Below are 111,871 nucleotides of genomic sequence, written 5' to 3'. Positions count from 1 at the left end.
AACGCTCGGTGGAGCCCGCCGGGCCGCCCGTGTCGGCGAAGGTGCCGGCATCGTTGAGGCTGTCACCGAAGACGATGAAACTGGAATAAGGATTGGGCGCTGCATTGGCCTGGGCGCAAGCGAGTGCGAGCAAGCAGCTGGCCAGCGGTACAAACAACGTCTGTCTGATCATGAGCAAGTCCGTTTATTTATTGTTGTAGGTGAACGAAACGACAGTACCAAAAACTTTCGGCATTTTGCCATCGGTCGCGAATCCCTCTGCCGTTTTATAACCCGCAGGCCCCGCCATATTGCACGCTCCGCCCAGCTAAGTTACTGTGCCGGAACGTATGAACGAGACCTTCCCCGTGTTGATCACCAGCAAACTCCTGGATCAAGTCATCAAGGCACACGCCCGCTGGCGTTGGCGCGCCTGAATCTTTTCTGCCGGCTCCGCCGGATCTGTATCGCTTTGCCTTCCTTGTCTGTTTGAAATGCCGCTGTGCTGGCGCCCTCTGCGCGTCCGACATCGCGCAGCGCCCTGCGGGCAAGTCATCTGAAGGCTGTCATCAAGTCAGAATTCAAGAGGTTCGAAACGCCATGTTGCTGATGATCGACAACTACGACTCCTTTACCTACAACGTTGTGCAATACCTCGGCGAGCTGGGTGCCGAGGTCAAAGTGGTGCGCAACGACGAACTGACCATCGCCGAAATCGAAGCGCTGAATCCCGAGCGCATCGTGGTTTCCCCCGGGCCGTGCACGCCCACCGAGGCGGGCGTTTCCATCGACGCGATCAAGCACTTTGCCGGCAAGCTGCCGATCCTCGGCGTTTGCCTCGGCCACCAGTCCATCGGCCAGGCCTTCGGCGGTGATGTGGTGCGTGCCCGCCAAGTCATGCACGGTAAGACTAGCCCGGTATTCCACGAGGACAAGGGCGTGTTCGCCGGCCTCAATCATCCGCTCACTGTTACCCGTTACCACTCGCTGATCGTCAAGCACGAAAGCCTGCCCGATTGCCTCGAGCTGACCGCGTGGACCCAGCACGATGACGGCTCGGTCGACGAGATCATGGGCCTGCGTCACAAGACCCTGAACATCGAGGGCGTACAGTTCCACCCCGAGTCGATCCTCACCGAGCAGGGTCATGAACTGTTTGCCAATTTCCTCAAACAAACCGGCGGCACGCGCTAAGGACTTCCCATGAATATCAAGACAGCCCTCAGCCGTATCGTCGAACACCTCGACCTCAGCACCGATGAAATGCGCGATGTGATGCGCGAGATCATGACCGGCCAGTGCACCGAAGCGCAGATCGGCGCGTTCATGATGGCCATGCGCATGAAGAGCGAAAGCATTGACGAAATCGTCGGCGCCGTTTCGGTAATGCGTGAGCTTGCCGATCAGGTCGAGCTGAAAACCCTCGACGGCGTCGTCGATGTGGTTGGCACCGGCGGTGACGGTGCGAATATCTTCAACGTATCGACCGCGTCTTCCTTTGTTGTCGCAGCCGCCGGTTGCACCGTCGCCAAGCACGGCAACCGCGCGGTGTCCGGCAAGAGCGGCAGTGCCGATCTGCTGGAAGCTGCCGGCATTTATCTGAACCTGACCCCAGTGCAGGTCGCGCGCTGCATCGACAACGTCGGCATCGGTTTCATGTTCGCCCAGACTCACCACAAAGCGATGAAGTACGCCGCCGGCCCGCGCCGCGAACTCGGCCTGCGCACGCTGTTCAACATGCTCGGCCCGCTTACGAATCCGGCCGGTGTGAAACATCAGGTCGTCGGCGTATTCACTCAGGCGCTGTGCCGGCCATTGGCCGAAGTCTTGCAAAGACTGGGCAGCAAACACGTTCTGGTCGTGCATTCGAAGGACGGCCTGGACGAATTCAGCCTCGCCGCGCCGACTTTTGTTGCCGAGTTGAAGAACAACGAAATCACTGAGTATTGGGTCGAACCGGAAGACCTCGGCATGAAGAGCCAGAGCCTGCACGGCCTGTCGGTTGAAGGCCCGGAAGCGTCGCTGGCGCTGATCCGCGATGCCCTCGGCAAGCGCAAAACCGAAAACGGCCAGAAAGCTGCCGAGATGATTGTGCTCAATGCCGGTGCGGCGCTGTATGCCGCCGACCTCGCAAGCAGTCTGAAACAAGGTGTGGAGCTGGCGCACGACGCGCTGCACACCGGCCTCGCTCGGGAAAAACTCGAGGAGCTGGGTGCCTTTACCGCGGTATTCAAAGTGGAGAATGAAGGATGAGTGTACCGACGGTTCTGGAAAACATTCTGGCGCGCAAGGTTGAGGAAGTCGCCGAGCGCAGCGCTCGGGTCAGCCTGAGCGAGCTGGAAAGTCTGGCCAAGGCGGCCGATGCACCCCGTGGTTTTGCCCAGGCGTTGCTGGCGCAAGCGAAGAAGAAACAACCGGCCGTGATTGCCGAAATCAAAAAGGCTTCGCCGAGCAAAGGCGTGATCCGCGAAGACTTCGTCCCGGCAGACATTGCCAAGAGCTACGAAAAGGGTGGGGCCACCTGTCTGTCGGTGCTGACCGATATCGACTACTTCCAGGGCGCCGATGCCTACCTGCAACAGGCGCGCGCCGCCTGCAAATTGCCGGTGATCCGCAAGGATTTCATGATCGATCCGTACCAGATCGTTGAAGCTCGCGCGCTTGGCGCCGATTGCGTGCTGTTGATCGTCTCCGCACTGGACGACGTGAAAATGGCCGAGCTGGCCGCCGTGGCCAAAGGCGTCGGTCTCGACGTGTTGGTGGAAGTGCACGACGGTGACGAACTGGAGCGCGCGTTGAAAACCCTCGACACGCCGCTGGTCGGGGTCAACAACCGCAACCTGCACACATTCGACGTCAGCCTGGAAACCACCCTCGACCTGCTGCCGCGCATCCCGCGCGATCGCCTGGTGATCACCGAAAGCGGCATCCTCAATCGGGCCGACGTCGAGCTGATGGAAATCAGCGATGTGTACTCGTTCCTGGTCGGCGAAGCGTTCATGCGCGCGGAAAATCCAGGCATTGAATTGCAGCGCCTGTTCTTTCCGGAGCGTGGTGTGCCGATCAGTGGTTCGACCCTCGACTGACCGAGTCGACCTCATTCGCGAGCAGGCTCGGTCCCACAGGGAAATGCATTCCAGTGTGGGAGCGAGCCTGCTCGCGAAGAGGCGCTAAATTCCGCTAAAGAGATTCAATCTGCCGGAGCTCACCATGTCGTTGCCAACCCCGCTGACCATCGAATCCGGCCTGCAAGCCGAACAGGACTTGCTGGCCTCGGTCTGCGCCGGCGACGCCGAATTCGGCCTGCTGTTCTGGCAACCCACCGATCGCGCGCTGGTCATGCCGCGCCGCCTCAACCGTCTCCCGCATTTCGACCACGCCTGCGAAGTTTCCGCTGCTGCTGGCTGGCCGGTGCTGTTGCGTGAAACCGGCGGTGAGCCCGTCCCGCAATCCGCTGCGACCGTCAACATTGCCTTGGTATATGCCCCGCCTCGCAGCGAAGGCGATCTGAACCGCATCGAAACCGGCTACCGCCGCCTGTGCGATCCGATCTGTCAGTTGCTGGATGAGTTGGGTGGCACCTCGTCGGTCGGGGAAATCGACGGCGCATTCTGCGACGGCCGTTTCAACGTCAATCTCGACGGTCGCAAGATGGTCGGTACCGCCCAGCGCTGGCGCCAGAGTCAGGGAGGCCAGCGTCCGGTTGGCCTGGTGCATGGTGCGATGCTGATGGATGACGAGCGCGAAGCGATGGTTGCTGCGGTCAATCGCTTCAATGAAGCCTGCGGCCTGGAGCAGCGGGTGAGGGCGCAAAGCCACATTGCCCTGTATGAGAAATTCAACGCGCCACAGGCATTGGCGCGTCTCGATGAATTGTTTCGTTTGATGCTGGCGCAGATTTACGTCTAGCGCGTGCCGAAGACCACCATGGTCTTGCCTTTCACATCGACCAGGTTGCGTTCTTCCAGATCCTTGAGCACGCGGCCGACCATCTCTCGAGAACAGCCGACGATACGACCGATCTCCTGGCGGGTGACCTTGATCTGCATGCCGTCCGGGTGAGTCATGGCGTCCGGTTGTTTGCACAACTCCAGCAGGCAGCGGGCGACTCGGCCAGTGACATCGAAAAACGCCAGGTCGCCGACTTTGCGCGTGGTGTTACGCAGGCGTTGTGCGATTTGTCCGCTGAGGGCGTAAAGAATGTCTGGATCCTGCTGCGACAGTTCGCGGAACTTGGCGTAGCTGATTTCGGCGGTTTCGCATTCAACTTTGGCACGCACCCAGGCGCTGCGTTCCTGCTCCTGACCTGCCTGCTCGAACAGACCCAGTTCGCCGAAGAAATCCCCGGCGTTCAGGTAAGCGATGATCATCTCGCGACCATCGTCGTCTTCGATGAGGATGGTGACCGAGCCTTTGATGATGAAAAACAGCGTGTCCGAGCGATCCCCGGCGCAGATGATATTGCTCTTGGCCGCATGACGCCGGCGCTGGCAATGCATCAACAGCTTGTCGATGTTCTTGATTTTGGGTGTGGGGGTAATAGCAACCATGGTTGTATCCCGAAAAGACTGCACGGTGATGTTTGAGTTTTTATGAGGCGCTGAAGGCGGTCGCTACAGGGCTGACGAATTGGCGCCAGCGAATTGGCGCCAGCTTACCAGACACTTCGTCGAAAATTCGAGAAATTACCTACAGCCAGAAAGCATCCGTCCTAGGACGTCGTTCCTGTCGGGACAAAGTGCTGTGCTAAGCTGGCGACCCTTTTTTTACAGTGGAGTCTGGGCGATGAAGGCACGCATCCAATGGGCTGGCGAAGCCATGTTCCTCGGCGAATCCGGCAGCGGTCATGTCGTGGTAATGGACGGCCCGCCAGATGCCGGTGGCCGTAACCTCGGGGTTCGCCCGATGGAAATGCTCTTGCTGGGTGTCGGCGGTTGCAGCAACTTCGACGTGGTCAGCATCCTGAAGAAGTCGCGCCAGGCTGTTGAAAGCTGTGAAGCCTTCCTTGATGCCGAGCGTGCGACTGAAGATCCCAAGGTGTTTACCAAGATCCACATGCACTTCGTGGTCAAGGGCCGGGGCCTGAAGGAAGCTCAGGTCAAGCGCGCCATCGAGCTGTCGGCCGAGAAGTATTGCTCGGCGTCGATCATGCTCGGCGCGGCTGGCGTGGCAATCACCCACGATTATGAAATCGTCGAACTCGGCTGAACCGACATTCAACTATCATAAAAGCAGTGCAGACTCTGGCGATCCCCCGCTGACGTCTGCATAATGCGCCACTTTTTTCAGGGCAGTGATCGGTCAGCCGACGGGTCATCCGCCTGAACAGATAACCAAAATCGCCATCGCGAAGAGGTGTTAACCGTCCTACGCAGGTGCGTTGTTCGCACTTGACGGGCATGCTTGATCACGCGGCCGCGCCGCATACATAGAGAGTTTTTAACGGTGAAAAGCAAACTCAAGCTCCACGGGTTCAATAACCTGACAAAGACCTTGAGCTTCAACATCTATGACATCTGCTACGCGGAAACCCCGCAAGACCAGCAGGCTTACGTTGAGTACATCAATCAAGAGTACAACGCGAAACGCCTGACGCAGATTCTCACAGAAGTTGTCGAGATCATTGGTGCCAACATCCTGAACATCGCCAGTCAGGACTATGAACCCCAGGGCGCCAGCGTCACGATTCTGATTTCGGAAGAGCCGGTAACCCCGACTGACAGCCAGATCGAAGAATCGCCGGGCCCGTTGCCCGAAATTATTCTGGCCCACCTCGACAAGAGCCACATCACGGTGCACACCTATCCGGAAATCCATCCGGACGACGGTATTGCAACGTTCCGTGTGGATATCGACGTGTCGACCTGTGGTGTCATTTCACCGCTCAAAGCGCTCAACTTCCTCATTCACCAGTTCGATTCGGACATCGTGACCGTGGATTACCGTGTGCGCGGTTTCACCCGTGACGTTGAAGGCAACAAGCACTTCATCGACCACGAGATCAACTCGATCCAGAACTACCTCTCCGAAGACACCCGCGACGCGTACCAGATGACCGACGTGAACGTGTACCAGGAAAACCTGTTCCACACCAAAATGCTGCTGAAGAACTTCGAACTGGACAACTACCTGTTCGGCGACGCCACCAGCAACCTCTCGCCCGAGCAACGTGCCCAGGTGACCGACCGTGTGAAACACGAAATGCTGGAAATCTTCTACGCGCGCAATATGCCGACCTAAGATTCCCGGAAACAAAAAAGGCGACCTCCTGGTCGCCTTTTTCATGCTTCAGACAAAACCCCCTGTGGGAGCTGGCTTGCCAGCGATAGGGCAATGTCGGGCGATACATATCTCAGATCCGATAAGTACTCTTGGTCATCACCTTGGCCAACAAGCTCATCCCGAACTTGACCGGCGCCGGAAAACGAAACCCGCCCGCATCCAGGGCACTTTCCGCATGGTGTTCTTCATCGATGCGCATCTGCTCAAGAATCGCCCGGGACTTCTCGTCCTCGGCCGGCAATTGCTCCAGATGTTCGTTCAAGTGTTTGCAGACCTGATGCTCGGTCGCCGCAACGAAACCAAGGCTAACCTTGTCGCTGATCAGTCCGGCGACCGCGCCGATACCGAACGACATGCCGTAAAACAGTGGATTCAGCACGCTGGTGTGGCTGCCCAACTGATGGATGCGCTGCTCACACCAGACCAGATGATCGATCTCTTCTTCAGCCGCGTGCTCCATGGCCGCGCGTACCTGCGGCAACTTGGCGGTCAGCGCTTGCCCCTGATACAGCGCCTGAGCGCAGACTTCGCCAGTGTGGTTGATACGCATCAGGCCGGCGACGTGGCGAGTGTCTTCATCGCTCATCTGCGTATCCGGTTGCAGAATCGCCGGCGACGGGCGGTACGGCTGACCACTGGAGGGCAACAGCGTGCGCATCGCGGCATCGGCTTGCAGCAGCAGACGGTCTATGGGCGAGTAGTGACGTTGGGTAGTCATGCTGACCTCCGGGAAGAATCTCGGCGGCCAGTTTAACCGAATCGGCCGGCGAGGGTTTGCGCTGGGTCACTTCCTGCGCGGTCAGGCTTTTTTGTGGGAGCGAGCCTGCTCGCGAAAGCGGATTATCGGATACTGAAGTGTTGAATGTATCGGCGCCTTCGCGAGCAGGCTCGCTCCCACAGTTGTTGTCGCCAATCAGCCCGGCGGCCAGTTCATCTGGCGCTGACCCAGCACGTGCATATGAATGTGATAGACAGTCTGCCCACCAAGTTCATTGCAGTTCATCACCACGCGGAAGCCCTCTTCGCAACCCAGTTCCAGCGCCAGACGCTGCGCGGTGAACAGGATGTGCCCGGCCAGCGCCTTGTCGTCTTCGGTCAGGTCGTTGAGCGTGCGCACCGGTTTTTTCGGGATTACCAGAAAGTGCACCGGAGCCTGGGGGGCGATGTCGTGGAAGGCCAGAACCTGGTCGTCCTCGTAAATGATCTTCGCCGGGATTTCCCGGTTGATGATCTTGGTGAACAGAGTATCCACTGCTGTTTCTCCGTTGAGTTGGGCTGAATCGAGTGTACCGCTTCGAAGTTGTCTTCCTAGCGGGGGCAGTAAGCTTTGTTGATCATGCCGACGATGGTGCGATTGAGCCAGCGCGAACCCAGCCGCGGCAGGAACGCCAGCCAGCGATTGCGTCGTCCCGGAATGATGATGGCGCGGTTTTTATCCAGTGCGCGTACGGCATGCAGTGCCACTTCTTCCGGACTCATCAGCGAGTGGCTGCTTTCGATCTTTTCGCTACTCATCTGTGCGGTTCGGAAGAACGGTGTGCGCGTCGGGCCGGGGCACAGCACCGAAACTTTCACGCCGCTTTGTTTGAGCTCCACGCGCAAGGCTTCGGAAAAATGCAGCACATACGCTTTGCTGGCGTAGTACGTGCTCATCCACGGGCCAGGACTGTAGGCGGCGACCGACGCGACGTTGAGAATCTGCCCGCCACCCAGCAGCGCCATGCTGTTACCCACCGCATGGCAGAGGCGGGTGAGGGCGAGGATATTGACCTCGATGAGGTCCTGCTCAGTCATCCAGTCCTGCGCGAGGAACGGCCCGCAAGTGCCGATGCCGGCGCAGTTGACCAGCAGATCGATCTGCCGGTCGCCTTCTTCCAGCTCCAGCAAAAAGCCCGACAGGCGCAACGGTTCGCCGAGATCGCAGGCACGAAACAATACTTCGACATCGAAGCGCTGGGTCAGCTCGATGGCGATACTTTCCAGCTGATCACGCTGCCGTGCCACCAGAATCAGGCTGCGGCCGCGCCGGGCCAGTGCTTCGGCCATGGCCAGGCCGATGCCGCTGGAAGCACCGGTGATCAGAGCGTAACGGGTCATGCAGTTCTCCATCGCAACAGCTCCGCGCCGGCGACGCGATTGTCGCGGCAGGGAGCGCTGTTCATTCTTGCGCAGAGTCTACAGGGGCCTGCGCCGGTTCGGCTGCCTCGTCGGCGGAAATCACTGGCGGTTCGACGACCTCAACTTCGTCGGTGGTCACCGCGCCGCTGTCATAGCTGCTCTCCAGATTGCTTTCATATTCTTCCTGCACAGCCGAGAAGCCGCCAAGAAGGCCTCCGGCAAAAATCAGTGCGAAGAATACGATCCATAACGAGCACAGCACTTTGACGGCCGTGCTGTTCGGCGGTGGTGGCGGGCCATAGCGGTTGGCGCCGGCATTGCCGGGTACGACCATCATCACCAGCGGGAAAAAACTGCCGACGAACGGCACCAGATTCAACAACCACAGCCAGCCCGACCAGCCGATATCGTGCAGGCGCTGAACGCTGAACAGAATGCTGACGATCATGAAGCCGAGGAACAGGAAGACCGCCAGAATGCCGCCGAGGATCAGGCCTGTGGTTGAATCGCCACTGACCAGACCCAAGGCAATCAAGGCAAACACACCGACGATGGGCAGGGTCACCAGGCTCAGGACCATGGTCCAGGCGAGAAAGCGCAGGCGACCGATCCGGCCTTCGACGCTGAATGGCTTGAGCGTGGCGAATGGCGGCAGAGCTTCACCGACATTGGCGCGCGGTGGGGCGTAAGGCGAGTCCGGTTCCGCCACCGCTGCAGGGTTATCGTGGACATCCGCCAGATTCAGCTCGATGGCGGTTTCCGCTTCGATCCGCGCATCGATCCCGGTTTTGTTCAATGCCTGCAGATACGTCTGGGCATCGCTGTGGGACAGATCACGTTTGAGGGCGATGGTGCGGCCATTGAACAGGCGCTCGATGGCGGCCACATCGCTTTTGAACAGATCCGCCAGATTCAGTTTGGCGGTGGTGAGGTCGACGCCGGGCTGCAGCGCGCCGTCGAAGACGATCTTGTAACGGGTGTCGCTCATGGCCGAGGCATCCTTGTCGCGATTGGGTTTGCAGTAGTCAGTTCAAGGCCAGTCTGACAGCGACTGGCCGGGGGTATTGCTCAGCGCGGCCAGCGTTCCGGCAGCTGTGCGGCGCGCGCCTGAGCCTGACGATATTCTGCGTCGAGCCGCGCAATCAACTGATCCACGCTTGGCAGGTCACCAATCTGGCCAACACCCTGGCCCGCCGACCACACGGTCTTCCAGGCTTTGGCTTCATCGTTGATCGGCTTTAGCTTGTCGCCGAAGTTCACCTCGCCCTTACCTTGCAGTGCCGCCATGTCGAAACCGGCCGCCTCCAGGCTCTGGCGCATGAAACTGGCCGGCACTCCCGACACTGCTGGAGTATGAATGATGTCGGCAGCCTTGGCTGTCAGCAGCATGTCTTTGTAGGCGTCAGGCGCGTGACTTTCTGTGGTGCCGATAAATCGCGTACCGAAGTAGGCCAAATCCGCGCCGAGCAGTTGCGCGGCGAGAATCTCATGGCCGTGGTTCAGACATCCTGCAAGCAAGAGTGTCTTGTCGAAGAACTCACGGATCTCGGCAATCAGCGCAAACGGGCTCCAGGTACCAGCATGCCCGCCGGCACCGGCCGCGACGGCAATGAGCCCGTCGACACCGGCTTCAGCGGCTTTCTCGGCATGGCGCCGCGTGGTCACGTCGTGAAACACCAGACCGCCATAGCTGTGCACCGCGTCGACCAGTTCCTTCACCGCGCCGAGGCTGGTGATAACGATCGGCACCTTGTGCTCGACGCAAATGTCCAGATCCGCCTGAAGGCGCGGGTTGCTGTGGTGAACAATCAGGTTCACCGCATAAGGGGCCGGATTATCCAGCGTCGCCAGGCCCGCTTCGATCTGTTCCAGCCAAGCCTTGAACCCACTGCTTTCGCGTTGGTTCAGCGCCGGAAAGCTGCCGACCACACCATTGCGGCAGCAGGCGAGCACCAGTTCCGGATTGGAGATCAGGAACATCGGTGCCGCCACCACGGGCAGACGCAGACGTTGTTCGAGCAAAGCGGGCAGCGACATTGTGAACACCCCGAAGATTTTTATTGATTGAAGTTAGAACGGCTTGACCACGACCAGAATTACGATAGCCAGCAATATCAGAACCGGCACTTCATTGAACCAGCGATAAAAGACATGGCTGCGGGTGTTTTCGCCACGGGCAAAGCGTTTGACCTGCGCGCCGCACATGTGGTGGTAGCCGATCAGCAATACGACCAGGGTCAGTTTGGCGTGGATCCAGCCGCCCTGGCTGAAAAGGCTAGGGTTGAGGTAGATCAGCCAGCCACCGAAGATCAGCGTGGCGATCATCGCCGGGCCCATGATGCCGCGATACAGCTTGCGCTCCATGACGCTGAAGCGTTCCTGGCTGATCGTGTCTGCGCTTTGCGCGTGGTAAACGAACAGGCGCGGCAAGTAGAACAGTCCGGCAAACCAGCAGACGACGCTGACAATGTGAAACGCTTTGAGCCATAGATAGAGCATTTTTGGGTATTCCCTCATTCACGGTAGCCAGATAGTAGAGGCTTGAGCGTCCGCGCGTCACCTTGGCGGTTGTCGCAGGCGCGCGCGGCCCCTATTATCGACGGCTTTCCAGTGGGTTCGTTGAGGGCAGGTTTATGGTCAAGGTCGGTATCGTCGGCGGCACGGGTTACACCGGTGTCGAACTGCTGCGTCTGTTGGCACAGCATCCGCAGGCAGAAGTGGTCGTCATCACTTCCCGATCCGAGGCCGGTCTGGCCGTGGCTGACATGTACCCGAACCTGCGCGGTCACTATGACGGGCTGGCCTTCAGCGTGCCGGACGTGAAAACCCTTGGCGCCTGCGATGTGGTGTTTTTCGCCACGCCGCACGGTGTGGCTCACGCCTTGGCAGGCGAACTGCTGGCGGCGGGCACCAAGGTCATCGACCTGTCCGCCGACTTCCGTCTGCAAGACGCTGATGAATGGGCCAAGTGGTACGGCCAGCCGCACGGCGCGCCAGATCTGCTGGACGAAGCTGTTTACGGGTTGCCGGAAGTCAATCGCGAGCAGATCAAGAAAGCGCGCCTGATTGCGGTACCAGGTTGCTATCCGACCGCAACGCAATTGGGTTTCCTGCCATTGCTGGAAGCAGGTCTGGCTGACGCATCGCGTTTGATCGCCGACTGCAAATCCGGTGTCAGTGGTGCCGGGCGTGGCGCGGCTGTAGGTTCTTTGTACTCCGAGACGTCGGAAAGCATGAAGGCCTACGCGGTAAAAGGTCATCGCCACCTGCCGGAAATTCGCCAGGGCCTGCGTCGCGCGGCGGGCAAGGATGTCGGCCTGACCTTCGTACCGCACCTGACGCCGATGATTCGCGGTATTCACTCCACGCTCTATGCGACTGTGGTCGATCGCTCGGTGGATCTGCAGGCGCTGTTCGAAAAGCGCTACGCCAACGAACCGTTCGTCGATGTAATGCCAGCCGGCAGCCATCCGGAAACCCGTAGCGTGCGCGGCGCCAACGTGTGCCGCATCGCCGTGCATCGTCCACAGGATGGCGATCTGGTGGTGGTACTCTCGGTGATTGACAACCTGGTCAAGGGCGCGTCGGGCCAGGCGGTGCAGAACATGAACATTCTGTTCGGACTGGATGAGCGCTTCGGTCTGTCCCACGCCGGTATGCTTCCTTAACGGCCGTCACAGGTCAGGCGCCGCAAGCTTGAAGCTCACCGCTTGAAGCTTGCAGCTGCCTTTCTAATAGTTGACCAATTTTCTAGGACAAGCGGATAATGCGCGTCATCACGCATTATGGCGGCGTAACGCCGGGAGATAGTCAGCATGAGCGTCGAATCCTTCACCCCCACGGCTTTGCAATTCACCCAAGGTGCTGCGCACAAGGTGAAGAGCCTGGTCGATGAAGAGGGGAATGATCGCTTGAAGCTGCGCGTATTTGTTACGGGCGGCGGTTGTTCAGGGTTTCAATACGGTTTCACCTTCGATGAAGATGTTGCCGAGGACGACACCATTGTCGAGCGCGAAGGCGTGAGTCTGGTGGTTGATCCGATGAGTTTCCAGTACCTGGCCGGTGCGGAGGTGGACTACCAGGAAGGTCTGGAAGGTTCGCGCTTCGTGATCAAGAACCCGAACGCGACAACGACTTGTGGTTGCGGGTCGTCGTTCTCGATCTGACCGCGCTTTACAGCACACAACAAAACGCCGCAGAGCCTTTCGGTTCTGCGGCGTTTTTGTTTCTGAAGGTTATGCCGGGTAGATGGCGCCGAGTACGCGCAGGCCGCGAGCGCCGGTGACGCTTGGCCGATTGGCGGCGATGCCTTCCAGGCAGCAATGGGCGAGCCAGGCGAAGGCCATGGCTTCCACCCAATCCGGATCAACCCCGTGAGTTGCGGTGCTGGCGACTTGGGTATTTGGCAGCAGGTCCGCCAGACGTTTCATCAGCGTGGCGTTGTGCGCGCCGCCGCCACAGACCAGCAGTTCCTGAGTGCCCGATTGAGCGCTTTGTAGCGACTCGACGATGCTCAGCGCCGTAAGTTCGAGCAGCGTGGCCTGAACGTCTTCGGCAGCGAAAGTCGGCAGACGCGATAGATGCTGTTCCAGCCATGGCAGATTGAAGACTTCCCGGCCCGTACTTTTCGGGCCTTTGGTCACGAAGAACGGGTCGCTTAGCAGTGCCTTGAGCAGGGTTGGTTCAACCTTGCCGGTTGCAGCCCATTTGCCATCCCGGTCATAGTTCTCGCCACGTTGCCGGTGAATCCAGGCATCCATCAGAACATTCCCCGGCCCGCAGTCGAAACCGGCTACAGGTTTGTTCGGCTCAATCAGGCTGAGATTGCTGAATCCGCCGACATTCAAGACTGCCTGGTTACCAGTACGCTCTTCAAACAAAGCTTCGTGAAAGGCTGGTACCAGAGGCGCACCTTGGCCACCCGCTGCGACATCGCGGCTGCGGAAATCACTGACGACGGTAATACCGGTCAACTCAGTCAGCAGGGCTGGATTACCAATCTGCACGGTAAACCCGCGCGCCGGCTCATGGCGAATGGTCTGACCGTGGCTGCCGATAGCGCGGATTGCTTCGGGCTTGAGTTGTTGCTGCGCGAGGAGGGTGTGAATGCCCGACGCGGCAAGTCCGACCCAGTGTTGCTGGGCAATCGCCGAGCGGGCGATCTCGTCGGGGCCGCTGGCGCACAAGCCAAGCAGCTCGGCGCGCAGGGAGTCAGGCATTGGCAGGTAGTGGGTGGCGATCAGTTTGATCGCCGAGGTCTGCTCGATCAGGGCGATGTCCAGCCCGTCGAGACTGGTTCCGGACATCACACCGATATACAGGGCCATGGCTTAGCGCTTGCTCGAAGCCAGCATGGTGGCCTTCTCTTGATCCATGCGCGCCATCAGTGGCTGGCTCTGCGCGAGGAAGCGCGCGCGTTCGGACTTGGCGATCGGATCGGCCATTGGCAGCTTCTGGCCCAGCGGATCGACGTGAACGCCGTTGACCTGGAACTCATAGTGCAAATGCGGGCCGGTGGACAGTCCGGTGGTGCCGATATAGCCAATGACTTGACCTTGCTTGACGCTGCCACCGGTTTTCACGCCTTTGGCAAAGCCTTGCATATGGCCATAGAGCGTACGGTAAGTGTTGCCGTGCTGAATGATCACGGTGTTGCCGTAACCACCACGACGACCGGCCAGCAACACTTTGCCGTCACCGGCAGCCTTGATCGGCGTACCCCGTGGCGCTGCGTAATCGACACCTTTGTGGGCGCGGATCTTGTTGAGGATCGGGTGCTTGCGGCCCATGGAAAACTTCGAACTGATGCGGGCGAAGTCAACAGGGGTGCGGATGAAGGCCTTGCGCATGCTGTTGCCATCGGCAGTGTAATAGCTGCTGTTGCCTTGTTTGTTGGTGTAGCGAACGGCGGTGTAAGTCTTGCCGCGGTTGGTGAAGCGCGCCGACAGGATCGGGCCGGTGCCGACGGCCTTGCCGTTGATGACTTTCTGCTCGTAGATCACATCGAATTCATCGCCCTGACGAATGTCCTGCGCGAAATCGATGTCGTAGCCAAAGACACTGGCCATGTCCATGGTCATGCTGTGAGAAAGGCCGGCGCGGGCTGCGGACTGCGACAGTGAGCTGTTGATGACACCGTGGACGTAGGCAGTGCGAACAGTTGGCTTGGCAGTCACTCGGTTGAACGAATAACCCTTGTCATTCTTGGTCAGGGTGATGGTTTCAACGTCGCTGACCTTGCTGTGCAGGCTGGTCAACTGGCCTTCCGGACTCAGTTCGAACTCGAGTTTCTGGCCGCGCTTGAGCTGGCTGAACTGTTTGGCTTGCTTGTCGCTTGCCAGTACTTCGTGCACGGAGGCTGCAGGCAGACCGACTTTTTCAAACAGGGTAGACAGCGTATCGCCTTTGGAAACCACGACTTCACGGTGCCCAGGCTCTTTCGGTTTCTCAGCAGGCGCCACAGGTGCCGGCGCGGTTTCAGCGGTTTGCGCGGCGTTTTCGTCGCTGTTTTCGATTTGGGCGAACGGCGAAGCTGCGGGCTCGTTTGTGGCTTGAGCCGCATCAGCAGCGTCTTGATCTTGTGTCAGTTGTTCAGCAGGACTTTCCAGTTCAAGACTCAGAGTCGTCTTTTTGGCTTCAACATCGCTGGAGGGAAATACCAGCAGCGCCAGGCTGAGAAGGGCGGCGATTCCACTTGCGGCGAGCAGGTGGGTCTTCGGGTAAAGCGGGGGCGCTTTAGACGGTTCTGTGGTCATAGGTAATTTTTGACTTTGAAATAGATGAATTGGAAAAGATGAATGACATGATGAAGATGAAATAACTGTATAAAATATAACCAAATCATCGCTGAAGCAAGTCTGCAGACCTCGGGTCTGTGGATTGGTGTCCGTGCGCCGGGCAAAACTTGTAATTGGTGCGCGTTCTTGTATGGTTGGTTCCCTTTGAATCTGAGCCTTGCGGGTCTGTTATGAAGTCGGTTGAAGAGCAGCTAGCGCTGATTAAACGTGGTGCGGAAGAACTGTTGGTCGAGTCCGAGCTGGTCGAGAAGCTCAAGCGCGGCCAACCGCTGCGTATCAAGGCTGGTTTCGATCCAACCGCTCCGGATCTGCATCTGGGTCATACGGTGCTTATTAATAAGCTGCGCCAGTTCCAGGAGCTGGGGCACCAGGTCATCTTCCTCATAGGTGACTTCACCGGGATGATCGGTGATCCGAGTGGCAAGAGCGCCACGCGTCCGCCACTGACGCGTGAGCAGGTTCTGGAGAATGCCGAGACCTACAAGACTCAGGTTTTCAAAATTCTTGATCCGGCGAAAACCGAAGTTGCCTTCAACTCCACTTGGATGGACAAGATGGGGCCGGCGGATTTCATTCGTCTGACTTCGCAATACACGGTCGCTCGCATGCTTGAGCGCGATGACTTCGACAAGCGCTACACCACCAACCAGCCAATCGCTATTCACGAATTCCTCTATCCGCTGGTTCAGGGTTATGACTCGGTCGCGCTGCGCGCCGATGTCGAGCTGGGCGGTACCGATCAGAAATTCAACCTGCTGATGGGTCGCGAGTTGCAGCGTGGTTATGGCCAGGAAGCCCAGTGCATTCTGACCATGCCATTGCTGGAAGGTCTGGATGGCGTGAAGAAGATGTCCAAGTCGTTGGGCAACTATGTCGGTATCCAGGAAGCGCCAGGCGTCATGTACAGCAAGCTGGTTTCCATCCCGGATGCGCTGATGTGGCGTTACTTCGAGTTGCTCAGCTTTCGCTCGATGGATGAGATCAACGCCTTCCGGGCTGACGTCGAAGCTGGAGCGAATCCTCGCGACATCAAAATCAAGCTGGCTGAAGAGATCGTTGCGCGCTTCCATGGTGAAGAGGCTGCGGCGAATGCTCACCGAGGCGCCGGCAACCGTATGAAGGATGGCGAGCTTCCAGATGACTTGCCTGAGATCGAGCTGTCTTCGGTTGAGGATATGCCGATCGCTGCCGTCCTTAATAAGGCAGGCCTGGTGAAGAACTCGGCGGCGGCGCGTGATCTGTTGGCGGCGGGCGGAGTCCGGGTCGATGGTGAAGTGGTTGATCGCTCCTTTATATATGTACTGGGCACGACTCACGTTTGTCAGGCCGGCAAGAAGGCTTTTGCACGTATTACGCTGAAATCTGAATAAAGTTGGAATTGGGGGTTGACGGCGAATTTTAGAAGTCTATAATTCGCCCCACTTCCGGCGCAGTCGAAACGGAAAACTCCTTGAGATTCAGAGAGTTACGCAGTTTTCGACAGCGACTTGCTTCAGGTCATCGAAGTCTGGAAGAAGTTGAAAGAGCAGCGATGTGTAGCTCTTTTAACGGTTCGATCTTCTCGGTCGAAAGCGGAGAAAAAGAGGTGTTGACAGCAGCGATTAACGCTGTAGAATTCGCCTCCCGCTAACGAGAGATCGGAAGCGCAAGTGGTTGAAGTTGTTGAAGAATTCTTCGAAAGCTTCTGAAAATAATCACTTGACAGCAAATGAGGCTGCTGTAGAATGCGCGCCTCGGTTGAGACGAAAGATCTTAACCAACCGCTCTTTAACAACTGAATCAAGCAATTCGTGTGGGTGCTTGTGCAGTCAGACTGATAGTCAACAAGATTATCAGCATCACAAGTTACTCCGCGAGAAATCAAAGATGTAACCAACGATTGCTGAGCCAAGTTTAGGGTTTCTTAAAAACCCAAAGATGTTTGAACTGAAGAGTTTGATCATGGCTCAGATTGAACGCTGGCGGCAGGCCTAACACATGCAAGTCGAGCGGATGAGAGGAGCTTGCTCCTGGATTCAGCGGCGGACGGGTGAGTAATGCCTAGGAATCTGCCTGGTAGTGGGGGACAACGTTTCGAAAGGAACGCTAATACCGCATACGTCCTACGGGAGAAAGCAGGGGACCTTCGGGCCTTGCGCTATCAGATGAGCCTAGGTCGGATTAGCTAGTTGGTGAGGTAATGGCTCACCAAGGCGACGATCCGTAACTGGTCTGAGAGGATGATCAGTCACACTGGAACTGAGACACGGTCCAGACTCCTACGGGAGGCAGCAGTGGGGAATATTGGACAATGGGCGAAAGCCTGATCCAGCCATGCCGCGTGTGTGAAGAAGGTCTTCGGATTGTAAAGCACTTTAAGTTGGGAGGAAGGGTTGTAGATTAATACTCTGCAATTTTGACGTTACCGACAGAATAAGCACCGGCTAACTCTGTGCCAGCAGCCGCGGTAATACAGAGGGTGCAAGCGTTAATCGGAATTACTGGGCGTAAAGCGCGCGTAGGTGGTTTGTTAAGTTGGATGTGAAATCCCCGGGCTCAACCTGGGAACTGCATCCAAAACTGGCAAGCTAGAGTATGGTAGAGGGTGGTGGAATTTCCTGTGTAGCGGTGAAATGCGTAGATATAGGAAGGAACACCAGTGGCGAAGGCGACCACCTGGACTGATACTGACACTGAGGTGCGAAAGCGTGGGGAGCAAACAGGATTAGATACCCTGGTAGTCCACGCCGTAAACGATGTCAACTAGCCGTTGGGAGCCTTGAGCTCTTAGTGGCGCAGCTAACGCATTAAGTTGACCGCCTGGGGAGTACGGCCGCAAGGTTAAAACTCAAATGAATTGACGGGGGCCCGCACAAGCGGTGGAGCATGTGGTTTAATTCGAAGCAACGCGAAGAACCTTACCAGGCCTTGACATCCAATGAACTTTCCAGAGATGGATTGGTGCCTTCGGGAACATTGAGACAGGTGCTGCATGGCTGTCGTCAGCTCGTGTCGTGAGATGTTGGGTTAAGTCCCGTAACGAGCGCAACCCTTGTCCTTAGTTACCAGCACGTAATGGTGGGCACTCTAAGGAGACTGCCGGTGACAAACCGGAGGAAGGTGGGGATGACGTCAAGTCATCATGGCCCTTACGGCCTGGGCTACACACGTGCTACAATGGTCGGTACAAAGGGTTGCCAAGCCGCGAGGTGGAGCTAATCCCATAAAACCGATCGTAGTCCGGATCGCAGTCTGCAACTCGACTGCGTGAAGTCGGAATCGCTAGTAATCGCGAATCAGAATGTCGCGGTGAATACGTTCCCGGGCCTTGTACACACCGCCCGTCACACCATGGGAGTGGGTTGCACCAGAAGTAGCTAGTCTAACCTTCGGGGGGACGGTTACCACGGTGTGATTCATGACTGGGGTGAAGTCGTAACAAGGTAGCCGTAGGGGAACCTGCGGCTGGATCACCTCCTTAATCGACGACATCAGCTGCTGCATGAGCTCCCACACGAATTGCTTGATTCATTGAAGAAGACGATAGAAGCAGCTTTAAGCTCCAAGCTGATAGCTCTGAGCTAACAGTTACAAGCTCGAAATTGGGTCTGTAGCTCAGTTGGTTAGAGCGCACCCCTGATAAGGGTGAGGTCGGCAGTTCGAATCTGCCCAGACCCACCAATTTTGTGTGGGAAACGCCTGTAGAAATACGGGGCCATAGCTCAGCTGGGAGAGCGCCTGCCTTGCACGCAGGAGGTCAGCGGTTCGATCCCGCTTGGCTCCACCACTACTGCTTCTGAAGTTTGAAAGCTTAGAAATGAGCATTCCACCGGTTTGGTGATGAATGTTGATTTCTAGTCTTTGACTAGATCGTTCTTTAAAAATTTGGGTATGTGATAGAAAGATAGACTGAACGTTACTTTCACTGGTAACGGATCAGGCTAAGGTAAAATTTGTGAGTTCTCTTAATTGAGAAATTCGAATTTTCGGCGAATGTCGTCTTCACAGTATAACCAGATTGCTTGGGGTTATATGGTCAAGTGAAGAAGCGCATACGGTGGATGCCTTGGCAGTCAGAGGCGATGAAAGACGTGGTAGCCTGCGAAAAGCTTCGGGGAGTCGGCAAACAGACTTTGATCCGGAGATGTCTGAATGGGGGAACCCAGCCATCATAAGATGGTTATCTTGTACTGAATACATAGGTGCAAGAGGCGAACCAGGGGAACTGAAACATCTAAGTACCCTGAGGAAAAGAAATCAACCGAGATTCCCTTAGTAGTGGCGAGCGAACGGGGACTAGCCCTTAAGTGGCTTTGAGATTAGCGGAACGCTCTGGAAAGTGCGGCCATAGTGGGTGATAGCCCTGTACGCGAAAATCTCTTAGTCATGAAATCGAGTAGGACGGAGCACGAGAAACTTTGTCTGAATATGGGGGGACCATCCTCCAAGGCTAAATACTACTGACTGACCGATAGTGAACTAGTACCGTGAGGGAAAGGCGAAAAGAACCCCGGAGAGGGGAGTGAAATAGATCCTGAAACCGTATGCGTACAAGCAGTGGGAGCAGACTTTGTTCTGTGACTGCGTACCTTTTGTATAATGGGTCAGCGACTTATTTTCAGTGGCGAGCTTAACCGAATAGGGGAGGCGTAGCGAAAGCGAGTCTTAATAGGGCGTCTAGTCGCTGGGAATAGACCCGAAACCGGGCGATCTATCCATGGGCAGGTTGAAGGTTAGGTAACACTGACTGGAGGACCGAACCGACTACCGTTGAAAAGTTAGCGGATGACCTGTGGATCGGAGTGAAAGGCTAATCAAGCTCGGAGATAGCTGGTTCTCCTCGAAAGCTATTTAGGTAGCGCCTCATGTATCACTGTAGGGGGTAGAGCACTGTTTCGGCTAGGGGGTCATCCCGACTTACCAAACCGATGCAAACTCCGAATACCTACAAGTGCCGAGCATGGGAGACACACGGCGGGTGCTAACGTCCGTCGTGAAAAGGGAAACAACCCAGACCGTCAGCTAAGGTCCCAAAGTTATGGTTAAGTGGGAAACGATGTGGGAAGGCTTAGACAGCTAGGAGGTTGGCTTAGAAGCAGCCACCCTTTAAAGAAAGCGTAATAGCTCACTAGTCGAGTCGGCCTGCGCGGAAGATGTAACGGGGCTCAAACCATACACCGAAGCTACGGGTATCACCTTCGGGTGATGCGGTAGAGGAGCGTTCTGTAAGCCTGTGAAGGTGAGTTGAGAAGCTTGCTGGAGGTATCAGAAGTGCGAATGCTGACATGAGTAACGACAATGGGTGTGAAAAACACCCACGCCGAAAGACCAAGGTTTCCTGCGCAACGTTAATCGACGCAGGGTTAGTCGGTCCCTAAGGCGAGGCTGAAAAGCGTAGTCGATGGAAAACAGGTTAATATTCCTGTACTTCTGGTTATTGCGATGGAGGGACGGAGAAGGCTAGGCCAGCTTGGCGTTGGTTGTCCAAGTTTAAGGTGGTAGGCTGAGATCTTAGGTAAATCCGGGATCTTAAGGCCGAGAGCTGATGACGAGTGTTCTTTTAGAACACGAAGTGGTTGATGCCATGCTTCCAAGAAAAGCTTCTAAGCTTCAGGTAACCAGGAACCGTACCCCAAACCGACACAGGTGGTTGGGTAGAGAATACCAAGGCGCTTGAGAGAACTCGGGTGAAGGAACTAGGCAAAATGGCACCGTAACTTCGGGAGAAGGTGCGCCGGTGAGGGTGAAGGACTTGCTCCGTAAGCTCATGCCGGTCGAAGATACCAGGCCGCTGCGACTGTTTATTAAAAACACAGCACTCTGCAAACACGAAAGTGGACGTATAGGGTGTGACGCCTGCCCGGTGCCGGAAGGTTAATTGATGGGGTTAGCTAACGCGAAGCTCTTGATCGAAGCCCCGGTAAACGGCGGCCGTAACTATAACGGTCCTAAGGTAGCGAAATTCCTTGTCGGGTAAGTTCCGACCTGCACGAATGGCGTAACGATGGCGGCGCTGTCTCCACCCGAGACTCAGTGAAATTGAAATCGCTGTGAAGATGCAGTGTATCCGCGGCTAGACGGAAAGACCCCGTGAACCTTTACTATAGCTTTGCACTGGACTTTGAATTTGCTTGTGTAGGATAGGTGGGAGGCTTTGAAGCGTGGACGCCAGTTCGCGTGGAGCCATCCTTGAAATACCACCCTGGCAACTTTGAGGTTCTAACTCAGGTCCGTTATCCGGATCGAGGACAGTGTATGGTGGGTAGTTTGACTGGGGCGGTCTCCTCCTAAAGAGTAACGGAGGAGTACGAAGGTGCGCTCAGACCGGTCGGAAATCGGTCGTAGAGTATAAAGGCAAAAGCGCGCTTGACTGCGAGACAGACACGTCGAGCAGGTACGAAAGTAGGTCTTAGTGATCCGGTGGTTCTGTATGGAAGGGCCATCGCTCAACGGATAAAAGGTACTCCGGGGATAACAGGCTGATACCGCCCAAGAGTTCATATCGACGGCGGTGTTTGGCACCTCGATGTCGGCTCATCACATCCTGGGGCTGAAGCCGGTCCCAAGGGTATGGCTGTTCGCCATTTAAAGTGGTACGCGAGCTGGGTTTAGAACGTCGTGAGACAGTTCGGTCCCTATCTGCCGTGGACGTTTGAGATTTGAGAGGGGCTGCTCCTAGTACGAGAGGACCGGAGTGGACGAACCTCTGGTGTTCCGGTTGTCACGCCAGTGGCATTGCCGGGTAGCTATGTTCGGGAAAGATAACCGCTGAAAGCATCTAAGCGGGAAACTTGCCTCAAGATGAGATCTCACTGGAACCTTGAGTTCCCTGAAGGGCCGTCGAAGACTACGACGTTGATAGGTTGGGTGTGTAAGCGCTGTGAGGCGTTGAGCTAACCAATACTAATTGCCCGTGAGGCTTGACCATATAACACCCAAGCAATTTGCTGACCTGAAAAGGCACCAGATTGCGGTGTGTGAAGACGAAACGAACCGAAAGTTCGAAATTCACAAACACCTAGCTGTCACATACCCAATTTGCTGAAGCGAGGCCATCTGGTCACGAGTCAGTACCCGAATTTCTTGACGACCATAGAGCGTTGGAACCACCTGATCCCATCCCGAACTCAGCAGTGAAACGATGCATCGCCGATGGTAGTGTGGGGTTTCCCCATGTGAGAGTAGGTCATCGTCAAGATTAAATTCCGAAACCCCAATTGCGAAAGCAGTTGGGGTTTTGTTTTGCCTGCGAGAAATGTGTCCGCTTGATTTCTATGCAACGGCCCGGGGCATGGCTATTATGCGGGCCTCATTATGAGGCGATACCTGCATGCTGACGTTGTTGAACCTACTGAAGGATGGACGATTCCATTCCGGACAGGACTTGGGCGTTGCCCTGGGAATTAGCCGAAGTGCTGTATGGAAGCAGCTACAACAGCTTGAAGCTGAACTCGGCCTGTCGATCCATAAAGTTCGCGGTCGCGGATATCAATTGTCGGCGCCTCTGATGCTCCTTGATCCACTTGAAATAACCAGGAAGATGCCCGAATGGCCGGTGCGTGTGTTCGACTCCGTCGACTCGACAAATGCCGAAGCTCTGCGCTCCATCAGCGAGGGCGCCCCCGCGCCGTTTTTGGTGCTCGCGGAGCGACAATTGGCAGGCCGTGGTCGTCGAGGCCGCAAGTGGGTGAGCCCATTTGCGGAAAATCTTTATTACAGCCTGGTTCTTCGAATAGATGGCGGCATGCGTCAGCTTGAGGGGTTGAGCCTTGTTGTTGGCTTGGCCGTGATGCAGACCTTGCGAAGCGCCGGCGTGCCCAATGCCGGTTTGAAGTGGCCCAACGATGTTTTGGTGGGTAACAAGAAAATAGCCGGCATCCTGCTCGAACTCGTCGGCGATCCGGCGGATGTATGTCATGTTGTATTGGGTATAGGAATCAACGTGAATATGCAGGTTGCCGATGAGGTCGACCAGCAATGGACTTCTATAAAACTGGAGTCAGGCAAAGCCTGCGATCGCAATGCTCTGGTGGTTGAGTTGAGTAATCAACTCAAAGCTTATACCCATAAACACCAGCTCAACGGGTTCGCAAGTCTGCAGGCAGAATGGGCGGAAAATCATCTGTGGCAGGGTCGATCCGTGTCGTTGATCGCGGGTAACAGCCATATCGATGGGATAGTGCTCGGGATTGATAGCCAAGGCGGGTTGCGCTTGATTGTAGATGGTGTTGAAAAAGTCTTTAGTGGTGGAGAGCTCAGCCTGAGGTTGCGTGATGATTCTTGAGCTTGACTGCGGCAATAGTTTTATCAAATGGCGCGTGCTGGATGCGTCGGCGAGTGGGCTGGTCTCGGAAGGAGTTGTAGATTCCAATCAGGCTTTGCTTGAGAGTCTACGGATCATAAAGTCGCTCTCGCTGCGCAAGTGTCGTTTGGTAAGCGTCAGGACTAACGAGGAAACCAGCGCTTTAACCGAAATGCTTGAGCGCGCGTTCGGTATTCCTATCGTGTGTGCGAAACCCGCCCGCGAGATGTCCGGTGTTCGAAACGGCTATGAAGACTATGAGCGTCTGGGGCTTGATCGCTGGCTGGCGATGCTCGGCGGCTTCCACCTGGCTGCCGGAAGTGCTTGCCTGGTTCTCGATTTCGGTACCGCGGTCACTGCCGATTTTGTCGCGGCTGACGGTGAGCATCTCGGGGGGTTCATTTGTCCTGGTATGCCTTTGATGCGAAACCAGTTGCGCACCCATACCCGTAAAATTCGTTATGGTGATGAAGCAGCAGAGCGCGCCCTTTCCAGTCACGTCCCGGGACGGACCACCGTTGAAGCGGTGGAGCGCGGTTGTTCTTTGATGCTGAGGGGCTTCGTTCTCACTCAATTAGAGCTGGCTCGAGCGTACTGGGGAGAGCAATTCGCCGTCTTTATTACGGGAGGGGATGCCGAGTTGGTTAAAGGCGTCGCGCCTGACGCCAGGGTTGTGCCCGACCTGGTTTTTGTCGGCTTGGCGATGGCTTGTCCCTTGTCTTGAGGTTTATATGCGTTGGTTGTTCCTGCTGCTGGTTGTACTCAATGTTTTTTACTATGTCTGGCATCAGCAGGAAGCGCCCTTGCGAGCCAAAGATGTAACGCCTCTTAATCTGTATCGTGGTTCGCAGCAGGATATCCGTCTGCTGAGCGAAACCGCAGGTGAAGGTCGAAGAGGCGAGGTGGCGCCGCGTCAGCAGTGCTTGTTCCTTGGTGGATTTTCTGACGAAGATTCAATTGCCAGGTTGCAACAGCGTCTGGTGGCGATGAAAGTCAATGTGCAATCCCTGCCGAAAGATGCCGCCGGAAGCGGGTACTGGCTGGCAGCTGCGCCGGACAGCCAGCGTTTGTTGGGCGATCTGCAGTTGCAAAACCTTTCCAAGGAATTCAATGAGTTAAAACATAAAATAATGCTGTGCGAAGGGGTTGCACCTGCTCAATAGTTTGCATAGAATGGCGCCCGCTCCACAGCGAACACCTTAAACGGGATTCGAAGTGAAGCGTGTCAACGCAGCTAACCTCAGGTTTTTAAATGAGAAAATGCTTGACAGGGGTTTGGCATGATATAGAATGCCGGCCTGATTAGGAGGGGTTCCCGAGCGGCCAAAGGGATCAGACTGTAAATCTGACGTCTACGACTTCGAAGGTTCGAATCCTTCTCCCTCCACCAGATTTAAGCGTGAGCTGCAGGCTCCGCGGGTATAGTTTAGTGGTAGAACCTCAGCCTTCCAAGCTGATGATGCGGGTTCGATTCCCGCTACCCGCTCCAAGTTTGCAGGTTGTGCAAAAGGGTTTTGCTCTTGTAGCTCAGTTGGTAGAGCACACCCTTGGTAAGGGTGAGGTCAGCGGTTCAAATCCGCTCAAGAGCTCCATATAACAAGGCAGATATGAAAATATCTGCCTTTGTTTTAATGGTTGATATTGTTTGTCTAATTTCTTCTGTAGAGGGTGATATCGATGGCTAAGGAAAAATTTGATCGTTCCCTGCCCCACGTCAACGTTGGGACCATTGGTCACGTTGACCACGGTAAAACCACTCTGACTGCTGCTCTGACTCGCGTTTGCTCCGAGGTTTTCGGTTCTGCAATCGTTGACTTCGACAAGATCGACAGCGCACCAGAAGAAAAAGCTCGCGGTATCACCATCAACACCGCGCACGTTGAGTACAACTCGAAGATCCGTCACTACGCTCACGTTGACTGCCCAGGTCACGCTGACTACGTGAAGAACATGATCACCGGTGCTGCTCAGATGGACGGCGCTATCCTGGTTTGCTCGGCCGCTGATGGTCCGATGCCGCAAACCCGTGAGCACATCCTGCTGTCCCGTCAGGTTGGCGTTCCGTACATCGTGGTCTTCCTGAACAAGGCTGACCTGGTAGACGATGCTGAGCTGCTGGAACTGGTTGAGATGGAAGTTCGTGACCTGCTGTCGACTTACGACTTCCCGGGCGACGACACTCCGATCATCATCGGTTCGGCTCGTATGGCGCTGGAAGGCAAAGACGACAACGAGATGGGCACCACTGCCGTCAAGAAACTGGTTGAAACTCTGGATGCCTACATCCCAGAGCCAGTTCGTATGATCGATAAGCCATTCCTGATGCCAATCGAAGACGTATTCTCGATCTCGGGTCGCGGTACTGTTGTGACTGGTCGTATCGAGCGCGGTATCGTTCGCGTTCAGGACCCGCTGGAAATCGTTGGTCTGCGTGATACCACCGTTACTACTTGCACTGGTGTTGAAATGTTCCGCAAGCTGCTCGACGAAGGTCGTGCCGGCGAGAACTGCGGCGTTCTGCTGCGTGGTACCAAGCGTGATGACGTTGAGCGTGGCCAGGTTCTGGTCAAGCCAGGTTCGGTCAAGCCGCACACCAAGTTCACCGCAGAAGTTTACGTTCTGAGCAAGGAAGAAGGCGGTCGTCACACTCCGTTCTTCAAAGGCTACCGTCCACAGTTCTACTTCCGTACTACTGACGTGACTGGTAACTGCGAGCTGCCAGAAGGCGTTGAAATGGTAATGCCAGGTGACAACATTCAGATGACTGTTACCCTGATCAAAACCATCGCGATGGAAGACGGTCTGCGTTTCGCTATCCGTGAAGGCGGTCGTACCGTCGGCGCTGGCGTCGTAGCAAAAATCATCGAATAAGCGGTTGTAATGTATTTTTCGGGCCGGCATAATGGTCGGCCTGATTTTGTTTTAGGTCAGTAGCTCAATTGGCAGAGCGACGGTCTCCAAAACCGTAGGTTGGGGGTTCGATTCCCTCCTGACCTGCCAGATTCACTCGGTGTATCTGGCTTTCTTTTCACAGGATCTTCATAGATGACTCCTAAAGCTGAAGCTCAAGGCTCTCGCTTCGATCTGCTCAAGTGGCTTGTAGTAGTCGCTCTAGTGGTTGTTGGCGTTGTTGGCAATCAGTATTACGCTGGTTCGCCGATCCTGTACCGTGTACTCGCTTTGCTTGCCATTGCTGCCGTAGCTGCCTTTGTAGGCCTGCAAACCGCGAAGGGCAAGTCTTTCTTTGTACTGGTTAAGGAAGCTCGCACCGAGATTCGTAAAGTCGTGTGGCCAACTCGCCAAGAAACCACGCAGACCACGCTGATTGTCGTGGCTGTTGTTCTGGTTATGGCGTTGCTGTTGTGGGGTCTTGATTCCCTGCTCGGCTGGCTTGTTTCCTTGATTGTCGGCTAAGGGTGTCCCGTGGCTAAGCGTTGGTATGTTGTGCATGCTTACTCGGGTTACGAGAAGCATGTGATGCGCTCGCTGATCGAGCGCGTAAAGCTGGCTGGCATGGAAGATGGCTTCGGCGAGATTCTGGTTCCCACTGAAGAAGTGGTTGAGATGCGTAACGGCCAGAAGCGCAAAAGCGAACGGAAGTTCTTTCCAGGCTATGTGCTGGTCCAGATGGATATGAACGAGGGTACTTGGCACTTGGTCAAGGATACTCCTCGGGTGATGGGTTTTATCGGCGGTACCGCTGACAAGCCTGCGCCAATTACAGATAAAGAGGCAGAAGCGATTCTGCGTCGCGTTGCTGATGGTAGCGACAAGCCTAAGCCGAAGACATTGTTCGAGCCAGGTGAGACGGTGCGTGTCAACGACGGTCCATTCGCTGATTTCAATGGCGTTGTGGAAGAAGTTAACTACGAAAAGAGCCGGATCCAAGTGGCTGTGCTCATTTTCGGTCGCTCTACTCCGGTGGAGCTCGAGTTCAGTCAGGTCGAGAAGGTCTAACTGGACAAGCAATCCCAACCCCGCAGCCTTAGGCTGTGGGGTTTTGTCGTCACTGGGATAAACGCGCAAGTAACCGGGGAGCCTTTCGAGGCGTTCGAACCCGTAATTGGAGTGCCTCATGGCCAAGAAGATTACCGCTTACATCAAGCTGCAAGTGAAGGCCGCTCAGGCTAACCCAAGTCCACCGGTTGGTCCTGCTCTGGGTCAGCACGGCGTTAACATCATGGAATTCTGCAAGGCTTTCAACGCCCGTACTCAGGGTCTTGAGCCAGGTCTGCCGACTCCAGTGATCATCACTGTCTACAGCGACCGTAGCTTCACTTTCGAAACCAAATCCACCCCTGCTTCGGTTCTGCTGAAGAAGGCGGCCGGTCTGACCAGCGGTTCCGCTCGTCCGAACACCGTTAAGGTTGGCACTGTTACCCGTGCTCAGCTGGAAGAAATCGCGAAAACCAAAAACGCGGATCTGACTGCAGCTGATATGGATGCAGCCGTGCGTACTATCGCCGGTTCTGCTCGTAGCATGGGCCTTAACGTGGAGGGTGTGTAATGGCTAAGCTGACCAAGCGTCAAAAGGCTATCGCCGGCAAAATCGAAGCAGGCAAGGCCTACAACATTGTAGACGCCGCTGCTCTGCTGGCCGAGCTGTCGACTGTCAAGTTCAGCGAGTCGTTCGACGTTGCTGTAAACCTGGGTGTAGACCCGCGTAAATCCGACCAGGTTGTTCGTAGCGCTACTGTGCTGCCACACGGCACTGGCAAGACCGTTCGCGTTGCTGTGTTCACCCAGGGTCCAGCTGCTGAGGCCGCTCTGGCTGCCGGCGCTGATCGTGTAGGTATGGACGACCTGGCTGCCGAAATGAAAGGCGGCGACCTGAACTATGACGTAGTGATCGCATCCCCGGATGCCATGCGCGTTGTAGGTCAGTTGGGTCAGATCCTCGGTCCACGTGGCCTGATGCCTAACCCTAAAGTCGGCACCGTAACTCCAGACGTAGCCAACGCGGTCAAGAACGCCAAGGCTGGTCAGGTTCGTTATCGCACCGACAAAAACGGCATCATCCACACTTCCGTTGGCAAGATCGGCTTCGACGCCGTCAAGCTGAAGGAAAACGTTGAAGCCCTGATCGCTGATCTGAAGCGTATCAAGCCAGCTTCCTCGAAAGGTATTTACGTCAAGCGCGTTACCCTGAGCACCACTATGGGCCCAGGTCTGGTTATCGACCAGAGCTCGCTCGACGCGTAAGACAAAGGTTGGCGCGGATTGTCGCGCCAATTGAAAGATTGGGGTCCCTGCCTGGCGGGGGCTATCCAAGACCGTAGGCGGCGCAAGCCTTAAACCTCAAGCCTACGCAGATGGTGCTCCCGGTTCCTTACCGAATCAGACACCAAAACGACATTCGGTTCCGATCGAATGAAACGGTAACAAGCAGGAGTTAAACCCGTGGCAATTAATCTCGAAGACAAGAAGGCCATCGTCGCTGAAGTCAACGAGGCTGCCAAAGTCGCTCTGTCCGCTGTCGTGGTTGATGCACGTGGCGTAACAGTAGGCGCAATGACCGGACTCCGTAAAGAGGCTCGTGAAGCTGGCGTTTACGTACGTGTTGTACGTAACACCCTGCTCAAGCGCGCTGTTGCTGACACTCAATACAGTGTCCTCAACGACGTGTTCACCGGCCCGACCCTGATTGCATTCTCGAACGAACATCCGGGCGCTGCTGCCCGTATCTTCAAAGAGTTTGCCAAGGGTCAGGACAAGTTCGAGATCAAGGCAGCTGCGTTCGAGGGCAAGTTCCTCGCAGCTAATCAGATCGACGTACTGGCAACTCTGCCGACCCGTGACGAAGCAATTTCTCAGCTGATGAGCGTGATTCAAGGCGCAACCAGCAAATTGGCTCGTACTCTGGCGGCAATTCGCGACCAGAAAGAAGCTGCCGCAGCCTAAGGCTCGTCACTTCTCGCGTTTTTTGTTTATTTCGATGGTCGCGTAGGCCGTCCCCCAATTCAGGAATTGAGTCATGTCTCTGACTAACGAACAAATCATCGAAGCAATCGGCCAGAAATCCGTAGTGGAAATCGTTGAGCTGATCAAAGCGATGGAAGAAACCTTCGGTGTTACCGCTGCTGCCGCTTCGGCTGGCCCAGCTGTAGCTGCTGCTGCTGTTGAAGAGCAAACCGAGTTCAACGTTGTTCTGCTGGAAGCTGGCGAGAAGAAGGTTAACGTGATCAAGGCAGTTCGTGAACTGACTGGTCTGGGCCTGAAAGAAGCCAAAGAGAAAGTAGACGGCGCTCCTCAGGTTGTAGCTGAAGGCGTTTCGAAAGAAGCGGCTGAAGACGCCAAGAAGAAGCTGGAAGAAGCAGGCGCTAAAGTCGAGCTGAAGTAAGCATCGACTTTGCTCCTCCAGCCCGAGCGTCAAGCGACAGGCTGATGGCTGGTGGCTCTTGCCACCGGCCTTTTTCCGTTATTGGCAGCCGACTGGGTCGGTGCTGATAAAGGCGCTGTAACCACCCGATGCGGTGGCGCAAACCATGGGGTTTGCACGATTTTCTGGCTGCTCCCGTCGGGAGGGGCCAAACAAGCAGGTGACCAAGCTGGGGAACGCTGATGGCTTACTCATATACTGAGAAAAAACGTATCCGCAAGGACTTTAGCAAGTTGCCGGACGTCATGGATGTGCCTTACCTCCTGGCCATCCAGCTGGATTCGTATCGTGAATTCTTGCAAGCGGGAGCGACTAAAGATCAGTTCCGCGACGTGGGCCTGCATGCGGCCTTCAAATCCGTTTTCCCGATCATCAGCTACTCCGGCAATGCTGCGCTGGAGTACGTCGGTTATCGCCTGGGCGAACCGGCATTTGATGTCAAAGAATGCGTATTGCGCGGTGTAACTTTCGCCGTACCTTTGCGGGTAAAAGTGCGCCTGATCATTTTCGACAAAGAATCGTCGAACAAAGCGATCAAGGACATCAAAGAGCAAGAAGTCTACATGGGTGAAATCCCCCTGATGACTGAGAACGGTACCTTCGTAATCAACGGTACCGAGCGTGTTATCGTTTCCCAGCTGCACCGTTCCCCGGGCGTGTTCTTCGACCACGACCGCGGCAAGACGCACAGCTCCGGCAAACTGCTGTACTCGGCTCGCATCATTCCTTACCGCGGTTCGTGGCTGGACTTCGAATTCGACCCGAAAGACTGCGTCTTCGTGCGTATCGACCGTCGTCGCAAACTGCCGGCTTCGGTACTGCTGCGCGCACTCGGTTACACCACCGAAGAAGTGCTGGACGCGTTCTACACCACCAACGTATTCCACCTGAGCGGCGAAACCCTCAGCCTGGAACTGGTGCCATCGCGCCTGCGTGGTGAAGTTGCGGTTCTGGACATCCAGGACGAGAAGGGCAAGGTCATCGTTGAGCAAGGCCGCCGTATTACCGCGCGCCACATCAACCAGATCGAGAAAGCCGGTATCAAGACGCTGGACGTGCCACTGGACTACGTCCTCGGCCGCACCACCGCCAAGGCTATCGTGCACCCGGCTACCGGCGAAATCCTGGCCGAATGCAACACCGAGCTGAACACTGAAGTCCTGGCAAAGATCGCCAAGGCCCAGGTCGTTCGCATCGAGACCCTGTACACCAACGACATCGACTGTGGTCCGTTCGTCTCCGACACACTGAAGATCGACTCCACCAGCAACCAATTGGAAGCGCTGGTCGAGATCTATCGCATGATGCGTCCGGGCGAGCCGCCAACCAAAGACGCTGCCGAGACCCTGTTCAACAACCTGTTCTTCAGCCCTGAGCGTTATGACCTGTCTGCGGTCGGCCGGATGAAGTTCAACCGTCGTATCGGTCGTACCGAGATCGAAGGTTCGGGCGTGCTGTGCAAGGAAGACATCGTCGCGGTACTGAAGACTCTGGTCGACATCCGTAACGGTAAAGGCATCGTCGATGACATCGACCACCTGGGTAACCGTCGTGTTCGCTGCGTAGGCGAAATGGCCGAGAACCAGTTCCGCGTTGGCCTGGTACGTGTTGAGCGTGCGGTCAAAGAGCGTCTGTCGATGGCTGAAAGCGAAGGCCTGATGCCGCAAGACCTGATCAACGCCAAGCCAGTGGCTGCGGCGGTGAAAGAGTTCTTCGGTTCCAGCCAGCTGTCGCAGTTCATGGACCAGAACAACCCGCTGTCCGAGATCACCCACAAGCGTCGTGTCTCTGCACTCGGCCCTGGCGGTCTGACTCGTGAGCGCGCAGGCTTCGAAGTCCGTGACGTACACCCGACTCACTACGGTCGTGTCTGCCCGATTGAAACGCCGGAAGGTCCGAACATCGGCCTGATCAACTCCCTGGCTGCGTACGCTCGCACCAACCAGTACGGCTTCCTGGAAAGCCCGTACCGCGTGGTGAAAGAGGGTGTGGTCACCGACGAGATCGTGTTCCTGTCCGCTATTGAAGAAGCCGATCACGTGATCGCGCAGGCTTCGGCGACCATGAACGAGCAGAAAGTCCTGATCGACGAACTGGTTGCCGTACGTCACCTGAACGAATTCACCGTCAAGGCGCCGGAAGACGTCACCCTGATGGACGTTTCGCCGAAGCAGGTTGTGTCGGTTGCAGCGTCGCTGATTCCGTTCCTCGAGCACGACGACGCCAACCGTGCGTTGATGGGTTCGAACATGCAGCGTCAGGCTGTACCGACTCTGCGCGCTGACAAGCCGCTGGTAGGTACCGGCATGGAGCGTAACGTAGCCCGTGACTCCGGCGTTTGCGTCGTGGCTCGTCGTGGTGGCGTGATCGACTCCGTCGACGCCAGCCGTATCGTGGTTCGTGTTGCCGATGACGAAGTTGAAACCGGTGAAGCCGGTGTCGACATCTACAACCTGACCAAATACACCCGCTCGAACCAGAACACCTGCATCAACCAGCGTCCGCTGGTACGTAAAGGTGATCGCGTTCAGCGTAGCGACATCATGGCCGACGGCCCGTCCACCGACATGGGTGAGTTGGCACTGGGTCAGAACATGCGCATCGCGTTCATGGCATGGAACGGCTTCAACTTCGAAGACTCCATCTGCCTGTCCGAGCGTGTTGTTCAGGAAGACCGTTTCACCACGATCCACATTCAGGAACTGACCTGTGTGGCCCGTGACACCAAGCTTGGCCCAGAGGAAATCACTGCGGACATCCCGAACGTGGGTGAAGCTGCACTGAACAAGCTGGACGAAGCCGGTATCGTTTACGTAGGTGCTGAAGTAGGCGCAGGCGACATCCTGGTGGGTAAGGTCACTCCGAAAGGCGAGACCCAACTGACTCCGGAAGAAAAACTGCTGCGTGCAATCTTCGGTGAAAAAGCCAGCGACGTTAAAGACACCTCCCTGCGCGTGCCAACCGGCACCAAAGGTACTGTCATCGACGTACAGGTCTTCACCCGCGACGGCGTTGAGCGTGATGCTCGTGCACTGTCGATCGAGAAGTCCCAGCTGGACGAGATCCGCAAGGATCTGAACGAAGAGTTCCGCATCGTTGAAGGCGCGACTTTCGAACGTCTGCGTTCCGCACTGGTAGGCCACAAGGCCGAAGGCGGCGCCGGCCTGAAGAAAGGTCAGGACATCACCGACGAAGTACTCGACGGTCTTGAGCACGGCCAGTGGTTCAAACTGCGCATGGCTGAAGATGCGCTGAACGAGCAGCTCGAGAAGGCTCAGGCCTACATCGTTGATCGTCGCCGTCTGCTGGACGACAAGTTCGAAGACAAGAAGCGCAAACTGCAGCAGGGCGATGACCTGGCTCCAGGCGTGCTGAAAATCGTCAAGGTTTACCTGGCAATCCGTCGCCGCATCCAGCCGGGCGACAAGATGGCCGGTCGTCACGGTAACAAGGGTGTGGTCTCCGTGATCATGCCGGTTGAAGACATGCCGCACGATGCCAATGGCACCCCGGTCGACGTGGTCCTCAACCCGCTGGGCGTACCTTCGCGTATGAACGTTGGTCAGATTCTCGAAACCCACCTGGGCCTCGCGGCCAAAGGTCTGGGCGAGAAGATCAACCGGATGGTCGAAGAGCAGCGTAAAGTCGCTGAACTGCGCACTTTCCTGGACGAGATCTACAACCAGATCGGCGGTCGTAACGAAGATCTGGACAGCTTCTCCGATCAGGAAATCCTCGATCTGGCGAACAACCTGCGTGGCGGCGTTCCAATGGCCACTCCAGTGTTCGACGGCGCCAAGGAAAGCGAAATCAAGGCCATGCTGAAACTGGCAGACCTGCCGGAAAGCGGCCAGATGCAGCTGACCGACGGCCGTACCGGCAACAAGTTCGAGCGTCCAGTTACCGTTGGCTACATGTACATGCTGAAGCTGAACCACTTGGTAGACGACAAGATGCACGCGCGTTCTACCGGTTCTTACAGCCTGGTTACCCAGCAGCCGCTGGGTGGTAAGGCGCAGTTCGGTGGTCAGCGTTTCGGGGAGATGGAGGTCTGGGCACTGGAAGCATACGGTGCTGCTTACACTCTGCAAGAAATGCTCACAGTGAAGTCGGACGATGTGAACGGCCGTACCAAGATGTACAAGAACATCGTGGATGGCGATCACCGTATGGAGCCGGGCATGCCCGAGTCCTTCAACGTGTTGATCAAGGAAATTCGTTCCCTCGGCATCGATATCGATCTGGAAACCGAATAACACGTGACGCGAATCGAGAGCGGGGCAGGATTGCCCGCTCTCTGCTCCGCCAGGAGGAAAGGCCTTGAAAGACCTACTGAATTTGCTGAAAAACCAGGGTCAAGTCGAAGAGTTCGACGCCATCCGTATCGGATTGGCCTCGCCGGAGATGATCCGTTCGTGGTCGTTCGGTGAAGTTAAAAAGCCGGAAACCATCAACTACCGTACGTTCAAACCTGAGCGTGACGGCCTGTTCTGCGCCAAGATCTTTGGCCCGGTAAAGGATTACGAGTGCCTGTGCGGTAAGTACAAGCGCTTGAAGCACCGTGGTGTGATCTGCGAAAAGTGCGGCGTTGAAGTCGCACTGGCCAAGGTTCGTCGTGAGCGCATGGCGCACATCGAACTGGCTTCGCCGGTTGCCCACATCTGGTTCCTGAAATCGCTGCCGTCGCGTATCGGCCTGCTGATGGACATGACCCTGCGTGATATCGAGCGCGTTCTCTACTTCGAGAGCTATGTCGTTATCGATCCAGGCATGACCACCCTTGAAAAAGGTCAGCTGCTGAACGACGAACAGTACTTCGAAGCGCTTGAAGAGTTCGGAGACGATTTCGACGCCCGCATGGGTGCCGAAGCTGTCCGTGAACTGCTGCACGCTATCGACCTGGAGCACGAGATTGGCCGTCTGCGCGAAGAAATTCCGCAAACCAACTCGGAAACGAAGATCAAGAAGCTGTCCAAGCGTCTGAAGTTGATGGAAGCCTTCCAGGGTTCCGGCAACCTGCCAGAGTGGATGGTGCTGACCGTTCTGCCGGTTCTGCCGCCAGATCTGCGTCCACTGGTCCCGCTGGATGGCGGTCGTTTCGCGACCTCCGACCTCAACGATCTGTATCGTCGAGTGATCAACCGTAACAACCGTTTGAAGCGCCTGCTGGATCTGTCGGCTCCGGACATCATCGTGCGCAACGAAAAGCGCATGTTGCAGGAAGCTGTCGATGCACTGCTCGACAACGGTCGTCGTGGCCGCGCTATCACCGGTTCCAACAAGCGTCCTCTGAAATCCCTGGCTGACATGATCAAGGGTAAGCAGGGTCGTTTCCGTCAGAACTTGCTCGGTAAGCGTGTTGACTACTCCGGTCGTTCGGTAATTACCGTAGGCCCGACCCTGCGTCTGCACCAGTGCGGTCTGCCGAAGAAGATGGCTCTCGAGCTGTTCAAGCCGTTCATTTTCGGCAAGCTGGAAATGCGTGGTCTGGCGACCACCATCAAAGCTGCCAAGAAAATGGTCGAGCGCGAACTGCCAGAGGTTTGGGACGTTCTAGCTGAAGTGATTCGCGAACACCCGGTTCTTCTCAACCGTGCACCAACCCTTCACCGTCTGGGTATCCAGGCGTTTGAACCGGTACTGATCGAAGGTAAGGCTATCCAGCTGCACCCGCTGGTCTGCGCCGCGTACAACGCCGACTTCGACGGCGACCAAATGGCCGTGCACGTACCGCTGACACTGGAAGCCCAGCTCGAAGCGCGTGCGCTGATGATGTCGACCAACAACATTCTGTCGCCAGCCAACGGTGAGCCAATCATCGTTCCGTCGCAGGACGTTGTATTGGGTCTGTACTACATGACTCGTGAAGCGATCAACGCCAAGGGCGAAGGTCGTGTGTTCGCGGATCTGCAGGAAGTCGACCGTGTGTTCCGTGCCGGCGAAGCTGCACTGCACGCCAAGGTCAAGGTTCGTATCAACGAAACCGTCAACGACCGTGACGGCAACAGCGTGAGCGGTACCCGTATCGTCGACACCACTGTCGGCCGTGCGCTGCTGTTCCAGGTTGTGCCAAAAGGTCTGTCGTTCGACGTCGTCAACCTGCCGATGAAGAAAAAGGCGATCTCCAAGCTGATCAACCAGTGCTACCGCGTGGTTGGTCTGAAAGAGACCGTGATCTTCGCTGACCAGTTGATGTACACCGGTTTCGCGTACTCGACCATCTCCGGCGTTTCCATCGGTGTTAACGACTTCGTTATCCCGGATGAAAAAGCCCGCATCATCGGTGCAGCCACCGACGAAGTGAAAGAGATCGAGAGCCAGTACGCCTCCGGCCTGGTAACCCAGGGCGAGAAGTACAACAAAGTGATCGACCTCTGGTCGAAAGCGAACGACGAAGTTTCCAAGGCGATGATGGCCAACCTCTCGAAAGAGAAAGTCATCGACCGTCACGGCGACGAAGTCGACCAAGAGTCTTTCAACTCGATGTACATGATGGCCGACTCGGGTGCGCGGGGTTCCGCAGCACAGATTCGTCAGCTGGCCGGTATGCGTGGTCTGATGGCCAAGCCGGACGGTTCCATCATTGAAACGCCGATTACTGCGAACTTCCGTGAAGGTTTGAGCGTACTTCAGTACTTCATCTCGACTCACGGTGCTCGTAAAGGTCTGGCGGATACCGCGTTGAAAACTGCGAACTCCGGTTACCTGACTCGTCGTCTGGTAGACGTGGCGCAGGATCTGGTTGTAACCGAGATCGATTGCGGCACCGAACACGGTCTGCTGATGACTCCGCACATTGAAGGCGGTGACGTTGTAGAGCCGTTGGGTGAGCGCGTATTGGGTCGTGTCATTGCCCGTGACGTATTCAAGCCAGGCACCGAGGACGTCATCGTTCCTGCCGGTACTCTGGTAGACGAGAAGTGGGTCGAATTCATCGAGCTGAACAGCATCGACGAAGTGATCGTGCGTTCGCCGATCAGCTGCGAAACCCGCTATGGCATTTGCGCCAAGTGCTACGGCCGTGATCTGGCTCGTGGTCACCAGGTGAACATCGGTGAAGCGGTCGGCGTTATCGCTGCCCAGTCCATCGGTGAGCCGGGTACCCAGCTGACCATGCGTACGTTCCACATCGGTGGTGCGGCAAGCCGTACTTCCGCAGCCGACAGCGTTCAGGTGAAGAATGGCGGTACCGTCCGTCTGCACAACCTGAAGCACGTTGAGCGAGTGGATGGTCACCTGGTTGCTGTGTCCCGTTCCGGTGAGCTGGCAATCGCTGACGATTTCGGTCGTGAGCGCGAGCGTTACAAGCTGCCGTACGGTGCTGTGATTTCGGTTAAAGAAGGTGACAAGGTCGACGCTGGCGCAATCGTGGCCAAGTGGGATCCGCACACTCACCCGATCGTTACCGAAATGAAAGGTACCGTGACCTACGTGGGCATGGAAGAGGGCATCACGATCAAGCGTCAGACTGACGAATTGACCGGTATGACCAACATTGAAGTACTCGACGCGAAAGATCGTCCAGCTGCCGGCAAGGAAATCCGTCCAGCAGTGAAGATGGTCGACGACAACGGCAAGGATCTGTTGCTGCCAGGCACTGACGTTATCGCTCAGTACTTCCTGCCAGCCAACGCCCTGGTCGGTGTGGCTGACGGTGCGAAGATTGCGATCGGTGATGTTATCGCTCGTATCCCGCAGGAAACTTCGAAGACCCGTGACATCACCGGTGGTCTGCCGCGTGTTGCCGACCTGTTCGAAGCGCGTCGTCCGAAAGAAGCGTCGATTCTGGCTGAAGTCAGCGGCACCATCGCGTTCGGTAAAGAGACCAAGGGCAAGCGCCGTCTGGTCATTACCCCGAACGACGGTAGCGATCCGTATGAAGAGCTGATTCCGAAGTGGCGTCACCTGAACGTCTTCGAAGGCGAACAGGTAAACCGCGGCGAAGTTATCTCCGACGGTCCAAGCGATCCGCACGACATCCTGCGTCTGCTGGGTGTGAGCGCGCTGGCCAAGTACATCGTCAACGAGATCCAGGACGTTTATCGTCTGCAAGGCGTGAAGATCAACGACAAGCACATCGAGACCATCCTGCGTCAGATGCTGCGTAAAGTTGAGATCTCCGAGTCCGGCGATTCCAGCTTCATCAAGGGCGACCAGATGGAACTGACTCACGTTCTGGTCGAGAACGAGCGTCTGAGCGCGGAAGACAAGTTTGTCTCCAAGTTCACTCGCGTTCTGCTGGGTATCACCAAGGCGTCGTTGTCCACCGAATCGTTCATCTCGGCGGCTTCCTTCCAGGAAACCACTCGCGTACTGACCGAAGCGGCAGTCACCGGCAAGCGCGATTACCTGCGCGGCCTGAAAGAAAACGTAGTCGTGGGTCGTCTGATCCCGGCCGGTACCGGTCTTGCCTATCACAGCGAGCGCAAGCGTCGCCGTGATGCCGACAAGCCGTTGCGCGTAAGCGCCAGTGAAGTGGAAGCTGCACTGACCGAAGCGCTGAACTCGAGCGGTAACTGAGTTCTGCGATAAACGAGATTGAGGCCCTGATCGCTCCGTTCGTCGAATCGAGACATTAAGTCAAGGTTCGATGGGCGGGGAGGTCGGGGCCTTGCCTTGACTGGAATCAAGATCCTCTTTAGACTCTTGATCCCCTAAATTTGGCGGGAATTCGTTCCTGCCATTTTGCTTTTCTTGCAAGACAATAGCGTCGCAAGACAACAGTGGAGCTAGTAGATGGCAACTATCAACCAGCTGGTACGTCAGCCGCGTAAGCGTATCGTCGAGAAATCCGACGTGCCTGCGCTGCAGAACTGCCCGCAACGTCGTGGCGTGTGCACCCGTGTGTACACCACCACGCCGAAAAAACCTAACTCGGCACTGCGTAAAGTATGCCGTGTGCGTCTGACCAACGGTTTCGAGGTTTCCTCGTACATCGGTGGTGAAGGCCACAACCTGCAAGAGCACAGCGTGGTACTGATCCGCGGCGGTCGTGTAAAAGACTTGCCAGGTGTTCGTTACCACACCGTTCGCGGCTCCTTGGATACTTCCGGCGTTAAAGGCCGTAACCAGGGTCGTTCGAAGTACGGTACCAAGCGTCCGAAGTAATCGGCCGTTTTGCAGATTTTTATTTTATTGAGTCGATAAGAGTAAGGTCGGGCACGCATCCTCTGGATCTGTCCCGAGCTAACCTGAAGACCGCTTGAGGGCTTATCATGCCAAGACGTCGCGTAGCAGCAAAGCGTGAGATTCTGGACGATCCGAAATACGGAAGCCAGATCCTCGCCAAATTCATGAACCACGTTATGGAAAGCGGCAAGAAAGCCGTTGCCGAGCGTATCGTTTATGGTGCCCTGGAAACCGTTGCGGCCCGTAAGGCTGGCACCGATCCCCTGGAACTCTTCGAAAAAGCACTCGACGCCATCGCTCCGCTGGTCGAAGTGAAGTCGCGCCGCGTTGGTGGTGCTACTTACCAGGTTCCGGTCGAGGTTCGTCCTTCCCGTCGTAACGCTCTGGCAATGCGCTGGTTGGTAGACTTCGCCCGTAAGCGCGGCGAGAAGTCTATGGCTCTGCGTTTGGCTGGCGAACTGCTGGATGCTGCTGAAGGTAAAGGTGCTGCTGTTAAGAAGCGTGAAGACGTGCACCGTATGGCCGAAGCTAACAAAGCTTTCTCGCACTACCGCTTCTAATTTTAGCTTCACTAATTTTGCGAGGGCTTTATGGCTCGTACTACTCCGATTAGCCGCTACCGTAACATCGGTATCGTCGCTCACGTGGATGCTGGTAAAACCACCACCACCGAGCGCGTACTGTTTTACACCGGCAAAAGTCACAAAATGGGCGAGGTGCATGATGGCGCCGCGACCACAGACTGGATGGTTCAGGAGCAGGAGCGTGGTATTACCATTACTTCTGCTGCCATTACCGCCTTCTGGAAAGGTTCCGAGAAGCAGTACTCTCACGAGCACCGTTTCAACGTAATCGATACCCCGGGCCACGTTGACTTCACCATTGAAGTTGAGCGTTCCCTGCGCGTACTCGACGGCGCTGTCGTTGTGTTCTGCGGTACTTCGGGTGTTGAGCCGCAGTCGGAAACCGTATGGCGCCAAGCCAACAAATACGGCGTTCCACGTCTTGTTTACGTAAACAAGATGGACCGTGCCGGCGCCAACTTCCTGCGCGTGATCGGTCAGATCAAGCAGCGTCTGGGTCACACTCCGGTGCCGATCCAGTTGGCCATCGGTTCCGAAGACAACTTCCAGGGTCAGATCGATCTGATCAACATGCAAGCTGTCTACTGGAACGACTCCGACAAAGGTATGGTTCCTGTTCGCAAGGACATTCCTGCCGAGCTGCAAGAGCTGGCGGAAGAGTGGCGCAACAACATGGTTGAAGCTGCCGCCGAAGCCAACGAAGAGCTGATGAACAAGTACCTGGAAGGCGAAGAGCTGTCGATCGAAGAGATCAAGGCTGCTTTGCGTCAGCGTACTATCGCCGGCGAAATCGTTCTGGCCGTTTGCGGTTCTTCGTTCAAGAACAAGGGCGTTCCCCTGGTTCTCGACGCCGTTATCGACTACCTGCCTGCTCCGACCGACATTCCTGCTATCAAGGGTTCCAACCCTGATAACGAGGAAGAAGAGATGGAGCGTCATGCAGACGACAACGAGCCTTTCGCGGCTCTGGCGTTCAAGATCGCTACCGACCCATTCGTGGGTACTCTGACCTTCGTCCGCGTTTACTCGGGCGTGTTGAACTCCGGCGACGGCGTGATCAACTCGGTCAAAGGCAAGAAAGAGCGCGTGGGTCGTATGGTGCAAATGCACGCAAACGCCCGTGAAGAGATCAAGGAAGTACGCGCTGGTGACATCGCGGCCCTGATCGGCATGAAGGACGTCACCACTGGTGAAACCCTCTGCAACGCTGACAAGCCAATCATCCTGGTTCGCATGGACTTCCCGGAGCCGGTTATTTCGGTTGCCGTAGAGCCTAAGACCAAGGATGACCAGGAAAAAATGGGTATCGCTCTGGGCAAACTTGCTCAGGAAGACCCGTCTTTCCGCGTTAAAACTGATGAAGAGACTGGTCAGACGATCATCTCCGGCATGGGCGAGCTGCACCTGGACATCCTGGTTGACCGGATGCGCCGTGAGTTCAACGTCGAAGCCAACATCGGCAAGCCTCAGGTTTCGTATCGTGAGCGCATCACGAAGAACTGTGAAATCGAAGGCAAGTTCGTTCGTCAGTCCGGTGGTCGCGGCCAGTTCGGTCACTGCTGGATCCGTTTTGCTCCTGCTGACGAAGGTCAGGAAGGTCTGCAATTCGTGAACGAAGTTGTAGGTGGTGTGGTTCCTAAGGAATACATCCCGGCTATCCAGAAGGGTATCGAAGAGCAGATGAAGAACGGCGTTGTTGCCGGCTATCCGCTGATCGGCCTGAAGGCTACCGTGTTCGATGGTTCTTACCACGACGTCGACTCCAACGAGATGGCGTTTAAAGTGGCTGCTTCCATGGCGACCAAGCAACTGGCCCAGAAGGGTGGTGGTGAGTTGCTCGAGCCGATCATGGCGGTAGAGGTTGTTACGCCTGAAGACTATATGGGTGATGTGATGGGCGACCTTAACCGTCGTCGCGGCATGATCCAGGGTATGGAAGACACAGTGTCCGGCAAGGTTATCCGTGCCGAGGTTCCACTGGGTGAGATGTTCGGTTATGCGACCGACGTTCGTTCCATGTCCCAGGGTCGCGCAAGCTACTCTATGGAATTCAAAAAATATGATACGGCTCCGTCGCACATCGTCGAATCCGTAACCAAAAAACAAGGCTGATTCAGCCCCTTTAGGCTAGGAGTTAATTGTCGTGGCTAAAGAAAAATTTGATCGTTCCCTACCGCACGTCAACGTTGGCACCATCGGTCACGTTGACCACGGTAAAACCACTCTGACTGCTGCTCTGACTCGCGTTTGCTCTGAAGTTTTCGGTTCTGCAATCGTTGACTTCGACAAGATCGACAGCGCACCAGAAGAAAAAGCTCGCGGTATCACCATCAACACCGCGCACGTTGAGTACAACTCGAAGATCCGTCACTACGCTCACGTTGACTGCCCAGGTCACGCTGACTACGTGAAGAACATGATCACCGGTGCTGCTCAGATGGACGGCGCTATCCTGGTTTGCTCGGCCGCTGATGGTCCGATGCCGCAAACCCGTGAGCACATCCTGCTGTCCCGTCAGGTTGGCGTTCCGTACATCGTGGTCTTCCTGAACAAGGCTGACCTGGTAGACGACGCTGAGCTGCTGGAACTGGTTGAGATGGAAGTTCGTGACCTGCTGTCGACTTACGACTTCCCGGGCGACGACACTCCGATCATCATCGGTTCGGCTCGTATGGCGCTGGAAGGCAAAGACGACAACGAGATGGGCACCACTGCCGTCAAGAAGCTGGTTGAAACTCTGGATGCCTACATCCCAGAACCAGTTCGTATGATCGACAAGCCATTCCTGATGCCAATCGAAGACGTATTCTCGATCTCGGGTCGCGGTACTGTTGTGACTGGTCGTATCGAGCGCGGTATCGTTCGCGTTCAGGATCCGCTGGAAATCGTTGGTCTGCGTGACACCACCGTTACTACTTGCACCGGTGTTGAAATGTTCCGCAAGCTGCTCGACGAAGGTCGTGCTGGCGAGAACTGCGGCGTTCTGCTGCGTGGTACCAAGCGTGACGACGTTGAGCGTGGGCAGGTTCTGGTCAAGCCAGGTTCGGTCAAGCCGCACACCAAGTTCACTGCAGAAGTTTACGTTCTGAGCAAGGAAGAAGGCGGTCGTCACACTCCGTTCTTCAAAGGCTACCGTCCACAGTTCTACTTCCGTACTACTGACGTGACTGGTAACTGCGAGCTGCCAGAAGGCGTTGAAATGGTAATGCCAGGTGACAACATTCAGATGACTGTTACCCTGATCAAAACCATCGCGATGGAAGATGGTCTGCGTTTCGCTATCCGTGAAGGCGGTCGTACCGTCGGCGCTGGCGTCGTAGCCAAAATCATCGAGTAAGACTTTTAAAGTCAGCTTGATGGATTGAAAAAGCCCCCGCTCAGCGGGGGCTTTTTTATTGGGTTGACACCTATCGGGGGCGTCTATAGAATTGCGCCTCCTTTTAACGGGCGTATTGCGCCCGGTGGGAATAGCAGCCGGAGTCTGAAATCCAATGCAAAATCAGCAAATCCGTATCAGGTTGAAGGCTTTTGACCATCGCCTGATCGACCAATCAACCCAGGAAATCGTGGAAACCGCGAAACGTACTGGTGCTCAAGTGCGTGGTCCAATTCCACTGCCTACCCGTAAAGAGCGGTTCACCGTTCTGGTTTCCCCGCACGTCAACAAAGACGCGCGTGACCAGTACGAGATCCGCACTCATAAGCGTGTTCTGGACATCGTCCAGCCAACGGATAAAACCGTTGACGCGCTGATGAAGCTTGATCTTGCGGCCGGTGTGGAAGTGCAGATCAGCCTCGGCTAAGACTCGGTCTTGGTCGTGTAACGCTCTGAAATGGGCGGCCATAGCGGGTGAAAGCCCCGTACACTCATGAGGTTTACAACATGACTATTGGTGTAGTCGGTCGTAAATGCGGTATGACCCGTATTTTCACCGAAGAAGGTGTCTCCATTCCGGTCACGGTCATTGAGATCGAGCCGAATCGCGTCACCCAGTTCAAAACTGAAGAGACCGATGGCTATCGTGCAGTGCAAGTCACTGTCGGCGAGCGTCGCGCTTCGCGTGTAACAGCAGCTCAGGCTGGCCACTTCGCTAAAGCGAACGTTGCCGCTGGTCGCACCACCATGGAATTCCGCCTTGAAGAAGGCGAGTACCAGGCTGGCGATCTGATCAACGCTGAAATCTTCGCCGCTGGTCAACTGGTTGATGTAACCGGTCAGTCCAAGGGTAAAGGCTTCCAGGGTACGATCAAGCGTTGGAATTTCCGCGGGCAAGATAACACCCACGGTAACTCCGTATCCCACCGCGTCCCAGGCTCTATCGGCCAGTGCCAGACTCCTGGTCGTGTATTCAAGGGCAAAAAAATGTCCGGTCATATGGGCGCTGAGCGCGTGACCGTGCAGTCCCTGGAAGTAGTGCGCGTGGACGCTGAACGCAATCTGTTGTTGGTCAAGGGTGCTGTTCCTGGCGCTACTGGCGGCAACCTGGTTGTACGTCCAGCAGCCAAGGCTCGCGGTTAAGGGGAAGCTGACATGCAATTAAATGTAAATGACGCTCAAGCGATCGAAGTTTCCGAACTGACATTTGGCGGCGAATTCAACGAGACGCTGGTTCACCAAGCAGTCGTGGCCTACATGGCCGGCGGCCGTCAAGGTAGCAAGCAGCAGAAGACCCGTTCCGACGTTCGTGGTGGCGGCAAGCGCCCATGGCGTCAGAAAGGTACTGGCCGTGCTCGTGCCGGTACTATCCGTAGCCCAATCTGGCGTGGCGGCGGTACCACTTTCGCAGCTCGTCCACAGGATCACTCCCAGAAGCTGAACAAGAAGATGTATCGCGCAGCAATGCGTTCCATCCTTGCTGAGCTGGTGCGTACTGATCGTCTGGTCGTGGTTCAGGATTTCGCTGTTGAAACTCCGAAAACCAAAGATCTGCTGGGCAAACTGAACAACATGAGCCTGACCGACGTTCTGATCGTGTCGGACGCTGTTGATCAGAACCTGTACCTGGCTGCTCGCAACCTGCCGCACGTAGATGTACGTGACGTGCAAGGTTCCGATCCAGTTAGTCTGATCGCATACGACAAGGTGTTGATCACCGTGTCGGCCGTGAAGAAATTCGAGGAGCTGCTGGGATGAACCAGGAACGCGTATTTAAAGTTCTGCTTGGCCCGCACGTTTCCGAGAAGGCTACGGTTCTGGCAGACAAGAAAGGCCAGTTCGTTTTCAAGGTTGCTACTGATGCAACCAAGCTGGAAATCAAGAAGGCCGTCGAAAGCCTGTTCAGCGTGAAAGTAGAGCGCGTCACTACCCTGAACGTTCTGGGTAAGAGCAAGCGCACTGCTCGCGGTCTGGGCAAGCGTAATGACTGGAAGAAGGCAGTTATCTCCCTTCAGCCAGGCCAAGATCTCGATTTCAGCAGCAGTGCTGAGTAAGGAAGGGGTGCATCATGGCAATCGTTAAATGCAAACCGACTTCCCCTGGCCGCCGTTTTGTGGTCAAGGTGGTCAACCAGGAGCTGCATAAAGGCGCTCCTCACGCACCGCTGCTCGAGAAAAAATCGAAGTCTGGTGGTCGTAACAACAATGGCCGTATTACCACTCGTCACATCGGTGGTGGTCATAAGCAGCATTACCGTATGGTCGATTTCCGTCGCAACGACAAAGATGGCATCGTCGCCACTGTCGAGCGTATCGAATACGATCCAAACCGTACTGCTCACATCGCACTGCTGTGCTACGCAGACGGCGAGCGTCGCTACATCATCGCCCCTAAAGGCGTGAGTGCTGGCGACCAGCTGATCGCAGGCGCTCTGGCTCCAATCAAGCCAGGCAACGCTCTGCAACTGCGCAACATTCCAGTCGGTTCTACCGTACACGGCATCGAATTGAAGCCAGGTAAAGGTGCACAGATCGCTCGTTCCGCTGGTGCTTCGGCTCAGTTGATCGCTCGTGAAGGTGTCTACGTGACCCTGCGTCTGCGTTCCGGTGAAATGCGTAAAGTCCTGGCTGAATGCCGTGCGACCCTGGGTGAAGTCTCGAACTCCGAGCACAGCCTGCGTTCGCTGGGTAAAGCTGGTGCCAAACGCTGGCGTGGCGTTCGCCCAACCGTTCGTGGTGTTGCCATGAACCCGGTTGACCACCCACATGGTGGTGGTGAAGGTCGTACCTCTGGTGGTCGTCATCCGGTATCGCCATGGGGCTTCCCGACTAAGGGCGCGAAGACTCGTGGTAATAAGCGTACCGACAAAATGATCGTCCGTCGTCGCAAGTAAATAGAGGGATACGACAGTGCCACGTTCTCTGAAAAAAGGTCCTTTTATTGATCTTCACCTACTGAAGAAGATCGAAGTGGCGGCGGAAAAGAACGATCGCAAACCAATTAAAACCTGGTCGCGTCGTTCGATGATCCTGCCACAAATGGTCGGTCTGACCATCGCAGTACACAACGGTCGTCAGCACGTCCCAGTTCTCGTTAACGAAGACATGGTCGGCCACAAACTGGGCGAGTTCGCCGGTACCCGCAACTATCGCGGGCACGTGGCTGACAAGAAAGCCAAGCGTTAAGGGGTAAGGAAATGGAAGTAGCCGCTAAGTTGTCGGGCGCTCGAATCTCCGCCCAGAAAGCCCGCTTGGTCGCCGACCAGATCCGCGGGAAGAAGGTGGGCGAAGCGCTCAACCTGTTGGCTTTCAGCAGTAAGAAAGCCGCCGAGATCATGAAGAAAGTGCTGGAGTCGGCCGTAGCCAACGCCGAGCATAACGAAGGCGCAGACGTTGATGACCTGAAGGTCAGCACCGTTTTCGTCAACGAAGGGCGTTCGCTGAAGCGCATCATGCCACGTGCCAAAGGCCGTGCTGATCGCATCGTCAAGCGGTCTTGCCATATCACTGTCAAGGTTGCTGACAAGTAACGGAGTCGAAGAGATGGGTCAGAAAGTACATCCCATTGGCATTCGCCTGGGAATCGTCAAGGAGCACACCTCCGTCTGGTACGCAGACGGTCGGACTTATGCGGACTACTTGTTCGCAGATCTGAAAGTGCGTGAGTATCTCCAAGACAAACTAAAAAGCGCGTCCGTAAGCCGTATCGATATCCATCGTCCGGCCCAAACTGCACGCATCACCATCCACACCGCTCGTCCAGGTATCGTTATCGGGAAGAAAGGTGAAGATGTTGAGAAACTGCGTCAGGACCTGACCAAGCAAATGGGTGTGCCTGTGCACATCAATATCGAAGAGATCCGCAAGCCGGAGCTCGACGGTATGCTGGTTGCGCAGAGCGTAGCTCAGCAGCTGGAGCGTCGTGTAATGTTCCGTCGCGCTATGAAGCGCGCTGTACAGAACGCCATGCGCATTGGTGCCAAAGGCATCAAAATCCAAGTGAGCGGTCGTCTCGGCGGTGCTGAAATCGCACGTACTGAATGGTATCGCGAAGGTCGTGTGCCACTGCACACCCTGCGTGCCGACATCGACTATGCCAACTACGAAGCTCACACCACTTACGGTGTGATCGGTGTAAAGGTTTGGATCTTCAAAGGCGAAGTTATTGGTGGTCGCCAAGAAGAACTGAAACCACAAGCACCAGCGCCTCGTAAAAAAGCTGCTAAGTAAGGGGTACGCCAAATGTTGCAACCAAAGCGTACGAAGTTCCGCAAGCAGATGACCGGCCACAACCGTGGTCTGGCACTGCGCGGTAGCAAAGTCAGCTTCGGCGAGTTCGCGCTGAAGTCTGTTGCTCGTGGTCGTCTCACCGCTCGTCAGATCGAGTCAGCGCGTCGTGCTCTGACCCGTCACGTAAAACGTGGCGGCAAGATCTGGATCCGTGTATTCCCGGACAAGCCGATTTCCAAGAAACCTCTCGAGGTTCGTATGGGTAAAGGTAAGGGTAACGTGGAGTACTGGGTTGCCCAGATTCAGCCAGGCAAAGTCCTGTATGAAATCGAGGGTGTTTCTGAAGAGCTGGCGCGTGAGGCTTTCGCCCTGGCTGCTGCAAAGCTGCCGCTCGCCACCTCCTTTGTTAAACGGACGGTGATGTGATGAAAGCGAATGAACTTCGTGAAAAATCCGCACAGCAGCTGAACGAGCAACTGCTCGGCTTGCTGCGCGACCAGTTCAATCTGCGCATGCAGAAAGCAACTGGCCAGTTGGGGCAGTCTCATCTGCTCTCGCAAGTTAAGCGTGACATCGCTCGCGTGAAGACTGTGCTCAACCAGCAGGCAGGTAAGTGATCATGGCTGAAGCCGAAAAAACTGTCCGTACGCTGACTGGCCGTGTTGTCAGCGACAAGATGGACAAAACCATCACCGTTCTGATCGAGCGTCGCGTAAAGCACCCGATCTACGGTAAATACGTTAAGCGTTCGACTAAGCTGCACGCGCACGACGAAACCAATCAGTGCCACATCGGCGACAAAGTCACTATTCGTGAAACTCGTCCGATGGCCAAGACCAAGTCTTGGGCGCTGGTTGATGTTCTCGAACGCGCTGTGGAAGTCTAAGGGCTAGGGGTCGGAGAAATTATATGATTCAGACTCAATCCATGCTCGATGTGGCCGATAACAGCGGCGCTCGCCGTGTTATGTGCATCAAGGTGCTGGGTGGCTCCCATCGTCGTTACGCTGGTATCGGTGACATCATCAAAGTTACCGTGAAGGAAGCAATTCCTCGCGGTAAAGTGAAAAAAGGCCAAGTGATGACTGCTGTTGTAGTCCGCACTCGTCACGGCGTACGTCGTGCTGATGGCTCCATTATCCGCTTTGATGGCAACGCTGCTGTTCTTCTGAACAACAAGCAAGAGCCGATCGGCACCCGTATCTTTGGGCCAGTGACCCGTGAACTTCGTACTGAGAAGTTCATGAAGATCGTCTCGCTCGCCCCAGAAGTGCTGTAAGGAGATCCGACATGCAAAAGATTCGTCGTGACGACGAGATCATCGTGATCGCCGGCAAAGACAAAGGTAAGCGCGGTAAGGTGCTGAAGGTTCTTGCTGACAACCGTCTGGTTGTTGGTGGTCTGAACCTGGTCAAGCGTCATACCAAGCCTAACCCGATGTCGGGCGTACAGGGCGGTATCGTCGAGAAAGAAGCGCCACTGCACGCTTCCAACGTCGCCATCTTCAACGGCGAAACCAACAAGGCTGACCGCGTTGGTTTCAAAGTAGAAGACGGTAAGAAAATTCGTGTCTTCAAGTCGACCCAAAAAGCGGTTGATGCTTGAACACTGCTAGGTAGAAGACCATGGCACGACTAAAAGAGATTTACCGGAAGGAAATCGCTCCGAAACTTAAGGAAGAACTTAAGCTTTCGAACGTGATGGAAGTTCCGCGCGTTACCAAAATCACCCTGAACATGGGTCTGGGCGAAGCGATCGGCGACAAAAAAGTCATCGAGCACGCTGTTGCTGACCTGGAAAAGATCACCGGCCAGAAAGTCGTTGTGACCTACGCTCGTAAATCCATCGCTGGCTTTAAAGTCCGCGAAGGATGGCCGATCGGCGTCAAAGTGACCCTGCGCCGTGAGCGTATGTACGAGTTCCTGGATCGTCTGCTGTCGATCTCCCTGCCTCGGGTTCGCGACTTCCGCGGCCTGAATGCCAAGTCCTTCGATGGTCGTGGCAACTACAGCATGGGCGTGAAAGAGCAGATCATCTTCCCGGAAATCGACTACGACAAGATCGATGCTCTCCGCGGTCTGGACATTACCCTGACCACCACTGCCAAGAACGATGATGAAGGCCGCGCTCTGCTGCGTGCTTTCAAATTCCCGTTCCGCAACTGATTGGAGTAGGAAAATGGCCAAGAAGAGCATGAAGAACCGTGAGCTGAAGCGTCAGCTCACCGTTGCCAAGTACGCCACCAAGCGTGCAGCGCTGAAAGCTATCATCGTCGATCTGAACGCAAGTCCAGAAGCGCGTTGGGAAGCTACCGTAGCTCTGCAGAAGCAACCACGTGACGCAAGCGCTTCGCGCATGCGTAACCGTTGCCGCCTGACTGGTCGTCCGCACGGCGTGTACCGCAAGTTCGGCCTCGGCCGTAACATGCTGCGTCAAGCTGCAATGCGTGGTGACGTGCCAGGTCTGGTTAAAGCCAGCTGGTAATTGTTGTCAAAGTCTCGATGTTCGGGTTCGCAAGAACCTGACCATCGGTGGCCTTGAATCTGAATCAAGCCCCTTTTGGGGCTTGATTCATTTCTGGGGTGTGTCTAGAATGACCGGCTCGCCTGAGCCCGTGTTTTTCTGCCCGGAAGTTCTCGGCGACAAGTAGTAGCCGCAAGGCTAATTTTTTTGTATTAGGAGCGTCTAGCCCATGAGTATGCAGGACCCGTTAGCGGACATGCTAACTCGAATCCGTAATGCCCAGATGGCTGAAAAGTCTGTCGTAAGCATGCCGTCTTCCACGTTGAAGGCTGCTGTAGCAAAAGTCCTGAAGGACGAAGGTTACATCGCGGATTTTCAGATCACCACCGACGCCAAGCCGTCGCTGTCCATCTCGCTGAAGTACTTCGAAGGCCGTCCGGTTATCGAAGAAGTGAAGCGCGTTAGTCGTCCAGGCCTGCGTCAGTACAAGTCCGTTGAAGATCTGCCGAAAGTTCGTGGCGGTCTTGGCGTGTCTATCGTCTCCACCAACAAAGGTGTGATGACTGATCGTGCTGCGCGCGCTGCCGGTGTCGGCGGCGAAGTTCTTTGCACTGTGTTCTAAGGGGGGATAAGCATGTCTCGCGTCGCTAAGAACCCCGTTAAGCTGCCAGCCGGTGTCGAAGTCAAATTCGCAGGCCAACAGCTTTCGGTGAAGGGTGCCAAGGGCACTCTTGAACTGAACATCCATTCGTCCGTTGAGATCGTTGAAGAAGCTGGTGAGCTGCGTTTCGCTGCTCGCAATGGCGATCAACAAACTCGCGCAATGGCCGGTACCACGCGTGCGTTGGTAAACAACATGGTCCAGGGCGTAAGCCAAGGCTTTGAGCGCAAGCTCCAGCTGGTCGGTGTTGGTTACAAAGCGCAAGCAAAAGGTCAGGTTCTGAACCTGGCTCTTGGCTTCTCGCACCCAGTGGATTACGAACTGCCGGAAGGCATCACCGCTGAGACTCCTAGCCAGACCGATATCCTGATCAAGGGCATCGACAAGCAGCTGGTAGGTCAAGTGGCCGCCGAGATCCGCGACTTCCGTCCACCAGAGCCGTACAAAGGCAAAGGTGTGCGCTACGCGGACGAAGTCGTCCGTCGTAAAGAAGCCAAGAAGAAGTAGGGCATAGCAAATGACCGACAAAAAAGTTACTCGACTGCGTCGCGCTCGCAAAGCACGCCTGAAAATGCACGAACTCGAAGTCGTGCGTCTCTGCGTGTTCCGCTCGTCGCAGCACATCTACGCCCAGGTCATCTCGGCCGACGGCAACAAAGTCCTGGCAAGTGCCTCGACTTTGGATAAAGAACTGCGTGATGGTGCCACTGGCAACATCGACGCGGCCACAAAGGTTGGCCAGCTGGTCGCTACGCGTGCTAAGGCCGCTGGCGTATCGCAAGTGGCTTTCGACCGCTCTGGCTTCAAGTACCATGGCCGCGTTAAAGCGCTGGCTGATGCTGCTCGTGAAGCTGGGCTGGAGTTCTAAGTTATGTCAAATAACGACCAAAAGCGCGACGAAGGCTACATCGAGAAGCTGGTTCAAGTTAACCGCGTAGCCAAAACCGTTAAAGGCGGCCGTATCTTCACTTTCACCGCGTTGACCGTGGTTGGTGATGGTAAAGGGCGTGTTGGCTTCGGCCGTGGCAAGTCGCGTGAAGTGCCTGCTGCGATCCAGAAGGCAATGGAAGCTGCTCGCCGTAACATGATTCAAGTTGACCTGAACGGCACCACTCTGCAGTACGCAATGAAGTCCGCTCACGGCGCTTCGAAGGTGTACATGCAGCCTGCTTCTGAAGGTACCGGTATCATCGCTGGCGGCGCTATGCGTGCTGTCCTCGAAGTTGCTGGCGTTCAGAACGTTCTGGCCAAGTGCTACGGCTCGACTAACCCGGTAAACGTGGTTCACGCCACTTTCAAGGGTCTGAAGGCTATGCAGTCTCCTGAGTCCATCGCTGCCAAGCGTGGCCTGCGTGTTGAGGAGATCAAGTAATCATGGCTACCGTTAAAGTTACGCTGATCAAAAGCATGACCGGCCGCATCCCTAACCACAAACTGTGCGTTAAGGGTCTGGGTCTGCGTCGCATCGGTCACACTGTAGAAGTCCAGGATACTCCCGAGAATCGCGGGATGATCAACAAGGCTTACTACATGCTGCGTGTCGAGGGTTAATCGATGAAACTCAATGATCTGAGTCCAGCGCCGGGTTCCCGTCGCGAAAAGCATCGTCCGGGCCGTGGTATCGGTAGTGGTTTGGGCAAGACTGGTGGCCGTGGTCACAAAGGTCAGACCTCCCGCTCCGGTGGCACCATCGCTCCAGGCTTTGAAGGCGGTCAACAGCCGCTGCATCGTCGTCTGCCTAAGTTCGGTTTCGTTTCCCTGAAAGCCATGGATCGCGCAGAAGTGCGTTTGTCCGAGCTGGCTAAAGTGGAAGGCGACATCGTTACTGTGCAGTCCCTGAAAGATGCCAACGTGATCAACGTCAACGTACAGCGTGTGAAAATCATGCTGTCCGGTGAAGTGACTCGCGCTGTCACTATCGGCAAGGGAATCGGCGCCACCAAAGGTGCGCGTGCGGCTATCGAAGCAGCTGGCGGCAAGTTCGAGGAATAAATGGCTAAGCAAGGTGCTCTCTCTGCGCTCGGCAAAGGCGGTATGTCTGAACTCTGGGCTCGTCTGCGTTTTCTGTTCCTGGCGATTATCGTCTACCGAATAGGCGCACACATCCCGGTTCCAGGTATCAACCCGGACCGACTCGCAGACCTGTTTCGACAGAATGAGGGGACCATTCTTAGCTTGTTCAACATGTTCTCCGGCGGCGCGCTGGAACGGATGAGCATCTTTGCACTGGGGATCATGCCGTACATTTCGGCATCGATCATCATGCAACTGATGACCGCCGTCAGCCCGCAGCTGGAGCAGTTGAAGAAGGAAGGTGAAGCTGGCCGTCGCAAGATTAGCCAGTACACCCGCTACCTCACCGTCGCTCTCGCTCTGGTCCAGGCTATTGGCATGTCCATTGGTCTGGCGGGGCAGGGCGTCGCGTTCACTGGTGACTTTGGCTTCCATTTCGTCGCGGTAACCACATTTGTGGCTGGTGCGATGTTCATGATGTGGCTGGGTGAGCAGATTACTGAGCGTGGTGTTGGCAACGGTATCTCGATGTTGATTTTTTCGGGTATCGTCGCCGGTCTTCCGAGAGCAATCGGGCAGTCTTTCGAGTCTGCGCGTCAGGGCGATATCAACATCTTCGCCCTGGTTGCCATCGGTTTGCTGGCAGTAGCGATTATCGGTTTCGTGGTGTTCATTGAGCGTGGTCAGCGTCGTATCGCTGTTCACTACGCCAAGCGTCAGCAGGGCCGCAAGGTTTTTGCTGCGCAGACAAGCCACTTGCCGCTGAAGGTGAACATGGCCGGTGTTATTCCGGCTATTTTCGCGAGCAGCATTTTGCTGTTCCCGGCTTCGTTGGGTGCCTGGTTCGGTCAGTCTGAAGGTATGGGCTGGTTGCAGGACATCTCGCAGTCGATCGCTCCTGGTCAGCCGTTGAATATTCTGCTGTTTAGTGCAGGGATTATTTTCTTCTGCTTCTTCTATACGGCGTTGATGTTCAATCCGAAAGACGTAGCGGAAAACCTGAAGAAGTCCGGTGCCTTTATTCCGGGCATTCGTCCAGGTGAGCAGTCTGCGCGCTATATTGATGGCGTTCTGACCCGCTTGACCCTGTTCGGTGCTCTTTACATGACGGCCGTGTGCCTGTTGCCCCAATTCCTGGTGGTTGCAGCAAACGTTCCGTTCTACCTTGGCGGGACCTCGTTGCTGATCGTGGTCGTGGTTGTGATGGACTTCATGTCCCAAGTACAATCGCACCTCGTTTCGCACCAGTACGAATCCCTGATGAAGAAAGCCAACCTGAAGGGTTACGGCAGCGGCATGTTGCGCTGAGTACCCATAAGGTTCGAGGAGTTGGTGATGAAAGTTCGTGCATCGGTGAAAAAGCTGTGCCGTAACTGCAAGATTATTCGCCGCGAAGGTGTTGTTCGAGTAATTTGCAGCGCGGAACCGCGTCACAAACAGCGCCAAGGCTGAGTGTGATTGTGCTTCAAGCCCGGTAGCTAGTGCGCTACCGGGTTGATTATTTGTTATTACAGCGATATTATCTCGCGCCCTATTTCTTGGCTTCCGGGGCGTAGGTAGCTGTCAATTGGAGTCCCACTGAATGGCCCGTATTGCAGGCGTTAACATTCCAGATAACAAGCATACTGTTATCTCGCTGACCTACATCTATGGTGTTGGTCGCACTACTGCGCAGAAGATCTGTGCAGTGACTGGGGTAAACCCAGCAGCAAAGATCAAAGATCTGAGCGACGAGCAAATTGAACAGCTGCGTGGCGAAGTGGCGAAGTTCACCACTGAAGGTGACCTGCGTCGCGAAATCAACATGAAAATCAAGCGCTTGATGGACCTCGGTTGCTATCGCGGTCTGCGTCATCGTCGTGGTCTGCCAGTACGCGGTCAGCGTACCAAGACCAACGCGCGTACCCGTAAAGGTCCGCGTAAGCCGATCCGCAAGTAATCGCCCCAGCGAATCGACAGGAATTTAATCATGGCAAAACCTGCTGCTCGTCCTCGTAAAAAAGTTAAAAAGACAGTGGTTGATGGCATCGCCCACATCCATGCATCTTTTAACAACACCATCGTGACCATTACCGACCGTCAAGGTAACGCTCTTTCCTGGGCTACCTCCGGTGGTTCGGGTTTCCGCGGTTCCCGCAAGTCCACCCCGTTCGCTGCTCAAGTAGCTGCTGAACGTGCTGGTCAAGCTGCGCTGGAATACGGCCTGAAAAACCTCGACGTCAACGTCAAGGGTCCAGGTCCAGGTCGTGAATCCGCAGTCCGCGCTTTGAACGGCTGTGGCTACAAGATCGCCAGCATCACCGACGTGACGCCAATCCCGCACAACGGGTGCCGTCCGCCGAAGAAGCGCCGCGTGTAATCCAGGAGATTGTAAAGAATGGCTCGTTACATTGGTCCAAAATGCAAACTCGCTCGTCGCGAAGGCACCGATCTCTTCCTGAAGAGCGGCGTGCGCGCGATCGAATCGAAGTGCAACATTGAAGCAGCACCTGGTATCCACGGCCAGCGCCGCGGTCGCCAGTCCGACTACGGCACCCAACTGCGTGAAAAGCAGAAGGTCCGTCGTATCTACGGCGTTCTCGAGCGTCAGTTCAGCGGCTACTACAAAGAAGCTGCTGGCAAGAAAGGTGCAACCGGTGAAAACCTGCTGCAACTGCTCGAATGCCGTCTGGACAACGTTGTATACCGTATGGGCTTTGGTTCGACTCGTGCCGAATCCCGTCAACTGGTATCGCACAAGTCGATCAGCGTTAACGGTCAGACCGTAAACGTTCCGTCGTATCAGGTTCGTGCTGGTGACGTGGTTGCAGTTCGCGAGAAAGCAAAAAACCAGCTTCGCATTGTCCAAGCTCTCGATCTGTGTGCCCAACGTGGCCGCGTAGAATGGGTAGAAGTAGACACTGAGAAGAAGTCGGGCGTTTTCAAGAACGTTCCTGCTCGCAGTGATCTGTCCGCCGACATCAACGAAAGCCTGATTGTCGAGCTCTACTCCAAGTAAGGGCTAGAAAATAGGTGCATCCATGCAGATTTCGGTAAATGAGTTCCTGACACCCCGCCACATTGATGTGCAGGTTGTCAGTCCAACCCGCGCCAAGATCACTCTCGAGCCTCTCGAGCGTGGTTTTGGCCACACCCTGGGCAACGCGCTGCGCCGCATCCTGTTGTCCTCAATGCCCGGCTGCGCAGTAGTCGAGGCCGAGATTGACGGTGTGCTCCACGAGTACAGCGCCATCGAAGGTGTACAGGAAGACGTAATTGAAATCCTGTTGAACCTTAAAGGTCTGGCCATCAAGCTGCACGGTCGTGACGAAGTTACGCTGACCTTGTCGAAGAAGGGTTCGGGGGTGGTTACCGCTGCCGATATTCAGCTGGATCATGATGTCGAGATCGTTAATCCCGATCACGTAATCGCTAACCTGGCGTCTAACGGCGCCCTGAACATGAAGCTCACCGTAGCTCGTGGTCGTGGTTATGAACCAGCCGACTCGCGTCAGAGCGATGAAGACGAAAGCCGCAGCATCGGTCGCTTGCAGCTCGACTCTTCGTTCAGCCCGGTTCGCCGTATCGCTTACGTGGTGGAAAACGCCCGTGTCGAGCAGCGTACCAACCTGGACAAGCTGGTTATTGATCTGGAAACCAACGGTACCCTGGATCCTGAAGAGGCTATCCGTCGCGCTGCAACCATCCTGCAACAGCAGCTGGCTGCGTTCGTCGACCTCAAAGGTGAAAGTGAGCCGCTGGTTGTCGAGCAGGAAGACGAGATCGATCCGATCCTGCTTCGCCCGGTTGACGATCTGGAACTGACTGTACGTTCGGCTAACTGCCTTAAGGCGGAAAACATCTACTACATCGGCGACCTGATTCAGCGTACCGAAGTAGAGCTGTTGAAGACTCCGAACCTGGGCAAGAAATCCTTGACTGAAATCAAGGACGTTCTGGCCTCCCGCGGTCTGTCCCTCGGCATGCGCCTCGACAACTGGCCGCCTGCAAGTCTTAAGAAGGACGACAAGGCGACTGCCTGATCGTCGTAATCACCGAACGTAGTGTTTGGTAAGGAATGAACCATGCGTCATCGTAAAAGTGGTCGTCACCTGAGCCGCACCAGCTCGCACCGCAAGGCCATGTTCCAAAACATGGCGGTGTCGCTGTTCGAGCACGAGCTGATCAAAACTACTCTGCCAAAAGCCAAAGAACTGCGCCGCGTTGCCGAGCCGCTGATCACTCTGGCCAAGACAGACAGCCTGGCTAACCGCCGTCTGGCTTTCGACCGTACTCGTTCGAAAGCTATCGTTGGTAAGCTCTTCAACGACCTGGGCAAGCGTTACGCTACCCGTGAGGGTGGCTACCTGCGCATCCTCAAGTGCGGTTTCCGCGCTGGCGACAACGCGCCTATGGCGTACGTCGAGTTGGTTGATCGTGCTACTGCTGGCGAAGCTGTATCCGCCGAGTAAGACGTCAGTCTGAAACAAAGAACCGGGCCTAGTGCCCGGTTTTTTGTGCCCGTAAGAAATGCGCCGTCCATACAAGTTTCTGACATGGCTGAACTGCCACTATGTGCCGGGAAAAACATAATTAGTAATTATCTATCGATGCTTGCAGGTTAATGAATTTGTAGCTGTAACGTCGATGATCAATACTTCCCGCCAAGCCCATTAGCCGGCAGTTCAAGACTGACAGAGGAAGAAGACCGCATGAGCCAGACCAAGACGCTTACAACCGCCAGTGGCGCGCCAGTCGCTGATAACCAGAATTCCCGTTCCGCCGGCCCACGCGGTCCGCTGCTTCTCGACGATTTCCATCTCATCGAAAAACTCGCGCACTTCAACCGTGAAAACATTCCCGAGCGCCGTGTCCACGCTAAAGGTTCGGGCGCTTACGGTACGTTCACCGTCACCCGTGACATCACGGAATACACCAGTGCCAAGCTGTTTGAATCGGTAGGCAAACAAACGCCAACCTTTCTGCGCTTTTCTACCGTAGGTGGCGAGCGTGGTTCGGCCGACACTGAGCGCGATCCGCGCGGCTTCGCCTTGAAGTTCTACACCGAGGAAGGCAACTGGGACATCGTTGGCAACAACACGCCAGTGTTCTTCATCCGTGATCCGCTGAAGTTTCCGGACTTTATCCACACGCAAAAGCGTCTGCCGCAAAGCAACTTGAAAAGCGCGCAGATGATGTGGGATTTCTGGTCGCATTCGCCTGAGGCGCTGCACCAGGTCACTATCCTGTTTTCTGATCGTGGCATCCCTGACGGCTATCGCCATATGCATGGCTTCGGCAGTCACACTTACAGCCTGATCAACGCCAAGGGCGAGCGTCACTGGGTGAAGTGGCACTACAAGACTCAGCAAGGCATCAAGAACCTGGCACCAGCCGAGGCCGCCCGTTTGGCCGGTACCGACCCGGACTATGCGCAGCGTGACCTGTTCGAGGCCATCGAGCGCGGTGAATTCCCGAAATGGCGCGTGTGCATTCAGATCATGACCGAAGCGCAAGCGGCGGCTCATTACGAGAACCCATTCGACGTGACCAAGACCTGGTCGCAGAAGGAGTTTCCGTTGATCGAAGTTGGTGAGCTGGAGTTGAACCGCAACCCGCTGAACTACTTCGCTGAAGTTGAACAGGCTGCGTTTGGCCCGAGCAACATGGTGCCAGGCGTGGGTCTGTCGCCAGACCGCATGCTGCAAGGTCGCGTATTCGCCTACGCTGACGCGCACCGCTACCGTGTGGGCACCAACCACCAGCAATTGCCGGTGAACGCTCCGCGCAGCCCGGTGAATACTTATCAGCGTGACGGCTCTATGGCGTTCGGCAGCAATGGCGGCGCGGCGCCGAACTATGAACCGAACAGCTACGTTGAGTCGCCGAAGCAAGCGCCGCATTACGCGGAGCCAGCGCTGGCCTTGAGCGGTGCCGCTGATCGTTATGATCATCGCGAAGACACCGACTACTACAGCCATGCCGGTGCCTTGTTCCGCTTGATGAGCGACGAGCAAAAAGCGCTGCTGGTTAGCAACATTGCCGGTGCGATGGCGGGTGTTTCCAGCGACGTCGTCGATCGTCAGTTGCAGCATTTCTACAAAGCCGATCCAGCGTATGGAGAAGCAATCGCAAAGCTGCTCAGCCTACAGCTTAACGAAGTCTAAACGAGAAGCAGAACCGCCCTCATTTGGGCGGTTTTTGCGTTATTTGGCCTGCTTTTCTCAGAATATCTTCGCTTTTATTGCGCTCGGTGAGTGACCTTCCGGTCAGGTTGGTTCAAACTACAGACTTTCAGGAAGGGAGATGTAGGGCGATGCAAGGCCACCCAGATGTAATCGATTACCTCAATACGTTGCTGACCGGCGAGCTGGCCGCGCGTGACCAATATTTCGTTCATTCGCGGATGTATGAGGACTGGGGGTTCACCAAGCTCTACGAGCGCATCAACCACGAGATGGAAGAAGAAGCCGGCCACGCCGATGCATTGATGCGGCGGATTCTGATGCTTGAAGGCACGCCGCGCATGCGTCCGGATGATCTGGACGTCGGTACCACCGTGCCTACGATGCTCGAAGCTGATCTGCGCCTCGAATACAAAGTCCGCGCTGCGCTGTGCAAAGGCATCGAGCTTTGCGAGCAGCATCAGGATTACGTCAGCCGTGAGATTCTGCGGGTTCAACTCAATGACACCGAAGAAGATCACACCTACTGGCTGGAAAAGCAGCTGGGCCTGATCAAGCTGATCGGTCTCGAGAACTACCTGCAATCCCACGCGTCCTGATTGCACCGGGTACAAAAAAGCCCCTGGCACCTCAACGGTGACAGGGGCTTTTTCATGCTTGGCAGTTACGCCCGATCGCGGATCAGCAGCGGCTTGAGGTAATGGCCGGTGTGAGATTGCTTCATCTCGGCAACTTCCTCCGGCGTACCGGTGGCAATGATCTGCCCGCCCTTGGAACCGCCTTCAGGACCGAGGTCCACCAGCCAGTCAGCGGTCTTGATCACATCGAGGTTATGCTCGATCACCACCACGGTGTTGCCGTGATCGCGCAGACGATGCAGAACATCGAGTAACTGCTGGATATCGGCGAAGTGCAGGCCGGTGGTCGGCTCGTCGAGGATGTACAGGGTCTTGCCGGTATCGCGTTTGGACAGCTCGCGCGACAACTTGACCCGCTGTGCTTCACCGCCGGACAGGGTCGTCGCCGACTGCCCGAGCTTGATGTAGGACAGGCCGACATCCATCAGCGTTTGCAGCTTGCGCGCCAGTGCCGGCACTGCATCGAAGAACTCCCGAGCTTCCTCGATGGTCATTTCGAGGGTCTCGTGGATGCTCTTGCCCTTGTACTTGATTTCAAGGGTTTCGCGGTTGTAGCGCTTGCTCTTGCACACATCGCAGGGCACGTAGATGTCCGGCAGAAAGTGCATTTCCACCTTGATCAGGCCGTCGCCCTGGCACGCTTCGCAGCGACCGCCCTTGACGTTGAACGAGAAACGCCCCGGGCCGTAACCCCGGGAGCGCGACTCGGGCACGCCGGCAAACAGTTCGCGGATCGGCGTGAACAGCCCGGTATAGGTCGCCGGGTTGGAGCGCGGCGTACGACCGATCGGGCTCTGGTCGATGTCGACGACTTTGTCGAGATGTTCCAGACCTTTGATGCTGTCATGTGCGGCCGCTTCCAGCGTGGTCGCACCATTGAGCGCCGTGGCGCTTAGCGGGAACAGCGTGTTGTTGATCAGTGTCGATTTACCCGAACCGGATACGCCAGTCACGCACGTCAGCAGGCCGATCGGGATGTCCAGATCGACATTGCGCAGATTGTTGCCGCGCGCACCCTTGAGCGACAGGTTGAGCTTCTTGTTGCGTGGGGTGCGTTTGGCCGGCACTTCGATCTTCACCCGGCCGGACAGGTATTTGCCGGTCAGCGAATCCGGGTGTGCCATGACTTCGTCCGGCGTGCCCTCGGCAACGATCTGCCCGCCGTGCACACCGGCGCCCGGGCCGATATCGACGACATAGTCAGCCAGACGAATCGCGTCTTCATCATGCTCGACCACGATCACCGTGTTGCCGATATCGCGCAAATGCTTGAGCGTACCGAGCAGCCGATCATTGTCGCGCTGATGCAGACCAATGGATGGTTCATCGAGGATATACAGAACGCCGACCAGGCCGGCGCCAATCTGGCTGGCCAGACGAATCCGTTGCGCCTCGCCACCGGAGAGCGTGTCCGCGCTGCGATCCAGCGACAGATAGTCGAGTCCGACGTTGACCAGAAACTGCAGGCGCTCGCGGATTTCCTTGAGGATCTTGTCGGCAATCTCGCCGCGGCGACCGGTCATCTTCAGCGCACCGAAATATTCGCAGGCATCGCCGATCGGCAGATTGGTCACTGCCGGCAGGGTTTTCTCGCCGACCCAGACGTGCCGTGCTTCGCGGCGCAAACGCGTGCCACGGCAATCCGGGCAGGCCTGATGGCTGAGGAACTTGGCCAGCTCTTCGCGCACGCTCGCCGATTCGGTTTCGCGATAGCGACGCTCAAGATTCGGCACGATGCCTTCGAACGGGTGCGAGCGTTTGACGATGTCGCCACGGTCGTTCAGGTATTTGAAGTCGACGTTCTGCGAGCCGCTGCCATGCAGGATGAACTTCTGCTGCTCGGCGCTCAGCTCGTTGAAGGGCTTGTCCAGGCTGAACTTGTAGTGCGAGGCGAGTGAGCCAAGCATCTGGAAGTAATAGACGTTGCGCCGGTCCCAGCCACGGATCGCGCCCTCGGCCAGGGTCAGCTCGCCATTGACCAGACGCTTGATGTCGAAGAACTGCTTCACACCCAGGCCATCACAGGTCGGGCAGGCGCCGGCCGGGTTGTTGAAGGAAAACAGCTTGGGTTCCAGCTCGCTGATCGCATGGCCGCAGATCGGGCAGGCGAAGCGTGCGGAGAAGATCATTTCTTCGCCGGGCTCGTCGTCCATCGGCGCGACCAGGGCAATACCGTCGGCGAGTTTCAGCGCAGTCTCGAAAGACTCGGCCAGACGTTGCTGCAGATCGGCGCGGACCTTGAAGCGGTCAACGATCACATCGATCGAATGCTTCTTCTGTTTATCCAGCTTCGGCAGCTCGTCGAGCTCGCAAATGCGTCCGTTGACCCGGGCGCGGACGAAACCTTGCGCACGCAATTCTTCGAAGACCGACAGGTGTTCGCCTTTGCGTTCGCGGATCACCGGTGCCAGCAACATCAGTTTGCTGCCTTCCGGCTGCGCCAGCACCAGATCGACCATCTGGCTGACGGTCTGCGCCTCCAGCGGAATGTCGTGATCCGGGCAGCGCGGCGTGCCCACGCGGGCATAGAGCAAGCGCAGGTAGTCGTAGATTTCGGTGATGGTGCCGACCGTCGAACGCGGGTTGTGCGAGGTCGACTTCTGTTCGATGGAGATCGCCGGCGACAGGCCTTCGATGGTGTCGACGTCGGGTTTTTCCATCATCGACAGGAACTGCCGGGCATAGGCCGACAGCGATTCGACATAGCGGCGCTGACCTTCGGCATACAGCGTGTCGAACGCCAGGGACGACTTGCCGGATCCGGACAGGCCGGTGATGACGATCAGCTTGTCCCGTGGCAGGGTCAGGTCGATGTTCTTCAGGTTGTGGGTACGGGCCCCACGTATCAGGATCTTGTCCAAAGTGGCCTCGCTTGGCGGGCGTCGAAAACGTAGGAGTATACGGGCAAATACTGGATGGATGCACACTATCAAACGAAGGGCGTTTTGCCGTTCATGAAGAGAGTTTCATCTATACGCGTCATAGCGTCGCGATATACCCCGTCTTCCGATGGGACTGGTAGAATCGCCGCCGGTTCACACGAGGTTTTTCCATGCACGATCCCCACAGCGAACGCATGAGTGGCAGCGAGACCCGCGCGGCGAGCGGTCTGGCCCTGGTGTTCGCCTTCCGTATGCTTGGCATGTTCATGGTGTTGCCGGTGCTGGCGACCTATGGCATGGATCTGGCGGGAGCGACCCCGGCCCTGATCGGGCTGGCGATTGGCGCTTACGGTCTGACCCAGGCAATTTTCCAGATTCCGTTCGGGATCATTTCCGACCGCATCGGTCGCCGGCCGGTGATCTACCTCGGCCTGATCGTCTTCGCTCTCGGCAGTGTTCTGGCTTCCCAGGCCGATTCGATCTGGGGCGTGATCGCCGGGCGAATCCTGCAGGGCGCCGGGGCGATTTCCGCAGCGGTGATGGCGCTGCTTTCCGACCTGACCCGCGAGCAGCATCGCACCAAAGCCATGGCGATGATCGGCATGACCATCGGCCTGTCGTTTGCCGTGGCCATGGTGGTCGGGCCGTTACTGACCAGTGCGTTCGGGCTGTCCGGGCTGTTCCTCGCCACTGGCGCCATGGCGCTGGTCGGCATCCTGATCATCATGTTCATGGTGCCGCAATCCACCGGGCCGTTGCAGCACCGTGAGTCCGGCGTGGCCCGACAGGCGCTGATGCCGACGCTCAAGCACCCGGACCTGCTGCGCCTGGATCTGGGCATCTTTGTGTTACATGCCATGTTGATGTCGAGCTTCGTCGCCTTGCCGCTGGCACTGGTGGAAAAAGCCGGTCTGCCCAAGGAACAGCACTGGTGGGTCTACCTCACCGCGCTGCTGATTTCGTTCTTCGCCATGATCCCGTTCATTATCTACGGCGAGAAGAAACGCAAAATGAAACGAGTTTTGCTCGGCGCCGTCATGACATTGATGCTGACTGAACTATTCTTCTGGCAGTTCGGCGACAGCCTGCGTGCTCTGGTGATCGGTACGGTGGTGTTTTTCACCGCGTTCAATCTGCTCGAGGCATCGTTGCCGTCGCTGATCAGCAAGGTTTCACCGGCAGGCGGCAAGGGCACGGCCATGGGCGTGTACTCCACCAGCCAGTTCCTCGGTTCGGCACTCGGCGGGATACTCGGCGGCTGGTTGTTCCAGCATGGCGGTCTGTCGGTTGTGTTCCTCGGATGCGCCGCGCTGGCTGCACTTTGGCTGGCCTTTGCTGTTACCATGCGCGAACCTCCCTACGTGACGAGCCTGCGCTTGCCGTTGTCGCCCGAAGCGATCCGCGAAGCGGGTCTGGTCGAGCGCCTCAAGGCCCTGGTAGGGGTAACAGATGCAGTGATAGTCGCCGAAGAGGCGGCTGTTTACATCAAACTGGACAAAGAATTAGTGGATCGCACCACCCTCGAACGCCTGGTCAACAACCCGGCCGGGGCTGCGTGCGACGCTTAGGAGAACGTTATGGCCCGTGGGGTTAACAAAGTCATATTGGTCGGCACTTGCGGCCAGGATCCCGAAGTTCGCTACCTGCCTAACGGTAATGCCGTGACCAACCTGAGTCTGGCCACCAGCGAACAATGGACCGACAAGCAGACCGGTCAGAAGGTCGAGAAGACCGAATGGCACCGCGTATCGATGTTCGGCAAGGTTGCCGAGATCGCCGGTGAATACCTGCGCAAGGGTTCGCAGGTCTACATCGAAGGCAAGCTGCAGACCCGCGAGTGGGAAAAGGACGGCATCAAGCGTTACACCACTGAAATCGTGGTCGACATGCAAGGCACCATGCAACTGCTCGGCGGCCGTCCACAACAGGGCGACCAGCAAGGCGGCGGCAACAACTACCAGCAGCAGGCGCCACGTCAGCAGGCACCGCGCCCGCAGCAGTCGGCTCCACAGCAGCGTTCGGCTCCGCAAGCACCGCAGCAGGCCGCACCGCAACCGGCTCCGGATTTCGACAGCTTCGATGACGATATTCCGTTCTGATTTGCCGCTGTAACCGTCTTGAATGAAAAAGGCCCGTCGCTTAAACGACGGGCCTTTTTTGTGAGGCAATTTCAGCGCGACCCCTATCACCTGTAGGAGCTGACGAGTGCAACGAGGCTGCGATCTTTTGACGTTGCTTCTGAAGATCAAAGATCGCAGCCTCGTTGCACTCGTCAGCTCCTACATGAGGAATTGTTTCAGTCGAGGATCAGGTGCGGCAAAAATCGACTTGAATCCTTGGTGATCAGACTATTGTCTTCACGCACACCAATCCCCGCTGCCTCATCGCCAATCACCCACGAGCCAATCAGCGTGTAGCTGTCGCCAAACTTCGGCAGCGGTGCGAACTCCTGCAGGATGAATGGCGCATCGGTGTAAGGCCCGTCCTCTTTGACGATCAGACCTTCCACTGTTTGCAGTTCGATGTTGGCACCTTCGCGGGAAAAGTACGGCTTGCGCACCCAGCCCTTCGGCACCGCACTCTGCGGATTCGGATCAAGGTGCGCAGCGAGCAGATTCGGATGTCCCTTGTGCAATTCCCACAGCAGCGGCAGGGCACCTTTGTTCGACAGAATCGCCTTCCACGCCGGTTCGAAAAACTGCGTATCGCATTCGGCGATCGCTGCGCCGAACGGCTCGTGGAAGATGAATTCCCAGGCGTGCAGCTTGAACAGGTGCGGGATCCAGCGATCCTGCAGATCGACGAAACGACCTTCAGCCGTCAGGCCAATGTCTTCGATATCGATGTGGCGTGATTCGATGCCGACCTTTTCCGCGATCAGCCGCAGGTAATCGGTGGTGCCTTTGTCCTCGACCGAATCCTTCATCGACGCAAAGTAGAACGGCCGCTTCAACTGCAACTCGGCGAAGGCCTGATGCAGCTTGGTGTCGATGCTGTTGAACTGGTCAGCATGTGGCGGCAGCGTGCCACGCTCGATGCACTGTTCCAGCCAGCCCCATTGAAAGGCTGCCGCTTCATAGAGGCTGGTCGGCGTGTCGTAGTTGAGCTCCAGCAGTTTCGCCGGCCCGTTGCCGCTGTACGAAAAGTCCATGCGACCGTACAGATGCGGATGACCTTCGCGCCAGGAGGTGCGGATCATGTCGTAGTACGCCGCCGGGATACTCAGGCGATCGAGCAACTCCTCGCTGTTGACCACGCGATCCACCAGGTCCATGCACATCTCGTGCAGTTCGGTGGTCGGGTCTTCCAGATCGTTTTCGATCTGCGCGAGGCTGAACTGGTAGTAGGCGCTTTCGTCCCAGTACGGTTCGTCGTCGATGGTGTGGAACAGGAAACCAAGGCTTTCGGCGGTGTGTTTCCAGTCGGGGCGCTCGGCGCAGTGGATCTTTTTCATGTCAACTGCTCGAGCGTCCGGAACTGCTGCCCCAGCCACCCCAACCGCTGCGGGCGCTGGACTGGCTGCCGAAACCGCCGCGCGAAGTCGACGACGCAACGTTCACCGGTTTGCTCTTGCTGCTCTCGTAATCCGATTGGCTGCGCGAGGTTGTGTCAGCTCGGCGGTACTGCGTTGAGGTGTTGAACGGCTGGCGCGTTTCGCGATCACGGTAAACGGTGCGTTCGGCGTTGTTGCTCATTGCGTTGCCGATCAGCCATCCGGTCAGCCAGCCATTGCCGCCGCCACCTGAGCCACCGGAATAGTGCGAGCCGCCGTGGCTGGCACTGCTGCTGGTGGTGGTGTCGCCCGCCGGCATTTGCGAATTGGCGATGGCATCGAGATCTTGCGGCGTCTCGGCATTGCCCGGCACTTTGAAGCCGCCGAGTTTCGGCACGAAACGGCCATCGGAATTTTTCTGACACCAGCCAGCGGCAAAGTCTGCGTCGCACTTGGCCTTGTCGGTGTAAGCCGGGGCGATGCGACGGTGCTCGTTCAGGGCGGCGACGTAGGCGCTGGAGCAGAGATCGGCGGCCAATTCGGCGTCGACACACTGTTCAACGCTCTGGAAATTGCGCGGCTGATCCAGCGCCGCTGCTTCACCGGAAATCGCCATCGCCACCGATGCGGCGAGGGACAATTGCACGTATTTGCTGCGTTTCATCGAGAGGCTTCCTGCCGGTCAGTGGGACGGGGTCATGCACGCGGCATTGAGCATGCCGACGCTGATCGCCACGGCAGCCACATAGATGCCGGCCGCCACTTCGCCGTTGGCGATGCGCTGGGAAGTGCCCTTGAGCACCAGCCCGGTAGCGACAAACGCCAGCAATTGCACAACGGCGGCGATGACCGCCCAGAGGACAAAGTCGAGCACGTTGACCGAGTAGGCGATCACGTTGCTCGCCGGAATGGCGAAACCGATGATCGCCCCGGACAGGGCAATGGCGGCGGCAGTGTTGCCGGCACGGATCAGCTCGAATTCCTTGTGCGCGGTGATGCGTGTGTAGACGAATTGAAACAGCATGAACAGCAACACGGCGCCGATCAGGTAGACGACAAAACCGACCAGCGCGGTTTTGTTCAGAGAAACGGCCAAGACTTCCAGCATGAAAAACTTCCTTTTTTAGATGGCGCTCAAATCAGTCGTGTACAGCGAGATGCCCAGCGAGGTGCTCAGGCTGACGGTGCCTTCTTCGTCCTGTTCGACGGAGAACAGCAGCAGTTCGCGGCGATCGGTCAGACCGGTGTCGCGGGCATACAGCATGGCGTGGTGCTTGATGGTGTAGGACTCGTCCGGATTGACCACGTGTTCGGTCATTGGCACCAGTTCAGTCTGCTGCAGTTCGGTGCCCCATTCGCGGGCGTATTCAACACCGTCGTGGTTGTAGGTCGGCAGACCGATCAGGCTGTTGGGGCCGGCCAGACGCTGCAGTTCGGCGTCACTGTTGACCGTCACGTAGCTGAGGTAATTGAACAGGGTGACCGACTCGACCTGATCATCGCCGGTGACGTGGATCTGCACCCAGAAATCCTCGTCGTTCATGTAATAGCGGTGCAGTTTGTTGGACTGGCCGAGATCGACCCAGCCGGCGCTCCACACCGCTTGATCGAATGGCACCCGCACCGAAGTCGAGCCTTCCAGCAGCAACGCCAGGGTCGTGTCGAAGCGCACGCCTTTGCCTTGAGCCATGCCCAGCGGGCCGCTGGCGCCGGTGGTCGTTGGCGCAGCGGTCTGCCAATTGCTGGTGCCGAGCAAGTCTTTAAACCATCCCATGGGTACGTTCCTTGAAGCGGGTGGAGGTGTTCGGATGAAAAAGTGGCGGTAGTGTAACGGGCGAAGCGGTGAACGAGCAGGGGCAATTACGCCGCAAAACCATGTGGGAGCGAGCCTGCTCGCGAATGGGTTGTGTCAGTCACTCGATTATTTGACTGTCACGACGCTTTCGCGAGCAGGCTCGCTCCCACAAGTTACCGTTCAGTCCTTACTGCGCGGACTTCTGCTTCAGGCGCTCAAGGATCGCATTGGCGCTGCCTTCGTTCGGCGTGATGCCGGCGTCGCGCAGTTTGCGTTCCAGGTCGTTGCCGGTGGAGGCATCGGCCAGTTCGTCCGCTGCGCTCAGCTCGGCAGCGCGTTGCTGCTGCTTGGCTTGCAGGCGGTTCAGGGTGCCGACCGCGGTTTCCAGTTTGCCGTTGGCGCCGCCGCTGGCAATCGAGGCGCTGACCTGGGCTTTCTGCACGCTATCGCGGGCCTTGGCCATGTCCACTTGCTGGCGCAGGCTCTTGATCCGCGATTCGGCTTTGCTGATGTCTTTGCGCATGTTGTCGGCGTAGGCGCCGAATTCATCGCTGAGTTTCTTCTCGGCAGCGAGGTCGTTGGTCAGGGTCGAAATCGCTTCGGCCACTTCCAGCGCCAGGTCTTCGCGGCCGGCATTCAACGCGGCCACAGCCTTGGCTTCGAGGTCCTTGATCTTGGCGTCGTATTCGCTGACGCGGTCGGCGGCCAGTTTGTGCTTGGCCATGATCGTCACCAGTTCGCGGCGAGCATTGGACAGCGCGGTGTCGGCGTCGCGAATTTCCTGATCGAGGATGCGCAGGGCCTGCTGGTCGGCGATGGCTTCGCCAACTTCATTGGCGCCGCCGCGCAGTGCGGTGAACAACTTGCTCCAGATGGACTGAGTCATTGGATATTCCCTGTTGATTACTTGAAGAAGTGTTCGAAGGCTTCGCTGGCGCGCTGCACGTTGTCGACCAGGGTTTTCACCTCGGTGACGACGTTGGTCAGGCTCGAATCAGCACTGAGGGCGCCGAACATGTTGTAGACGGTCTGCCCGTTCGGCATCGATTCGATCCCGATCGAAGACAGCGGGAACATCTCGCGGCTGCGCAGTACGGCATCGTTGAACGCCTGGACATTGCTGATCGAATCGATGTCCACCAGCACGGTGTCGACGATGATCTGCTGGCCGGCCAGGGCGATGTGAATCGGCAGACCACCGAATTCGTTCATTTCCAGCTTGATGCTCGGCTCGGAGCTCTGGATCAGGGACAGCGAAATCTCTTGGGAAGCCACCTCGTCCAGCGCCTTGAGGGCATTGAAGAGGCTGTCGATGGTCCAGTTGTTGCCTGCGCTCATGTATTTCTCCGACATGAAAGAGCCAGCCAGAATCGGTTGGCGTAGCTGTTGCTCCATTTGCTTGAGCAAGCTTCGGTTTTCCGGAAGCACCCAAGTTTCGTGTTTCACATAACCGGCGGCGGCCAGGCCTGCGCGCATCTGCTTCATGTAGAAGCTCGACGGTTTTTTCGCTGACGTCTTGCCACGCTCGCCCTTGGGGCTGGCTGCGGCAGGCGTCGGAGTGCGGCTTGTCATGGCTGGAATCCGGTTATGAGCGTCTCACGCGTGGGCCACACTACAACCAATGCAAAGTGCCATCAATGACTCACGCGTGAGATTTTCATGACAGACGCAAAAAGGCCCGCAACGTGGCGGGCCAGTAGATTGCGCAGTTGTTGCTAGGCGTTGCTGCTCAGGAACTCGTCAGTGGATACCACGCTGGCATAGGCGAAACCCAGCGCCGCCATGAAGGCTGCGTGCACATGAGCGGCCGGCACCGTAAGGCCATTGAATTCCAGATCACGGCTGGCGCAGGCATCGTGAATCACCGTGACCGCATACCCCATGTCCGCCGCCGCGCGGGTGATGCCATCGACGCACATATGGCTCATGCTGCCGACCACCACCAGGTCGGTGATCCCGTGTTCGTCGAGCACCGATTTCAGCTCAGTCTCACGGAACGAGTTGACGAAGTGCTTGAGCACCACCGGCTCGTCGGCGCGGTTGAGCACTTTCGGATGCAGTTTCGCGCCCTCGGAGCCGGGAGTGAAAAACGGCGCGTCTTCGGAGGTGAATTCATGCCGAATGTGCACCACCGGATCGCCCGTTTCGCGAAAGGCTGCGATCAGCCGTGCGGCGTTATCGGCAGCGGCGTCGGCGCCGACCAGCGGCCACTTGCCTTGGGGGAAGTAGTCGTTCTGGATATCGACTACGATGAGCGCTTGCTTGGCCATGGGATTGTCCTCGAGACGGTGATTGGGTGTGGCCTCAGTATTGACGCTGGCCGAGGATTCGAGGATTGGCCGCACCGACAATAGACGGGGGAAAACTGACAATGGCTGCACAAAGAGCCGCCACCGCTGAACTGGGCGTGCTGATTTACCCCGGCGCGCAACTGGCGGCGGTGCACGGTCTGACCGATCTGTTCGCCGTGGCCAATCGCATCGCTGCCGAGTATCGGGCTGTGCAATTGCCCGTGCTGCGAGTCAGTCACTGGCAGGTCGATGGCGAGCAGTTGCCGGCGCGGGTCTATGACAGTCATCCCGGTGCCGAAGGCGCTTTGCTCGCCGTGCTGATTCCGCCGTCCCTCGGCGGGTTCGATGCGGCGCAGATGACTGCGAGTCTTGCGCAATGGCTGCGCGATCAGCATGCGCACGGCGCAACCCTTGGTGGTGTTTGTGTGGGCTCGTTGATGCTCGCCGAAAGCGGCTTGCTCGACGGTCGCAGCGCCACCACGCACTGGACCTCGGCCCAGGCTTTTGCCGAGCGTTACCCGAAGATCAAACTCAAGGCCGACACGCCGATTGTCGACGACGGTGACCTGATCACCACGGCCGGGCTGATGGCATGGTCGGAATTGGGGTTGCGCCTGGTCGATCGCTTGCTCGGCCCGAGCATCGCCACCGCGACCGCGCGTTTTCTGGTGATGGAACACAGCGACAGCGCCAGTGAATGCGGAAGCAATTTCGCACCGATCCTCAGCCATGGCGACGCGGCGATTCTCAAGGTCCAGCACTGGCTGCAAAGCACCGGGGCGACGGATGTTTCGCTGAACGCGATGGCCGAGCGTGCGGGACTTGAAGAGCGTACTTTCCTGCGCCGATTCCGCGCCGCGACAGGCTTGAAACCGACCGAGTACTGCCAGCACCTGCGGGTCGGCAAGGCGCGGGAAATGCTCGAGTTCACCAATGGCACGATCGACCACATTGCCTGGACTGTCGGCTATCAGGATCCGGGCGCGTTTCGTGCGATCTTCAAGAAGATTACCGGGCTTGGGCCGAGTGAGTACCGGGGGCGGTTTGGTGTGAATCCCGCTCCCAGAACGACGATGAACTAATGTGGGAGCGAGCCTGCTCGCGAAGGCGCTGGATCTACAGAATTGTAGTCGGCTGACACTACGCTTTCGCGAGCAGGCTCGCTCCCACAATGATCGCGGCGAGGGTGAGAGATCGTGCAATTTGCCGGAGTTTTGCGCGCTGTCGTGCAGTTTGAAACAGGCGTGATGCCAGCACAGTCACGGCAAGCTCCCGATTATCGGGCGGTTCGGGGGGATCGTTGATTGGCCTGATCTCTGCAATTTCCTTTGAGAACCCATCGACTGATAAAGGGGAACGCATGACCCCGACACCCAGCAACAAAATCGTCGTGGCCCATTCGGTGCGTGCCGAGGCGCCGCAACATGAAGTCGAGACCAACAAGGCCCTGGCGCGTTGGCTGGCGCAGATTCTCGGCTGCAAATTCGGCGGCAGTTACGATCCAGCCAAACATCAGGGCCGCGAGCTGTATCTGCTGCCAACGCAAACCATCGTCGGCGCCGCCCACGCGCAAGCACTTGGCATCAACGGCCCCGATGACTTGTGGGGCGGTTACGTCGAATACGATTTCATCTGCACCAAAGCCATCAGCCACGGTTTGCGCAGTCATCTGGCGCACGCGCCGCAGGGCTGGTCGCCGCTGTTTTCGGAGCGGGTGCGCAACGTTGTGCTCGACGGTCTCAGCGTATTCGCCCTGGAAGATGCGCGGCCCGCCGCCGAGCATCTGTTGTACGCCGGGCCGATTCGCTTGAAGCCGATTCACGCTTGCGCCGGTCGCGGTCAGGAAGTGATCAAAAGCCTCGATGCGTTCGATGAAATCCTCGCTCGTCCCGAAGCGCCAAGCCTGTTCAGCGACGGCGTAGTGCTGGAGCAGGACTTGCGCAACGTCGTCACCCACAGCGTCGGCCAGTCGTTCATCGGCGGCAAAGTGTTGAGCTACTGCGGTGATCAATACTTGACCGAGGACGGCCTGGGCGAAGAGGTCTACGGCGGTTCGAATCTGCTGGTGGTGCAAGGGGGCTATGACCAATTGCTCGCGCTGGATCTGCCTGATGATGTGCGTCTGGCCATCGAACAGGCACAGGTCTTCGACAGCGCCGCCAACGAAGCCTACCCGCACTTCTTCGCCTCGCGGCGCAATTACGATATCGCCCAAGGCCTCGACGCCAGCGGCAACCCGCGCAGCGGCGTGCTCGAACAATCCTGGCGCATGGGCGGTGCCAGCAGCGCTGAAGTGGCGGCGCTGCAGAGCTTCGTCAACGATCCACAGATGCGCGCGATTCGCGTGTCGTCGGTGGAAACCTATACCGATCAGGCGCTGCCGGCGGACGCCATCGAGGTCTATCGCGGCCCGGCGGAAAACAGCGCATTTCTTCTCAAATATGTGACGGTCCAATCTTATGACGGCTAGAAGCGAAAGCATTCAAATCGACATTGATGACGAACAGATGAGCGGGACTTTTCTCAGTCCCAAATCGAAAGTCCCGGGGGTGTTGTTTGTTCACGGTTGGGGGGGCAGTCAGGAACGTGATCTGGAGCGGGCCAAAGGCATCGCCGGCCTGGGTTGTGTGTGCCTGACTTTCGACCTGCGCGGGCACACCGGCGGCACCGGAATCCCGCTGACCCGCGTGACCCGTGAAGACAATCTGCGTGATTTGCTGGCGGCCTACGATCGCCTGCTGGCGCACCCGGCCCTCGACACTTCGGCGATCGCCGTGGTCGGCACCAGTTATGGCGGTTATCTGGCCTCGATCCTGACGTCACTGCGCCCGGTGCGCTGGCTGGCGCTGCGCGTGCCGGCGCTGTACCGGGATGAACAATGGCACACGCCCAAGCGCGATCTGGACAAGGCCGACCTGCGCGATTATCGCAATACGCTGGTGCGCGCCGACAGCAATCGCGCCCTGCATGCCTGTTCGCAATTCACCGGCGACGTGCTGTTGGTGGAATCGGAAACCGACGACTTCGTGCCCCACGCGACGATCATGAGTTACCGCGCCGCCTGTCAGCAGACTCACTCATTGACCCATCGGATTATTGATGGCGCCGATCATGCATTGAGTGATCCAGTTTCGCAGCAGGCCTACACCTCGATCCTGGTGGACTGGATTACCGAGATGGTGGTGGGGGAGCGGTTGAGCATTATCCAATCCAGATGATCTGTCGCGAGTACCGGCCCCTTCGCGAGCAGGCTCGCTCCCACAGGTTGAGCGCATTTCAACTGTGGGAGCGAGCCTGCTCGCGAAAGGGCCATCCGCTGCAATGCATGGTCAGGAAGGTTTCTTCTCGATCCGCAGTGCCTTTGCCTTGGCCTCCACCACCAGATACATCACCACCGTGATCAACAGCGGCAGCAGAAAATAAATCGCCCGATACGCCAGCAATCCCGCGACCAGACTGCCGCGCGACGCCTCGTGCTGCAGCAGCGCCACGAACACCGCCTCCAGCACACCCAGCCCCGCCGGAATGTGCGTAATGACCCCGGCAATCGCGCTGATCAACAGCACCCCAAGCACCAGCGGATAATCCAGTTTGCTTGGCAGCAGAGTGAAGATCACCGCCGCCATCAGCGACCAGTTCAACGCGCCCAAGAGCAATTGCAGCACCGCCATGCGCAGCGACGGCAGGTTGATTTCCACGCCGCGAATCGACCACTCGCGGCGTTTGGAAAACTGACACGCCGCCAGATAGCCGGCGCTGACCAGCAGCAATAACACCCCGACCAGTTGCAAGGCCGAACTGCTGAGTTTCCAGCCCGGCGGCATAGTCACCAGACCGCTGCTGAACACTACGCCAGCGATGGTCATGTAGCCGAACCAGTTGGTTGCCAGGCTCAGGCCGAGAATCTTGGCAATGTTGCCTTTGCTCACGCCCAGCCGCGAATACAAGCGATAACGCATGGCGATGCCGCCGACCCAGGCGCTGAGATTGAGGTTGAAGGCGTAGCTGATGATGCCCACCGGCAGGATCTGCTTCCAGGTCAGGTCCTGACGAATGTAGGTGCGGCCAATCAGGTCGAAACTGGCGTACACCAGAAAGCTCAGCAACGTCAGGCTGGCGGCGATGATCAGCGTGCGCACCTTGAAATCGGCGAGGGTCTCCAGCACCTCGGCCCATTCGATGCGCGTAGCGAACATCGTCAACAGGACGATGAGCGCGAGAAAAAACAGGATGGTCAGCGGACGTTTCCAGCGGCTCCATTTCGACGGCGCCGCTTGTGCCGAATGGCTATCGGAATGGACTTCGGAATGACTCATGGACGCGCACCTCGGAAAGGCTTCAGACGCGGTTTATGCGCCGGCAGCCAACCGGCCATGGCCGGGAAGTGCCGCAGGAAGTGGAACACCAGAAAACCCACGGTCATGTGCCAGATACGCCCGCGCGGCAACAGCTTGGCGTCCATGGCTTTGCAGTGGTTCTGGCTGAGATCTTCGAGGCGTTCGTACAGGTGCTGATTGAACGCGCGGTCGCGGATCAGCACGTTGGCTTCCAGATTCAGCGACAGGCTCAGCGGGTCGAGATTGCTTGAGCCCACGGTGCTCCAGTCATCGTCGACCAGCGCGACTTTGCCGTGCAGCGGGCGTTGGCAGTATTCGTGAATCTGCACGCCGGCACGCAGCAGATAATCGTAGGTCATGCGCGCCGCCAGTTTCGCCACGAGCATGTCCGGCTGGCCTTGCAGGATCAGCCGCACCTCGACGCCACGGCGGGCGGCGTTGCGGATTTCACGCAGCAGCCGGTAACCGGGAAAGAAGTAGGCGTTGGCGATGATCACCCGGCGCTTGGCCTTGCGCAGTACTTGCAGATACACGTCTTCGATATCGGTGTTGTGTTGATCGTTATCGCGGAACACCAGGCGCACCTGGCCGTCGTGATCGGTGAAGGCCATTTCCTCCAGGCGCTGGCGCCGGCGCTGCCACCAGAACCGCGCGCGCCCGGGACGACCGCTTTGCAGCAGGGCGAAGTGATGGATATCGGCGACCACCGGGCCTTGGATCTCCACCGAGTAATCCTGCTTGGCTTCAGGGCCGAAGTCGGCCAGGTGATCGCCGGAAAAGTTGATCCCGCCAATGAACGCGATCAAGCCGTCGACCACCACGATCTTGCGGTGCAAGCGGCGGAACCAGTTGGTGCGGATGCCCAAATGCTTCGGCGCCGGATCGAAGATTTGCAGATGCACGCCGGCATCGCTCAAGGCCGACAGATAGCCGGTGCTCAGCTCGCCACAGCCGAAGCCGTCGAGGCTGACCGTGGTGCGCACGCCGCGCTGGGCGGCTTCGATGAGGATTTGCTGCAACTCGGCGCCGACCTTGTCTTCGAAAACGATGAAGGTCTCCAGCAGGATCTCGCTCTTGGCTGCGCGCATCGCTTCGAATACCCGGGGGAAATACTCCTCGCCGTTCTCCAGCAGCTCTACGCGGTTATTGCTGTGCCATTGATACTCGACGTCCACGTGGCCGGGCTCGCGCACCGGCGGGTTCAGCGGGACCGGGTCGACGGCGGATTTTTCCAGTGGCGCACTGTTCATAGTTCAATCTCCACCGATAACGGTGCGTGGTCGGAAAGGTGGGACCAGGGCCGGTTGGTCAAAACTTTCGGGCGGCTGGCCTTGAGGTTGCGTACGTAGATGCGGTCGAGTCGTAGCGCTGGCAGCCGTGCGGGAAAACTGCGCGCCGGTTTGCCGTACTGCTCGGCGAACACTTCGCGCAGGCCACAGGGCTTGAGCTGCGCATCGGCACGCTGGCGCCAGTCGTTGAAATCGCCAGCGACGATCACCGGGGCATCAGCGGGCAATTCGGCGAGACGTTGCATCAGCAGATCCAGTTGCGCGTTGCGGTGGCTCTCGCGCAGGCCCAGATGCACGCAGATCGCATGCACTTCGGTGCCGTCGCCAGGCAGGCGCAGCACGCAATGCAGCAGGCCACGGTTTTCATGGCCGCTGATCGACACGTCGAGGTTGTCGTGGCGGATGATCTGGAATTTCGACAGCAGCGCATTGCCGTGGTCGCCCGCCGGGTACACGGCATTGCGCCCGTAGGCGAATTGCGGCCAGAGGCTGTCGGCGAGAAATTCGTATTGCGGCATCGTCGGCCAGTTGTCGTAGCGTTTCGGATGCTGCTCGTGCGTGCCGTGCACTTCCTGCAGAAACACCACGTCGGCGGCGACGCTGCGCACCGCTTCACGCAGCTCCGGCAGGATGAAACGCCGGTTCAGCGCGGTGAAGCCCTTGTGGGTGTTGACCGTCAGTATGGTGAAGGTGCGCACCGAGGGCGCAACCACGGAGCCTTCGTCGGTGAAACCGACCGGTTCGGGAATGCTCATGACAGAACTCCTTCTGCGGCGACTTGCCCGGGAGTTGTGGCGAGGTCTTTGTCGAGGTCGAAGCGCTGCAACAAGTTGCGTGCGTCGTAGGGCGCGCGGACTTTGATGTCGTTGTCGAAGTAGCAGAACACTTCGCGGGATTTGCGCGCGCGGGGTTTCAGGCGTGGGGCTATCAGGTGGGCGTCCTCTGGCTGTTTACCGTGATGCCAGGCGTCGATGCGCTCGGCCCAGCGCTTGAGCGCTTGCTCGGAATAACCGCTGGCGTAGAGCTCTTCGGCGCCGTGCAGGCGCAGATAGACGAAGTCGCTGGTGAGGTCTTCGCGGTACGGCCATTTGCCGGCGGTGTCGGCAATGACCAGCGCGGTGTTGTGGCGTTTGAGCAGGCGCACGAATTCCGGATCGATGAAACTTTCATGACGGATTTCCACCGCATGGCGCAGCGGTTTCTTGCGCCAGGCTTTGACGCTGGCGTGGCCGGGCAGATGCGAGTCGTGCTGGCGGGCGAGGGCGGCTGCGGCTTGGGTATCGTGGGGCAGTTGCGCGAGAAAGTGATCGAAGCGCTCGGCGTCGAATTTGAAATTCGGCGGAAACTGCCAAAGGATCGGCCCGAGTTTTTCCTTCAGTTCCAGAACGCCCGAGGCGAAGAAATTCGCCAGCGGTTTTTCGATTTCGCGCAAACGGCGCACGTGGGTGATGAAGCGCGGCGCCTTGACGCTGAACACGAAGTCATCAGGGGTTTCGGCGTACCACTGGGCGTAACGTTCAGGGCGTTGCAGGGCGTAGAACGATCCATTGATTTCGATGCTGTTGACCGCGCGGGAGGCGAACTGCAATTCGCGCTTCTGCGCCAGTCCCTTCGGGTAGAAATCCCCGCGCCACGGGGCGTAGCGCCAGCCTGAAATACCGATGTGAATCGTCGCCATCCCATCCTCCCGTAGAAAGTCCTCGTGTTGCCGATGTTCTGTGATGACTGCGGCGGGGGCGGGAAAGTTTCGGTGGCGTTACGGACGGTCGCGGGTGAAGCGAAGATCAAGAGCTTACCCCCTCACCCCAACCCTCTCCCCCAAGGGTGCGAGGGGGAAGGGAGCAGATCTTCATGCCTCCTGAAATCGCGTACGACTGTGAAGGGAGCAGATTTTCATGGTCTTCAGGACTTGAGTTCGACTCAAGACGTGCAGTTGGTGATTTTGGTCATGCAACTCGGTCGGCTCCCTCTCCTGGGGGAGAGGGCTGGGGTGAGGGGGCTCTTGAACTTGCCGCGCAATTACCGATCAGTTCCTTACCAGGGTCAGCCACGGGAGATCGGAGCTTTGCGCAATTTCAGGATCGCCATTCTGCTGGGAGCGCTGCTGTGCTTGGGCGTCAACACATCGCAAGCCGTCGCGCTACCGGGCGTTCCGGCTGCCGCCGACACGGCAGAGAAACCCGCCGAACCGGAACCGTTGGTGCAGGGCGGTCTGCTCGGGGCGATCAGTACGAGCATCGACGATGTGCAGGAAAAACTCGATCTCAACGAACACCTGGTCGATGCCTGGCGGCTGCGTGCTGACCGCGCGGCGGATGAGGTCGATCGGCTGGTCAAGCAACCGTCGAATCGCTCGGGCTGGAGCGTGGCCGGGGATTTCCTCACGTTGTCGGGAGTGTGGCTGGGCAGTTTCGCCCTGCTCACCGTGCTCGGCAGTCTGCTGGCAAAGCGTCTGCGTGAGGGCCGCTGGTTGCGCACCCGCCAGCGCAGTCAGGATCTGCTCGGCTACGTGCTGCCTTTCACCGTGCCGGCGCTGATCTGCCTGCCGCTGACGCTGTATGTCAGCCATTTTCTGCAAGCTTCGGTGGGCCGTGCGCTGGCGCTGTGTCTGGCCTACGCCACCAGCAGTGGCATTTTCTCCACGTCGATGTTGTTGTGCGTGGTGGTGATGTTCAACGTCGGGCACAAGCGCGCCGCCGCGCGAATCATCCGTGAATACTGCCCGCGACCGCTGTTCCTCATCGGCTTTCTCGCCGCCCTCAGCGATGCCCTGACCAGCCCGCAGATCGCCCGGCAACTGGGCGGCAATATCACCAGCAGCATCGCCGTGTTCACCGGACTGATCGCCTCGGTGATTTTCGGTTTGCTGGTGATTCGCCTGCGCCGGCCGGTCGCGCATCTGATCCGCAATCGCCCGCTCGCTCAGCGTTTGAAACAACCGTCGCTGCAGGAGTCGCTGCGGATATTTTCCGGGCTGTGGTACTGGCCGATCGTGCTGATGGTGCTGGTCTCGGCAGTCAGCCTGATCGGCATCGGCGAGGACAATCAGAAAGCCCTGCGCTGCGCCTTGTTCACTACCGTGCTGCTGATCGCCACGGTGTTTCTCAGCACGGTGTTGCAGCACCTGTTCAAATCACGCAAGGCCGAGGCGATTCAGCGCAGCAGTGCCTACAAGGAGCGTTTTCTCAGCCTGTTGCATGCGTTGCTGCGCATCGTCATGGCGATTGTGTTCATCGATATTCTCGGGCGGATCTGGGGCGTGTCGTTGCTCGATTTCGCCCAGAGCAGCACCGTCGGTCGAGCGATCAGCAACGCCTTGAGCAGTATCGGCCTGATCTTCCTGGTGACGTGGCTGCTGTGGGTGGTGCTCGACACGGCGATTCAGGAAGCGCTGAAACCGCCGCTGAGCAAACGCGCGGCACGCCAGCCGAGCACGCGGGTGAAAACCATCCTGCCGCTGCTGCGCAACGCGATCAAAATCATCCTCGTGGTGATCTGCGCGATTACCACCATGGCCAACCTCGGCATCAACGTCGCGCCGCTACTGGCCGGTGCGGGCGTGGTCGGCCTGGCGATCGGTTTCGGTTCGCAGCAACTGGTGCAGGACGTCATCACCGGGTTGTTCATCATCATCGAAGACACCCTGTCGATCGGCGACTGGGTGGTGCTCGATTCCGGCCACGCCGGCACCGTGGAAGGTTTGACCATCCGCACCTTGCGCCTGCGGGACGGCAAGGGTTTTGTGCACTCGGTGCCGTTCGGCCAGATCAAGGCTGTGACCAACCAATCACGCCAGTTCGCCTTCGCATTTTTCTCGGTGCAGTTCACCTACGACACCGATGTCGACAAAGCCATTGAGCTGATTCGCGAGGCCGGTGATTCGATCCGCGAAGACCCGTTCCTCAAGTACAACCTGCAAGGGCCGCTGGATGTGTTTGGCGTGGACAAAATGGACTTGAACGGCGTGGTGTTGACGGCGCAATTTCGCACGGTGTCAGGTGGGCAATATGCGGTGAGCCGCGCGTTCAACCAGCGCTTGAAGAAGCTTGTGGATAACACACCCAATGTGCATTTTGCGCAGACTTATCCACAACAGGTGCTGTTGCCGAAGCGGCAGGAGGAGGGGGCGGTGGTTGCGGATGAGGTACCGCAGGAGTCACGGACCTGACGCCTGTTTGTGTAGAGACAGGGCCGGCGCTTTCGCGAGCAGGCTCGCTCCCACAGGGGCAATGGGATTGGACTGTGGGAGCGAGCCTGCTCGCGAAGACGCCGGTGCGAACACTCTCAATGCCGGATCAGCTTGGCATGCAGTTGTCCCATGGCTATCGGATCCAGCTCTACCCAAACCTGCTGCTTGCCGGCAATCACCGCGGCCACGGACACTCCATCGCGATAAACCAGCCGATTGCTCACCAGCGCCGGCACCTTCGCCCCCGGCAACAAGGTTCCGGCCAGATTCAATGGATCAACTCCGCACACCGCCACCAGGCTGCCGTCCTGCGGGCGGCGGCGTACTTCGCGCAGCAAGGGAATGGCTTCGGGCAAGGCAAACTGCTCGCCAGCCAGACCACTGACAAACCGCCCGCCACGAATCTCGCCCCGCGCCTCCAGACGATGAAAGGTGCGCAGCAATTCCCGCCAGCTCGGCAGCCAGTCCGCTTCGCGTTCGAGCAAGCGCCAGAACACCACGCCGTAGCGGCGCAGCAGGGTCATGGCGACGTGTTCGAGTGTCTCGGCGGCATCGGCTGACGAACCCCGGCGCAGCAATGCCCAGCGCCCGGCATCGTCCATGCCGCCGATAAACGCGCCGCGCCCGCGTCGGCTACTGCGCTGCTGGCGCTTGCTTGCCGGCGTGATCAGCGCGCGCAGGCCGGCGAAGCTGTCGGCGTTCACCAAACCTGCGGCGACCAGTTCCTGCAAAGCAATTTCCAGTTCGCTGCGCAGCAGGCGCGCTTCATGAATCAACTCATCGAAAAACAGCGCGCCATGCTGACTCAGCGCCTCAAAGACTTTCTGTGTTTTCGGCGATAACTCACTCACCGGCGTCTGTTCAGCCAACGCACTCCACAAACCCACCTGACTGCGCGGCAGCAGCACAATCGGTGTACTGCGCAATGCCGAGCCGCTGACTTTCTGCCGCGCGCTGATGCGCGTCCACACCAGTTTGCCGTTGCGGCACAGTTCATCCAGCCAGCTCGGCGAATAGTCCTTGAGGCGCGCCGGCAGGATGTCGCTGTCCCATGCCGAGGCTGCCGCCGGATAACCTTCGAACTGGCCGACAATCGCCGGCAGCACCGCGCTGCCCTGACCTTGGGTGGCCGGCGTCAGATGCTGCCAGTCGAACAGAAAGCGCATGAAGTCCTGCAATGCCACCGGTTCGATTTCCCGGCGCAGGCGCTTGACCGTGTAGCGATGGATGCGCGCGAGCAGATGGCGTTCGCACCATTCTTCAATCGCGCTGTTCGGCGTGAACTGGCCGCGCAAGACGTACCCTTCACGCTCCAGTCGGGCGAGGGCCTGACTCACTTGCGCGGCGGGCAGGGCGAGCGGCTCGGCAATGGCTGGCAAAGGGGTCGGCCCAAAGGCGCCGAGGCGGGCGCGGATCACTTCGACCAGCGCCTCATCGAATGTCCACGCTTCGTCGAACCCGGGCAGCACGACTGCTGCGCTCGCCAACGTGGCCTGTGGATAAAGTGCCTGCAGGCAACTCAGGCGTTCGCGAGCCAGCCACAACTGATGCTCGGCGTCGATCTGCAACCGGCAGGCGCGGCCGCTGGCCATCAGCGTTTGCAGCCAGTCCGGCCAACCGGCGTTGGCGCGCGCTTCGGCGTCACTGATGCAGGCGAGGCTCATCAGCGCTTCGTGCATTTCATCCATGGAATTGGGCGACGGCCAGGCTTCTTCGCGCACTGCGGTGATCGCATCGGCATCGAGTGCGCCGAGATCATCGGTCGACTGCGGATCGCTCCAGCGTCGATTAATCACCGCTTGCGTGCGGCGTTCCTCCAGCGGCGCGTCGTCGAGAAACGTGTAGGGTCGGGCGCTGAGAATTTCTGCCGCCAGCGGCGACGGCGCAGGTAAATCCCGGGCGATCAGGCGCACCTCGCCACGCTCCATGCGCCGCAGCAGGGTCAGCCAGCCTTCGCTGTCCATCGCTTCGTGCAGGCAATCGTCGAGGGTCTGTTCCACCAGCGGATGTTCGGGGACTTCACGCTCGCCGGCGAGGTTTTCCAGGCAGGCGATCTGGTCGGGAAACACACTGGCGATCAGGTCTTCGCTTTTCATCCGTTGCAGTTGCGGAGCGACTTTGCGCCCGCCGGTGAAGCGCGGCAACGCCAGCGCCACCCCGGCATTCCAGCGCCAGCGCACGCCAAACAAGGGCGCATCGAGCACGGCTTGAATAAGGGTGTGTTCGGCGCTGTTGCTGTGCAGGTAACGCCAAACCTCGTCGAGCTCGAAGCTGTGACTGGTGGACAGCGACAGCACGATCGCGTCTTCGCTGGCGGCGGCCTGCAACTCGAAGTTGAAGGTGCGGCAGAAACGCTTGCGCAAGGCCAGGCCCCAGGCGCGGTTGATGCGGCTGCCGAACGGCGTGTGAATGATCAGTTGGGTGCCGCCGGACTCGTCGAAAAACCGCTCCATCAACAGCGTGTCCTGCGAGGGCAGGGCGCCGAGGGTTTGCCGCGCGCGCGCCAGATATTCGACCAGTTGCTCGGCGCTGGCGAGGTTGAGGCCGAGTGTGGCGGTCAGCCAGTCGAGCGCCGGTTGCAGATTGCCGGGGCTGGCGCTGAGCAATTCGTCCAACTGCGCTTGCAGGCGCGCGACGGCCGCCGACAGTTCATCACTGCGCCCCGGCGCTTCGCCGAGCCAGAACGGAATGGTCGGCGGCATGCCCTGCGCATCCTCGACCCGCACTTTGCCGCTTTCCACCCGCAGGATGCGGTACGAGGTATTGCCGAGCTGGAACACGTCGCCGGCGATACTTTCCACGGCGAAGTCTTCGTTGACGCTGCCGATGTTCAAGCCCTGGGGTTCTAGCAATACGCTGTAGTCGGCGTTGTCCGGGATGGTGCCGCCACTGGTCACGGCGGTCAGTTGCGCGCCCCGCCGGCCACGTAATGTGCGGCTGACGGCGTCGCGGTGCAGGTAGGCGCTGCGGATGCCCTGGCGACCGTTGTAGCCTTCGGCGAGCATGCTCAGCAGGGCCTGATAGTGTTTTTCATCGAGGTCACGATAGGGCCACGCTCGGCGGAACATCGCCAGCAACGCGTCCTCCGACCATTCCTGGCAACTGACCTCGGCGATGATCTGCTGCGCCAGCACGTCCAGCGGCTTTTCCGGAATGTGCAGCGTATCCAGCTCGCCCCGGCGCACGCAGTCGAGCAGGGCGGCGCACTCGATCAGGTCGTCGCGGGTGGTGGCGAACAAACGACCCTTGGGCGTGCCGCCGACCTGATGTCCGGAGCGACCGACTCGTTGCAGAAACGCAGCAATCGAACGCGGTGAACTGATCTGGCAGACCAGGTCGACCTCACCGATATCGATGCCCAGTTCCAGCGACGCGGTGGCGATCAGCACTTGCAGCTCGCCGCGCTTGAGCCGTTGTTCCGCATCGAGACGAAACTCTTTGGCCAGGCTGCCGTGGTGCGCCGCCACGGCCTGCTTGCCGAGGCGTTCGCTCAGATGCCGGCTGAGGCGCTCGGCAAGGCGTCGGGTGTTGACGAAAATCAGCGTGGTGCGGTGCTCGCGAGCGAGTTCGGCGAGGCGCTCGTACACCAGTTCCCAGACATCGTTGGCCATCACTGCCGACAACGGCACCGGCGGCACTTCGATACCCAGGTCTCGTGGGCGGGCGTGGCCAATGTCGACGATTTCGCAGGGGCAATTGTGACCGACCAGAAACCGCGCCACGGCTTCTACCGGTTTCTGCGTGGCGGACAGGCCGATGCGGGTCAGCGGTTCGGCGCAGAGTGCTTGCAAACGCTCAAGGCTCAAGGACAGATGACTGCCGCGCTTGCCAGCGGCCATGGCGTGGATTTCGTCAATGATCACCGTGCGCGTGGTGCCGAGCATCCTGCGCCCGGATTCCGAGCCGAGCAGCACGTACAGCGATTCCGGGGTGGTCACCAGAATATGCGGCGCGCTCTTGCGCATCGCGGCGCGGTCTTTTTGCGGCGTGTCGCCAGTGCGTACGGCGGTAGTGATGGTCAGCTCCGGCAGGCCCATTTCGCGCAATTGCGCGGTAATGCCGGCGAGCGGATTCTGCAGGTTGATCTGGATGTCGTTGGACAGTGCCTTCAACGGCGAGACATAGACCACCAGGGTTTCGGCGGGCAGACCGTCAGGATGCTCCAGACCTCGGTGCACCAGCTCATCGAGCACGGCGAGGAACGCGGTCAGGGTTTTCCCAGAGCCGGTGGGCGCGGCGATCAGCGTCGAACGGCGCTGGCGGATCAACGGCCACGCACGGGCCTGAGCGGCGGTGACCGCCGGAAAAGTCTTGTTGAACCAGGCGCTGACGGCGGGGTGAAAACCGGCCAGCGCGCTGTTGGCGGGGAGGGGCAGATTCATGATTGAAGTTATGCGGGCGGGGGCGGGAAGATGCAAGTACCGTTCGGACGCCTTCGCGAGCAGGCTCGCTCCCACCTTGGAATGCGGTCTCCTGTGGGAGCGAGCCTGCTCGCGATAGCGCCAGTGAGGCCGATACAAATCCGCGCATCTACACTTTACGGATGACGGTTGCGCACTAAACCCGCAAAATGCAACGATTCCGGCAATTATCGACGACGGTTCCACGAGAACCGTCGCTAAAGCCATCGTTCCAATCAGACTGGGCCTGCTGACTCTATGCGAATGCGCCTTATGTTACTGGGCGGCGGAAATGCCCTTGGGCAGGCGCTGATTCGCCTCGGTGCGGAAGAAGACATCGGTTTCCTAGCCCCCCGCCCGCCCGAAAACGGCTGGGATGCCGCGAGCCTCACCCAACTGCTCGACGACACCCGTCCCGATGCGTTGATCAACCTCGCCTACTATTTCGACTGGTTCCAGGCCGAGAGCGTCAGCGAAAGCCGCATGACCGGCCAGGAACGCGCCATCGAGCGTCTGGCCGAACTTTGCCAGCACCACAACATTGTCCTCGTGCAGCCGTCGAGCTATCGCGTGTTCGACGGCTCGCGGGCCACGGCCTACAGCGAAAAAGACGAACCGGTGCCGCTGGGCCTGCGCGGTCAGGCCTTGTGGCGCATCGAGCAAAGTGTGCGCGCGACCTGCCCGCAACATGTACTGCTGCGTTTCGGCTGGCTGCTCGACGACAGCCCGGACGGCACCCTCGGACGCTTCCTCGCCCGCGCGGAAAAACCCGAAGAGTTGCTGCTGGCCGATGATCGGCGCGGCAATCCGACTCCGGTCGATGACGCCGCGCGAGTGATCATCTCCGTGCTCAAGCAACTCGACTGCGCCGCGCCGCTGTGGGGCACTTACCATTACGCCGGCCACGAAGCGACCACACCGCTGGCGCTGGGCCAGGCGATTCTCACCGAAGCACGCAGCCTGCATCCGCTGGCGATCGAAGCACCGACCGCGCAGGCCCACGCCGCGCGCCCGGACGCCGCCGAAGAACCGCAACACGCAGTGCTGGCCTGCAAGAAAATTCTCCACACTTTCGGGATCAAACCGCGCGCCTGGCGTGCCGCGCTCCCGGGTCTACTGGACAGGTTTTACCGACATGGCTGAAGCAACGGTTCTAATCACCGGCGGAGCAGGATTCATCGGCTCGCACCTGACCGACGCCTTGCTCGCCAAGGGCTATGCGGTTCGCGTGCTCGACGACCTGTCGACCGGCAAGCGCAGCAACCTGCCGCTGGACAATCCCAAGGTCGAACTGGTGGTCGGCGATGTCGCCGATGCCGCTTTGGTCGCCCGCGCCATGCAAGGTTGCAACGCTGTCGCGCATCTGGCGGCCGTGGCCTCGGTGCAGGCCTCGGTGGACGATCCGGTGAAAACCCATCAGAGCAATTTCATCGGCACCCTGAATGTCTGCGAAGCCATGCGTCTGGCCGGGGTCAAGCGCGTGGTGTATGCCTCCAGCGCGGCGGTGTACGGCAACAATGGCGAGGGCGAGTCGATTGATGAAGACACCCCGAAAGCGCCGCTGACACCCTATGCCTCGGACAAACTGGCCGGTGAGCAGTACTTCGATTTCTACCGTCGCCAGCATGGCCTGGAACCGGCGATTTTCCGCTTCTTCAACATCTTCGGCCCCCGCCAGGATCCGTCCTCGCCGTATTCCGGGGTGATCAGCATCTTCAGCGAACGCGCGTCGAAAGGTTTGCCGATCACCGTGTTTGGCGATGGCGAGCAGACCCGCGATTTTCTTTATGTCGGTGATCTGGTCGATTTGCTGGTGCAGGCGCTGGAAAAGCCTGAAGTGCAGGAGGGCGCGGTCAATGTTGGCTGGAATCAGGCGATGAGCCTGAAGCAGATGCTCGAAGCATTGAAATCAGTGGTCGGTGAACTGCCGCCCGTGAGTTACGGGCCGGCGCGTTCGGGTGATATCCGCCATTCGCGAGCGGATAACCGACGCTTGCTGCAGCGCTTCGAAATGCCGCCGCAGACGCCGATGAGTGTGGGCTTGGCGCGCTTGCTCGGGCGCGGATGAAACAAGCTTTCGGACATGAAAAAGGCGCCCTTCATCAGGCGCCTTTTTCACGGCCGGAATATTGCTATCCCTGTGGCGAGGGAATGTTATCCCCCGATCAACTGCGTACGGTCGTCGTCAGGTCTGTGCCTGCCCGCCACCAAGCCTCATTCACCACCACGTGAACGTTCAGTAAAAAATCGACTTAGAACTTATAGCCCAAACCGACCATGTAGATGAACGGATCGACATCCACATTCACCCGTGCACGGGTGCCCGGTGCGACGGCGTTGTTCTCGACGGTCGCGCGGGTATCGATATCGATATAGCGCACCTGGGCGTTGAGCATGATGTTGTCGGTGATCATGTAGTCGGCGCCGACCTGCCAGGCCAGGCCCCAGGAGTTTTTCGCCTTGAAGTTGCTGAAGCCGTTGGCGCTGGCTTCGCTGCCGACGTGTTCGTCGTAGATCCAGGTGTAGTTGATGCCACCGCCGACATACGGCTGGAAAGGCGATTTCGAATCCAGCGGGTAGTAGACGACGCTGAGGGTCGGCGGCAGGTGTTTCAGGGTGCCGAGCTTGCCGTTGGCGGCGGGCAGGGCGGTGCCCTTGAGCTTGACGTCATGCTCGAACGGCGTGGCTGCCAGCAGCTCGATACCGATGTTGTTGGTGAGCATGTAGGCGAAGTTCAGACCCAGTTGGGTGTCGCTGCTCATGGTCGCCTTGCCGCCCAGATCAGTGCCGCTCAGCGGACCCTGATCGACCTTGACGCTGGAACTGTCGGCCTTCGGGTTGACGGTGATCGCGCCGGCGCGCACGAGAATGTCACCGGCTTCGTGGGCGTGGGCGAGCGGGGCTGCGAGCGCGAGGGCAAACAGCGAGGCGCTGAGCAAGGACTTGTTCATGGGGGCTCCGAAAGGACATAAAAATTCGATGTCCTAGGGTACGAAGCCGTCTGATACGGTGTTTTGACTCAGCTCAATGAAACAGTGAAGGGGCGGGGTTTTGTGGAACCTTTGAGGGCCTATTCGCGAGCAGGCTCGCTCCCACCTTGGAATGTGATCACCTGTGGGAGCGAGCCTGCTCGCGAAGACGATAGACCAGCCAATACAAAACTACCGGGACTCACTCCGGCAGTTCATACGCATAAATCTTCTCTGCCTCCATTTGATACCCGGCATCGGCCAGCTCACTGCTTGAGGCTTTCACCTGCAACGGTCCTTCAACCCAATACGGCTGATACAGCTCATCAAGCTTCACGCCCAGTTCGCTTTTCACATGGACGATCTGGTTCGACGGCGGTGGCGGTACGTGGATGCAGGCGCCGAAATACGGCACCAGCAAAAAGTCGGTAGTGCGCCCCTCTTCGCTGACTTCCAGCGGCACGATGTAACCGGGCAGGCGAATGTTCTGCCCGTCGAGGCTCTTCACTACCGGTGCATTGGGCATGTCCTGCTTGGCCGCCGGAGCGGACTCGGCAGAGAGTGCGTCGCCCATCTTCGACAGGTCGTGCAGCGGGGTCATGTTGGGTACTTCCGGCGCGGCGTCCGGTGGGATCATTTCCGACCAGGTCAGGTCTTTCGGCGCCGCTGCCCACACGGGCAGGGCGACCAGCATCAGCAGCGCAAGCAGGGCGCGGGGCATGGTGAACATCCTCATAAACGGATCGACAGGCCATCGGCCAGGGATTGGCGATACGCGCGCCAGGCCGGCACGCTGCCCATCAGCAGCGCGGCCGCCAGAATGCCACCGAGCAGCGTCCATTCATACTCGCTCGGCCATGCCAGCGGCAGGTACAAACCATAATTGGCCTGCACGTACCCTTGCGCAGCGGCGATGCCGACGTACAGCAGCGCCAGCCCGGCGATCACCCCGGTCAGGGCCAGGGCGAAAGCTTCCAGCACCAGCAGACTTGCGATGTGCCACGGCCGCGCGCCCACCGAACGCAGAATCGCCATCTCGCGGCGGCGCTCGTTGAGGCTGGTGAGAATCGCCGTGAGCATGCCGATCAGCCCGGTCAGCACAACGAACAGCGAGACCACGAACAAGGCTTTCTCGGCCGTACTCATCAGGCTCCACAATTCCTGCAAGGCCACGCCCGGCAGAATCGCCAGCATCGGTTCGCCACGGTATTCGTTGATCTCGCGCTGCAAGGCAAAGGTGGAAATCTTGCTGTTGAGGCCGAGCATGAACGCGGTGATCGCTTGCGGCGTCAGGTCCATGTTGCGCGCCTGATCAGCGCTGATCCTGCCGTTGCCGCGCGCCGGCACGCCGTTGTGCCAGTCGATGTGGATCGCCTCCATGCCGCCGAGGCTGATGTGCAGCGTGCGGTCCACCGGGGTGCCGGTGCGCTGGAGGATGCCGACCACGGTGAACGGTTTGTCGTCGTGTTTGACCAGGCTGATCGCCGCCACGCCGTGGGCCAGTACCAGTTTGTCGCCGAGCTTGTAGTGCAGCGCTTCGGCGACTTCGGCACCGAGCACCACTTCGAAAGGATCGGTGGCAAACGCGCGACCGTCGGCCAGCGCCAGGTGTTGCTGGCGCCCGTACTGGTAGTGCTCGAAATAGGCTTCGGTGGTGCCCATCACGCGATAGCCGCGATGGGAATCGCCCAGGGACATGGGGATTGCCCACTTCACTTTCGGGTTGTTGGCGAAGTGTTCAAAGCTGTCCCAACGGATGTTGTTGGTAGCGTTGCCGATGCGGAACACCGAATACAGCAGCAGGTTTACCGACCCCGAACGAGCGCCGACGATGAGGTCAGTACCGCTGATGGTGCTGGCGAAACTGGCCTTGGCTTCGGTGCGCACGCGCTCGACGGCGAGCAGCAGGCACACCGACAGGGCAATGGCAAAGGCGGTGAGCAATGCGGTGAAACGGCGGTTGGCCAGGCTGGCCATGGCCAGACGAAACAGATACATCTCAGACCTCGGCGGACGTGGCGGCGCGATTGAGTTCGGCCAGGGACAGATGACGGTCGAACAGCGGCGCCAGGCTCTGGTCATGGCTGACGAACAACAGACTCGATCCGGCCTCGCGGCACTCGGCAAACAGCAGGCGAATGAAGTTTTCGCGGGCGTCGTAATCCAGCGCCGAGGTCGGTTCGTCGGCGATCACCAGCTCCGGTTGGCCGATCAATGCGCGTGCGGCGGCGACCCGTTGTTGCTGGCCGATCGACAGCGAGTCGGCGCGGCGGCTGAGGATGCTTTCGTCTTTCAGACCCAGGTGGGCGAGCAACGTGGCGGCGGCTTGATCGACGCTGCCGTGGCGCTGTTTCGCCCGTTGCGCACGCAGTTTTGAAAAATGACACGGCAACTCAACGTTCTCGCGCACCGAGAGAAACGGCAGCAGGTTGAATTGCTGGAAAATGTAGCCAGTGTGATCGACACGAAACGTATCGCGCTTGCCGGCAGAAAGCTCGGTCAGCTCCTGGCCGAGCAGGCGAATGCTGCCCCGATTGGGCTTCTGCACCCCGCCAAGCAGGCCGAGCAGCGTGGTCTTGCCACTGCCGCTGGGGCCTTTGAGAAACAGGGTTTCGCCGGCTTCCAGACGAAACGCCGGGATGTCCAGCAGCGGCGGGTGACCGGGCCAGTTGAAGCCAAGGTCGGAAAGTTCGATGAGTGCTTGGGTCATGGCACCGATTTTCATGAAGTGAACACATAACCCTGTGGGAGCGAGCCTGCTCGCGAAAGCGCTGGGTCAGACACCCACCTGTCAACTGACACGCCGCCTTCGCGAGCAGGCTCGCTCCCACAGGGGATTTCGGTGGATCCTAGAATTTCAGCGCAGCTGACTTGGCCGTCACTTCGGTACCTTGCTGGCCGGTCGCGCTGATCAGTTGTACCTGAATCTTCTGTGTCGCCGGGAAGGTCTTGAAGATGTTTGCCAGATTCAGCGTGTTCAGCGCGCCCGGTGTGGCGCAGCTGAATTGGTAATGCGCGTGGATTTCGCTGTGGTCGTGGTGATGCTCGTGACCGTCCTTGTCCGCTTCATCTTCGTCGTGATCGTCGGCGTCCGGCTTGTCGCCGAACAGCGGGCTTTCCAGTTCCTGGCTGACCACCTTGCAGCCGGCCGCAGCGGGCAGGCTGAACAGGGCCAATGGTTTTTCCAGCTGCGCACGAGCGGCAGCGACTTTGGCCTTGTCGGCATCCGACGTCGCGGCGTGTTCAAAACCCACCAGATTCATCGCCGGGCTTTCCAGCTCCAGCTCCAGGGTCTGACCATCGAGCGCGGCATTCAGGCGACCCACACCATGCTCATGGGCGCCGAGGCTGCCGTGCTCATGATCGTGATCGTGCTCATCCACCGCATGAGCAGCGGCCAGCGGCAACAGGGCAAACGGCAAAGCGAGCAGCAAACGACGCATGACGGACTCCGAGAAAAATGAAAAGTTTGTTATGTAATCTTATAACGAAAGTGCGCAGAGTGTGCCCGTGCGCTTGAGATTGCGCAAGACATGGCTAAGCACCGCCCGGGATGAGGTCGCGGGCGGTGCTGGGATTGAATGTCATGCTTGCAGAATCAGAAGCCTGCGCCGGGATAGTCGAACCAATAGTGTCCCGAAAGGACATCGTTGATCAGATTTGCGTCGAGCACGCTCGGGGCATCGCGACTGAAACGCTGTCGCCAAGCCGGAAGCCACCAGTAGTTGATGGCTGTTCCGCGCGGAAATACCACCAGAGTCAGCACCTCCTTATCCATTTTGCCCTGCGTGTAGAGTTGATGACTGCGATCCATCAGGGCCATGTACTGGTCGATTGGCAGTCTGAACATAAGTGCCATGGTGAAGATTTTTTCACTCTGACTGAACGCCGGACTCTGCAGTACCCGCAATGCTTCGCAAGTGTGTGAATTCGGTTGACTCGCTATGCTCTGGCCTTCGGGGGTTGAAAGTATGTCGAAACGATCATCCATGTCTCGCCAGTCGGTCCGGCTATTGCGCTCAAAGTAATCACGAATAACAAGGGTCAGTGGACCTGCAGTTTCCCCGTCAGCGGGACAAGCCGAAAGATCGGCAGGCAACCAGATGCGCCATGCCACGATGAGCAAAAACGGAATTATGAGGAGGAGCGAATAAGGGCGTTTCATTGTGGCGTGCTGTGTTTGTAGCGTCGGAAAATAGTGAAGTCATGGTCGCTGGGATTTGCATTGCCGGTCGCATGGCGAAAACCTGCGTCGTTAACTTCAACTTTTTCCCACCCTGCAGAAATGCATACGCCCTTCGTTAGAACGAAGCCGACATGGCCGCTGGCGTCGGAATAATTCATTGCGTAAGCGCCGACGTCCCCGGGCAACGGCGTGCGCTCGACTTTCCAGCTGTTGAGCAATCGTTGTCCATTCGCCCATTCACCCGCGAGCGGAGGACTAACCTTGGAGAAATATGGCAGGTATTTCGATTTGCCATGTTCAATCAACGCCACGTTGACCCCAATTGCGGTCAGCACGTCGTAGACGAACAGATTGCATTTATTTGTGTTTGGTGGAAATTCCACGCTCTGGCTGAGAGTAGGGTGTGGCAGCGACTTTTTGCTTTTATTCCCTGCCCACTGTGTTGATCCCCGGTGTGACAGCGCCTCCATCAGTATCCTGCGCGGCATGTCCTGAATGACGACTTTCACCGTTCGGGTTTCATTTGTACGTTTCACACCATATTCGACTTCGTAGAATGCGTCGTTCGAGACAGCGCCGCTGGTCGTTAGCGGGACTTTTACCCACGGTGATATCGCTACGATCGAAAGAGACTTCCCTGGATTCAACGTAGCAGTGTGCATACCTTTTTTTGTACCGGAGTTCCCCACAATCTGAACCGTCACTTCGTGGGTGTCTCGGGTTTTGATCGACGGTAGTTCCTTGCCCGCGAGCGTTATAGCGATCTGGCCGTTTTTGGATATCAATGAATAAATGCGAGGCCTGTCATCGTTTTGAACGATGTTGTCATCTACGACCTGACCGTCGATAAGCAGCTGAAATTTTACGCCTGGCGGTGGCTGCATCAGAAAGTCTTTAAAGATGAGTTTGATTTCCGATTTCATGACAAATCCTGTGTCAGGGGCTCTTCATAGGCATAGAAAGTCCATTCGGAATCTTCCCCTACCAACAGGGTGTCGTAATCCGAAGCGTTTTTTACCGGGTGTTCGCAGCCTTCGCCTGTGAGGTTGCAAGTGCTGTCTTGTAAAACGGCAACCTTCGCCTTGTCCTTGAGTTTGTAAGCCAAACCTGGCTTTTCCGTGTCATTAAGGCGTTCGATGATGACCTGCAAGTAGCGATAAGAGGTCAGGGCAGCAATCGGTGGCCCCATGTCAATTGGAGCGGGCCGGCCAATTCCTGCGAAACCACTGTGTTGCTGAGTGAGCAGCTTATTGGTCATGGGCGGACAACCGCAGGCGACGTAGTCACCCTCTAGCGCAGCTGGTCCGGCAGGTAAAATCAGCGTTCTTTCACCCACTGCTACGATGGGGCCTTTGCCAGGCCCACAGACCGGACAACTGGCGAGTTGTCCAATGGAAGCGATTATTCTTCCTTCGATATTGAGGTTCTCATTTCCTTCAAGTATCACGCCACCTGTAGAGGTCGGGCCTCCTTTAGAGGCCAGTTTTCGTCCTGAAGACATTGGGAATCCTTCCCGCAAAAAGAGATTAATTTAGCCGATTAACCGGGAATTACCAGATGTGTTTGGCGCCCTTTACTTGGCGTTGCACAAGTCCCATGGGAGCATGCAGGTCAGAAAAGTGCAGGAGCGAACTTGATGTTGCGGATACGCGGAACGGTCGGCGAGGTGCCGGTGGATTTGACGGTGGAGCTGGATGACAGCGATTGGGCCAGGCTGGGTTCGGCGCTGAGCGGGCAGGCGCCGGTCGCGCAGTCCGAGGCAGTGGCGTCGGCCCCGGCGGCGAAGCCGGTGAATCAGGACGATGCGCTGTGGCAGGTGGCCAAAGACTTGCTGCGTAAGGCCGGGCAACTCAGTGGACCGGATCTGCTCGATCAACTGGAAGCGCTGACCGGCAGTGCGGTGGCGGGCAAGCGTTTGCTCGTGCGCTTGCGCCACAGTTCCGATGTGAAAGTGGCGAGCGGCGGGGATACGCCGCTCTATAGCTGGATCGGGTAAGGCCTTAATACAGCGCCGCAAACACTTTGCGACGGTAAGCCGTCACCAACGGATGATCATTGCCCAGCAGTTCGAACACCTGCAGCAAGGTCTTGTGCGGCAAGCCTTCGCCGTAGCTGCGGTTGCGGATGAACAGTTTGAGCAAGGCGTCCAGCGCCGCTTCGTATTGCTGGCGCGCCAGTTGCTGGATCGCCAGTTGGTACACCGCTTCATCATCCTGCGGATTTTGCGCCAGGCGGCTTTTCAGGTCGGCGGCGTCCGGCAGGTCGCGGGCGAGGCCGAGGAACTGGATCTGCGCCTTGGCCCCAGCGAGTGCGGCTTTGTGCTCATCGCTCTTGACCGCGTCGAGCACGGTTTGCGCTTCGCCCAGCTCACCGCGTTCGGTCAGGCAGCGTGCGTAAAGGATCAGCGCCCTGGCGTTGGTATTGTCTTCATTGAGCAGGGTCACCAGCGCCGCTTCCGCCTCGGCGAAGTGACCTTCGTCGAACATCGCCTGAGCCTGTTCGAACGGGTCGGCAGCGGCCGGTGGCGGCATCTGCACATGCGGTTCGAGCAGGGCGCGCACGGCGGATTCCGGTTGTGCCCCGGCAAAGCCATCGACCGGCTGACCGTCCTTGAACAGCACCACGGTCGGCAGGCTGCGAATGCCGAAGCGGGCGACGATGTCCTGCTCGATGTCGCAATTGACCTTGGCCAGCAGCAACTCGCCCTGATAGCTCTCGGCAATGCCTTGCAGCATCGGCATCAACGCCTTGCACGGCGCACACCATTCGGCCCAGAAATCCACCAGCACTGGTTTGTTGAAGGAGGCTTCGATCACCGACTGGTCGAAATCGGCAGTCGTGGCGTCGAAGATATACGGCGTTTGCTCACTCATGGGGGATCTCGTCAAAGCGTGGATGGGGCAACTATAAGGCTTGGTGGGGGGTGGCCGGAAGCGGGGCGGGTCGAGAGGTGTGTTGCATGGGCGGACGCCTTCGCGAGCAGGCTCGCTCCCACAGGGGATTTATGAACGGCACAGATCCAGTGTGGGAGCGAGCCTGCTCGCGAAGCTTTTAGCTAGCGCCGTGCATGGTAGAGGCTGACATGTCTGAATTCTTCGGGCTCGGCCAGATCGGGGAGGGTCATCGCCTCCAGCATCTCGATCCGTTCATACAACGGATGCCGAAAATCCCGCACCCGTGAATCCGCCACCAGCGCCTCGCGTCCGCGACTGAGAAACGCGTCGAGCAGCGGCAAGTTCGCCCGGTCATACAACACGTCGGCAACCAGAATCAGATCGAAGCGATCGGCCTCGGCAAAGAAATCCGTCGAGTAGCTCATCTGCACAGCATTGAGCTCGGCATTTGCCCGGCAAGCGGCGATCGCCAACGGATCGAGATCGCAGGCCACCACTTCCAGCGCCCCGGCCTTCACCGCCGCGATACCGGCAATCCCGGAGCCGGCGCCGAAATCCAGCACGCGCTTGCCGCGCACCCACTCTGGAAACTGTGCCAGATAACGCGCCACGGCCAAGCCGCTGGCCCAGCAAAAGCTCCAATAGGGCGGTTCATGCAGGATGCGCTGGGTTTCTTCCTGGCTGAATTCGCGGGCCATGTTGTCGCCGTCGATCAACCACAGCTGCAAATCGGTGCCCGGCAACGCGCAGGCTTTCAGTCTGGCGTCGCCGAGCAATTCCCCCAAGGCCTGTTGCAGGTCGAGCGGTGCTGTCATGGCGCTTTGACGAATTGCAGCTGGCCCAACGCCTGAGTGGTCGGTTGAGTGATGGTCTGCGATGGCAGGTGCAGAATCAGTTGTCCGGACTGGCTCGCGCGACCGCGCAGCTCAACCCGTGCGCCGGCCGGAAACGCCTCGGGGTTGAAGCGCAGGTGAAACGGCAGGATCTGGTTGTTGCCGATCAGGCTGGAACTGGCGAGCAATTGTTGCGGGCGATCCTTTTCATCGATCACCAGCAGCGCCAGTTCGACTTCGGCGCCGGCCGGCACCCCTTGCAGGCTGCCGCTCAATTCGCGCTGATGCGCCGGCAGCGGGCCGAGTTCGGCAGCCTCTTTGGCTTTTTTCTGCGCCTGCTGCGGCGCGGGGCCTGGGGTCGGCGGTTGCGGCTTGGGTGCGTCGCTGCCACAGGCCACCAGCAGGCTGAAAAGACTGAGCAGAACGAGCGGACGTAACGGCATTGGAGGCTCCGGCAGAATGAATTCCATGGATCAGACGATCATGCCGTTCTGTATACCGCAAAGCCTATGGCTTGTCTTGCCACGGGGATGCGCTACCATGGCCCTCCCATTTTTTGTTGCCAGCCACCATGCACTGTCCCTTCTGCGGTGCCAACGACACCAAGGTCATCGACTCGCGTCTGGTCGCCGAGGGCGAACAGGTGCGCCGCCGGCGTGAATGCCTGGCCTGCGGCGAACGATTCACGACGTTCGAGACGGCCGAACTGGTGTTGCCGCGCCTGATCAAAACCGACGGCAGCCGCCAACCGTTCGACGAAGAAAAACTCCGCGCCGGCATGCAACGCGCGCTGGAGAAACGTCCGGTCAGCGTCGAGCGCCTCGAATCCTCTCTGGTCCACATCAAGCACAAGCTGCGCGCCACCGGCGAGCGCGAGGTCAAGTCCCTCGTGGTCGGCGAACTGGTCATGGCCGAGCTGCAAAAGCTTGATGAAGTCGCCTACATCCGCTTCGCTTCGGTGTACAAGCGCTTCCAGGACCTCAATGAATTCCGCGAAGAGATCGACCGCCTCGCCCGCGAACCGGTGAAAGAATGACCACCGCCGCCGAGCAGGCGATCCTCGACGCGCATTTCATGGCGCGCGCGCTGGAACTGGCGCGCAAGGGCCACTACACCACCCATCCCAATCCACGGGTCGGTTGTGTGGTGGTGCGTGACGGCCAGATTGTCGGGGAAGGCTGGCATGAGCGCGCCGGCGAACCCCATGCCGAAGTCCATGCCCTGCGCGCCGCCGGCGAGCAGGCCCGGGGCGCGACGGCGTATGTGACCCTCGAACCTTGCAGCCATCACGGACGCACGCCGCCGTGCGCCGACGCCTTGGTGACCGCTGGCGTTGCCCGGGTCGTGGCGGCGATGCGTGATCCCAATCCACAAGTTGCCGGACGCGGTTTGCAGCGCCTGGCCGAGGCCGGTATCGCCACTGAAAGTGGGGTGCTGGAAGCGGAAGCACGCAAGCTCAATCAAGGTTTTCTGAAACGCATGGAGTTCGGCTTGCCATTCGTGCGGGTCAAGTTGGCCATGAGCCTCGACGGGCGCACGGCGATGGAAAGCGGCGAGAGCCAATGGATCACCGGCCCGGCGGCGCGTTCGGCGGTGCAGCGTTTGCGCGCTGAGGCGGCGGTGGTGCTGACCGGCGCTGACACGGTGTTGGCCGATGGCGCACGCTTGACCGTACGCGCGGACGAACTCGGTCTCGACAGCGAGCAAACAGCGCTGGCCATGAGTCGCCCACCATTGCGGGTGTTGATCGATGGCCGCCTGCGAGTGCCGCTGGATGCGCCGTTCTTCAAGGCCGGGCCGGCACTGGTCGCCACTTGTGTCGCGGTGGAAGAGCAATATGCCAATGGCCCGGAATGCCTGATCGTGCCGGGTGCCGACGGCCAGGTCGATCTGCATCAATTGCTTATCGAACTGGCCAATCGAGGCACCAACGAGGTGCTGGTCGAGGCCGGGCCGCGTCTGGCCGGTGCCTTTGCGCAATTGGGTCTGGTCGACGAATTCGTGATCTTCATTGCCGGCAAATTCCTCGGCTCCACGGCGCGTCCGCTGCTCGACTGGCCGCTGGCGCAGATGAAAGAAGCGCCGGAACTGAAAATCACTGAAATCCGCGCGGTGGGCGATGACTGGCGAGTCACTGCGATCCCTGTCCCTGCAGCCCGCGTATAATTCCCGGCCATTGCGTTAGCGCTGGCCTCGTTCTCAAGGAGAACCCCATGTTCACCGGCATCATCGAATCCATCGGCAGTATCCGCGCACTGACCCCAAAGGGCGGTGATGTGCGGGTGCACGTCGCAACCGGCAAGCTCGATCTGAGCGACGTCAAACTCGGCGACAGCATCGCGGTCAACGGCGTTTGCCTGACCGCCGTCGAGTTGCCGGGCGACGGCTTTGCCGCCGACGTCAGCCGCGAAACCCTTGATTGCACCGCCATGAATGACCTGAAAAGCGGCAGCCCGGTCAATCTGGAAAAAGCCCTGACCCCGACCACCCGCCTCGGCGGGCACTTGGTCAGCGGTCACGTCGATGGTGTCGGCGAAGTGGTATCGCGCAGCGACAATGCCCGCGCCGTGGAATTTCGCATCCGCGCGCCGAAAGAGCTGGCCAAGTACATCGCCCATAAAGGCTCGATCACCGTCGACGGCACCAGCCTGACCGTGAACGAAGTCGATGGCGCCGAATTCATGCTGACGATCATTCCGCACACCCTCAGCGAAACCATCATGGCTTCATACAAGCCGGGCCGCCGGGTGAATCTGGAAGTCGACCTGCTGGCGCGTTATCTGGAGCGTCTGCTGCTGGGTGACAAGGCTGCGGAAAAGACCGCCGGCAGCACCATCACCGAAAGCTTTCTGGCCCAAAACGGCTACCTCAAATAATTCAAAAGAAGGGGGTGCCTTGTGGCGCTCAATAGCATCGAAGAACTGGTTGAAGACATCCGCCAAGGCAAGATGGTCATCCTCATGGATGACGAAGACCGCGAGAACGAAGGCGACCTGATCATGGCCGCCGAATGCTGCCAGGCCGAACACATCAACTTCATGGCCAAGCACGCCCGTGGCCTGATCTGCATGCCGATGAGCCGCGAGCGCTGCGAACTGTTGAAGCTGCCGCTGATGGCGCCGCGCAACGGTTCCGGTTTCGGCACCAAGTTCACCGTTTCGATCGAAGCCGCCGAAGGCGTGACCACCGGCATCTCCGCCGCCGATCGCGCGCGCACCGTGCAAGCGGCAGCCGCCAAAGACGCCAAGGCTGAAGACATCGTCAGCCCGGGTCACATTTTCCCGCTGATGGCCCAGGCCGGCGGCACCCTCGCTCGCGCCGGCCACACCGAAGCCGCTTGCGACCTGGCGCGCATGGCCGGTTTCGAGCCGAGCGGAGTGATCTGCGAAGTGATGAACGACGACGGCACCATGTCCCGTCGCGCTGAACTCGAAGCATTCGCCGCCGAACACAACATCAAGATCGGCACCATCGCCGACCTGATTCACTACCGGATGATCCACGAACGTACCGTTCAGCGGATTGCCGAGCAGCCGCTGGATAGCGAACTGGGCCAATTCAACCTGGTGACCTATCGTGATTCGGTGGAAGGCGACGTGCACATGGCCCTGACGCTGGGCACTGTCTGCGCTGAGGAGCCGACGCTGGTTCGCGTGCACAACATGGATCCGCTGCGCGATCTGCTGATGGTCAAGCAACCGGGCCGCTGGAGCCTGCGCGCCGCCATGGCTGCGGTCGCCGAGGCCGGCAGCGGTGTGGTGCTGCTGCTCGGTCACCCGCTTGATGGTGACGTGCTGCTGGCGCATATCCGTGAAACCGGTGAGCAGGCAGCGCCAAAAAAACCGACCACTTACAGCATTGTCGGTGCCGGTTCGCAGATCCTGCGTGACCTCGGCGTGCGCAAAATGCGCTTGATGTCGGCACCAATGAAGTTCAATGCGATATCCGGTTTCGATCTGGAAGTTGTAGAATACGTGCCCTCCGAATAATGACCGGCTGTTTCCGGACTCCGATTCGCGGCAAATAATCACTGAGGGGCGCGTAGCAGACGCGTCCCGGCTCTTTAAGAGAACTGACGAATGACCCTGAAGACCATCGAAGGTACCTTCATCGCCCCTAAAGGCCGCTACGCTCTGGTAGTGGGCCGCTTCAACAGCTTCGTGGTTGAAAGCCTGGTCAGCGGTGCCGTTGATGCCCTGGTTCGCCACGGCGTGAGCGAAAGCGACATCACCATCATCCGCGCACCAGGCGCCTTCGAAATCCCGCTGGTTGCGCAGAAAGTCGCCCAGAAAGGCGAGTTCGCAGCGATCATCGCCCTTGGCGCGGTCATTCGTGGCGGTACTCCGCACTTCGAATACGTGGCTGGCGAGTGCACCAAAGGCCTGGCCCAGGTCTCCATGGAGTTCGGCGTACCGGTCGCGTTCGGCGTGCTGACCGTCGATTCCATTGAGCAAGCCATCGAACGTTCCGGCACCAAGGCCGGTAACAAAGGTGCCGAAGCTGCCCTGTCCGCTCTGGAAATGGTCAGCCTGCTGGCGCAGTTGGAGGCCAAGTGATTAGCGACGAAAGCGATCGTTTCAACCCGCGCGATCCGAAACCTGCGGATGCCGGCAAGCCGTCGAAAAGCGCCAAGCGTCGCGAAGCCCGTCAGCTCGCGACTCAAGCGCTGTACCAGTGGCATATGGCCCGGCAATCGCTGAACGAGATCGAAGCGCAGTTTCGCGTTGATAACGATTTCACCGATGTTGACGGTGCCTACTTCCGTGAAATCCTTCACGGGGTTCCGCAGTTCAAGACCGAAATCGACACCGCCCTGACGCCGTGCCTGGATCTGGCGATCGAAGAGCTGGACCCGGTTGAACTGGCGGTTCTGCGCCTGTCGACCTGGGAACTGCTCAAGCGCGTCGACGTGCCGTACCGCGTTGTGATCAACGAAGGTATCGAACTGGCCAAGGTGTTCGGTTCGACCGACGGCCACAAGTTCGTCAACGGTGTGCTCGACAAGCTGGCCCCGCGCCTGCGTGAAGCTGAAGTGAAGGCGTTCAAGCGCTGATCGGCGCTTGAATACTTTTTCTCGGCCATGGGCGAGTTTGAGCTGATCCGCAATTTCTTCGCCGCCGCGCCTTGTGCGCAGGGCGGCGAAGGCGTTGCTCTGGGGATCGGCGACGACTGCGCCTTGCTGGCGGTTCCCGCAGGGGAACAGCTGGCGGTTTCCACCGATACGCTGGTGGCCGGTGTGCATTTCGCCGACCCCTGCGATCCGTTTCTGCTCGGTCAGCGCTCGCTGGCCGTCGCGGTCAGTGACCTGGCCGCCATGGGCGCCGCGCCCGTTGCCTTCACCCTTGCCCTGACCTTACCGACGGTAACCGCCGATTGGCTGCAAGCCTATGCCCGGGGTTTGAACCGCATGGCGCAAAGCTGCGGCGTTGCCCTGGTCGGCGGCGACACCACGCGCGGGCCGTTGAGCCTGACGGTCACCGTTTTCGGCCGCGTACCCGCTGGCCAGGCCTTGACCCGCAGCGGTGCGCAGGCCGGTGATCTGCTCTGCGTCGGCGGCGAACTGGGCAATGCTGCCGGCGCCTTGCCGCTGGTATTGGCTCAACGTGATGCCGAAGCGCATATCGCCCAGCCGCTGCTCGAGCATTACTGGTCGCCACAACCGCAACTGGCGCTCGGTCAGGCCCTGCGCGGCAAGGCCACGGCGGCACTGGACATCTCCGACGGCCTGCTCGCCGATTGCGGGCATATCGCGCTGGCGTCGAAGGTGCGACTTGAGATTGAACGCGAGCGTGTACCGTTGTCGGATGCTTTAGTCGCGTTTCTCGGCCAGCGCGGTGCCGAGCGCGCGGCATTGAGCGGTGGTGATGATTACGTACTGGCCTTCACCTTGCCGTCCGCCGAGTTGCCGGCACTGCTGGCCGACGGCTGGCCGATCCATGTGATCGGGCGAGTGCTGCCGGGCCAGGGCGTGGTGCTGCTGGACCGCGACCGACGCGACATCACTCCGCAGATTCGCGGCTACCAACATTTTCAGGAGACACCGTGACAGATCACCCGAAACAGGTTCCTGCCGAATTCGTGCCTCCTTCGGTCTGGCGCAATCCGTGGCATTTCCTCGCGTTCGGCTTCGGCTCCGGCACGTTGCCAAAAGCCCCGGGCACGTGGGGCTCGCTGGTGGCGCTGCCGTTCATTCCGTTGTGGCAGATGCTGCCCGACTGGGGCTACTGGCTGATGCTCGGCATCACCATGCTGTTCGGCTTCTGGCTGTGCGGCAAAGTCGCTGACGATTTGCGCGTTCACGACCACGAAGGCATCGTCTGGGATGAAATGGTCGGCATGTGGATCACCCTGTGGCTGGTGCCGGAAGGCTGGTACTGGTTGCTCGCGGGTTTTCTGGTGTTCCGCTTCTTCGATATTCTCAAGCCGTGGCCGATCCGCTGGATCGACAAGCATGTGCATGGCGGCGTCGGCATCATGCTCGACGACGTGCTGGCCGGTGTGTTCGCCTGGCTGGCGATGCAAGGGCTGGTATGGGTATTCGCCTGATTCGACTCACGTGAGGAACCACGCAATGCTGCGACGCGGGTTGGCGCTGCTGCTTCTGGCTCTGCTGGGCACGTTCGCCCACGCGCAGGCCGCCGCGCCTGTGCCTGCGGTCATCCACCTGGCCAGCGAAGACTGGGAGGATTACACCGCCGCCGATGGTCACGGTCTGGCCTGGGACGTGTTGCGCAAAGTGTTCGAGCCGGCCGGGGTCAAGCTGGATATCCGCACGGTGCCGTACACCCGTTCGATCGGGCTGGTGCAGTTGAAGGAAGTCGACGCACTGGTTGGCTCCTACCGTGACGAAGCCGAGCACGTGCTGTACCCGCAATCGAAGTTCGATTCTGATCACATCTACGCGCTGGGCCTGGCCAGCAGCCCGCCGCCGACCCTGGCGACCCTGGGCAGATACCGTTTGGCCTGGGTGCGCGGCTACCGTTACGAAAACTACTTGCCGAACATCCAGCGCTTCAACCAGATCGAACGGCGCACCGGCATTCTGCTGATGCTCAAGCAGGGGCGGGCGGATTACTACATCGATGCGCTGACCGAGATTGAAGCGGTCGTGCGCGATGCCGCGGATCCGGCGCAGTATCGCTATTCGCATCTGGCTGAGTTGCCGCTGTTTCTCGGTTTCGCCGATACCCCACAGGCTCGCGCGTTGATGGCGCTGTATGACCGGCGCATGGCGGAACTGGTCAAGAGCGGAGAGCTGAAGCCGGTCTTCGAGAGGTGGAAGCAGCCGTATCCGTTTGATCCAAAATGATCACAATGTCCTGTGGGAGCGAGCCTGCTCGCGAAGGCATTGGTTCAGCCGCATTTGAATCGACTGACACGCCGCCTTCGCGAGCAGGCTCGCTCCCACAGAGGACCAGCGCATGGCAGCTGTCATCAAACTTTTTGATGTTTATGCCCGATAATTCAGCCTAAGCGTCTACAGGAACCTGCTGTTACAATGCCCGCCTGCGAATTTTCAGTCTTCTAGATCAGGAGCACATCGGTGCCTGTCGTCTTCGTCGCCGCTTCCAAGCTGCCAACGCCTTTTGCGCAATTCACCATGCACGGCTTTCTCGATGAGAGCACCGGGCGTGAGCACGTCGTGCTGAGCCTCGGTGAAATTGCCGATGGCGCCCCGGTACTCGGTCGTCTGCATTCCGAATGCCTGACCGGCGATGCCTTGTTCAGCCAGCGTTGTGACTGCGGCTCGCAACTGGAAGCCGCGCTGCAGGCGATCGCCCGCGAAGGCCGTGGCGTGCTGCTGTATCTGCGTCAGGAAGGGCGCGGCATCGGTCTGCTGAACAAGATCCGTGCCTACGAGTTGCAGGATGGCGGCGCTGACACCGTGGAAGCCAACGAGCGTCTGGGCTTTGCCGCCGATCAGCGCGACTACGCCATGTGCCTGCCGATGCTCGAACACCTGGGCGTGAAATCCCTGCGCTTGATGACCAACAACCCGCGCAAGGTCAAAGCGCTGACCGACATGGGCATCGTCGTCGCCGAACGCGTGCCGCTGCACACCGGGCACAATCCGCACAACAAACTCTACCTGGCGACCAAGGCCAGCAAGCTCGACCACATGATGGGCAACGAGCATCAGGGCGAGGCCGACCGCGCGTGACCCGCGGCCAGGTGCGGCGGCGGTTGTCGGTGGCCTGGTGGCAATACCTGGCGCTGGCGCTGTTGCCGCTGTTCGTGCTCAACGCGCTGTTCGGTGAAGGCCAGGGCCTGTTGCCAGTGCTGGCGATGCCTTTGTTCATCGCTGGCGTCGCCTCGATGTTTGTCAGCCTCAAGTATTTCGCTCGCTACAAACACGCGTTGATCGCCACGCAAAAAGCCCTCGATACCGCTGAAGAACCCGCCGCCTGGATTGCCCTTGCGGCGCGTCGGCGTGCAGCGTTGCTGGTGGCGTCTTTGCCGGCGTGGATTGGCGCGCTGGCGGTGTTCGTCGGCCTCGAAGCCGTGCCGTTGATGCTGCTGGCGCTGTCTACCGCCGTGCTGTTCTACCTCTACCGTATTCCGCGTCAACTAGTTTGATGCCTCGCCTGTGGCTGGCGGTTGTGCTGCTCGCCCTGAGCAGTCAGGTGCCGGCCGCATTGCGGGTGGTCAGCCTCGCGCCGTCGCTTTCCGAAATCGTCGTTGAACTGGACTCTGCCGACCTGTTGGTCGGCGTGCTGGATGCGGGCGAGCGGCCGCCGGCAATTGCCGATGTTGCGTCTGTGGGGCGCTACGGTCAGCTCGACATGGAGCGCTTGCTCAGCCTGAAACCGGATTTGCTGCTGCTCTGGCCCGGCAGCGTCGGCGCCGGGCAGCGTGATCAGCTCAAACGTCTGAACATTCCGACCTTCGTCGCCGAGCCGCACACGTTGACGCAACTGGCGACGCAGATCGAAGCCATTGCCGAACAGCTCGGGCGTCCAGAACGTGGGGCGAAACGAGCGGCCGAATTGCGAGAGCAACTGAATGATCTGCGCCAGCGTTATCGTCGTGATGTGCCGCTGCGGGTGTTTTATCAGGTCTGGGACAAGCCGCTGTACACCGTCGGGGGAGGGCAGATCATCAGCGATGCGCTTGAGGTGTGCGGCGCGCGCAATATCTTCGCCGAGCTGAATCTGCCGGCACCACAGGTGAGTATCGAGGCGGTATTGCAGCGTGATCCCGAGGTGATTGTCGCCGGTGATCAGGCCCAGCTAGGGGAGTGGAAGGCCTGGCCGCAGGTGGCGGCGGTCAGGCAGGGGAGACTGCTATTGGTCACTGACAAAGGCCTTGAGCGACCGAGCGGGCAGATGATCAGCGCGACTGCCAAGCTTTGCCAATTGATCGCGCCGGATCGGTAGATCGTATCGCCTGTATTCGCGAGCAGGCTCGCTCCCACACTGGACTTGCGGTGAAAACAAAAGGTGTGGCCGCACTCCGTCAACTGTGGGAGCGAGCCTGCTCGCGAAGAGGCCAGCCCGCCAAAAAAATCTCAGCTCAGAGTTCAGGGGTCCAGGTCACCCCGAACATCCACGCCCGACCTTCTTCGCGATAGCCATACTGCGCGCCGTCATAGCTGTAGTTCGCCCGGCTGTAACCCTTGTCCAGCAGGTTATCCACCTTCAGATCCAGCTTGATCTCACGAGTAAGCGCCCAACTGCTGCGCAGCCCGAGCGTGCCGTAGCCGCCCAGCGACTGGGTGTTGTTCAAGTCGTCGTAACTGCCACTGACCAATTGCCAACTGGCGCCGAGACCCAAGCGATCGAACTGCCGATCCAGATCCCAACTGGCCGTGCGCCGCGCCCGTCGCGCCAGCGTATGCCCGGTATCGCGATCTCGCGGATCAATGATCGCCACGCCGAGATTGCTCTGCCAGCCAAACAGCTCCTGCTTCAGCGCTGCTTCAAAACCGTTGATGCGCGCTGACGCAACGTTCTGCGGGCGTGAGTTGCTACCGAAGATGATCGCGTCTTGCAGATCGGTGCGGTAAATCGAGGCCTCGAGCCGCGCGCTGTCGCTCAATTGGCTGCGCCATTGCAGTTCGTAGCTTTTTGAGGTTTCCGGTTTCAGGTCGGGATTGCTGAAATCCGGGTAGTACAGGTCGTTGAAGGTCGGCGCGCGGAAACCTTCGCTGTAGCTCAGCAGCACGTCGTTATCCGGATTGAGCGGCAGGGTGAAAGTGCCGCTCCAAGTGTTCTGGCGGCCGAACTGTTGGTTGTCGTCGTGGCGCAGGCCGATCTCGGTGGAGAAGCTGTCGGCCTGATAATGATGCTGGATAAAGGCTGCGCGATTCCAGCGGCTGTCCTCGTCGAACGCAGTGCTGCTGTTGATCCGGTCTTCGTACCAGTCACCACCGAGGATCAGGCTGTTGCGCGGGTCGAGCGTCAGGTCGTTCTGCCAGTTCACTGAGTCGCGATAGGTGTTGAACACCGTGCGCTCGTCACTGAGCTTGTCGAAGGTCTTTTCGCGGTTTTCGCTGTGGCCGAATTCGACGCGGGTTTTCCAGGTTTCGTTGACCGGCGCATCGACGTAACTGCTCACGCTACTGATATTGAAGTCGCTGTACGGCTGCTGTTGCACCGACTCAAACGTGTCCATGTCGAAGCGGCCGAACGGATTGTCGAATTCGCTCCTGCCACGGTTATCCAGCAGATTGGCGCCGATTTCGATGTCCTCGTTCAGCGCGTGGCTGAGGCTCAGGCTGAGGGATTTGTTGCGGTAGGCGTCATGGTCGCTGTCGCTTGGATACGAATCGTGAGTACGGTCGATCCCGGCCGTTTCGTCGAGGCTGGCGCCGAGGTTGAAGCGGGTCTTCTCGTCGCCGCCGGACAAGCCGAGGCTGCGCTCCCATGTCTGCTGACTGCCGAAGCCCAGATGCAGGCGTGGCTGCAAGCCTTGCCCAGTGCCGCGTCGGGTGAAGATCTGGATTACCCCGCCAATCGCGTCGCTGCCGTAAATCACCGAGCGTGAACCACGCAGCACTTCGACGCGCTCGATCTGCTCGATGTTCAGATGTTGCAGATTGCTGTCGCCGGAAGTCGAATTGCCGATGCGCTGGCCATCGACCAGCACCAGGCTCTGCGCCGATTGCGTGCCGCGAATGTAGATCCCCGGCAGACTGCCGCGCCCGCCAGTCTGCGCCACTTGCACGCCGGGCACGCGACGCAGCAGATCGGGCACGTCGCTTGGTTGCAGGCGATCAATGTCTTCGCGGGTGAACACGGTGTTGGCGGCGCTGCTGTCGTTGCGCGCCTCGACCTGACGATTGGCGCTGATCAACGTGTCCGGCAGCTTCAGCGCCTGATCGCGCTCGAATGTATCGGCAAGGGCGCTGGCGGTTGGCAGCAGGAGGAGGGGCAGGGCGAGGCGCGAGAGGTTCATGGACAGTCCAACGGGAGTTTCAGGTGTACACAAATCAAATGTGGGAGCGAGCCTGCTCGCGAAGGCGGTGTATCAGTCAGTTCGTCTGTGACTGACAGTCCGCTTTCGCGAGCAGGCTCGCTCCCACAAGGGTATTGCGTTTATTGGGCGAGCAATGCCAGGCGCTGGCGAACCGACGCTTCGATCCCGGCCTCATCCAGCCCGCACTCGGCAAGCATCTGCGCCGGTTTCGCATGCTCGACGTAAATGTCCGGCAAGCCCAGATGCAGCATCGACTTGAGGATGTTCTCGCGGGCGAGGAATTCGCTGACCGCGCCACCGGCGCCGCCCATGATTGCGTTCTCTTCGATGGTCACCAGCAACTCGTGGTTGCCGGCGATCTCGCGCACCAGCGCTTCATCCAGCGGTTTGACGAAACGCATGTCGACCACGGTGGCGTCGAGCTTCTCGGCGACTTTCAAGGCTTCGCTCAGTTGCACGCCGAACACCAGCATGGCGACCTTGCTGCCCTGACGACGGACGATGCCCTTGCCGATTTCGATCGCTTCGAGATCTTTTTCAATGACTGCATTCGGCCCGCTGCCACGCGGGTAACGCACTGCCGCCGGGCCGTTGTAGAGGTGGCCGGTGGTGAGCATTTTGCGCAATTCGTTTTCATCGCTCGGGGTCATGATGAGCATGCCCGGGATGCAGCGCAGGTAGGACAGGTCATAGCTGCCAGCGTGGGTCGGGCCGTCTTCGCCGACCAGGCCAGCGCGGTCAATGGCGAACAGCACGTCGAGGTTCTGCACGGCGACGTCGTGTACCAATTGGTCGTAACCGCGTTGCAGGAATGTCGAGTAGATCGCCACTACCGGTTTCGCGCCTTCGCAGGCCATGCCGGCGGCGAAAGTGACCGCGTGCTGCTCGGCAATCGCCACGTCGAAATAACGCTCGGGGAAGCGCTCGCTGAACGCCACAAGATCCGAGCCTTCCTTCATCGCCGGGGTGATCCCGACCAGGCGAGCGTCAGCCGCCGCCATGTCGCACAGCCACTCGCCGAACACCGCCGAATACTTCGGCCCGCTGGCGGCTTTCGGCGCGGCGGCCGGGGCGTCCAGTGGTTCGAGTTTGGTGATGGCGTGGTAGCCGATCGGGTCAACTTCCGCCGGGGCGAAGCCTTTGCCTTTTTTGGTGACGATGTGCAGGAACTGCGGGCCTTTGAGATCGCGCATGTTGCGCAGGGTGGCGATCAAGGTTGGCAGATCGTGGCCGTCGATCGGGCCGATGTAATTCCAGCCCAGCTCTTCGAACAGGGTGCCGGGGACCAGCATGCCTTTGGCATATTCTTCGGTACGACGGGCGATTTCCCAGGCGCCGGGCAGGCGCGAAAGGACTTTCTTGCTGCCCTCGCGCATGCTTGCGTAGGTGCGGCTGGAAAGGATCTTCGCCAGATAATTCGACAGCCCGCCGACGTTGCGCGAGATCGACATATCGTTGTCGTTGAGAATCACCAGCATGTTGGCGTTCACTTCCGGCGCATGGTTGAGCGCCTCGAAGGCCATGCCGGCGGTCAGCGCGCCGTCGCCGATCACGGCAATGGCCTTGCGATCGCTGTCCTGCAGGCGGGCAGCAATGGCCATGCCCAGCGCAGCGCTGATCGAGGTGCTGGAGTGGCCGACGCCAAAGGTGTCGTACTCGCTCTCGGAGCGGCGTGGGAACGCGGCAATGCCGTCCTTCTGACGCAGGCTGGCCATGCGCTCGCGGCGACCGGTGAGGATCTTGTGCGGATACGCCTGATGCCCGACGTCCCACAGCAGACGGTCGTCAGGGGTGTCGAAGACGTAATGCAGCGCGATGGTCAGCTCGATCACGCCCAGGCCGGCACCGAAATGCCCACCGGTCTGGCCGACCGTGTAGAGCAATTCCAGGCGCAACTCATCGGCCAGGGTTTCCAGCTCGGCTTCGCCTAACCGGCGCAGGCCGTCCGGCGTGTTCGCGCGGTCGAGCAGGGGCGTGGTCGGGCGCTTGCGGGGAATCTCATGAAACGTCGTGGGCATCAGGCGAATCGTTATAGGTATAAAAGATGCGGCAGTTTACCTGATGCATCGGCCCCTGCCCACGCGTTGGTCTTTTTTGGCCGATACGCCGTCAGTTGCGCCGCTCGACGATATACCGCGCCAGCTCGCGCAGCGGCTCGGCGGCCGCGTCAAACGGTCGCAGCGCCTGCAAGGCCTGATCGCGCAGTTCCAGAGCGTAGGCCTTGGCAGCGTCGAGGCCGAGCAGGGCCGGGTAGGTCGGTTTGTCCCGGGCAATGTCGGCGCCCTGACGTTTGCCGAGGGTAGCGGTATCGCTTTCCACGTCGAGGATGTCGTCCTGCACCTGAAAGGCCAGGCCGATGGCCTGTGCATAAGTCTGCAATGCCTGCAGCTGATCAGGCTGGGCGCGGCCGCTGGCCAGGGCACCAAGCTTGACGCTGACCTCAATCAGCGCGCCGGTCTTGTGTCGGTGCATCTGTTCCAGGGCTGTTTGATCGAGCTTGAGACCGACCGAACCGAGATCAATGGCCTGGCCACCGACCATGCCCGCCGGACCGGCTGCGTGGGCCAGCGCTGTGACCATCTGCAGACGGATTTCGCTGCTGCATTCGCTCAGGCGCGGGTCGAGCAGGGCGCTGAAGGCCAGGCTCTGCAAGCCGTCACCGGCGAGAATCGCACAGGCTTCGTCGAATTTCTTGTGGGTCGTCGGCTGGCCGCGACGCAGATCGTCATCGTCCATCGCCGGCAAATCGTCATGCACCAGCGAGTAGGCGTGGATCAACTCGACCGCACAGGCCGCGCCGCTGGCCTGTTCAGCCTTTGCGCCGAGGGCTTCGCACGCCGCGTAAGCCAGCAACGGGCGCACGCGCTTGCCGCCGTTCATCACGCTGTAGCGCATCGCTTCGTAGAGCCGCGCCAGTTCCGGCAGCGGCGCGTTGAACAGCGTTTCCAGCGCCGCGTTGACCCGGGCCTGACTGCTCGCCGAATACGCCGCGATCATTCTGGCTCATCCGCGTCGAAGGGTTCCTCGGCGAGCTCGCCATCGCGCTCCAGCAGCACCTGCACTTTCTGCTCGGCCTGGGCCAGCGCCGCCTGGCAGTCACGGGTCAGCCCGATGCCCTGCTCGAAAGCGGTCAGCGAGTCTTCCAGCGACAATTCACCGTTTTCCAGACGCTCGACCAGTGTTTGCAGGTCGGCGAGGGATTGTTCGAAATCCAGTGCAGCTTTTTTGCGGGCCATGGCGGCAATTTCCGGTAGACGTTAAACCGGCGCGACACTAGCAGATAGGGGGGGTATGGGCAAATGAGACGCCCCACCCAAAGCCGCGCACATGACCCCGTGGCGAGGGGATTTATCCCCGCTGGGTTGCGTAGCAACCCTAAAACCAGACAACCGATACTCTCAGGAAAATCGAAGTCGCCGGTTTTACGACTGCTGCGCAGCCGAGCTGGGATAAATCCCCTCGTCACAAAGTTAATGTGAAGTTTCGGGGCTGAGGCTTATTCGGCTCATTTTATGAGCCGAATAACTTCGCTATTCGGCTCACGCCCTCTCGAAAGCGAGATTCCTACAGCAATCACACATGTATCCGATTGTTAAAAAACTGCCAAATCGCTAATCTTCGCGGCTTCTACGGCCCCGACAGTTGCGGGGCGTTCAGACGAAACGCAGTTCACCGCTGTGAAGTACCGAGGATCGGGTGCAAGGTTTCGTTCAAGGCATGGCAGGAGGCGTCACATGCGTTCATTTCTTTTGCTGCTGATCGGCTTCGCCTGCGCGCCTGTGCTGTGGGCCGCGCCGGCTGCGCAATTGTCCGAGCCGGTCGGCGGCTGGCGTTATCACGGCCTGCTCGATCGTTCGGAAAATTCGCAGGTCGCCTACCCGACGCCGCCGATCGATCGCGGCATTCAGCGCAATCGCACGATGATCCAGGGCCAGCTCAAAGCCCTCGGGCACATGCGTCCGCCGCACAGCCTCGCCGTCAACGGCAATCCATTGAATCTGTACACCGACGATCAGGGGCGTTTTGCCCGGCCCTACGCCTTCGGCGCCGGCTCCAACAGCGTCGAAGTGATCAGCGCCGAGGGCCAGTCGCTCAAGCGCGTGCAATTTTATGAAGCAAATAATCTGCGCACGCCGGCGCAGATTCGTCTTGTCTTGGGATGGGACGACCCGAAAGCCGAGCTGGATCTGCATATTGTCACCCCCGACGGTCAGCATGCCTTTTGGGCACGGCCGGCGCTGAGCAATGGCGGCGGCCTCGACCCGGATGGTGTCGACGGCCCCGGCCCGGAAATGTTCACCATGACCGCGCCGCTGCACGGCACGTATCTGGTCTACGTCAACTATTGGGGCAACTACGGCGATGGTGGCTATAACTTCGAGGAAACCAGTAATCAGAACGAGGTGATCACCTCGCAGATCACCCTGGTGCTCAACGAAAACACCGTCGACGAAAAACGCGAAACCTTCATCGTGCCCCTGCGGGCGATCGGTGATCTGCTGCTGGTCAAGACTTTCAACTATTAAGCATCCCGCCACGGATGAACTCGGATGTTGTGAACATGAGCGATAACACTGTGACTCCAGCTGCCGCGACACCGGCGGCCAAACCTTCGCGGCGCTGGCCGCTGGTCGTGCTCGGCCTGTGCCTGGTGGCCGGTGTGGCGGGCGGTTTCGGCTGGCTGCTGCTCAAGCCCAAAGCGCCGCCGGCGGCACTTGCCAGTGACAAGCTCGGCCTCGGCCGTCCGGATGCCTTGCTCGAAACCCGTTCACTGAGCCAGTTGCCCAAGGACCTGCTGACGGTGCCGTTCCTCAAGGCCACGCTTACCGAGGATTTCGTCTTCTATTACGAAACCCACGCCGATCGCCTCGGCCTGATCGGCAGCCTGCGGCGGATCATCTACGAGCATGACCTGAAGTTGCAGGACAGCCTGATCGAGCAGCTTTTCGATCAACCGGCCGATGTTGCGCTGTGGCGTGGCGCCGATGGTCGTTTGAAGGATTTCCTGCTGGTGATGGATCGCGGCGGGTTGGCCAAGCTGCTCGAGCCATTGGCGAAAGTGGCGCTGGATGACACTCAGCTCAGCATCTTCGGCACTCTCAAAGTCGGCAGCGACGAAGTGCCGCTGTATCAACTCAGCTACAACGCCAGCAAATCGCTGCTGTTTGCGTCGCGCGGCGACAAACTGGTGGTGCTGTCCAATCCAGCCAAGTACTACGACCCCGAGAGCGGCGTCTCGGAAGAGTCGGGCCGCGTTTCCGCGCAAGCGCTGGCGGCGTTGCTCAACGGCGAAAAACTCTTCCCCGAAGCGTTCGGCTTGCCAGCGAAAAACCCGGAAATCAAGCAGCGTCTGTTGGTCAATTCCAGCGTGCTCGCGATGGGCTATCAGCGCTTCATCCCGAATTTCGCCGGGCTGCGTTTCGACATGGACGACAAGGGCTGGCACAGCTATCTGGCCATGGATGAGCTGGAAAACCAGCCTGACTTCGACTTCAAACCGGTCTGGCAAGCGATGCCGCTGGGGGCGAGCGCTTGCGTGACCCTGCCGGTGGCGGCCGAGCCGCAGAAACCGATCCTGATCAAACTCGGCGCTGAAGAAGCGGTGGCGCAGACCCTCACCGAACACGTCGCTGGCGCGGCTGGCCTGTGCTGGTACGCCGATTCGCGGCTGTATACACCATTGCTGGTCGCCAGCCTCAAAGACGAGGACAGCAGCAAGCTTGATGGTGATCTGGGCAAATTGTTCGGCTCGATGGTCGGCGCGTTCGAAGCCAATGTCGCCGAAAGCGTATTCCCGGTGATC

116 protein-coding genes, 6 tRNA genes and 3 rRNA genes (2 of these 125 running past the window's edge) are annotated in these 111,871 nt (G+C 58.5%); 87 read left to right on the top strand and 38 right to left on the bottom strand.

Going from position 1 to position 111,871, the window contains the following annotated elements:
• Positions 1-172, bottom strand: partial view of an esterase EstP gene (estP, locus tag NF676_RS24515; RefSeq protein ID WP_130887888.1) — the 5' portion only. The gene continues 1,736 nt to the left of window position 1, outside the view; only the first 172 of its 1,908 coding nucleotides appear in the window; its start codon is at positions 170-172; its stop codon lies off the left edge, out of view.
• 407 nt (positions 173-579) lie between these two features.
• Between estP and NF676_RS24510 the strand changes: the two genes are divergently transcribed.
• From NF676_RS24510 to NF676_RS24495, 4 genes are all read left to right on the top strand, one after another.
• Positions 580-1,173, top strand: coding sequence for an aminodeoxychorismate/anthranilate synthase component II (locus NF676_RS24510; protein WP_042610431.1), 594 nt, complete (start codon positions 580-582; stop codon positions 1,171-1,173).
• Positions 1,174-1,182: 9 nt separating this feature from the next.
• Entirely contained in the window at positions 1,183-2,232 is a 1,050-nt protein-coding gene (gene trpD / locus NF676_RS24505) for an anthranilate phosphoribosyltransferase (RefSeq protein WP_041476682.1), read from the top strand.
• Positions 2,229-3,065 carry an indole-3-glycerol phosphate synthase TrpC gene (trpC, locus tag NF676_RS24500; RefSeq protein ID WP_041476681.1) on the top strand — a complete coding sequence of 279 codons (837 nt, stop codon included), beginning with the start codon at positions 2,229-2,231 and terminating at the stop codon, positions 3,063-3,065. The genes trpD and trpC overlap by 4 nt, the downstream gene beginning before the upstream one ends.
• A 124-nt stretch (positions 3,066-3,189) precedes the next feature.
• Complete coding sequence (locus NF676_RS24495) at positions 3,190-3,888, top strand: lipoate--protein ligase family protein (protein ID WP_252868379.1); 699 nt, start codon at positions 3,190-3,192, stop codon at positions 3,886-3,888.
• Here the strand turns inward: NF676_RS24495 and crp are convergent.
• Positions 3,885-4,529: a cAMP-activated global transcriptional regulator CRP gene (crp, locus tag NF676_RS24490; RefSeq protein ID WP_041476679.1), complete on the bottom strand. Its 645-nt coding sequence runs from the start codon at positions 4,527-4,529 to the stop codon at positions 3,885-3,887. The two genes, NF676_RS24495 and crp, sit on opposite strands and share 4 nt — an antisense overlap.
• 235 nt (positions 4,530-4,764) lie before the next feature.
• Here crp and NF676_RS24485 point away from each other — a divergent pair, with 235 nt between their 5' ends.
• Both NF676_RS24485 and speD read left to right on the top strand, forming a co-directional pair.
• Positions 4,765-5,187, top strand: a complete 423-nt coding sequence (locus tag NF676_RS24485; protein WP_016772921.1) for an OsmC family protein — start codon at positions 4,765-4,767, stop codon at positions 5,185-5,187.
• Between the two features lie 237 nt (positions 5,188-5,424).
• Positions 5,425-6,219, top strand: coding sequence for an adenosylmethionine decarboxylase (gene speD / locus NF676_RS24480; protein ID WP_024014530.1), 795 nt, complete (start codon positions 5,425-5,427; stop codon positions 6,217-6,219).
• Positions 6,220-6,331: 112 nt separating this feature from the next.
• Here speD and coq7 read toward each other — a convergent pair whose 3' ends face one another.
• The 6 genes from coq7 to hemJ form a co-directional block, all read right to left on the bottom strand.
• Positions 6,332-6,979, bottom strand: a complete 648-nt coding sequence (coq7, locus tag NF676_RS24475) for a 2-polyprenyl-3-methyl-6-methoxy-1,4-benzoquinone monooxygenase (protein ID WP_252886882.1) — start codon at positions 6,977-6,979, stop codon at positions 6,332-6,334.
• Positions 6,980-7,174: 195 nt separating this feature from the next.
• Positions 7,175-7,513: a histidine triad nucleotide-binding protein gene (locus NF676_RS24470; RefSeq protein ID WP_017128660.1), complete on the bottom strand. Its 339-nt coding sequence runs from the start codon at positions 7,511-7,513 to the stop codon at positions 7,175-7,177.
• Between the two features lie 56 nt (positions 7,514-7,569).
• Complete coding sequence (locus tag NF676_RS24465) at positions 7,570-8,358, bottom strand: SDR family NAD(P)-dependent oxidoreductase (RefSeq protein ID WP_041476677.1); 789 nt, start codon at positions 8,356-8,358, stop codon at positions 7,570-7,572.
• Between the two features lie 61 nt (positions 8,359-8,419).
• Positions 8,420-9,367, bottom strand: coding sequence for a DUF805 domain-containing protein (locus NF676_RS24460; protein WP_252886881.1), 948 nt, complete (start codon positions 9,365-9,367; stop codon positions 8,420-8,422).
• 80 nt (positions 9,368-9,447) lie between these two features.
• A complete protein-coding gene (locus NF676_RS24455; protein ID WP_056786714.1) occupies positions 9,448-10,416 on the bottom strand; it encodes an NAD(P)H-dependent flavin oxidoreductase in 969 nt (322 codons plus the stop codon).
• Between the two features lie 33 nt (positions 10,417-10,449).
• The gene (gene hemJ / locus NF676_RS24450; RefSeq protein WP_039757756.1) at positions 10,450-10,878 is read right to left on the bottom strand and encodes a protoporphyrinogen oxidase HemJ; all 429 of its coding nucleotides are present in this window, start codon (positions 10,876-10,878) and stop codon (positions 10,450-10,452) included.
• A gap of 134 nt (positions 10,879-11,012) precedes the next feature.
• Here hemJ and argC point away from each other — a divergent pair, with 134 nt between their 5' ends.
• Together argC and erpA are read left to right on the top strand one after the other, a co-directional pair.
• Positions 11,013-12,047: an N-acetyl-gamma-glutamyl-phosphate reductase gene (gene argC / locus NF676_RS24445; RefSeq protein WP_041476674.1), complete on the top strand. Its 1,035-nt coding sequence runs from the start codon at positions 11,013-11,015 to the stop codon at positions 12,045-12,047.
• 147 nt (positions 12,048-12,194) lie between these two features.
• A complete protein-coding gene (erpA, locus tag NF676_RS24440) occupies positions 12,195-12,545 on the top strand; it encodes an iron-sulfur cluster insertion protein ErpA (RefSeq protein WP_003228776.1) in 351 nt (116 codons plus the stop codon).
• Positions 12,546-12,614: 69 nt separating this feature from the next.
• Here the strand turns inward: erpA and NF676_RS24435 are convergent, their stop codons facing one another.
• Together NF676_RS24435 and NF676_RS24430 are read right to left on the bottom strand one after the other, a co-directional pair.
• On the bottom strand, positions 12,615-13,706 hold the full coding sequence (locus tag NF676_RS24435; RefSeq protein ID WP_252886880.1) for an anhydro-N-acetylmuramic acid kinase: 1,092 nt from the start codon (positions 13,704-13,706) through the stop codon (positions 12,615-12,617).
• Positions 13,707-13,709: 3 nt separating this feature from the next.
• A complete protein-coding gene (locus NF676_RS24430; protein ID WP_041476672.1) occupies positions 13,710-15,134 on the bottom strand; it encodes a peptidoglycan DD-metalloendopeptidase family protein in 1,425 nt (474 codons plus the stop codon).
• 212 nt (positions 15,135-15,346) lie between these two features.
• Here NF676_RS24430 and tyrS point away from each other — a divergent pair, with 212 nt between their 5' ends.
• From tyrS to bfr, 56 genes are all read left to right on the top strand, one after another.
• The gene (gene tyrS / locus NF676_RS24425) at positions 15,347-16,546 is read left to right on the top strand and encodes a tyrosine--tRNA ligase (protein ID WP_016772931.1); all 1,200 of its coding nucleotides are present in this window, start codon (positions 15,347-15,349) and stop codon (positions 16,544-16,546) included.
• Positions 16,547-17,099: 553 nt separating this feature from the next.
• Positions 17,100-18,636, top strand: a 16S ribosomal RNA gene (locus NF676_RS24420).
• Positions 18,637-18,759: 123 nt separating this feature from the next.
• Positions 18,760-18,836 (top strand) — tRNA-Ile (locus tag NF676_RS24415).
• Positions 18,837-18,866: 30 nt separating this feature from the next.
• Positions 18,867-18,942: transfer RNA gene (locus NF676_RS24410), tRNA-Ala, on the top strand.
• Positions 18,943-19,189: 247 nt separating this feature from the next.
• Positions 19,190-22,083: ribosomal RNA gene (locus tag NF676_RS24405) — 23S ribosomal RNA — on the top strand.
• A 154-nt stretch (positions 22,084-22,237) separates the two neighbouring features.
• A 5S ribosomal RNA gene (rrf, locus tag NF676_RS24400) occupies positions 22,238-22,353 on the top strand.
• The 16S, 23S and 5S rRNA genes sit together here with 2 tRNA genes alongside, the layout of an rRNA operon.
• Positions 22,354-22,485: 132 nt before the next feature.
• A complete protein-coding gene (gene birA / locus NF676_RS24395; RefSeq protein ID WP_150638814.1) occupies positions 22,486-23,439 on the top strand; it encodes a bifunctional biotin--[acetyl-CoA-carboxylase] ligase/biotin operon repressor BirA in 954 nt (317 codons plus the stop codon).
• Positions 23,429-24,181: a pantothenate kinase gene (locus NF676_RS24390; RefSeq protein WP_056786910.1), complete on the top strand. Its 753-nt coding sequence runs from the start codon at positions 23,429-23,431 to the stop codon at positions 24,179-24,181. The genes birA and NF676_RS24390 overlap by 11 nt, the downstream gene beginning before the upstream one ends.
• Before the next feature lie 7 nt (positions 24,182-24,188).
• Entirely contained in the window at positions 24,189-24,620 is a 432-nt protein-coding gene (locus tag NF676_RS24385; RefSeq protein ID WP_095181969.1) for a hypothetical protein, read from the top strand.
• 142 nt (positions 24,621-24,762) lie between these two features.
• Positions 24,763-24,847 (top strand) — tRNA-Tyr (locus tag NF676_RS24380).
• 25 nt (positions 24,848-24,872) lie between these two features.
• A tRNA-Gly gene (locus tag NF676_RS24375) sits at positions 24,873-24,946 on the top strand.
• Positions 24,947-24,973: 27 nt separating this feature from the next.
• Positions 24,974-25,049 (top strand) — tRNA-Thr (locus NF676_RS24370).
• An 85-nt stretch (positions 25,050-25,134) separates the two neighbouring features.
• Positions 25,135-26,328, top strand: coding sequence for an elongation factor Tu (gene tuf / locus NF676_RS24365; RefSeq protein WP_064361246.1), 1,194 nt, complete (start codon positions 25,135-25,137; stop codon positions 26,326-26,328).
• Between the two features lie 53 nt (positions 26,329-26,381).
• A tRNA-Trp gene (locus NF676_RS24360) sits at positions 26,382-26,457 on the top strand.
• 45 nt (positions 26,458-26,502) lie between these two features.
• Positions 26,503-26,871 carry a preprotein translocase subunit SecE gene (secE, locus tag NF676_RS24355; RefSeq protein WP_252876990.1) on the top strand — a complete coding sequence of 123 codons (369 nt, stop codon included), beginning with the start codon at positions 26,503-26,505 and terminating at the stop codon, positions 26,869-26,871.
• Positions 26,872-26,880: 9 nt separating this feature from the next.
• On the top strand, positions 26,881-27,414 hold the full coding sequence (gene nusG, locus NF676_RS24350) for a transcription termination/antitermination protein NusG (RefSeq protein ID WP_007957598.1): 534 nt from the start codon (positions 26,881-26,883) through the stop codon (positions 27,412-27,414).
• Between the two features lie 118 nt (positions 27,415-27,532).
• Positions 27,533-27,964, top strand: coding sequence for a 50S ribosomal protein L11 (rplK, locus tag NF676_RS24345; protein WP_003176435.1), 432 nt, complete (start codon positions 27,533-27,535; stop codon positions 27,962-27,964).
• The gene (rplA, locus tag NF676_RS24340) at positions 27,964-28,659 is read left to right on the top strand and encodes a 50S ribosomal protein L1 (RefSeq protein WP_024014523.1); all 696 of its coding nucleotides are present in this window, start codon (positions 27,964-27,966) and stop codon (positions 28,657-28,659) included. The genes rplK and rplA overlap by 1 nt, the downstream gene beginning before the upstream one ends.
• A 198-nt stretch (positions 28,660-28,857) precedes the next feature.
• Positions 28,858-29,358 carry a 50S ribosomal protein L10 gene (gene rplJ, locus NF676_RS24335; protein WP_008081912.1) on the top strand — a complete coding sequence of 167 codons (501 nt, stop codon included), beginning with the start codon at positions 28,858-28,860 and terminating at the stop codon, positions 29,356-29,358.
• 73 nt (positions 29,359-29,431) lie between these two features.
• A complete protein-coding gene (gene rplL / locus NF676_RS24330; protein WP_007962228.1) occupies positions 29,432-29,797 on the top strand; it encodes a 50S ribosomal protein L7/L12 in 366 nt (121 codons plus the stop codon).
• A 221-nt stretch (positions 29,798-30,018) separates the two neighbouring features.
• Positions 30,019-34,092, top strand: a complete 4,074-nt coding sequence (gene rpoB, locus NF676_RS24325) for a DNA-directed RNA polymerase subunit beta (RefSeq protein ID WP_016772939.1) — start codon at positions 30,019-30,021, stop codon at positions 34,090-34,092.
• A gap of 64 nt (positions 34,093-34,156) precedes the next feature.
• Positions 34,157-38,356 (top strand): DNA-directed RNA polymerase subunit beta', encoded by a 4,200-nt coding sequence (gene rpoC / locus NF676_RS24320; RefSeq protein ID WP_016772940.1) that lies wholly within the window; start codon positions 34,157-34,159, stop codon positions 38,354-38,356.
• Between the two features lie 216 nt (positions 38,357-38,572).
• Complete coding sequence (rpsL, locus tag NF676_RS24315; RefSeq protein WP_003186084.1) at positions 38,573-38,944, top strand: 30S ribosomal protein S12; 372 nt, start codon at positions 38,573-38,575, stop codon at positions 38,942-38,944.
• A gap of 107 nt (positions 38,945-39,051) precedes the next feature.
• Entirely contained in the window at positions 39,052-39,525 is a 474-nt protein-coding gene (gene rpsG / locus NF676_RS24310; protein WP_016772941.1) for a 30S ribosomal protein S7, read from the top strand.
• Positions 39,526-39,555: 30 nt separating this feature from the next.
• Positions 39,556-41,661, top strand: coding sequence for an elongation factor G (gene fusA / locus NF676_RS24305; RefSeq protein ID WP_016772942.1), 2,106 nt, complete (start codon positions 39,556-39,558; stop codon positions 41,659-41,661).
• 31 nt (positions 41,662-41,692) lie between these two features.
• Positions 41,693-42,886: an elongation factor Tu gene (gene tuf / locus NF676_RS24300; protein ID WP_064361246.1), complete on the top strand. Its 1,194-nt coding sequence runs from the start codon at positions 41,693-41,695 to the stop codon at positions 42,884-42,886.
• Positions 42,887-43,040: 154 nt separating this feature from the next.
• Positions 43,041-43,352 (top strand): 30S ribosomal protein S10, encoded by a 312-nt coding sequence (gene rpsJ / locus NF676_RS24295; RefSeq protein ID WP_003186070.1) that lies wholly within the window; start codon positions 43,041-43,043, stop codon positions 43,350-43,352.
• Between the two features lie 80 nt (positions 43,353-43,432).
• Positions 43,433-44,068, top strand: coding sequence for a 50S ribosomal protein L3 (gene rplC / locus NF676_RS24290; RefSeq protein WP_003228738.1), 636 nt, complete (start codon positions 43,433-43,435; stop codon positions 44,066-44,068).
• A gap of 12 nt (positions 44,069-44,080) precedes the next feature.
• On the top strand, positions 44,081-44,683 hold the full coding sequence (gene rplD / locus NF676_RS24285; RefSeq protein ID WP_003228735.1) for a 50S ribosomal protein L4: 603 nt from the start codon (positions 44,081-44,083) through the stop codon (positions 44,681-44,683).
• Positions 44,680-44,979 (top strand): 50S ribosomal protein L23, encoded by a 300-nt coding sequence (gene rplW / locus NF676_RS24280; RefSeq protein ID WP_002555488.1) that lies wholly within the window; start codon positions 44,680-44,682, stop codon positions 44,977-44,979. Before rplD ends, rplW begins: the two co-directional genes overlap by 4 nt.
• A 14-nt stretch (positions 44,980-44,993) precedes the next feature.
• Positions 44,994-45,818, top strand: a complete 825-nt coding sequence (gene rplB / locus NF676_RS24275; protein WP_016772943.1) for a 50S ribosomal protein L2 — start codon at positions 44,994-44,996, stop codon at positions 45,816-45,818.
• A 16-nt stretch (positions 45,819-45,834) separates the two neighbouring features.
• Complete coding sequence (gene rpsS, locus NF676_RS24270; RefSeq protein WP_011336172.1) at positions 45,835-46,110, top strand: 30S ribosomal protein S19; 276 nt, start codon at positions 45,835-45,837, stop codon at positions 46,108-46,110.
• Between the two features lie 11 nt (positions 46,111-46,121).
• Positions 46,122-46,454 (top strand): 50S ribosomal protein L22, encoded by a 333-nt coding sequence (gene rplV / locus NF676_RS24265; protein WP_003103908.1) that lies wholly within the window; start codon positions 46,122-46,124, stop codon positions 46,452-46,454.
• Positions 46,455-46,467: 13 nt separating this feature from the next.
• The gene (rpsC, locus tag NF676_RS24260) at positions 46,468-47,154 is read left to right on the top strand and encodes a 30S ribosomal protein S3 (protein WP_003176422.1); all 687 of its coding nucleotides are present in this window, start codon (positions 46,468-46,470) and stop codon (positions 47,152-47,154) included.
• A gap of 12 nt (positions 47,155-47,166) precedes the next feature.
• A complete protein-coding gene (gene rplP / locus NF676_RS24255) occupies positions 47,167-47,580 on the top strand; it encodes a 50S ribosomal protein L16 (RefSeq protein WP_003228729.1) in 414 nt (137 codons plus the stop codon).
• Complete coding sequence (gene rpmC / locus NF676_RS24250) at positions 47,580-47,771, top strand: 50S ribosomal protein L29 (RefSeq protein ID WP_002555481.1); 192 nt, start codon at positions 47,580-47,582, stop codon at positions 47,769-47,771. Before rplP ends, rpmC begins: the two co-directional genes overlap by 1 nt.
• A 2-nt stretch (positions 47,772-47,773) precedes the next feature.
• A complete protein-coding gene (gene rpsQ, locus NF676_RS24245) occupies positions 47,774-48,040 on the top strand; it encodes a 30S ribosomal protein S17 (protein WP_003194644.1) in 267 nt (88 codons plus the stop codon).
• Positions 48,041-48,063: 23 nt separating this feature from the next.
• Positions 48,064-48,432 carry a 50S ribosomal protein L14 gene (gene rplN, locus NF676_RS24240; protein ID WP_002555479.1) on the top strand — a complete coding sequence of 123 codons (369 nt, stop codon included), beginning with the start codon at positions 48,064-48,066 and terminating at the stop codon, positions 48,430-48,432.
• A gap of 11 nt (positions 48,433-48,443) precedes the next feature.
• Entirely contained in the window at positions 48,444-48,758 is a 315-nt protein-coding gene (gene rplX, locus NF676_RS24235) for a 50S ribosomal protein L24 (RefSeq protein WP_003186046.1), read from the top strand.
• Positions 48,759-48,778: 20 nt separating this feature from the next.
• A complete protein-coding gene (gene rplE / locus NF676_RS24230; RefSeq protein ID WP_003210069.1) occupies positions 48,779-49,318 on the top strand; it encodes a 50S ribosomal protein L5 in 540 nt (179 codons plus the stop codon).
• 13 nt (positions 49,319-49,331) lie between these two features.
• A complete protein-coding gene (gene rpsN, locus NF676_RS24225) occupies positions 49,332-49,637 on the top strand; it encodes a 30S ribosomal protein S14 (protein ID WP_003186042.1) in 306 nt (101 codons plus the stop codon).
• Between the two features lie 208 nt (positions 49,638-49,845).
• Complete coding sequence (rpsH, locus tag NF676_RS24220) at positions 49,846-50,238, top strand: 30S ribosomal protein S8 (protein WP_016772944.1); 393 nt, start codon at positions 49,846-49,848, stop codon at positions 50,236-50,238.
• A gap of 12 nt (positions 50,239-50,250) precedes the next feature.
• Positions 50,251-50,784: a 50S ribosomal protein L6 gene (rplF, locus tag NF676_RS24215; protein WP_003228722.1), complete on the top strand. Its 534-nt coding sequence runs from the start codon at positions 50,251-50,253 to the stop codon at positions 50,782-50,784.
• A gap of 10 nt (positions 50,785-50,794) precedes the next feature.
• Entirely contained in the window at positions 50,795-51,145 is a 351-nt protein-coding gene (gene rplR / locus NF676_RS24210) for a 50S ribosomal protein L18 (RefSeq protein ID WP_003186037.1), read from the top strand.
• 3 nt (positions 51,146-51,148) lie between these two features.
• The gene (gene rpsE / locus NF676_RS24205) at positions 51,149-51,649 is read left to right on the top strand and encodes a 30S ribosomal protein S5 (RefSeq protein WP_007955637.1); all 501 of its coding nucleotides are present in this window, start codon (positions 51,149-51,151) and stop codon (positions 51,647-51,649) included.
• 2 nt (positions 51,650-51,651) lie between these two features.
• A complete protein-coding gene (rpmD, locus tag NF676_RS24200) occupies positions 51,652-51,828 on the top strand; it encodes a 50S ribosomal protein L30 (RefSeq protein ID WP_003176408.1) in 177 nt (58 codons plus the stop codon).
• A gap of 3 nt (positions 51,829-51,831) precedes the next feature.
• On the top strand, positions 51,832-52,269 hold the full coding sequence (rplO, locus tag NF676_RS24195) for a 50S ribosomal protein L15 (RefSeq protein ID WP_003228720.1): 438 nt from the start codon (positions 51,832-51,834) through the stop codon (positions 52,267-52,269).
• A complete protein-coding gene (secY, locus tag NF676_RS24190) occupies positions 52,270-53,598 on the top strand; it encodes a preprotein translocase subunit SecY (RefSeq protein ID WP_016772945.1) in 1,329 nt (442 codons plus the stop codon). It abuts the gene before it with no gap.
• 27 nt (positions 53,599-53,625) lie between these two features.
• A complete protein-coding gene (rpmJ, locus tag NF676_RS24185; protein WP_002555468.1) occupies positions 53,626-53,742 on the top strand; it encodes a 50S ribosomal protein L36 in 117 nt (38 codons plus the stop codon).
• Between the two features lie 130 nt (positions 53,743-53,872).
• Positions 53,873-54,229 (top strand): 30S ribosomal protein S13, encoded by a 357-nt coding sequence (gene rpsM, locus NF676_RS24180; RefSeq protein WP_003186020.1) that lies wholly within the window; start codon positions 53,873-53,875, stop codon positions 54,227-54,229.
• 30 nt (positions 54,230-54,259) lie between these two features.
• Positions 54,260-54,649 carry a 30S ribosomal protein S11 gene (gene rpsK / locus NF676_RS24175; protein ID WP_002555466.1) on the top strand — a complete coding sequence of 130 codons (390 nt, stop codon included), beginning with the start codon at positions 54,260-54,262 and terminating at the stop codon, positions 54,647-54,649.
• Positions 54,650-54,667: 18 nt separating this feature from the next.
• A complete protein-coding gene (rpsD, locus tag NF676_RS24170) occupies positions 54,668-55,288 on the top strand; it encodes a 30S ribosomal protein S4 (RefSeq protein WP_003176404.1) in 621 nt (206 codons plus the stop codon).
• Between the two features lie 22 nt (positions 55,289-55,310).
• Positions 55,311-56,312, top strand: coding sequence for a DNA-directed RNA polymerase subunit alpha (locus NF676_RS24165; protein WP_016772946.1), 1,002 nt, complete (start codon positions 55,311-55,313; stop codon positions 56,310-56,312).
• A 42-nt stretch (positions 56,313-56,354) separates the two neighbouring features.
• Positions 56,355-56,741, top strand: a complete 387-nt coding sequence (gene rplQ / locus NF676_RS24160; protein WP_003176402.1) for a 50S ribosomal protein L17 — start codon at positions 56,355-56,357, stop codon at positions 56,739-56,741.
• Between the two features lie 240 nt (positions 56,742-56,981).
• Positions 56,982-58,436, top strand: a complete 1,455-nt coding sequence (locus tag NF676_RS24155) for a catalase (RefSeq protein WP_252886879.1) — start codon at positions 56,982-56,984, stop codon at positions 58,434-58,436.
• 149 nt (positions 58,437-58,585) lie between these two features.
• The gene (bfr, locus tag NF676_RS24150; RefSeq protein ID WP_130912285.1) at positions 58,586-59,053 is read left to right on the top strand and encodes a bacterioferritin; all 468 of its coding nucleotides are present in this window, start codon (positions 58,586-58,588) and stop codon (positions 59,051-59,053) included.
• Between the two features lie 65 nt (positions 59,054-59,118).
• Here the strand turns inward: bfr and uvrA are convergent, their stop codons facing one another.
• The gene (gene uvrA / locus NF676_RS24145; RefSeq protein ID WP_041477664.1) at positions 59,119-61,953 is read right to left on the bottom strand and encodes an excinuclease ABC subunit UvrA; all 2,835 of its coding nucleotides are present in this window, start codon (positions 61,951-61,953) and stop codon (positions 59,119-59,121) included.
• Positions 61,954-62,144: 191 nt separating this feature from the next.
• Between uvrA and NF676_RS24140 the strand changes: the two genes are divergently transcribed.
• Both NF676_RS24140 and NF676_RS24135 read left to right on the top strand, forming a co-directional pair.
• Positions 62,145-63,542 carry an MFS transporter gene (locus tag NF676_RS24140; RefSeq protein ID WP_041477665.1) on the top strand — a complete coding sequence of 466 codons (1,398 nt, stop codon included), beginning with the start codon at positions 62,145-62,147 and terminating at the stop codon, positions 63,540-63,542.
• A gap of 9 nt (positions 63,543-63,551) precedes the next feature.
• Positions 63,552-64,073: a single-stranded DNA-binding protein gene (locus NF676_RS24135; RefSeq protein WP_041477666.1), complete on the top strand. Its 522-nt coding sequence runs from the start codon at positions 63,552-63,554 to the stop codon at positions 64,071-64,073.
• 197 nt (positions 64,074-64,270) lie between these two features.
• Here the strand turns inward: NF676_RS24135 and NF676_RS24130 are convergent, their stop codons facing one another.
• The 7 genes from NF676_RS24130 to NF676_RS24100 all read right to left on the bottom strand — a co-directional run bounded on the left by NF676_RS24130 (position 64,271) and on the right by NF676_RS24100 (position 69,532).
• Positions 64,271-65,428, bottom strand: a complete 1,158-nt coding sequence (locus NF676_RS24130) for a glutathionylspermidine synthase family protein (protein WP_236169660.1) — start codon at positions 65,426-65,428, stop codon at positions 64,271-64,273.
• A gap of 1 nt (position 65,429) precedes the next feature.
• Positions 65,430-66,131, bottom strand: a complete 702-nt coding sequence (locus NF676_RS24125; protein ID WP_252886878.1) for a DUF1190 domain-containing protein — start codon at positions 66,129-66,131, stop codon at positions 65,430-65,432.
• An 18-nt stretch (positions 66,132-66,149) separates the two neighbouring features.
• Complete coding sequence (locus NF676_RS24120; RefSeq protein ID WP_016772952.1) at positions 66,150-66,575, bottom strand: DUF350 domain-containing protein; 426 nt, start codon at positions 66,573-66,575, stop codon at positions 66,150-66,152.
• A 15-nt stretch (positions 66,576-66,590) separates the two neighbouring features.
• Positions 66,591-67,241, bottom strand: coding sequence for a DUF2491 family protein (locus NF676_RS24115; protein ID WP_252886877.1), 651 nt, complete (start codon positions 67,239-67,241; stop codon positions 66,591-66,593).
• 208 nt (positions 67,242-67,449) lie between these two features.
• Positions 67,450-68,148: a PspA/IM30 family protein gene (locus NF676_RS24110; protein ID WP_041477670.1), complete on the bottom strand. Its 699-nt coding sequence runs from the start codon at positions 68,146-68,148 to the stop codon at positions 67,450-67,452.
• Between the two features lie 17 nt (positions 68,149-68,165).
• Positions 68,166-68,747, bottom strand: a complete 582-nt coding sequence (locus NF676_RS24105; RefSeq protein WP_225914461.1) for a YjfI family protein — start codon at positions 68,745-68,747, stop codon at positions 68,166-68,168.
• 230 nt (positions 68,748-68,977) lie between these two features.
• On the bottom strand, positions 68,978-69,532 hold the full coding sequence (locus NF676_RS24100; RefSeq protein ID WP_252886876.1) for a cysteine hydrolase family protein: 555 nt from the start codon (positions 69,530-69,532) through the stop codon (positions 68,978-68,980).
• Positions 69,533-69,633: 101 nt separating this feature from the next.
• Between NF676_RS24100 and NF676_RS24095 the strand changes: the two genes are divergently transcribed.
• The 3 genes from NF676_RS24095 to NF676_RS24085 all read left to right on the top strand — a co-directional run bounded on the left by NF676_RS24095 (position 69,634) and on the right by NF676_RS24085 (position 72,771).
• The gene (locus tag NF676_RS24095; protein WP_252886875.1) at positions 69,634-70,635 is read left to right on the top strand and encodes a GlxA family transcriptional regulator; all 1,002 of its coding nucleotides are present in this window, start codon (positions 69,634-69,636) and stop codon (positions 70,633-70,635) included.
• Between the two features lie 278 nt (positions 70,636-70,913).
• A complete protein-coding gene (locus NF676_RS24090) occupies positions 70,914-72,023 on the top strand; it encodes a DUF3182 family protein (RefSeq protein WP_252886874.1) in 1,110 nt (369 codons plus the stop codon).
• Positions 72,013-72,771, top strand: a complete 759-nt coding sequence (locus NF676_RS24085) for an alpha/beta hydrolase family protein (protein WP_042610641.1) — start codon at positions 72,013-72,015, stop codon at positions 72,769-72,771. Before NF676_RS24090 ends, NF676_RS24085 begins: the two co-directional genes overlap by 11 nt.
• A gap of 111 nt (positions 72,772-72,882) precedes the next feature.
• On the opposite strand, the gene NF676_RS24080 is transcribed toward NF676_RS24085, so the two are convergent.
• The 4 genes from NF676_RS24080 to NF676_RS24065 are packed head-to-tail and all read right to left on the bottom strand — an operon-like array spanning position 72,883 to position 76,857.
• The gene (locus tag NF676_RS24080) at positions 72,883-73,869 is read right to left on the bottom strand and encodes a lysylphosphatidylglycerol synthase domain-containing protein (RefSeq protein WP_024014510.1); all 987 of its coding nucleotides are present in this window, start codon (positions 73,867-73,869) and stop codon (positions 72,883-72,885) included.
• A complete protein-coding gene (gene clsB / locus NF676_RS24075; RefSeq protein ID WP_016772961.1) occupies positions 73,866-75,140 on the bottom strand; it encodes a cardiolipin synthase ClsB in 1,275 nt (424 codons plus the stop codon). The genes NF676_RS24080 and clsB overlap by 4 nt, the downstream gene beginning before the upstream one ends.
• A complete protein-coding gene (locus NF676_RS24070) occupies positions 75,137-75,934 on the bottom strand; it encodes an endonuclease/exonuclease/phosphatase family protein (protein ID WP_041477677.1) in 798 nt (265 codons plus the stop codon). The genes clsB and NF676_RS24070 overlap by 4 nt, the downstream gene beginning before the upstream one ends.
• Positions 75,931-76,857, bottom strand: coding sequence for a DUF72 domain-containing protein (locus tag NF676_RS24065; RefSeq protein ID WP_150638346.1), 927 nt, complete (start codon positions 76,855-76,857; stop codon positions 75,931-75,933). The genes NF676_RS24070 and NF676_RS24065 overlap by 4 nt, the downstream gene beginning before the upstream one ends.
• A gap of 387 nt (positions 76,858-77,244) precedes the next feature.
• Here NF676_RS24065 and NF676_RS24060 point away from each other — a divergent pair, with 387 nt between their 5' ends.
• Positions 77,245-79,347, top strand: a complete 2,103-nt coding sequence (locus tag NF676_RS24060; protein WP_252886873.1) for a mechanosensitive ion channel family protein — start codon at positions 77,245-77,247, stop codon at positions 79,345-79,347.
• 116 nt (positions 79,348-79,463) lie between these two features.
• Here NF676_RS24060 and NF676_RS24055 read toward each other — a convergent pair whose 3' ends face one another.
• A complete protein-coding gene (locus NF676_RS24055; RefSeq protein WP_252886872.1) occupies positions 79,464-83,750 on the bottom strand; it encodes a DEAD/DEAH box helicase in 4,287 nt (1,428 codons plus the stop codon).
• 276 nt (positions 83,751-84,026) lie between these two features.
• Between NF676_RS24055 and NF676_RS24050 the strand changes: the two genes are divergently transcribed.
• Positions 84,027-84,911 carry a sugar nucleotide-binding protein gene (locus NF676_RS24050; RefSeq protein ID WP_041477681.1) on the top strand — a complete coding sequence of 295 codons (885 nt, stop codon included), beginning with the start codon at positions 84,027-84,029 and terminating at the stop codon, positions 84,909-84,911.
• Entirely contained in the window at positions 84,904-85,836 is a 933-nt protein-coding gene (locus NF676_RS24045; RefSeq protein ID WP_217852887.1) for an NAD-dependent epimerase/dehydratase family protein, read from the top strand. Before NF676_RS24050 ends, NF676_RS24045 begins: the two co-directional genes overlap by 8 nt.
• A 184-nt stretch (positions 85,837-86,020) precedes the next feature.
• Here the strand turns inward: NF676_RS24045 and NF676_RS24040 are convergent, their stop codons facing one another.
• The 8 genes from NF676_RS24040 to NF676_RS24005 form a co-directional block, all read right to left on the bottom strand.
• Positions 86,021-86,719, bottom strand: a complete 699-nt coding sequence (locus NF676_RS24040) for an OmpW/AlkL family protein (RefSeq protein WP_095181936.1) — start codon at positions 86,717-86,719, stop codon at positions 86,021-86,023.
• A 220-nt stretch (positions 86,720-86,939) separates the two neighbouring features.
• Positions 86,940-87,458, bottom strand: a complete 519-nt coding sequence (locus NF676_RS24035; protein ID WP_024014502.1) for a DUF3299 domain-containing protein — start codon at positions 87,456-87,458, stop codon at positions 86,940-86,942.
• Between the two features lie 11 nt (positions 87,459-87,469).
• Complete coding sequence (locus NF676_RS24030) at positions 87,470-88,735, bottom strand: ABC transporter permease (RefSeq protein WP_024014501.1); 1,266 nt, start codon at positions 88,733-88,735, stop codon at positions 87,470-87,472.
• Between the two features lies 1 nt (position 88,736).
• Entirely contained in the window at positions 88,737-89,447 is a 711-nt protein-coding gene (locus NF676_RS24025) for an ABC transporter ATP-binding protein (protein WP_076567723.1), read from the bottom strand.
• Between the two features lie 139 nt (positions 89,448-89,586).
• Positions 89,587-90,180 (bottom strand): DUF2796 domain-containing protein, encoded by a 594-nt coding sequence (locus NF676_RS24020; protein ID WP_041477685.1) that lies wholly within the window; start codon positions 90,178-90,180, stop codon positions 89,587-89,589.
• 155 nt (positions 90,181-90,335) lie between these two features.
• Positions 90,336-90,902, bottom strand: a complete 567-nt coding sequence (locus NF676_RS24015) for a hypothetical protein (protein ID WP_024014498.1) — start codon at positions 90,900-90,902, stop codon at positions 90,336-90,338.
• Positions 90,899-91,846, bottom strand: a complete 948-nt coding sequence (locus NF676_RS24010) for a CHAP domain-containing protein (RefSeq protein ID WP_095181933.1) — start codon at positions 91,844-91,846, stop codon at positions 90,899-90,901. The genes NF676_RS24015 and NF676_RS24010 overlap by 4 nt, the downstream gene beginning before the upstream one ends.
• Positions 91,843-92,424 (bottom strand): PAAR domain-containing protein, encoded by a 582-nt coding sequence (locus tag NF676_RS24005; RefSeq protein ID WP_252886871.1) that lies wholly within the window; start codon positions 92,422-92,424, stop codon positions 91,843-91,845. Before NF676_RS24005 ends, NF676_RS24010 begins: the two co-directional genes overlap by 4 nt.
• A 135-nt stretch (positions 92,425-92,559) precedes the next feature.
• Between NF676_RS24005 and NF676_RS24000 the strand changes: the two genes are divergently transcribed.
• Complete coding sequence (locus NF676_RS24000) at positions 92,560-92,919, top strand: hypothetical protein (protein ID WP_056790738.1); 360 nt, start codon at positions 92,560-92,562, stop codon at positions 92,917-92,919.
• Between the two features lie 4 nt (positions 92,920-92,923).
• Here the strand turns inward: NF676_RS24000 and trxA are convergent, their stop codons facing one another.
• The 3 genes from trxA to NF676_RS23985 all read right to left on the bottom strand — a co-directional run bounded on the left by trxA (position 92,924) and on the right by NF676_RS23985 (position 95,093).
• Positions 92,924-93,796 carry a thioredoxin gene (trxA, locus tag NF676_RS23995; protein ID WP_056790736.1) on the bottom strand — a complete coding sequence of 291 codons (873 nt, stop codon included), beginning with the start codon at positions 93,794-93,796 and terminating at the stop codon, positions 92,924-92,926.
• A 182-nt stretch (positions 93,797-93,978) separates the two neighbouring features.
• Positions 93,979-94,632, bottom strand: a complete 654-nt coding sequence (locus NF676_RS23990) for a class I SAM-dependent methyltransferase (RefSeq protein WP_056790733.1) — start codon at positions 94,630-94,632, stop codon at positions 93,979-93,981.
• Positions 94,629-95,093, bottom strand: coding sequence for a YbaY family lipoprotein (locus tag NF676_RS23985; protein ID WP_024014493.1), 465 nt, complete (start codon positions 95,091-95,093; stop codon positions 94,629-94,631). Before NF676_RS23985 ends, NF676_RS23990 begins: the two co-directional genes overlap by 4 nt.
• Before the next feature lie 128 nt (positions 95,094-95,221).
• On the opposite strand from NF676_RS23985, the gene nrdR reads away from it, so the two are divergent.
• From nrdR to NF676_RS23925, 12 genes are all read left to right on the top strand, one after another.
• The gene (nrdR, locus tag NF676_RS23980; protein ID WP_007910946.1) at positions 95,222-95,686 is read left to right on the top strand and encodes a transcriptional regulator NrdR; all 465 of its coding nucleotides are present in this window, start codon (positions 95,222-95,224) and stop codon (positions 95,684-95,686) included.
• On the top strand, positions 95,683-96,816 hold the full coding sequence (ribD, locus tag NF676_RS23975; RefSeq protein ID WP_252886870.1) for a bifunctional diaminohydroxyphosphoribosylaminopyrimidine deaminase/5-amino-6-(5-phosphoribosylamino)uracil reductase RibD: 1,134 nt from the start codon (positions 95,683-95,685) through the stop codon (positions 96,814-96,816). The genes nrdR and ribD overlap by 4 nt, the downstream gene beginning before the upstream one ends.
• Positions 96,817-96,863: 47 nt before the next feature.
• Positions 96,864-97,526 carry a riboflavin synthase gene (locus NF676_RS23970; protein ID WP_016772981.1) on the top strand — a complete coding sequence of 221 codons (663 nt, stop codon included), beginning with the start codon at positions 96,864-96,866 and terminating at the stop codon, positions 97,524-97,526.
• A 21-nt stretch (positions 97,527-97,547) separates the two neighbouring features.
• Complete coding sequence (gene ribBA / locus NF676_RS23965) at positions 97,548-98,639, top strand: bifunctional 3,4-dihydroxy-2-butanone-4-phosphate synthase/GTP cyclohydrolase II (RefSeq protein WP_039761895.1); 1,092 nt, start codon at positions 97,548-97,550, stop codon at positions 98,637-98,639.
• Positions 98,640-98,729: 90 nt separating this feature from the next.
• Positions 98,730-99,206: a 6,7-dimethyl-8-ribityllumazine synthase gene (ribH, locus tag NF676_RS23960; RefSeq protein ID WP_003228649.1), complete on the top strand. Its 477-nt coding sequence runs from the start codon at positions 98,730-98,732 to the stop codon at positions 99,204-99,206.
• The gene (gene nusB, locus NF676_RS23955) at positions 99,203-99,703 is read left to right on the top strand and encodes a transcription antitermination factor NusB (RefSeq protein ID WP_024014489.1); all 501 of its coding nucleotides are present in this window, start codon (positions 99,203-99,205) and stop codon (positions 99,701-99,703) included. The genes ribH and nusB overlap by 4 nt, the downstream gene beginning before the upstream one ends.
• 27 nt (positions 99,704-99,730) lie before the next feature.
• Positions 99,731-100,696 carry a thiamine-phosphate kinase gene (gene thiL, locus NF676_RS23950; protein WP_252886869.1) on the top strand — a complete coding sequence of 322 codons (966 nt, stop codon included), beginning with the start codon at positions 99,731-99,733 and terminating at the stop codon, positions 100,694-100,696.
• Complete coding sequence (locus NF676_RS23945; protein ID WP_039761886.1) at positions 100,693-101,196, top strand: phosphatidylglycerophosphatase A family protein; 504 nt, start codon at positions 100,693-100,695, stop codon at positions 101,194-101,196. Before thiL ends, NF676_RS23945 begins: the two co-directional genes overlap by 4 nt.
• 25 nt (positions 101,197-101,221) lie before the next feature.
• Positions 101,222-101,959, top strand: coding sequence for a substrate-binding periplasmic protein (locus NF676_RS23940; protein ID WP_252886868.1), 738 nt, complete (start codon positions 101,222-101,224; stop codon positions 101,957-101,959).
• Between the two features lie 234 nt (positions 101,960-102,193).
• Entirely contained in the window at positions 102,194-102,811 is a 618-nt protein-coding gene (ribA, locus tag NF676_RS23935; RefSeq protein WP_041477692.1) for a GTP cyclohydrolase II, read from the top strand.
• Complete coding sequence (locus NF676_RS23930) at positions 102,808-103,227, top strand: MFS transporter (RefSeq protein ID WP_252886867.1); 420 nt, start codon at positions 102,808-102,810, stop codon at positions 103,225-103,227. The genes ribA and NF676_RS23930 overlap by 4 nt, the downstream gene beginning before the upstream one ends.
• Positions 103,227-104,027, top strand: a complete 801-nt coding sequence (locus NF676_RS23925; RefSeq protein ID WP_252886866.1) for a cobalamin-binding protein — start codon at positions 103,227-103,229, stop codon at positions 104,025-104,027. Before NF676_RS23930 ends, NF676_RS23925 begins: the two co-directional genes overlap by 1 nt.
• 136 nt (positions 104,028-104,163) lie before the next feature.
• On the opposite strand, the gene NF676_RS23920 is transcribed toward NF676_RS23925, so the two are convergent.
• The 4 genes from NF676_RS23920 to NF676_RS23905 form a co-directional block, all read right to left on the bottom strand.
• Complete coding sequence (locus NF676_RS23920; RefSeq protein WP_252886865.1) at positions 104,164-106,047, bottom strand: TonB-dependent receptor domain-containing protein; 1,884 nt, start codon at positions 106,045-106,047, stop codon at positions 104,164-104,166.
• A 140-nt stretch (positions 106,048-106,187) separates the two neighbouring features.
• Complete coding sequence (gene dxs, locus NF676_RS23915; protein WP_252886864.1) at positions 106,188-108,086, bottom strand: 1-deoxy-D-xylulose-5-phosphate synthase; 1,899 nt, start codon at positions 108,084-108,086, stop codon at positions 106,188-106,190.
• Positions 108,087-108,177: 91 nt separating this feature from the next.
• Positions 108,178-109,065, bottom strand: coding sequence for a (2E,6E)-farnesyl diphosphate synthase (gene ispA / locus NF676_RS23910; RefSeq protein ID WP_252886863.1), 888 nt, complete (start codon positions 109,063-109,065; stop codon positions 108,178-108,180).
• Complete coding sequence (locus tag NF676_RS23905; RefSeq protein ID WP_016772991.1) at positions 109,062-109,304, bottom strand: exodeoxyribonuclease VII small subunit; 243 nt, start codon at positions 109,302-109,304, stop codon at positions 109,062-109,064. The genes ispA and NF676_RS23905 overlap by 4 nt, the downstream gene beginning before the upstream one ends.
• Positions 109,305-109,802: 498 nt before the next feature.
• On the opposite strand from NF676_RS23905, the gene NF676_RS23900 reads away from it, so the two are divergent.
• Complete coding sequence (locus tag NF676_RS23900; RefSeq protein ID WP_252878968.1) at positions 109,803-110,594, top strand: YfaP family protein; 792 nt, start codon at positions 109,803-109,805, stop codon at positions 110,592-110,594.
• 35 nt (positions 110,595-110,629) lie between these two features.
• A protein-coding gene (locus tag NF676_RS23895; RefSeq protein ID WP_252886862.1) for a DUF2138 domain-containing protein crosses the window boundary here: on the top strand, positions 110,630-111,871 show its 5' portion. Its footprint extends 471 nt past the window's final position; 1,242 of the gene's 1,713 nt are visible here — the first part of the coding sequence; it begins with the start codon at positions 110,630-110,632; its stop codon lies beyond the right edge, outside the window.

It is taken from the genome of Pseudomonas siliginis (assembly GCF_024072275.1).
GTDB lineage: Bacteria > Pseudomonadota > Gammaproteobacteria > Pseudomonadales > Pseudomonadaceae > Aquipseudomonas > Aquipseudomonas siliginis.
Note: the sequence above shows the minus strand (reverse complement) of the source record. Positions and strands in the feature narration are given on the sequence as shown.

What these genes read in the sequence shown, in the direction of transcription:
- NF676_RS24510 (WP_042610431.1), top strand. Translation starts at nt 580, where the DNA reads ATGTTGCTGATGATCGACAACTACGACTCCTTTACCTACAACGTTGTG.
- trpD (WP_041476682.1), top strand. Translation starts at nt 1,183, where the DNA reads ATGAATATCAAGACAGCCCTCAGCCGTATCGTCGAACACCTCGACCTC.
- trpC (WP_041476681.1), top strand. Translation starts at nt 2,229, where the DNA reads ATGAGTGTACCGACGGTTCTGGAAAACATTCTGGCGCGCAAGGTTGAG.
- NF676_RS24495 (WP_252868379.1), top strand. Translation starts at nt 3,190, where the DNA reads ATGTCGTTGCCAACCCCGCTGACCATCGAATCCGGCCTGCAAGCCGAA.
- crp (WP_041476679.1), bottom strand. Translation starts at nt 4,529, where the DNA reads ATGGTTGCTATTACCCCCACACCCAAAATCAAGAACATCGACAAGCTG.
- NF676_RS24485 (WP_016772921.1), top strand. Translation starts at nt 4,765, where the DNA reads ATGAAGGCACGCATCCAATGGGCTGGCGAAGCCATGTTCCTCGGCGAA.
- coq7 (WP_252886882.1), bottom strand. Translation starts at nt 6,979, where the DNA reads ATGACTACCCAACGTCACTACTCGCCCATAGACCGTCTGCTGCTGCAA.
- NF676_RS24465 (WP_041476677.1), bottom strand. Translation starts at nt 8,358, where the DNA reads ATGACCCGTTACGCTCTGATCACCGGTGCTTCCAGCGGCATCGGCCTG.
- NF676_RS24460 (WP_252886881.1), bottom strand. Translation starts at nt 9,367, where the DNA reads ATGAGCGACACCCGTTACAAGATCGTCTTCGACGGCGCGCTGCAGCCC.
- NF676_RS24455 (WP_056786714.1), bottom strand. Translation starts at nt 10,416, where the DNA reads ATGTCGCTGCCCGCTTTGCTCGAACAACGTCTGCGTCTGCCCGTGGTG.
- hemJ (WP_039757756.1), bottom strand. Translation starts at nt 10,878, where the DNA reads ATGCTCTATCTATGGCTCAAAGCGTTTCACATTGTCAGCGTCGTCTGC.
- argC (WP_041476674.1), top strand. Translation starts at nt 11,013, where the DNA reads ATGGTCAAGGTCGGTATCGTCGGCGGCACGGGTTACACCGGTGTCGAA.
- erpA (WP_003228776.1), top strand. Translation starts at nt 12,195, where the DNA reads ATGAGCGTCGAATCCTTCACCCCCACGGCTTTGCAATTCACCCAAGGT.
- NF676_RS24435 (WP_252886880.1), bottom strand. Translation starts at nt 13,706, where the DNA reads ATGGCCCTGTATATCGGTGTGATGTCCGGAACCAGTCTCGACGGGCTG.
- NF676_RS24430 (WP_041476672.1), bottom strand. Translation starts at nt 15,134, where the DNA reads ATGACCACAGAACCGTCTAAAGCGCCCCCGCTTTACCCGAAGACCCAC.
- tyrS (WP_016772931.1), top strand. Translation starts at nt 15,347, where the DNA reads ATGAAGTCGGTTGAAGAGCAGCTAGCGCTGATTAAACGTGGTGCGGAA.
- birA (WP_150638814.1), top strand. Translation starts at nt 22,486, where the DNA reads ATGCTGACGTTGTTGAACCTACTGAAGGATGGACGATTCCATTCCGGA.
- NF676_RS24390 (WP_056786910.1), top strand. Translation starts at nt 23,429, where the DNA reads ATGATTCTTGAGCTTGACTGCGGCAATAGTTTTATCAAATGGCGCGTG.
- NF676_RS24385 (WP_095181969.1), top strand. Translation starts at nt 24,189, where the DNA reads ATGCGTTGGTTGTTCCTGCTGCTGGTTGTACTCAATGTTTTTTACTAT.
- tuf (WP_064361246.1), top strand. Translation starts at nt 25,135, where the DNA reads ATGGCTAAGGAAAAATTTGATCGTTCCCTGCCCCACGTCAACGTTGGG.
- secE (WP_252876990.1), top strand. Translation starts at nt 26,503, where the DNA reads ATGACTCCTAAAGCTGAAGCTCAAGGCTCTCGCTTCGATCTGCTCAAG.
- rplK (WP_003176435.1), top strand. Translation starts at nt 27,533, where the DNA reads ATGGCCAAGAAGATTACCGCTTACATCAAGCTGCAAGTGAAGGCCGCT.
- rplA (WP_024014523.1), top strand. Translation starts at nt 27,964, where the DNA reads ATGGCTAAGCTGACCAAGCGTCAAAAGGCTATCGCCGGCAAAATCGAA.
- rplL (WP_007962228.1), top strand. Translation starts at nt 29,432, where the DNA reads ATGTCTCTGACTAACGAACAAATCATCGAAGCAATCGGCCAGAAATCC.
- rpoB (WP_016772939.1), top strand. Translation starts at nt 30,019, where the DNA reads ATGGCTTACTCATATACTGAGAAAAAACGTATCCGCAAGGACTTTAGC.
- rpsL (WP_003186084.1), top strand. Translation starts at nt 38,573, where the DNA reads ATGGCAACTATCAACCAGCTGGTACGTCAGCCGCGTAAGCGTATCGTC.
- rpsG (WP_016772941.1), top strand. Translation starts at nt 39,052, where the DNA reads ATGCCAAGACGTCGCGTAGCAGCAAAGCGTGAGATTCTGGACGATCCG.
- fusA (WP_016772942.1), top strand. Translation starts at nt 39,556, where the DNA reads ATGGCTCGTACTACTCCGATTAGCCGCTACCGTAACATCGGTATCGTC.
- rpsJ (WP_003186070.1), top strand. Translation starts at nt 43,041, where the DNA reads ATGCAAAATCAGCAAATCCGTATCAGGTTGAAGGCTTTTGACCATCGC.
- rplC (WP_003228738.1), top strand. Translation starts at nt 43,433, where the DNA reads ATGACTATTGGTGTAGTCGGTCGTAAATGCGGTATGACCCGTATTTTC.
- rplD (WP_003228735.1), top strand. Translation starts at nt 44,081, where the DNA reads ATGCAATTAAATGTAAATGACGCTCAAGCGATCGAAGTTTCCGAACTG.
- rplW (WP_002555488.1), top strand. Translation starts at nt 44,680, where the DNA reads ATGAACCAGGAACGCGTATTTAAAGTTCTGCTTGGCCCGCACGTTTCC.
- rplB (WP_016772943.1), top strand. Translation starts at nt 44,994, where the DNA reads ATGGCAATCGTTAAATGCAAACCGACTTCCCCTGGCCGCCGTTTTGTG.
- rplV (WP_003103908.1), top strand. Translation starts at nt 46,122, where the DNA reads ATGGAAGTAGCCGCTAAGTTGTCGGGCGCTCGAATCTCCGCCCAGAAA.
- rpsC (WP_003176422.1), top strand. Translation starts at nt 46,468, where the DNA reads ATGGGTCAGAAAGTACATCCCATTGGCATTCGCCTGGGAATCGTCAAG.
- rplP (WP_003228729.1), top strand. Translation starts at nt 47,167, where the DNA reads ATGTTGCAACCAAAGCGTACGAAGTTCCGCAAGCAGATGACCGGCCAC.
- rpmC (WP_002555481.1), top strand. Translation starts at nt 47,580, where the DNA reads ATGAAAGCGAATGAACTTCGTGAAAAATCCGCACAGCAGCTGAACGAG.
- rpsQ (WP_003194644.1), top strand. Translation starts at nt 47,774, where the DNA reads ATGGCTGAAGCCGAAAAAACTGTCCGTACGCTGACTGGCCGTGTTGTC.
- rplN (WP_002555479.1), top strand. Translation starts at nt 48,064, where the DNA reads ATGATTCAGACTCAATCCATGCTCGATGTGGCCGATAACAGCGGCGCT.
- rplX (WP_003186046.1), top strand. Translation starts at nt 48,444, where the DNA reads ATGCAAAAGATTCGTCGTGACGACGAGATCATCGTGATCGCCGGCAAA.
- rplE (WP_003210069.1), top strand. Translation starts at nt 48,779, where the DNA reads ATGGCACGACTAAAAGAGATTTACCGGAAGGAAATCGCTCCGAAACTT.
- rpsN (WP_003186042.1), top strand. Translation starts at nt 49,332, where the DNA reads ATGGCCAAGAAGAGCATGAAGAACCGTGAGCTGAAGCGTCAGCTCACC.
- rpsH (WP_016772944.1), top strand. Translation starts at nt 49,846, where the DNA reads ATGAGTATGCAGGACCCGTTAGCGGACATGCTAACTCGAATCCGTAAT.
- rplF (WP_003228722.1), top strand. Translation starts at nt 50,251, where the DNA reads ATGTCTCGCGTCGCTAAGAACCCCGTTAAGCTGCCAGCCGGTGTCGAA.
- rplR (WP_003186037.1), top strand. Translation starts at nt 50,795, where the DNA reads ATGACCGACAAAAAAGTTACTCGACTGCGTCGCGCTCGCAAAGCACGC.
- rpsE (WP_007955637.1), top strand. Translation starts at nt 51,149, where the DNA reads ATGTCAAATAACGACCAAAAGCGCGACGAAGGCTACATCGAGAAGCTG.
- rpmD (WP_003176408.1), top strand. Translation starts at nt 51,652, where the DNA reads ATGGCTACCGTTAAAGTTACGCTGATCAAAAGCATGACCGGCCGCATC.
- rplO (WP_003228720.1), top strand. Translation starts at nt 51,832, where the DNA reads ATGAAACTCAATGATCTGAGTCCAGCGCCGGGTTCCCGTCGCGAAAAG.
- secY (WP_016772945.1), top strand. Translation starts at nt 52,270, where the DNA reads ATGGCTAAGCAAGGTGCTCTCTCTGCGCTCGGCAAAGGCGGTATGTCT.
- rpmJ (WP_002555468.1), top strand. Translation starts at nt 53,626, where the DNA reads ATGAAAGTTCGTGCATCGGTGAAAAAGCTGTGCCGTAACTGCAAGATT.
- rpsM (WP_003186020.1), top strand. Translation starts at nt 53,873, where the DNA reads ATGGCCCGTATTGCAGGCGTTAACATTCCAGATAACAAGCATACTGTT.
- rpsK (WP_002555466.1), top strand. Translation starts at nt 54,260, where the DNA reads ATGGCAAAACCTGCTGCTCGTCCTCGTAAAAAAGTTAAAAAGACAGTG.
- rpsD (WP_003176404.1), top strand. Translation starts at nt 54,668, where the DNA reads ATGGCTCGTTACATTGGTCCAAAATGCAAACTCGCTCGTCGCGAAGGC.
- NF676_RS24165 (WP_016772946.1), top strand. Translation starts at nt 55,311, where the DNA reads ATGCAGATTTCGGTAAATGAGTTCCTGACACCCCGCCACATTGATGTG.
- rplQ (WP_003176402.1), top strand. Translation starts at nt 56,355, where the DNA reads ATGCGTCATCGTAAAAGTGGTCGTCACCTGAGCCGCACCAGCTCGCAC.
- NF676_RS24155 (WP_252886879.1), top strand. Translation starts at nt 56,982, where the DNA reads ATGAGCCAGACCAAGACGCTTACAACCGCCAGTGGCGCGCCAGTCGCT.
- bfr (WP_130912285.1), top strand. Translation starts at nt 58,586, where the DNA reads ATGCAAGGCCACCCAGATGTAATCGATTACCTCAATACGTTGCTGACC.
- NF676_RS24140 (WP_041477665.1), top strand. Translation starts at nt 62,145, where the DNA reads ATGCACGATCCCCACAGCGAACGCATGAGTGGCAGCGAGACCCGCGCG.
- NF676_RS24135 (WP_041477666.1), top strand. Translation starts at nt 63,552, where the DNA reads ATGGCCCGTGGGGTTAACAAAGTCATATTGGTCGGCACTTGCGGCCAG.
- NF676_RS24130 (WP_236169660.1), bottom strand. Translation starts at nt 65,428, where the DNA reads ATGAAAAAGATCCACTGCGCCGAGCGCCCCGACTGGAAACACACCGCC.
- NF676_RS24125 (WP_252886878.1), bottom strand. Translation starts at nt 66,131, where the DNA reads ATGAAACGCAGCAAATACGTGCAATTGTCCCTCGCCGCATCGGTGGCG.
- NF676_RS24120 (WP_016772952.1), bottom strand. Translation starts at nt 66,575, where the DNA reads ATGCTGGAAGTCTTGGCCGTTTCTCTGAACAAAACCGCGCTGGTCGGT.
- NF676_RS24115 (WP_252886877.1), bottom strand. Translation starts at nt 67,241, where the DNA reads ATGGGATGGTTTAAAGACTTGCTCGGCACCAGCAATTGGCAGACCGCT.
- NF676_RS24110 (WP_041477670.1), bottom strand. Translation starts at nt 68,148, where the DNA reads ATGACTCAGTCCATCTGGAGCAAGTTGTTCACCGCACTGCGCGGCGGC.
- NF676_RS24105 (WP_225914461.1), bottom strand. Translation starts at nt 68,747, where the DNA reads ATGAAGCAGATGCGCGCAGGCCTGGCCGCCGCCGGTTATGTGAAACAC.
- NF676_RS24100 (WP_252886876.1), bottom strand. Translation starts at nt 69,532, where the DNA reads ATGGCCAAGCAAGCGCTCATCGTAGTCGATATCCAGAACGACTACTTC.
- NF676_RS24095 (WP_252886875.1), top strand. Translation starts at nt 69,634, where the DNA reads ATGGCTGCACAAAGAGCCGCCACCGCTGAACTGGGCGTGCTGATTTAC.
- NF676_RS24090 (WP_252886874.1), top strand. Translation starts at nt 70,914, where the DNA reads ATGACCCCGACACCCAGCAACAAAATCGTCGTGGCCCATTCGGTGCGT.
- NF676_RS24085 (WP_042610641.1), top strand. Translation starts at nt 72,013, where the DNA reads ATGACGGCTAGAAGCGAAAGCATTCAAATCGACATTGATGACGAACAG.
- NF676_RS24080 (WP_024014510.1), bottom strand. Translation starts at nt 73,869, where the DNA reads ATGAGTCATTCCGAAGTCCATTCCGATAGCCATTCGGCACAAGCGGCG.
- clsB (WP_016772961.1), bottom strand. Translation starts at nt 75,140, where the DNA reads ATGAACAGTGCGCCACTGGAAAAATCCGCCGTCGACCCGGTCCCGCTG.
- NF676_RS24070 (WP_041477677.1), bottom strand. Translation starts at nt 75,934, where the DNA reads ATGAGCATTCCCGAACCGGTCGGTTTCACCGACGAAGGCTCCGTGGTT.
- NF676_RS24065 (WP_150638346.1), bottom strand. Translation starts at nt 76,857, where the DNA reads ATGGCGACGATTCACATCGGTATTTCAGGCTGGCGCTACGCCCCGTGG.
- NF676_RS24055 (WP_252886872.1), bottom strand. Translation starts at nt 83,750, where the DNA reads ATGAATCTGCCCCTCCCCGCCAACAGCGCGCTGGCCGGTTTTCACCCC.
- NF676_RS24050 (WP_041477681.1), top strand. Translation starts at nt 84,027, where the DNA reads ATGCGAATGCGCCTTATGTTACTGGGCGGCGGAAATGCCCTTGGGCAG.
- NF676_RS24045 (WP_217852887.1), top strand. Translation starts at nt 84,904, where the DNA reads ATGGCTGAAGCAACGGTTCTAATCACCGGCGGAGCAGGATTCATCGGC.
- NF676_RS24040 (WP_095181936.1), bottom strand. Translation starts at nt 86,719, where the DNA reads ATGAACAAGTCCTTGCTCAGCGCCTCGCTGTTTGCCCTCGCGCTCGCA.
- NF676_RS24035 (WP_024014502.1), bottom strand. Translation starts at nt 87,458, where the DNA reads ATGCCCCGCGCCCTGCTTGCGCTGCTGATGCTGGTCGCCCTGCCCGTG.
- NF676_RS24030 (WP_024014501.1), bottom strand. Translation starts at nt 88,735, where the DNA reads ATGTATCTGTTTCGTCTGGCCATGGCCAGCCTGGCCAACCGCCGTTTC.
- NF676_RS24025 (WP_076567723.1), bottom strand. Translation starts at nt 89,447, where the DNA reads ATGACCCAAGCACTCATCGAACTTTCCGACCTTGGCTTCAACTGGCCC.
- NF676_RS24020 (WP_041477685.1), bottom strand. Translation starts at nt 90,180, where the DNA reads ATGCGTCGTTTGCTGCTCGCTTTGCCGTTTGCCCTGTTGCCGCTGGCC.
- NF676_RS24015 (WP_024014498.1), bottom strand. Translation starts at nt 90,902, where the DNA reads ATGAAACGCCCTTATTCGCTCCTCCTCATAATTCCGTTTTTGCTCATC.
- NF676_RS24010 (WP_095181933.1), bottom strand. Translation starts at nt 91,846, where the DNA reads ATGAAATCGGAAATCAAACTCATCTTTAAAGACTTTCTGATGCAGCCA.
- NF676_RS24005 (WP_252886871.1), bottom strand. Translation starts at nt 92,424, where the DNA reads ATGTCTTCAGGACGAAAACTGGCCTCTAAAGGAGGCCCGACCTCTACA.
- NF676_RS24000 (WP_056790738.1), top strand. Translation starts at nt 92,560, where the DNA reads ATGTTGCGGATACGCGGAACGGTCGGCGAGGTGCCGGTGGATTTGACG.
- trxA (WP_056790736.1), bottom strand. Translation starts at nt 93,796, where the DNA reads ATGAGTGAGCAAACGCCGTATATCTTCGACGCCACGACTGCCGATTTC.
- NF676_RS23990 (WP_056790733.1), bottom strand. Translation starts at nt 94,632, where the DNA reads ATGACAGCACCGCTCGACCTGCAACAGGCCTTGGGGGAATTGCTCGGC.
- NF676_RS23985 (WP_024014493.1), bottom strand. Translation starts at nt 95,093, where the DNA reads ATGCCGTTACGTCCGCTCGTTCTGCTCAGTCTTTTCAGCCTGCTGGTG.
- nrdR (WP_007910946.1), top strand. Translation starts at nt 95,222, where the DNA reads ATGCACTGTCCCTTCTGCGGTGCCAACGACACCAAGGTCATCGACTCG.
- ribD (WP_252886870.1), top strand. Translation starts at nt 95,683, where the DNA reads ATGACCACCGCCGCCGAGCAGGCGATCCTCGACGCGCATTTCATGGCG.
- NF676_RS23970 (WP_016772981.1), top strand. Translation starts at nt 96,864, where the DNA reads ATGTTCACCGGCATCATCGAATCCATCGGCAGTATCCGCGCACTGACC.
- ribH (WP_003228649.1), top strand. Translation starts at nt 98,730, where the DNA reads ATGACCCTGAAGACCATCGAAGGTACCTTCATCGCCCCTAAAGGCCGC.
- thiL (WP_252886869.1), top strand. Translation starts at nt 99,731, where the DNA reads ATGGGCGAGTTTGAGCTGATCCGCAATTTCTTCGCCGCCGCGCCTTGT.
- NF676_RS23940 (WP_252886868.1), top strand. Translation starts at nt 101,222, where the DNA reads ATGCTGCGACGCGGGTTGGCGCTGCTGCTTCTGGCTCTGCTGGGCACG.
- NF676_RS23925 (WP_252886866.1), top strand. Translation starts at nt 103,227, where the DNA reads ATGCCTCGCCTGTGGCTGGCGGTTGTGCTGCTCGCCCTGAGCAGTCAG.
- NF676_RS23920 (WP_252886865.1), bottom strand. Translation starts at nt 106,047, where the DNA reads ATGAACCTCTCGCGCCTCGCCCTGCCCCTCCTCCTGCTGCCAACCGCC.
- dxs (WP_252886864.1), bottom strand. Translation starts at nt 108,086, where the DNA reads ATGCCCACGACGTTTCATGAGATTCCCCGCAAGCGCCCGACCACGCCC.
- ispA (WP_252886863.1), bottom strand. Translation starts at nt 109,065, where the DNA reads ATGATCGCGGCGTATTCGGCGAGCAGTCAGGCCCGGGTCAACGCGGCG.
- NF676_RS23905 (WP_016772991.1), bottom strand. Translation starts at nt 109,304, where the DNA reads ATGGCCCGCAAAAAAGCTGCACTGGATTTCGAACAATCCCTCGCCGAC.
- NF676_RS23900 (WP_252878968.1), top strand. Translation starts at nt 109,803, where the DNA reads ATGCGTTCATTTCTTTTGCTGCTGATCGGCTTCGCCTGCGCGCCTGTG.